At 67.4% G+C, this 115,343-nt stretch carries 94 protein-coding genes and 2 pseudogenes (2 of these 96 only partly in view); 44 read left to right on the top strand and 52 right to left on the bottom strand.

Annotation, left to right across the window (positions count from 1 at the left end):
- On the bottom strand, window positions 1-742 hold the 5' portion of the coding sequence (locus tag CFB49_RS26560) for a PDR/VanB family oxidoreductase (RefSeq protein ID WP_089492728.1). The gene continues 224 nt to the left of window position 1, outside the view; 742 of the gene's 966 nt are visible here — the first part of the coding sequence; its start codon is at window positions 740-742; its stop codon lies beyond the left edge, outside the window.
- Window positions 739-1,818: an aromatic ring-hydroxylating dioxygenase subunit alpha gene (locus tag CFB49_RS26555; RefSeq protein ID WP_089492858.1), complete on the bottom strand. Its 1,080-nt coding sequence runs from the start codon at window positions 1,816-1,818 to the stop codon at window positions 739-741. The genes CFB49_RS26560 and CFB49_RS26555 overlap by 4 nt, the downstream gene beginning before the upstream one ends.
- Before the next feature lie 198 nt (window positions 1,819-2,016).
- Between CFB49_RS26555 and CFB49_RS26550 the strand changes: the two genes are divergently transcribed.
- Window positions 2,017-2,505 carry a MarR family winged helix-turn-helix transcriptional regulator gene (locus CFB49_RS26550; RefSeq protein ID WP_089492857.1) on the top strand — a complete coding sequence of 163 codons (489 nt, stop codon included), beginning with the start codon at window positions 2,017-2,019 and terminating at the stop codon, window positions 2,503-2,505.
- A 67-nt stretch (window positions 2,506-2,572) separates the two neighbouring features.
- On the opposite strand, the gene CFB49_RS26545 is transcribed toward CFB49_RS26550, so the two are convergent.
- Window positions 2,573-3,319, bottom strand: a complete 747-nt coding sequence (locus CFB49_RS26545) for a TetR/AcrR family transcriptional regulator (protein WP_069620661.1) — start codon at window positions 3,317-3,319, stop codon at window positions 2,573-2,575.
- 170 nt (window positions 3,320-3,489) lie between these two features.
- Here CFB49_RS26545 and CFB49_RS26540 point away from each other — a divergent pair, with 170 nt between their 5' ends.
- The 8 genes from CFB49_RS26540 (at window position 3,490) to CFB49_RS26505 (ending at window position 13,000) form a co-directional block, all read left to right on the top strand.
- Window positions 3,490-4,671, top strand: a complete 1,182-nt coding sequence (locus CFB49_RS26540) for an isovaleryl-CoA dehydrogenase (protein ID WP_089492727.1) — start codon at window positions 3,490-3,492, stop codon at window positions 4,669-4,671.
- A 31-nt stretch (window positions 4,672-4,702) separates the two neighbouring features.
- On the top strand, window positions 4,703-6,310 hold the full coding sequence (locus CFB49_RS26535) for a carboxyl transferase domain-containing protein (RefSeq protein ID WP_069620663.1): 1,608 nt from the start codon (window positions 4,703-4,705) through the stop codon (window positions 6,308-6,310).
- Window positions 6,311-6,329: 19 nt separating this feature from the next.
- Window positions 6,330-7,115 carry an enoyl-CoA hydratase/isomerase family protein gene (locus tag CFB49_RS26530; RefSeq protein WP_089436998.1) on the top strand — a complete coding sequence of 262 codons (786 nt, stop codon included), beginning with the start codon at window positions 6,330-6,332 and terminating at the stop codon, window positions 7,113-7,115.
- 36 nt (window positions 7,116-7,151) lie between these two features.
- Complete coding sequence (locus CFB49_RS26525) at window positions 7,152-9,152, top strand: acetyl/propionyl/methylcrotonyl-CoA carboxylase subunit alpha (protein ID WP_089492726.1); 2,001 nt, start codon at window positions 7,152-7,154, stop codon at window positions 9,150-9,152.
- Between the two features lie 524 nt (window positions 9,153-9,676).
- Window positions 9,677-10,108, top strand: a complete 432-nt coding sequence (locus CFB49_RS26520; protein WP_089492725.1) for an STM2901 family protein — start codon at window positions 9,677-9,679, stop codon at window positions 10,106-10,108.
- A complete protein-coding gene (locus CFB49_RS26515; RefSeq protein WP_089492724.1) occupies window positions 10,108-10,446 on the top strand; it encodes a DUF1493 family protein in 339 nt (112 codons plus the stop codon). The genes CFB49_RS26520 and CFB49_RS26515 overlap by 1 nt, the downstream gene beginning before the upstream one ends.
- Before the next feature lie 184 nt (window positions 10,447-10,630).
- Window positions 10,631-10,843, top strand: coding sequence for a hypothetical protein (locus CFB49_RS26510; protein WP_089492723.1), 213 nt, complete (start codon window positions 10,631-10,633; stop codon window positions 10,841-10,843).
- A gap of 42 nt (window positions 10,844-10,885) precedes the next feature.
- A complete protein-coding gene (locus CFB49_RS26505; RefSeq protein ID WP_089492722.1) occupies window positions 10,886-13,000 on the top strand; it encodes a phosphocholine-specific phospholipase C in 2,115 nt (704 codons plus the stop codon).
- On the opposite strand, the gene CFB49_RS36475 is transcribed toward CFB49_RS26505, so the two are convergent.
- Window positions 12,931-13,203: a hypothetical protein gene (locus tag CFB49_RS36475; RefSeq protein ID WP_179234948.1), complete on the bottom strand. Its 273-nt coding sequence runs from the start codon at window positions 13,201-13,203 to the stop codon at window positions 12,931-12,933. The two genes, CFB49_RS26505 and CFB49_RS36475, sit on opposite strands and share 70 nt — an antisense overlap.
- Window positions 13,204-13,406: 203 nt before the next feature.
- Here CFB49_RS36475 and CFB49_RS26495 point away from each other — a divergent pair, with 203 nt between their 5' ends.
- The 3 genes from CFB49_RS26495 (at window position 13,407) to CFB49_RS26485 (ending at window position 16,627) form a co-directional block, all read left to right on the top strand.
- On the top strand, window positions 13,407-14,549 hold the full coding sequence (locus CFB49_RS26495; protein ID WP_089436992.1) for a DUF2827 domain-containing protein: 1,143 nt from the start codon (window positions 13,407-13,409) through the stop codon (window positions 14,547-14,549).
- Window positions 14,550-15,335: 786 nt separating this feature from the next.
- Entirely contained in the window at window positions 15,336-16,139 is an 804-nt protein-coding gene (locus CFB49_RS26490) for an EAL domain-containing protein (protein WP_069620671.1), read from the top strand.
- 71 nt (window positions 16,140-16,210) lie between these two features.
- Window positions 16,211-16,627, top strand: a complete 417-nt coding sequence (locus tag CFB49_RS26485) for a hypothetical protein (RefSeq protein ID WP_179234952.1) — start codon at window positions 16,211-16,213, stop codon at window positions 16,625-16,627.
- Window positions 16,628-16,651: 24 nt separating this feature from the next.
- Here CFB49_RS26485 and CFB49_RS26480 read toward each other — a convergent pair whose 3' ends face one another.
- The 9 genes from CFB49_RS26480 to CFB49_RS26410 all read right to left on the bottom strand — a co-directional run bounded on the left by CFB49_RS26480 (window position 16,652) and on the right by CFB49_RS26410 (window position 31,665).
- The gene (locus CFB49_RS26480; RefSeq protein WP_089492720.1) at window positions 16,652-17,788 is read right to left on the bottom strand and encodes a DUF2827 family protein; all 1,137 of its coding nucleotides are present in this window, start codon (window positions 17,786-17,788) and stop codon (window positions 16,652-16,654) included.
- A gap of 28 nt (window positions 17,789-17,816) precedes the next feature.
- Window positions 17,817-18,971 (bottom strand): DUF2827 domain-containing protein, encoded by a 1,155-nt coding sequence (locus CFB49_RS26475; RefSeq protein ID WP_089492719.1) that lies wholly within the window; start codon window positions 18,969-18,971, stop codon window positions 17,817-17,819.
- 14 nt (window positions 18,972-18,985) lie between these two features.
- A complete protein-coding gene (locus tag CFB49_RS26470) occupies window positions 18,986-20,131 on the bottom strand; it encodes a DUF2827 domain-containing protein (protein WP_089492718.1) in 1,146 nt (381 codons plus the stop codon).
- A gap of 386 nt (window positions 20,132-20,517) precedes the next feature.
- Complete coding sequence (locus CFB49_RS26465) at window positions 20,518-21,186, bottom strand: OmpA family protein (protein ID WP_089492717.1); 669 nt, start codon at window positions 21,184-21,186, stop codon at window positions 20,518-20,520.
- Window positions 21,187-21,299: 113 nt separating this feature from the next.
- Window positions 21,300-27,992 carry an ESPR-type extended signal peptide-containing protein gene (locus tag CFB49_RS35965; RefSeq protein ID WP_143329322.1) on the bottom strand — a complete coding sequence of 2,231 codons (6,693 nt, stop codon included), beginning with the start codon at window positions 27,990-27,992 and terminating at the stop codon, window positions 21,300-21,302.
- A gap of 958 nt (window positions 27,993-28,950) precedes the next feature.
- Window positions 28,951-29,853 (bottom strand): aminomethyltransferase, encoded by a 903-nt coding sequence (locus CFB49_RS26425; RefSeq protein ID WP_089492716.1) that lies wholly within the window; start codon window positions 29,851-29,853, stop codon window positions 28,951-28,953.
- Window positions 29,854-29,947: 94 nt separating this feature from the next.
- Window positions 29,948-30,166, bottom strand: a complete 219-nt coding sequence (locus CFB49_RS26420; protein ID WP_006480563.1) for a hypothetical protein — start codon at window positions 30,164-30,166, stop codon at window positions 29,948-29,950.
- 235 nt (window positions 30,167-30,401) lie between these two features.
- Entirely contained in the window at window positions 30,402-31,052 is a 651-nt protein-coding gene (locus CFB49_RS26415) for an NADPH-dependent FMN reductase (protein ID WP_069621783.1), read from the bottom strand.
- 307 nt (window positions 31,053-31,359) lie between these two features.
- A complete protein-coding gene (locus CFB49_RS26410; protein ID WP_069621784.1) occupies window positions 31,360-31,665 on the bottom strand; it encodes an NIPSNAP family protein in 306 nt (101 codons plus the stop codon).
- A gap of 282 nt (window positions 31,666-31,947) precedes the next feature.
- Between CFB49_RS26410 and CFB49_RS26405 the strand changes: the two genes are divergently transcribed.
- Complete coding sequence (locus CFB49_RS26405) at window positions 31,948-32,766, top strand: GNAT family N-acetyltransferase (RefSeq protein WP_089492854.1); 819 nt, start codon at window positions 31,948-31,950, stop codon at window positions 32,764-32,766.
- Window positions 32,767-32,881: 115 nt separating this feature from the next.
- Here CFB49_RS26405 and CFB49_RS26400 read toward each other — a convergent pair whose 3' ends face one another.
- Both CFB49_RS26400 and CFB49_RS26395 read right to left on the bottom strand, forming a co-directional pair.
- Window positions 32,882-34,234: a DUF3999 domain-containing protein gene (locus tag CFB49_RS26400; RefSeq protein WP_089492715.1), complete on the bottom strand. Its 1,353-nt coding sequence runs from the start codon at window positions 34,232-34,234 to the stop codon at window positions 32,882-32,884.
- Window positions 34,231-37,614: a DUF2339 domain-containing protein gene (locus CFB49_RS26395; RefSeq protein WP_089492714.1), complete on the bottom strand. Its 3,384-nt coding sequence runs from the start codon at window positions 37,612-37,614 to the stop codon at window positions 34,231-34,233. Before CFB49_RS26395 ends, CFB49_RS26400 begins: the two co-directional genes overlap by 4 nt.
- 481 nt (window positions 37,615-38,095) lie before the next feature.
- On the opposite strand from CFB49_RS26395, the pseudogene CFB49_RS26385 reads away from it, so the two are divergent.
- The 5 genes and pseudogenes from CFB49_RS26385 to CFB49_RS26365 form a co-directional block, all read left to right on the top strand.
- A pseudogene (locus CFB49_RS26385) lies at window positions 38,096-39,387 on the top strand (quaternary amine ABC transporter ATP-binding protein); the annotation flags it as partial.
- A complete protein-coding gene (gene choW, locus CFB49_RS26380; protein ID WP_059732582.1) occupies window positions 39,380-40,276 on the top strand; it encodes a choline ABC transporter permease subunit in 897 nt (298 codons plus the stop codon). The pseudogene CFB49_RS26385 and the gene choW, both read left to right, overlap by 8 nt.
- A 104-nt stretch (window positions 40,277-40,380) precedes the next feature.
- Window positions 40,381-41,379: a GlxA family transcriptional regulator gene (locus tag CFB49_RS26375; RefSeq protein ID WP_089492713.1), complete on the top strand. Its 999-nt coding sequence runs from the start codon at window positions 40,381-40,383 to the stop codon at window positions 41,377-41,379.
- A 102-nt stretch (window positions 41,380-41,481) separates the two neighbouring features.
- Entirely contained in the window at window positions 41,482-42,429 is a 948-nt protein-coding gene (locus CFB49_RS26370; RefSeq protein ID WP_089492712.1) for a choline ABC transporter substrate-binding protein, read from the top strand.
- A 295-nt stretch (window positions 42,430-42,724) separates the two neighbouring features.
- Window positions 42,725-43,351 carry a trimeric intracellular cation channel family protein gene (locus tag CFB49_RS26365; protein WP_089492711.1) on the top strand — a complete coding sequence of 209 codons (627 nt, stop codon included), beginning with the start codon at window positions 42,725-42,727 and terminating at the stop codon, window positions 43,349-43,351.
- 9 nt (window positions 43,352-43,360) lie between these two features.
- On the opposite strand, the gene CFB49_RS26360 is transcribed toward CFB49_RS26365, so the two are convergent.
- Window positions 43,361-43,786 carry a PACE efflux transporter gene (locus CFB49_RS26360; protein ID WP_069618272.1) on the bottom strand — a complete coding sequence of 142 codons (426 nt, stop codon included), beginning with the start codon at window positions 43,784-43,786 and terminating at the stop codon, window positions 43,361-43,363.
- 145 nt (window positions 43,787-43,931) lie between these two features.
- Here CFB49_RS26360 and CFB49_RS26355 point away from each other — a divergent pair, with 145 nt between their 5' ends.
- Window positions 43,932-44,876, top strand: a complete 945-nt coding sequence (locus CFB49_RS26355; RefSeq protein WP_089492710.1) for a LysR substrate-binding domain-containing protein — start codon at window positions 43,932-43,934, stop codon at window positions 44,874-44,876.
- Here the strand turns inward: CFB49_RS26355 and CFB49_RS26350 are convergent.
- The 3 genes from CFB49_RS26350 to CFB49_RS26340 form a co-directional block, all read right to left on the bottom strand.
- Entirely contained in the window at window positions 44,863-46,017 is a 1,155-nt protein-coding gene (locus tag CFB49_RS26350; protein WP_089492709.1) for a WD40/YVTN/BNR-like repeat-containing protein, read from the bottom strand. The two genes, CFB49_RS26355 and CFB49_RS26350, sit on opposite strands and share 14 nt — an antisense overlap.
- A 73-nt stretch (window positions 46,018-46,090) precedes the next feature.
- A complete protein-coding gene (locus tag CFB49_RS26345; protein ID WP_089492708.1) occupies window positions 46,091-46,360 on the bottom strand; it encodes a MoaD/ThiS family protein in 270 nt (89 codons plus the stop codon).
- Window positions 46,361-46,460: 100 nt separating this feature from the next.
- Entirely contained in the window at window positions 46,461-47,150 is a 690-nt protein-coding gene (locus CFB49_RS26340) for an aspartyl/asparaginyl beta-hydroxylase domain-containing protein (RefSeq protein ID WP_089492707.1), read from the bottom strand.
- 210 nt (window positions 47,151-47,360) lie between these two features.
- Here CFB49_RS26340 and CFB49_RS26335 point away from each other — a divergent pair, with 210 nt between their 5' ends.
- Window positions 47,361-47,705 carry a DUF4148 domain-containing protein gene (locus CFB49_RS26335; RefSeq protein ID WP_069618277.1) on the top strand — a complete coding sequence of 115 codons (345 nt, stop codon included), beginning with the start codon at window positions 47,361-47,363 and terminating at the stop codon, window positions 47,703-47,705.
- 71 nt (window positions 47,706-47,776) lie between these two features.
- On the top strand, window positions 47,777-48,052 hold the full coding sequence (locus CFB49_RS26330) for a DUF4148 domain-containing protein (RefSeq protein WP_089492706.1): 276 nt from the start codon (window positions 47,777-47,779) through the stop codon (window positions 48,050-48,052).
- Window positions 48,053-48,255: 203 nt separating this feature from the next.
- Here the strand turns inward: CFB49_RS26330 and denD are convergent, their stop codons facing one another.
- From denD to CFB49_RS26290, 8 genes are all read right to left on the bottom strand, one after another.
- Window positions 48,256-49,227 (bottom strand): D-erythronate dehydrogenase, encoded by a 972-nt coding sequence (gene denD, locus CFB49_RS26325; protein WP_089492705.1) that lies wholly within the window; start codon window positions 49,225-49,227, stop codon window positions 48,256-48,258.
- A gap of 28 nt (window positions 49,228-49,255) precedes the next feature.
- Entirely contained in the window at window positions 49,256-50,032 is a 777-nt protein-coding gene (gene otnI / locus CFB49_RS26320; RefSeq protein WP_089492704.1) for a 2-oxo-tetronate isomerase, read from the bottom strand.
- Window positions 50,033-50,107: 75 nt separating this feature from the next.
- Complete coding sequence (locus CFB49_RS26315) at window positions 50,108-51,433, bottom strand: MFS transporter (protein WP_069618281.1); 1,326 nt, start codon at window positions 51,431-51,433, stop codon at window positions 50,108-50,110.
- A 128-nt stretch (window positions 51,434-51,561) separates the two neighbouring features.
- Entirely contained in the window at window positions 51,562-52,200 is a 639-nt protein-coding gene (gene otnC, locus CFB49_RS26310; protein WP_089492703.1) for a 3-oxo-tetronate 4-phosphate decarboxylase, read from the bottom strand.
- Window positions 52,197-53,495 (bottom strand): 3-oxo-tetronate kinase, encoded by a 1,299-nt coding sequence (gene otnK, locus CFB49_RS26305; RefSeq protein ID WP_089492702.1) that lies wholly within the window; start codon window positions 53,493-53,495, stop codon window positions 52,197-52,199. Before otnK ends, otnC begins: the two co-directional genes overlap by 4 nt.
- A 19-nt stretch (window positions 53,496-53,514) precedes the next feature.
- Window positions 53,515-54,405, bottom strand: a complete 891-nt coding sequence (gene ltnD / locus CFB49_RS26300; RefSeq protein ID WP_089492701.1) for an L-threonate dehydrogenase — start codon at window positions 54,403-54,405, stop codon at window positions 53,515-53,517.
- Window positions 54,406-54,464: 59 nt separating this feature from the next.
- Entirely contained in the window at window positions 54,465-55,169 is a 705-nt protein-coding gene (locus CFB49_RS26295; RefSeq protein WP_069618287.1) for a FadR/GntR family transcriptional regulator, read from the bottom strand.
- 187 nt (window positions 55,170-55,356) lie between these two features.
- Entirely contained in the window at window positions 55,357-56,430 is a 1,074-nt protein-coding gene (locus CFB49_RS26290) for a GlxA family transcriptional regulator (RefSeq protein ID WP_089492700.1), read from the bottom strand.
- Window positions 56,431-56,715: 285 nt separating this feature from the next.
- On the opposite strand from CFB49_RS26290, the gene CFB49_RS26285 reads away from it, so the two are divergent.
- The 6 genes from CFB49_RS26285 to CFB49_RS26260 are packed head-to-tail and all read left to right on the top strand — an operon-like array spanning window position 56,716 to window position 63,764.
- Window positions 56,716-58,101, top strand: coding sequence for an L-serine ammonia-lyase (locus CFB49_RS26285; protein ID WP_011694831.1), 1,386 nt, complete (start codon window positions 56,716-56,718; stop codon window positions 58,099-58,101).
- Between the two features lie 15 nt (window positions 58,102-58,116).
- Window positions 58,117-59,361: a sarcosine oxidase subunit beta family protein gene (locus CFB49_RS26280; RefSeq protein WP_034204196.1), complete on the top strand. Its 1,245-nt coding sequence runs from the start codon at window positions 58,117-58,119 to the stop codon at window positions 59,359-59,361.
- 21 nt (window positions 59,362-59,382) lie between these two features.
- Window positions 59,383-59,697, top strand: coding sequence for a sarcosine oxidase subunit delta (locus tag CFB49_RS26275; protein WP_069618285.1), 315 nt, complete (start codon window positions 59,383-59,385; stop codon window positions 59,695-59,697).
- Entirely contained in the window at window positions 59,694-62,705 is a 3,012-nt protein-coding gene (locus CFB49_RS26270; RefSeq protein ID WP_089492699.1) for a sarcosine oxidase subunit alpha family protein, read from the top strand. The genes CFB49_RS26275 and CFB49_RS26270 overlap by 4 nt, the downstream gene beginning before the upstream one ends.
- The gene (locus tag CFB49_RS26265; protein ID WP_089436973.1) at window positions 62,695-63,327 is read left to right on the top strand and encodes a sarcosine oxidase subunit gamma; all 633 of its coding nucleotides are present in this window, start codon (window positions 62,695-62,697) and stop codon (window positions 63,325-63,327) included. Before CFB49_RS26270 ends, CFB49_RS26265 begins: the two co-directional genes overlap by 11 nt.
- Window positions 63,324-63,764, top strand: coding sequence for a dihydroneopterin aldolase (locus CFB49_RS26260; RefSeq protein ID WP_034186032.1), 441 nt, complete (start codon window positions 63,324-63,326; stop codon window positions 63,762-63,764). The genes CFB49_RS26265 and CFB49_RS26260 overlap by 4 nt, the downstream gene beginning before the upstream one ends.
- A gap of 182 nt (window positions 63,765-63,946) precedes the next feature.
- On the opposite strand, the gene CFB49_RS26255 is transcribed toward CFB49_RS26260, so the two are convergent.
- From CFB49_RS26255 to osmF, 7 genes are all read right to left on the bottom strand, one after another.
- Window positions 63,947-64,306, bottom strand: coding sequence for a lysozyme inhibitor LprI family protein (locus tag CFB49_RS26255; RefSeq protein ID WP_249190594.1), 360 nt, complete (start codon window positions 64,304-64,306; stop codon window positions 63,947-63,949).
- 60 nt (window positions 64,307-64,366) lie between these two features.
- Window positions 64,367-65,059, bottom strand: a complete 693-nt coding sequence (locus CFB49_RS26250) for a lytic transglycosylase domain-containing protein (RefSeq protein WP_069621779.1) — start codon at window positions 65,057-65,059, stop codon at window positions 64,367-64,369.
- Window positions 65,060-65,216: 157 nt separating this feature from the next.
- Window positions 65,217-65,612 (bottom strand): NAD(+)--rifampin ADP-ribosyltransferase, encoded by a 396-nt coding sequence (gene arr / locus CFB49_RS26245; RefSeq protein ID WP_069621778.1) that lies wholly within the window; start codon window positions 65,610-65,612, stop codon window positions 65,217-65,219.
- Between the two features lie 32 nt (window positions 65,613-65,644).
- On the bottom strand, window positions 65,645-66,412 hold the full coding sequence (locus CFB49_RS26240) for an ABC transporter permease (protein ID WP_089492697.1): 768 nt from the start codon (window positions 66,410-66,412) through the stop codon (window positions 65,645-65,647).
- On the bottom strand, window positions 66,409-67,362 hold the full coding sequence (locus CFB49_RS26235) for an ABC transporter ATP-binding protein (protein ID WP_069621776.1): 954 nt from the start codon (window positions 67,360-67,362) through the stop codon (window positions 66,409-66,411). The genes CFB49_RS26240 and CFB49_RS26235 overlap by 4 nt, the downstream gene beginning before the upstream one ends.
- Complete coding sequence (locus tag CFB49_RS26230; RefSeq protein ID WP_089492696.1) at window positions 67,359-68,537, bottom strand: ABC transporter permease; 1,179 nt, start codon at window positions 68,535-68,537, stop codon at window positions 67,359-67,361. The genes CFB49_RS26235 and CFB49_RS26230 overlap by 4 nt, the downstream gene beginning before the upstream one ends.
- Entirely contained in the window at window positions 68,534-69,457 is a 924-nt protein-coding gene (gene osmF / locus CFB49_RS26225; protein ID WP_069621774.1) for a glycine betaine ABC transporter substrate-binding protein OsmF, read from the bottom strand. Before osmF ends, CFB49_RS26230 begins: the two co-directional genes overlap by 4 nt.
- 166 nt (window positions 69,458-69,623) lie before the next feature.
- On the opposite strand from osmF, the gene CFB49_RS26220 reads away from it, so the two are divergent.
- On the top strand, window positions 69,624-70,553 hold the full coding sequence (locus CFB49_RS26220) for a 2-hydroxyacid dehydrogenase (RefSeq protein WP_089492695.1): 930 nt from the start codon (window positions 69,624-69,626) through the stop codon (window positions 70,551-70,553).
- Window positions 70,554-70,784: 231 nt separating this feature from the next.
- On the opposite strand, the gene CFB49_RS26215 is transcribed toward CFB49_RS26220, so the two are convergent.
- Entirely contained in the window at window positions 70,785-72,755 is a 1,971-nt protein-coding gene (locus tag CFB49_RS26215; RefSeq protein WP_089492694.1) for a Xaa-Pro dipeptidyl-peptidase, read from the bottom strand.
- A 552-nt stretch (window positions 72,756-73,307) separates the two neighbouring features.
- Between CFB49_RS26215 and CFB49_RS26205 the strand changes: the two genes are divergently transcribed.
- Window positions 73,308-74,120 (top strand): hypothetical protein, encoded by an 813-nt coding sequence (locus CFB49_RS26205; RefSeq protein WP_089492693.1) that lies wholly within the window; start codon window positions 73,308-73,310, stop codon window positions 74,118-74,120.
- 17 nt (window positions 74,121-74,137) lie between these two features.
- Here the strand turns inward: CFB49_RS26205 and CFB49_RS26200 are convergent, their stop codons facing one another.
- Window positions 74,138-75,406, bottom strand: coding sequence for a lipoprotein-releasing ABC transporter permease subunit (locus tag CFB49_RS26200; protein WP_089492692.1), 1,269 nt, complete (start codon window positions 75,404-75,406; stop codon window positions 74,138-74,140).
- Window positions 75,407-75,700: 294 nt separating this feature from the next.
- Between CFB49_RS26200 and CFB49_RS26195 the strand changes: the two genes are divergently transcribed.
- Together CFB49_RS26195 and pbpC are read left to right on the top strand one after the other, a co-directional pair.
- The gene (locus CFB49_RS26195; RefSeq protein ID WP_089492691.1) at window positions 75,701-81,703 is read left to right on the top strand and encodes an alpha-2-macroglobulin family protein; all 6,003 of its coding nucleotides are present in this window, start codon (window positions 75,701-75,703) and stop codon (window positions 81,701-81,703) included.
- Between the two features lie 54 nt (window positions 81,704-81,757).
- The gene (pbpC, locus tag CFB49_RS26190) at window positions 81,758-84,181 is read left to right on the top strand and encodes a penicillin-binding protein 1C (protein ID WP_089492690.1); all 2,424 of its coding nucleotides are present in this window, start codon (window positions 81,758-81,760) and stop codon (window positions 84,179-84,181) included.
- Between the two features lie 24 nt (window positions 84,182-84,205).
- Here the strand turns inward: pbpC and CFB49_RS26185 are convergent, their stop codons facing one another.
- The 7 genes from CFB49_RS26185 to CFB49_RS26155 all read right to left on the bottom strand — a co-directional run bounded on the left by CFB49_RS26185 (window position 84,206) and on the right by CFB49_RS26155 (window position 94,648).
- Entirely contained in the window at window positions 84,206-85,612 is a 1,407-nt protein-coding gene (locus CFB49_RS26185) for a methyl-accepting chemotaxis protein (protein WP_089492689.1), read from the bottom strand.
- Window positions 85,613-85,840: 228 nt separating this feature from the next.
- Window positions 85,841-86,911, bottom strand: a complete 1,071-nt coding sequence (locus CFB49_RS26180) for a porin (protein WP_089492688.1) — start codon at window positions 86,909-86,911, stop codon at window positions 85,841-85,843.
- A gap of 215 nt (window positions 86,912-87,126) precedes the next feature.
- On the bottom strand, window positions 87,127-89,109 hold the full coding sequence (gene acs, locus CFB49_RS26175; RefSeq protein ID WP_089492687.1) for an acetate--CoA ligase: 1,983 nt from the start codon (window positions 89,107-89,109) through the stop codon (window positions 87,127-87,129).
- A gap of 250 nt (window positions 89,110-89,359) precedes the next feature.
- The gene (locus tag CFB49_RS26170) at window positions 89,360-91,240 is read right to left on the bottom strand and encodes a sigma-70 family RNA polymerase sigma factor (protein ID WP_089436959.1); all 1,881 of its coding nucleotides are present in this window, start codon (window positions 91,238-91,240) and stop codon (window positions 89,360-89,362) included.
- Window positions 91,224-91,538: a high-potential iron-sulfur protein gene (locus CFB49_RS26165; protein ID WP_089436958.1), complete on the bottom strand. Its 315-nt coding sequence runs from the start codon at window positions 91,536-91,538 to the stop codon at window positions 91,224-91,226. The genes CFB49_RS26170 and CFB49_RS26165 overlap by 17 nt, the downstream gene beginning before the upstream one ends.
- 103 nt (window positions 91,539-91,641) lie before the next feature.
- The gene (locus tag CFB49_RS26160) at window positions 91,642-92,847 is read right to left on the bottom strand and encodes a c-type cytochrome (RefSeq protein ID WP_069617478.1); all 1,206 of its coding nucleotides are present in this window, start codon (window positions 92,845-92,847) and stop codon (window positions 91,642-91,644) included.
- 79 nt (window positions 92,848-92,926) lie between these two features.
- Window positions 92,927-94,648 (bottom strand): methanol/ethanol family PQQ-dependent dehydrogenase, encoded by a 1,722-nt coding sequence (locus CFB49_RS26155; RefSeq protein ID WP_069617477.1) that lies wholly within the window; start codon window positions 94,646-94,648, stop codon window positions 92,927-92,929.
- 429 nt (window positions 94,649-95,077) lie between these two features.
- On the opposite strand from CFB49_RS26155, the gene CFB49_RS26150 reads away from it, so the two are divergent.
- A complete protein-coding gene (locus CFB49_RS26150) occupies window positions 95,078-97,408 on the top strand; it encodes a TonB-dependent receptor (protein ID WP_089492686.1) in 2,331 nt (776 codons plus the stop codon).
- 54 nt (window positions 97,409-97,462) lie between these two features.
- On the opposite strand, the gene CFB49_RS26145 is transcribed toward CFB49_RS26150, so the two are convergent.
- Window positions 97,463-98,437, bottom strand: a complete 975-nt coding sequence (locus CFB49_RS26145) for an alpha/beta fold hydrolase (RefSeq protein ID WP_249190470.1) — start codon at window positions 98,435-98,437, stop codon at window positions 97,463-97,465.
- 345 nt (window positions 98,438-98,782) lie between these two features.
- Here CFB49_RS26145 and CFB49_RS26140 point away from each other — a divergent pair, with 345 nt between their 5' ends.
- From CFB49_RS26140 to CFB49_RS26105, 7 genes are all read left to right on the top strand, one after another.
- Entirely contained in the window at window positions 98,783-100,819 is a 2,037-nt protein-coding gene (locus CFB49_RS26140) for a sigma-54-dependent Fis family transcriptional regulator (protein ID WP_089492684.1), read from the top strand.
- A gap of 312 nt (window positions 100,820-101,131) precedes the next feature.
- Window positions 101,132-101,206 (top strand): pyrroloquinoline quinone precursor peptide PqqA, encoded by a 75-nt coding sequence (gene pqqA / locus CFB49_RS26130; protein WP_006485436.1) that lies wholly within the window; start codon window positions 101,132-101,134, stop codon window positions 101,204-101,206.
- Window positions 101,207-101,266: 60 nt separating this feature from the next.
- Complete coding sequence (gene pqqB / locus CFB49_RS26125; protein WP_089492683.1) at window positions 101,267-102,190, top strand: pyrroloquinoline quinone biosynthesis protein PqqB; 924 nt, start codon at window positions 101,267-101,269, stop codon at window positions 102,188-102,190.
- Window positions 102,191-102,192: 2 nt separating this feature from the next.
- The gene (gene pqqC / locus CFB49_RS26120) at window positions 102,193-102,912 is read left to right on the top strand and encodes a pyrroloquinoline-quinone synthase PqqC (RefSeq protein ID WP_050012262.1); all 720 of its coding nucleotides are present in this window, start codon (window positions 102,193-102,195) and stop codon (window positions 102,910-102,912) included.
- A complete protein-coding gene (pqqD, locus tag CFB49_RS26115) occupies window positions 102,909-103,190 on the top strand; it encodes a pyrroloquinoline quinone biosynthesis peptide chaperone PqqD (protein WP_006480620.1) in 282 nt (93 codons plus the stop codon). The genes pqqC and pqqD overlap by 4 nt, the downstream gene beginning before the upstream one ends.
- Window position 103,191: 1 nt before the next feature.
- Window positions 103,192-104,331 (top strand): pyrroloquinoline quinone biosynthesis protein PqqE, encoded by a 1,140-nt coding sequence (gene pqqE / locus CFB49_RS26110; RefSeq protein WP_069617472.1) that lies wholly within the window; start codon window positions 103,192-103,194, stop codon window positions 104,329-104,331.
- Window positions 104,319-104,567, top strand: coding sequence for a TonB family protein (locus tag CFB49_RS26105; RefSeq protein WP_179234947.1), 249 nt, complete (start codon window positions 104,319-104,321; stop codon window positions 104,565-104,567). Before pqqE ends, CFB49_RS26105 begins: the two co-directional genes overlap by 13 nt.
- Window positions 104,568-104,585: 18 nt before the next feature.
- Here CFB49_RS26105 and CFB49_RS26100 read toward each other — a convergent pair whose 3' ends face one another.
- Entirely contained in the window at window positions 104,586-104,924 is a 339-nt protein-coding gene (locus CFB49_RS26100) for a helix-turn-helix domain-containing protein (RefSeq protein ID WP_069617470.1), read from the bottom strand.
- Window positions 104,925-105,002: 78 nt separating this feature from the next.
- Here CFB49_RS26100 and CFB49_RS26095 point away from each other — a divergent pair, with 78 nt between their 5' ends.
- Both CFB49_RS26095 and CFB49_RS26090 read left to right on the top strand, forming a co-directional pair.
- Entirely contained in the window at window positions 105,003-105,902 is a 900-nt protein-coding gene (locus CFB49_RS26095; protein WP_089492681.1) for a hypothetical protein, read from the top strand.
- A gap of 207 nt (window positions 105,903-106,109) precedes the next feature.
- Window positions 106,110-106,346 (top strand): hypothetical protein, encoded by a 237-nt coding sequence (locus CFB49_RS26090; protein ID WP_069617468.1) that lies wholly within the window; start codon window positions 106,110-106,112, stop codon window positions 106,344-106,346.
- 153 nt (window positions 106,347-106,499) lie between these two features.
- Here CFB49_RS26090 and CFB49_RS26085 read toward each other — a convergent pair whose 3' ends face one another.
- The 4 genes and pseudogenes from CFB49_RS26085 to CFB49_RS26070 form a co-directional block, all read right to left on the bottom strand.
- A complete protein-coding gene (locus tag CFB49_RS26085; RefSeq protein WP_176730169.1) occupies window positions 106,500-107,375 on the bottom strand; it encodes an alpha/beta hydrolase in 876 nt (291 codons plus the stop codon).
- Window positions 107,376-107,571: 196 nt separating this feature from the next.
- Window positions 107,572-107,706: pseudogene (locus tag CFB49_RS26080) on the bottom strand (alpha/beta fold hydrolase); the annotation flags it as partial.
- On the bottom strand, window positions 107,703-108,509 hold the full coding sequence (locus CFB49_RS26075; protein ID WP_069617466.1) for a DinB family protein: 807 nt from the start codon (window positions 108,507-108,509) through the stop codon (window positions 107,703-107,705). The gene CFB49_RS26075 and the pseudogene CFB49_RS26080, both read right to left, overlap by 4 nt.
- A 112-nt stretch (window positions 108,510-108,621) precedes the next feature.
- Complete coding sequence (locus CFB49_RS26070) at window positions 108,622-109,053, bottom strand: YciI family protein (protein ID WP_069617465.1); 432 nt, start codon at window positions 109,051-109,053, stop codon at window positions 108,622-108,624.
- Between the two features lie 215 nt (window positions 109,054-109,268).
- Between CFB49_RS26070 and CFB49_RS26065 the strand changes: the two genes are divergently transcribed.
- On the top strand, window positions 109,269-109,499 hold the full coding sequence (locus CFB49_RS26065) for a hypothetical protein (protein WP_050012270.1): 231 nt from the start codon (window positions 109,269-109,271) through the stop codon (window positions 109,497-109,499).
- A gap of 189 nt (window positions 109,500-109,688) precedes the next feature.
- Here CFB49_RS26065 and CFB49_RS26060 read toward each other — a convergent pair whose 3' ends face one another.
- From CFB49_RS26060 to CFB49_RS26050, 3 genes are all read right to left on the bottom strand, one after another.
- The gene (locus CFB49_RS26060; protein WP_089492680.1) at window positions 109,689-111,113 is read right to left on the bottom strand and encodes an MFS transporter; all 1,425 of its coding nucleotides are present in this window, start codon (window positions 111,111-111,113) and stop codon (window positions 109,689-109,691) included.
- 161 nt (window positions 111,114-111,274) lie between these two features.
- The gene (locus CFB49_RS26055) at window positions 111,275-112,036 is read right to left on the bottom strand and encodes an ABC transporter permease (protein ID WP_069617463.1); all 762 of its coding nucleotides are present in this window, start codon (window positions 112,034-112,036) and stop codon (window positions 111,275-111,277) included.
- 3 nt (window positions 112,037-112,039) lie between these two features.
- Window positions 112,040-112,984 carry an ABC transporter ATP-binding protein gene (locus tag CFB49_RS26050; RefSeq protein WP_089492679.1) on the bottom strand — a complete coding sequence of 315 codons (945 nt, stop codon included), beginning with the start codon at window positions 112,982-112,984 and terminating at the stop codon, window positions 112,040-112,042.
- A gap of 424 nt (window positions 112,985-113,408) precedes the next feature.
- On the opposite strand from CFB49_RS26050, the gene CFB49_RS26040 reads away from it, so the two are divergent.
- Both CFB49_RS26040 and CFB49_RS26035 read left to right on the top strand, forming a co-directional pair.
- The gene (locus CFB49_RS26040; RefSeq protein ID WP_069617462.1) at window positions 113,409-113,705 is read left to right on the top strand and encodes a cupin domain-containing protein; all 297 of its coding nucleotides are present in this window, start codon (window positions 113,409-113,411) and stop codon (window positions 113,703-113,705) included.
- A 640-nt stretch (window positions 113,706-114,345) separates the two neighbouring features.
- Window positions 114,346-115,343, top strand: partial view of a DUF2957 domain-containing protein gene (locus tag CFB49_RS26035; RefSeq protein ID WP_089437144.1) — the 5' portion only. It continues 607 nt past the right edge of the window; 998 of the gene's 1,605 nt are visible here — the first part of the coding sequence; the start codon lies at window positions 114,346-114,348; its stop codon lies beyond the right edge, outside the window.

Here is a 115,343-nt window from a genome sequence, read left to right as displayed (position 1 = left end):
CGATCACCTTGCCGCTGCTCGCGATCCTGACCTGGAATGCACGATCCGCGCCGGACGATGCCGCCGCGCCGCCGAAGAACTCGTAGTGCAGCCGTGCGTCGGCCCAGTCGCGCTCGCGCGCGGCATTCAGCACCGCGTCCATGAAGCCGCGCGGGCCGCATACGTACAGATGCGTGCCTTCGGGCGCGGCCGCGAGCACGGCGGCCAGATCGAAGCGTTGCGCGGGATCGCCGTCGTCGACGTGGAAGCGGACGCGATCGCGAAACCCGGCCGCATTGATCCGTTCGACGAAGGCCATGCGGTCGGCCGAGCGCGCGCAGTAATGCATGTCGAACGGGATGCCGGCCGAGAACAGCCGTTCCGCCATGCTCAGAACCGGTGTGACGCCGATCCCGCCGGCGAGCAACAGATGGTGCGGCGCGTCGGGCGCGAGCGGGAATTGATTGCGCGGCAGGCCGATCCGCACGGTATCGCCTTGCCGGACTTCGTCGTGAATCGCGCGCGACCCGCCGCGGCCGTCGGCCTCGCGCAGCACCGCGATCTGATAGCGATCGCGTTGCTGCGGATGGTTGCACAGCGAGTACTGGCGCACGAGCCCGCCCGGCAGATGCACGTCGATATGCGCGCCGGCGTCGAAGTGCGGCAACGGCGAGCCATCGTCGCTGACGAATTCGAAGCCGCAGATGTCGCGCGCTTCCTGCCACTTGCGGGCCACGCGGACCGTCAATGTCGCGCCGCTCATGACGCTGCCTTGACCTGCGCGACCGGCATCACGGGCCGCTGCGGGCTCGCCGCGTTTTCGGCGGCGAGCAGCCGGTCGATCAGCTTGCGCGACAGCACGCCGCCGGCGTCGATGTTGAGCTTCAGGAGCGTGCGCTCGGGCCACTGCTCGAGATTGCGCTGCTGACGTTCGAGCATCTCGAGATCCTCCGCGAAGATCTTGCCCTGGCCTTCGCGGATCTCGGCGGTCAGCGCGTCGTCGTCGGGCCGGAAGTGGCGCGCCATCCCCCAGAAATACCAGATCGACGTGTCGGTCTCCGGTGTGATGAAGTCGACCACGATCGACGACGCCTTCTTGTTCGCCGGCGCGTCGTAGCCGCCGTGGCCCGCGTGCGCGACGCCTACGTCGATCATCACGTGGCTCGGCGGCGTGAAGCGGCAGATCTGCCAGCGGTCGACCGGCACGTCGTCGGCGAGCCCGTTGCCGCGCAGCGCCATCCGCCAGAACGGCGGCGGCATCACGTTCTCCATGAAGCGGCTCGTGACGACCTCGTCGCCATGGCTCGCCGTCTTCGGCGGCGCTTCGTCGATTTCCTTCTGGCCGATGCTCGACGCATGCACGTAGGTCTCGTGCGTGAGGTCCATCAGGTTGTCGATCATCAGCCGGTAGTCGCAGCGGATGTGATACAGGCCGCCGCCATACGCCCAGGCCGGATCCTCGGCCCACGCCAGCGCGGGCAGCTTGGCGGGATCGGCTTCGGACGCGTCGCCCGGCCAGACCCACACGAAGCCGTACCGCTCGACCGCCGGGAAGCTGCGAATCGGCGGGAAACCGCCGACGCGCTGGCCCGGCATGCCGGCCGTCTTGCCGTTGCAGCCCATTTCGAGCCCGTGATAGCCGCACACGAGCACCCCGTCGCGCACGAAGCCGAGCGACAGCGGCGCGCCGCGGTGCGGGCAGAAATCCTCGAGCGCGGCGACCCGGCCGTCCGCCGCGCGGTAAAACACCATCGATTCGTTGCAGATCTTGCGGCCCAGCGGCTTGCCGTCGATTTCGTCGGGCGTGCATGCCACGTACCACGCGTTCTTGAGAAACATGTTCTTGTCTCCTTCGGGGCGGTGCCGCCGGGGATGCGGCCCGATCATCATTACGTGTACTGAATGAGATTCAGTGTACTCATTGATATGGGGCGGGACAAGGCGAGCGGTATACTGGTTTTCCCGGGAAATGGCGCGAGCAGCGCCATGCCGACGGCGCGCGCAACCGTGCGCGCCGCCTATGTCATCGACTCATCCATGGAAAAAACGAATCCCGCCGACCTGCCGGTTTTCCCGATCGACCTGTACGACGAACCCGGGCACCTGATCCGGCGCGCACACCAGATCGCGGTCGCGATGTTCTACGAGAAGCTTGGCCGGGACGTGACGCCCGTGCAGTATGCGGTGCTGCGGATGCTCTACGAGAATCCGGGGCTCGACCAGGTGACGCTCGCGCAGCGGGTCGCGCTCGACACGTCGACCACGGCCGATCTCGCGGTTCGGCTCGAAGCGAAAGGATTGATCGTCCGCGAAGTGCTGCCGCGGCGTCAGCGGCGTCTGTTGTTGACGCCGGCGGGTGTCGAGCTGCTCACCCACCTGATGCCGTCGGTGAAGGAACTGCGTGCCGGGCTGTTCGACGGCATGGGCGAGGACGATTCGCAGGAGCTGATGCGCCTGTTGCGCAAGTTCGTCCATTTGAACAACGAGCAAAGCCGCGCGCCGCTGCGGGTGAGCGAGGATTCGTAGCGGCGCCGCAGCGTGAGCGCCAGCGCGGAAGCCGCGGCGGGGGCGTCCGCCGCGCCGCCCATCCGCGTCACGCGCGTGACGCTTCCCCTTCCAGCCGCCGCACCGCTTCCGCCACTTCGTTCCTGAAGCGCACCAGCGCTGCCTGCTCCGGCGCGGGCGGCTGCATGGCGGCCCACAGCATGTCGATCAACTGCGTGGCCGTCGTTTCCGTATCGAGCTTGCGGTGCCCGAGGATCGCATCCCACAGCACGTGCTCCATCGGCCCGAACACCATCGAGCGCAGCAGGCTCAGCGGCAGATCCGCACGCACCTGCCCGGCCGCCTGGCCGCGCGCGAGCACGTCCATCAACGGCGCCGTGTAGCGGCGCTGCAGCGCAGTGAGTTCGTCGCTCAACGCATGCTGCTTCGCGCGCCCCTCGGACAGCACCAGCGCGCACAGCCCCGTGCCGTTCACGAGCATCAGCCGCAGGTGGGTGCGCACGATGAACGCGAACTGCTGCTGCACCGACGCGTCCCGCGGCATCCCGTGTTCGAACGCGGCGATGATTTCGTCGTACCAGTCGGCGATCACACGCGCGCACAGCTCGCGCTTGCCGCGGAAATAGCTGAACACCGTCGCCTCCGACACGCCCACGCGCTGCGCGATCTCCGCTGCCGTCGCATGCTCGTAACCTTTTTCGGCGAACACTTCACGACCGGCGCGCAGGATGTCCTGCACGCGCTGCTGGGATTTGCGTCCGGCGGGTGCGCGCGGCGTGTCGGCGCGGTCGGCTTTGGCGGGGGCGGTCATGGTGTCGGCGGGAGCGGCTGTCATGCTCGCATCATATCTGAGTATCACTCAGAAAACTATTGACGCAGAACCCGGCGAGGCGCGAAACTGTGCAAAATTTCTGCTGTATTGGTCAATGAATACCCGTATTCATTCGATTTGAGCGAAACTCAGAAATCGGTGAGTGCGGCACACTTTCTGGAGACGGAGGAGACATGATCAACCTGCCCGGCGTGCAATTCATGCTCGGTGAAGACATCGAGATGCTGCGCGACGCCGTCGCGACGTTTGCGGCGAAGGAAATCACGCCGCGCGCGGCGGAGGTCGACCGCACCGACCAGTTCCCGATGGATCTGTGGAAGAAGTTCGGCGATCTCGGCGTGCTCGGCATGACCGTCTCCGAGGAATACGGCGGCGCGAACATGGGCTACACCGCGCACATGGTCGCGATGGAGGAGATCTCGCGCGCGTCGGCGTCGATCGGCCTGTCGTACGGCGCGCACTCGAACCTGTGCGTGAACCAGATCCACCGCAACGGCACCGAAGCGCAAAAACGGAAATACCTGCCGAAGCTCGTGTCCGGCGAACACATCGGCGCGCTCGCGATGAGCGAGCCGAATGCCGGCTCCGACGTCGTCAGCATGAAGCTGCGCGCGGACAAGCGCGGCGATCGCTACGTGCTCAACGGCACGAAGATGTGGATCACCAACGGCCCCGACTGCGACACGCTCGTCGTCTACGCGAAGACGGACGTCGAGGCCCATTCGCGCGGCATCACCGCATTCATCGTCGAGAAGGGGATGAAGGGCTTCTCGGTCGCGCAGAAGCTGGACAAGCTCGGCATGCGCGGTTCGCACACGGGTGAGCTCGTGTTCCAGGACGTCGAGGTGCCGGAAGAGAACATCCTCGGCCAGTTGAACGGCGGCGCGAAGGTGCTGATGAGCGGCCTCGACTACGAGCGCGCGGTGTTGTCGGGCGGCCCGACGGGCATCATGGCCGCGTGTCTCGACGCGGTGGTGCCGTACATCCACGACCGCAAGCAGTTCGGCCAGTCGATCGGCGAATTCCAGCTGATCCAGGGCAAGGTCGCCGACATGTACACCACGTTCCAGGCGTGCCGCGCGTACCTGTACGCAGTCGGCCGCCATCTGGACTCGGCGGGCAGCGACCACATTCGCCAGGTACGCAAGGACTGCGCGGGGGTGATCCTCTATACGGCCGAGAAGGCGACGTGGATGGCCGGCGAGGCGATCCAGATTCTCGGCGGCAACGGCTACATCAACGAATACCCGGTCGGCCGCCTGTGGCGCGATGCGAAGCTGTACGAGATCGGCGCCGGCACGAGCGAGATCCGCCGGATGCTGATCGGCCGCGAGCTGTTCGCGGAAACGATGTAACGCCCCACGTCACGCGAACGGAGCCCCGTCGATGCCGATCATCGAATCGAAACTGAACCCGCGTTCGGAAGACTTCCGCGCGAATGCCGCGGCGCTCGAGGCGGTCGTTGCCGACCTGCGCGCGAAGATCGAACGGCTCGCGCAAGGCGGCGGGCAAGCCGCGCGAGACAAGCACCTGTCGCGCGGCAAGCTGCTGCCGCGCGACCGCATCGCGCAACTGCTCGATCCGGGCGCGCCGTTCCTCGAGTTCTCGCAGCTCGCCGCGAACGGCATGTACAACGACGACGCGCCGGGCGCGGGCGTCATCACCGGGATCGGCCGCATTGCCGGTCGCGAATGCGTGATCGTGTGCAACGACGCGACGGTCAAGGGCGGCACCTACTACCCGATCACCGTGAAGAAGCACGTGCGTGCGCAGGAAATCGCCGCCGAAAACCGGCTGCCATGCGTGTACCTCGTCGATTCGGGCGGCGCGAACCTGCCGAACCAGGACGACGTGTTCCCCGATCGCGATCACTTCGGCCGCATCTTCTTCAACCAGGCGACGATGTCGGCCGCGGGGATCGCGCAGATCGCCGTCGTGATGGGTTCGTGCACGGCGGGCGGCGCATACGTGCCGGCGATGAGCGACGAGTCGATCATCGTGAAGGACCAGGGCACGATTTTCCTCGGCGGCCCGCCGCTCGTGAAGGCCGCGACCGGCGAGGAAGTGAGCGCCGAGGATCTCGGCGGCGGTGACGTGCATACGCGCCTGTCGGGCGTGGCCGACCATCTCGCGCAGAACGACGCGCATGCGCTGTCGATCGCACGCAACATCGTCGGTCACCTCGCGCCGAAGATCGCGCCGCCGATCGCGCTGCGCGAGCCGAAGCCGCCGCGCTACGACGCGAAGAGCCTGTACGGCGTGATTCCGGTCGACACGCGCAAGCCGTTCGACGTGCGCGAGGTGATCGCACGCATCGTCGACGATTCCGAATTCGACGAATTCAAGGCGCGCTTCGGCACGACGCTCGTCACGGGCTTCGCGCACATCTGGGGCCATCCGGTGGGGATCGTCGCGAACAACGGCATCCTGTTCTCCGAATCGGCCGTGAAGGGCGCGCATTTCATCGAGCTGTGCTGCCAGCGCAAGATCCCGCTCGTGTTCCTGCAGAACATCACGGGTTTCATGGTCGGTCGCAAGTACGAGAACGAAGGCATCGCGCGGCATGGCGCGAAGATGGTGACGGCCGTGTCGAACGCGAAGGTGCCGAAGTTCACGGTGATCATCGGCGGCTCGTTCGGCGCCGGCAACTACGGGATGTGCGGCCGCGCGTTCGGCCCGCGTTTCCTGTGGATGTGGCCGAATGCACGAATCTCGGTGATGGGCGGCGAACAGGCTGCGTCGGTGCTCGCGACCGTGCGTCGCGACGGCATCGAGGCGAAGGGCGGTTCGTGGTCGCCCGAGGAAGAGGATGCGTTCAAGCAGCCGATCCGCGACCAGTACGAGCGCCAGGGCCATCCGTATTACGCGAGCGCGCGGCTGTGGGACGACGGCGTGATCGATCCCGCGCAGACGCGCGACGTGCTCGGGCTCGGCCTCGCCGCGTCGATGAACGCACCGATCGACGACACGCGCTTCGGCGTGTTCCGCATGTAACGCCCGGGAGGACCGACCGATGCGATACGAAACGATCAAGGTAAGCGAAGCCGGCCGCGTGGCGACCGTCACGCTCGCGCGTCCCGACGTGCGCAACGCATTCAACGAGACGACGATCGCCGAGCTGACCACCGCGTTCGAATGGCTCGATGCGCACGAAGGCGTGCGCGCGATCGTGCTCGCCGCGGAAGGTGCCGCGTTCTGCGCGGGCGCGGACCTGAACTGGATGAAGAGGATGGCCGGTTATTCGGACGACGAGAACCGCGCCGATGCGCGCAAGCTCGCGCGGATGCTCGAAGCGATCCATCGCTGCGGCAAGCCGGTGATCGCGCGCGTGCATGGCGATGCGTATGCGGGCGGCGTGGGCCTCGTCGCGGCGGCCGACATTGCGATCGCCGCGGACGGCGTGAAGTTCTGCCTGTCGGAAGCGCGGCTCGGGCTGATTCCCGCGACGATCGCGCCGTACGTCATCCGTGCGATGGGCGAGCGCGCGGCGCGGCGCTATTTCACGACGGCCGAAGTGTTCGACAGCGCGCGCGCCGCATCGCTCGGCTTCATTCACGATGCGGTGCCGGCCGACGCGCTCGACGAAACGGTCGCGAAGCTGGCCGCGACGCTCGTCGCGAACGGCCCCGATGCGGTGAGGGCGTGCAAGCGGCTCGTTGCGGACGTGGCCGGGCGCGCGCTCGACGCGACGCTGATCGAGCAGACCGCCGACTGGATCGCGAGAACCCGCGCCGGCGCGGAAGCGCGCGAAGGGATCGCGTCCTTCCTCGAAAAGCGCACGCCATCGTGGCGCGAATGATCGCGTGACCTTAACCTTCCGGACGACATCGAAGCCATGTTCGACAAGATTCTGATCGCCAACCGCGGCGAAATCGCGTGCCGCGTCGCCGCGACGTGCAAACGTCTCGGGATCGCGAGCGTCGCCGTCTATTCCGACGCGGATGCGAACGCGAAACACGTGGCCGCGTGCGACGAGGCCGTGCATATCGGCGGCTCGGCCGCGGCAGACAGTTACCTGCGCGTCGAGCGCATCATCGAAGCCGCGCGCGCGACCGGCGCGCAGGCAATTCACCCCGGCTACGGCTTTCTGTCGGAGAACGAAGATTTCGCGCACGCGTGCGAAGAAGCCGGCATCGTGTTCATCGGGCCGCCGGTCGATGCGATCGCGGCGATGGGCTCGAAGGCTGCCGCGAAGGCGCTGATGCACGCGGCCGCCGTGCCGCTCGTGCCGGGCTATCACGGCGACGACCAGGATGCGAGCAATCTGCATCGCGAAGCCGACCGGATCGGCTACCCGGTGCTGCTGAAGGCGAGCGCGGGCGGCGGCGGCAAGGGGATGCGCGTGGTCGAGCGCTCCGACGATTTCCCGGCGGCGCTCGCGTCGTGCCAGCGCGAAGCGGCCAGCAGCTTCGGCAACGATCGCGTGCTGATCGAGAAATACCTGACGCGCCCGCGTCACGTCGAAGTGCAGGTGTTCGGCGACACGCACGGCAATACCGTCTACCTGTTCGATCGCGACTGCTCGGTGCAGCGTCGTCACCAGAAGGTGCTCGAGGAAGCGCCGGCGCCCGGTTTGCATGCGGACGTGCGCCAGGCGATGGGCGAAGCGGCCGTCGCGGCCGCGCGCGCGGTGGGCTACGTCGGTGCGGGCACCGTCGAATTCATCATGACGGGCGAAGCGTTCTACTTCATGGAGATGAACACGCGCCTGCAAGTCGAGCATCCGGTGACCGAGATGGTCACGGGGCTCGATCTCGTCGAATGGCAATTGCGCGTCGCGTCCGGCGAGCCGTTGCCGTTGAAGCAGGAAGAACTGCGCGTGCGGGGCCATGCGCTCGAGGCGCGCCTGTACGCGGAGAACCCCGCACGCGGCTTCCTGCCGTCGACGGGTACGCTGAAGCATCTGCGGTTGCCGGCAGGCGTCGAATTCGACATCGGGGCGGCGGTGCGCGTCGACAGTGGCGTGCGCGAGGGCGATGCGATCACGCCGTTCTACGATCCGATGATCGCCAAGCTGATCGTGCACGGCGCGGATCGCGCGGAAGCATTGGGCCTGATGCTGCGTGCGCTGCGCGCGTGCGAAGTGGTCGGCCTGCATACCAACGCCGCGTTCTTGCAGCGGATCGTCGCATGCGCGCCGTTCGCGATCGCCGATCTCGACACGGGCCTGATCGAGCGCAACCACGATGCGCTGTTCGCGCCGCAACAGCCGCCGCGTGCGATGCTCGCACTCGCATGTGCCGCGCTCCTGGCACGCGAGCGTGGCGGCGCCGCGCAGCACGGCGCGTCGCCGTGGTGTTCGCTGCCGGACTGGCGGCTGAACGGCGGCTATCGCCGCACGCTCGAATGGCGTGCGACCGATCGCGAAGCGGACGTGACGGTTGCGTACGAGGACGACGGCGCCGGCACGCGCGTCGCGATCGGCGACGCCGCCGCACAACCGTTCGCGTGGACGCGCGGCGCCACGCCGCTCGATTTCGACGTGACGCTGGGCGGCGTGCGCAGCAGCGGCCGCGTGTATGCGGACGGCGACACGTTCCACGTGTTCACGCAGGGCGCGGCCGAGACGTTCGAATGGCGCAACCTGCTCGCGCATGCGGGGGACGCGGAGCAGGGCGGCGGCCGCCTGACCGCACCGATGCCAGGCAAGGTGATCGCGGTGCTGGTCGAGCCGGGGCAGAAGGTCGAAGCCGGCACGCCGTTGATCGTGATGGAAGCGATGAAGATGGAGCACACGATCGGCGCGCCGAGCGCGGGCGTCGTCGCGGAAGTGCTGTACGGCGTCGGCGATCAGGTCGCGGACGGTGCGCAGTTGCTGATGATGGCGGAAGGCTGAGCGTCGCATACGCGTGAGGGCCGTTGCCGGCTCTCACGCACTGGCCATTGTGCCCCGTATTATCCGGGCGTCCCCGACGCCATCCGGCTGCGAATACCTGATGTGCCTGCATCAGGACGACATTGCATTCTTGTGTTGTGATCGTCGATCTTGTCGCGCGCAGACAAAAACAAATAATTTGCGTGCCGCATCTTCGAGATTTTTGAATAATCCCGGGATTCTCGCCGGTAACAGCCGCTCGACATGCGCTGTCGCGCTGCCTTGCACCGGTTTGCCCGTTGCAACAGTTGTTCAAAGATCGAAACCGGTCCGGTCCGGACTACTTCGCCAAAACGAACTGACTGCTTCCTCTTGTGGAGAAAGGCTGCACGCGATCGGGGCTGCTTCCGCGGGTGTCCGGAAAATCAGACTCGTTTGGAGAAACGGCTGCGCGTTCCTGTCCATGCGCGACATGGCTGCGTTAGCGTACCCGCCGGGATGTGCGGCCCGGTGTCCTGCGCAATGTAGCCGAGAGAAAGACTGAGATGGCGAACAAATATAAGTATGGAATTCACATTGACCTTACCCCGCCAGAACTTTTCTGCCTGATTGTTATCGATGTGGCCTGTGAGGAGTTGGGTATCGATGATGCTGTCGGAATCGCAATGATTTTGTTGGGTCAAAGGTTTGTGCCGACCAGGGGGAAATTCGGCGGAGCGGTCAAGGGAACCTCAATCGCATCCAGGGTATCGAGAAAGGTGTTGCCCTATGAACTCAAGTACAAAATTCTGCCAACGGTAACGTCATTCAGGAGTCTCCTGCTGCTCAAGATCAAATTTACCCGGGAGCTCGGCGCCTTTGTCGGGCGGGCCGTACCGGTGGTGGGTTGGGTCATTACCGCTATCGATATATCGGTCATCATGTATCGCTCGACAGTCACGTACAATGGCTTGGTCAAGCAAGAGGATCGCTTTTAATGGACGGTCGTCTGATAGAGATGGTGCGGGAAGAGGCCGATTCGCCACTATGGGGCGAGCTGGAGCTTACCGAGGACACGGATCTCTGCATCGATCTTGAAATTTCCGACAGGGCCATGTCGAGATTGATGCGGAGATTTTCGGAAACGTTTGGTGTCGATATTTCCGATTTCGACATTGATTATTATTACCCTTCCCGGAAACTGGGAATGGGTCGATTCTTGATGACGGTATTCAGGTCGCCATTCAGCGCCGACGCCAGGGACAAAATACTGGAGCGTCCGCTCACCATCAGAATGATGGAGGCGGCGATTGAAACCGGGCGGTGGACGATGTAACCGCTCGAAAAAGGGCCAGTCGATGGCGCACCTGCCATTTCCGCACCAACGCGGGGATCTGCATGCGCGTCGGCCGCTGTCGCGCGACACCATCGTGTAACACGTCGAACATAGCATCTCGGCGTCGATATGGCCGGCGCGGTTTCGCGTCCGTGTCACGTCATCATCCTCACGGAGAACCGTTATGCGAACGTCGGCCCTACGGCCTTTCGCGGTCGTCGGCCTGATCGCGCTGACCGCGCTGACCGCGCTGCTCGGCGCCTGCAACGACGACCTGACCGCACCCGCCGCGCCCGTCGCGCAGCAGAAGGCCGCGTGCGGCGGCGCCGTGGTCGCCACCGCGCAGATGCGCTGCCCGCCGGGCTTCACCGCGCCTGCTTCGTCGCCCGCTTCCTGATACCGGCCGTTTCCACCAGAAATCCCATCAAGCGCAACCAGCATGGCCATCCATTCTCGACGCGATTTTCTGAAGTTCTCGGCCGGCCTCGCCGGCGCGACCGCCGCCACCGCACTGCTGCCGGAATCGATCCGCAAGGCGCTGGCGATCGAGCCGAACACCGTGACGGGCACGATCCAGGATGTGCAGCACATCGTCGTGTTCATGCAGGAGAACCGTTCGTTCGACCACTACCTCGGACACCTGAGTGGCGTGCGCGGCTACAACGACCGCTTCCCGGTCACGCTGCCGAACGGCAAGCCGGTGTGGTTCCAGCCGCGCCAGGAAGACAAGTCGAGCGTGATCGCACCGTTCCGCTACGACACGACCAACCCGGGCGTCAACGCGCAATGTATCGGCGGCCTGCCGCATACGTGGGCGACGACGCACGGCGCGATCGACAACGGCCGCGCGGACCAGTGGGCCGTGCAGAAGTCGAACATGACGATGGGCTATCACGTTCGCGACGACATCCCGTTCCATTACGCGCTCGCGGATGCGTTCACGGTGTGCGACAACTACTTCTGCTCGATCCCGGGCAACACGCACCCGAACCGCATGTACCTGATGACGGGCATGGTCGATCCGCTCGGCACGGGAGGCGGCCCGCTGCTCGACAACACCGACTACATCGACAACCAGTTCGACAAGGTCCAGTTGCCGCCCTTCAACTGGACGACCTACCCGGAGCGGCTCGAAAAAGCCGGCATCTCGTGGCAGATCTATCAGCAGGGCACCGGGTTCGACAACTTCACCGGCAACTACGGCACGAACATGCTCGCGTGCTTCAACAACTTCGTGAACGCGCCGGCCGGTTCGTCGCTGCAGACGCGCGGGATGAGCACGCGCCCGATCACGCAGCTCAAAGCGGACGTGCAGGCGAATGCGCTGCCGCAGGTGTCGTGGCTGCTGCCGCCGGCCGCGTATTCGGAGCATCCGAAGTTCACGCCGCTGTACGGTGCGTACTACCTGTCGACGATCCTCGATGCGCTGACGTCCAATCCGGACGTGTGGAGCAAGACGGTCCTGCTGATCATGTACGACGAAAACGACGGCTTCTTCGACCATGTCGTGCCGCCGTCGGCGCCGACGCTGCCCGGCTCGGGCATGAGCACCGTGGACGTATCGCTCGAGCGGCACAACGTCGTGACCGCGACGCAAGCCGGCACCTATACGGCCGACAACCTGCCGTACGGCCTTGGCCCGCGCGTGCCGATGTTCGTCGTGTCGCCGTGGTCGAAGGGCGGCTTCGTGTGCTCGCAGGTGTTCGATCACACGTCGGTGCTGCAATTCATCGAGAAGCGCTTCGGCGTGATGGAGACCAACATCTCGCCGTGGCGCCGCGCGATCTGCGGCGACCTGACGTCGGCGCTCGACTTCTCGAAGTCGGATGCGACGCTGCCGACCCTGCCGAGCACGCAGGCGTATGTCGCGCAGGCGGATCTGCAATGCTCGCGCGCGTCGTCGCAGACCGCGCCGGCCAGCACCGCGCAGCAGATCGTGACCGCGCAGGAACCCGGCACGCGGCCGGCCCGCGCGCTACCGTACGAATTGCACGTGACCGGCCAGCTGCAGGCGCAAGGCTATGCGGTGACGTTCGCGAATACCGGCACGCAGGGCGCGCACTTCTGGGTCTATACGGGCGACCCCATCGCGATGCCGCGCCGCTATACGGTCGAAGCGGGCAAGCAGTTGACCGATACGTGGGCGCTCGATGCGAACGGCAACTACCTGGTGAGCGTGTGGGGGCCCAACGGCTATTTCCGGCGCTTCGCGGGTTCGGCCGCCGCGGATGGCGCTGCCAAGCCTGAAATCATGCCGTGCTACGACACCGCGAACGGCGACGTTTACGTGACGATCGCCAATGCCGGCACCGGCCCGCTCACGGTCACGGCGACCGATGTCGCGTACGGCGGTGTGGCGCGCACGCTGACGGTCCCGGCGGGGCAGCGCGTCGAAGCGCATTGGGACCTGTCGTGCAGCAGCCACTGGTACGACCTGCAGTTCGCCGTGGCGGGCAATGCCGGCTGGACGCGCCGCATCGCGGGTCACGTCGAAACCGGCAAGCCGAGCATCACCGACCCGGCGGCCGTCACGCCGACGATCGCGGCGATCTGACGACGGCAACCGATGCGACGACGCGCCGGCCGGTCGCATCCGGCCGGCGCGTCGCGTTTACCGATCGATGACGGTGCGGCGGCCGCGTCGGCGATTCGCACGGTGCGCTTCAGCGCGGCGCCCCGCCCGGAAGCGCTTTCCCGCGAGCGCCGCGCCGGTTCGTCGTGGAGGACCTGGAGGACTTGCGCGGCGTCGTGTTCCATTCGATGATCGCGGTGCGGTGAGGTCGCCAGCTGCCCGCTCGAATGCCGCGAGAAAAACCGGCTGCCGGGCGGCGCGAGCATCGCATAACGGTCGGGCGGATGGGCACGGCCGGACCGGCCGCTGACCATCCCTGACAGTGTGCGGCCGGCGCTCCGCTAGAATGCGCCATGCCATCCCCGTTCAACTTTCCATCCCGCCGACGATGACGTCCCCTGTCCTGACCGGCCTGCGCATCGGTATCACGATCGGATTGCGTGCCCCCGACGAAAGCCTGTGGATCAACGGCATCAAGCAGAACGCGCTGTTCCTCGCGAAGCTGTTGATGGCGTCGCCGCACGGTTACCGTGTGACGCTGGTCAACACGACCGACGTGCCGCTGACCGACGCCCTGCCGTGGGATCGCGGCGTGTACGACACGCGCGCGTTCGCCGACATGAAGGATGCGCTCGACGTGGTGATCGAACTCGGCGGGCAGATCGATGGCGAGCAGACGGCCTACCTGAAAGCGCGCGGCGCGAAGCTCGTCAGCTATTGCTGCGGGGTCGAGTACATCAACGCGATGGAGTCGATGCTGTTCGGCCGCCGGTTGTGGGAGTCGCTGTTCATCAACCGCGGCTACGACGAGGTGTGGGCGATTCCGCAGATCGCGCCGTCGTCGCTGCCGTTCCTGCAGTCGCTGCGCCGCTGTCCGGGGCGCGTCGTGCCGTTCGTGTGGGATCCGATGTTCCTGACCGAGCGCGCGCAGTCGCTGCCCGAGCACGGCGAATACCGGCCGCGCAGCGAGCCCGGCAAGCGGCTCACGGTGATGGAGCCGAACCACAACGTCGTGAAGTTCTGCGTGTATCCGATGCTGATCATCGACGAAGCGTATCGCCGCGACCCCGACGCGATCTGCTTCACGCACGTGACGAACGCCGATCGCCTCGCACACGACAGCCCAGAGTTCGTGATGCTGATGAACTATCTGGATATCGTGCGCGCCGGCAAGGCGAGCTTCGTCGGGCGCTTCGATACGCCGCTGTTCCTGGCCGACCTGACCGATATCGTCGTGTCGCACCAATGGTCGAACCCGCTGAACTATTTCTATTTCGACGTGTGCTGGCAGGGTTATCCGCTCGTGCACAACGCGAGTCTCGCGCCCGATCTGGGCTACTACTATCCGGACAACGACGTGCAGCAGGGCGCCGATGCGCTGCTGCGCGCGCTCCATACGCACGACGACGATTGGCAAGCGTATGCGCGGCGCCAGCGCGAGATCCTTCGCCGTTACACGTCGGCGAATCCGGCGCTCGTCGCCGAGTACGACGCGCTGCTCGCGAACCTGATCGGCGCGCCGGCCGCCTGAGGCCGGTTTTCCGCGGCGCACGTTCGTTGCGCCCCGCCCGTCTTGCGCCGCCGGGTTTGTCCCGCCCTCATGTCTGACGAAATGATGCCGTTAAAAAAGAAACCGACGAACCCGATGGGTTCGTCGGTTTTGAAGGCACGAAATTGACGGCTCCGAGGGAAGTCCGTCAAAAACAAGTTTATAGGTTAACAAGTTGGAAAGATTGTTAAATATGTTTCGATCTATAATCTTCATATAATTGAAGTTGGTATTATCGGTTAGGCAGTGGATATTCCTGTTAGGCATTTAATAATATCGTTTGAAACGTGAAAATTGCGTGCTGCAATGATCGAATGGCGCGCGGCGGCACGCGTGACACGGGAGACCGCATGCAAGGAGAGCGGCATGTCGCCCCGACATATCGAGCGCGGGCGCTACTTCATTGCATGGTATTTATCTGATCAATTGACGGTTTCGTGTTTCTCGCAACAGGCAAATTCGGGAAAAGACGATTCGGATAAAGCCGTCTGAATGAAAAAAAGTAAGTGATTCGGATTTGAGGTTCGCGTAATTTGCGTTGTGTAACCTGTCGCACTGTCGGCAGTGTGCGCGCGTGGTGTATTCCAAGTAATCGAATATCGTAAAAATATCGAATTTGACGGCGCCGAAGCGACCAGTACGCTCCCCGGAAAAAATCGACATACAGGATGGGCCGGGTAGGCGGCGGAGCGCGTCGAGGTTGGTGCGTTCCGCCTGGGTGTTGAGGTCGAGCCGCGATCGGCGGCTCGCCATTTGCCGGAGCGCCGGATGAATGCGGTCGAAGCTCGCCAGGAGGCGAATCGGAAAGCGAATCGCGACGAAATCGATCTCGTGTTCGGCGCGCGCGACGATCACCCCGACCTTGCGTCGGTACGCAGTTTCGTCGAAAGCCGGCTCGGATTCGCGCACGAGCCCGTGTGCCGCGCCGACCTGTCTGGCGGCGTGCTGTACGAGGAGCGCCTGGCGCGGTTGCGGTGGGGCGAGCGCGATGCGCTGCCGCCGCTCGCCTTCCTGCCGCGCCTCGAATCGCTCGGGCTGATGCGCTGGTTCGACCGGCTGGTGGTCGGCCGCACGATCGATGCGCTGCGCGCCGATCCGGGCGCCGTGTACGGTTGCAACGTCGCGGCGGCAAGTGCGGTCGTGGACGACGCGTGGCTCGCGATTTTCAGGCGGCTCGAGCGCGAGCCGTCGGTGGCGGCGCGGCTGGTCGTCGAGATCACGGAGACGGGGCCGTTGAACCCCGTCGCGGGCCGGTCGTTCGTGTACCGCTTCCGGCAGGCCGGATGCCGGATCGCGATCGACGATTTCGGTGTCGGTTTCAGTGCATTGAACAATCTGGTGGTCGGCAATCCCGACATCGTGAAGCTCGACCGCTCGATCCTGTCGATGATCAAGCACAACGCGATCGGGCGCTACCAGTTCCGGCGGCTGATCGCGTTTGCGCATGAAGGTGCGCGGCACGTCGTCGTCGAAGGCGTGGAAAGCGAGACTGACCGGCAGATGATCGTGGATGCCGGCGTCACGTGGGCGCAGGGCATTCGCTTTTCATGGCGATCGCCGGCCGCCGCGTGACCGCGGGAACGGGCAGGGCGGCGCGCGGGGTGCGCGTCGGGGGCGGGACGAGTCGCAAAAGGAGCGTGGGCATGGCGGGGACGAAAGCCGGAGGCGGAACGGGCACGCAGGCAACCGATGTGCGCGACCTGGTCGCGATCGCCGAATTGGCCGACATACTGGGGCAACTGGGCGCCGAATCGACCGATGCGCCGATCGACGTCGCGCCCTGTCTGGACGGCCTGACACGCGTCGCGCGCCGCATTCGGCGGATGAGCCTGCTCGATGCGGGTGGCCGCGAGCTGGCGGCCCGGCACTATTATGCGGGCGTCATCGCCGGCGCGTGCGGCGACGAGTCGGCGATCGCGCGCGGCGTATCCGACAGCCTCGTCCGGCAATCGGCCGACGCAGGCCGGCCGGCAGCCCGTTGTTTCGCGATGCTCGCGCGCATCGGGCGGCGGCATGGCCGTGCGTTCGCCGCACAAAGCGGCGACCGGGTACTGGCGTAACGCAACCGGCGCGTGCGCGGGCAATCAGCCGAGCGGGCGGCCGGCAAACAGGTGCTGGATCTGCGTGGAATAGGCGCGGACGTTGTGCTCGGCGAGCGTGTCGACCTGGTGCAGGCAGTGGCGGGCGGCCGCCGCGTAGTCGTCGAGCCGTGCGTCGTGCGTCTGCGCGGCGGTCGCGATCGCGCGCGCCGCATCGAAGATCTCGAAGTCCGGATAGTAGTAGCCGACGTCGCGCAGGAACGGCGAGTTGTGCACGAGCGGGTAGTTGCCGTACAGCGCGTCGTACAGCAGGTAGTTCAGGCCGTTTTCCCAGTGGTGCGACACGACGATGTCGGTGTGATGCGCGGCCCACGCGACGAACGGCGCGCGCACGTCGGCGGTGGCCTTGCCGTCGCGCACCATCTCGAGCCCGAGCGCGAGATGCTTGAAGGCGACGTTTTCCTTCTTGTCGAACGTGTTGGTCATGTACACGTGCTCGACGAGCTCCGGATGCTCGACGTAGCACGCATTCGCGGCGAGCATCGGCACGATCGCGCTCTTCACGACGTTCAGGTTCGGCTCGAAGAACGCGATGCGCTTGGCCGGGCCGTGGTTGCGATAGCCGAAGCGCGCCTTCAGTTCAGGGTCCGCGTCGAGGCTGCGCTCGATGAAATACGGCGACCAGATATGCGGCAGCTCGATCACCGGCGCGCGGTACACGGCCTGGAAATACGCGGCGCACGTGTGCATGTGCTGCGGATTGGTCCAGATCTCGTCGAACTGCACGCGGTGCGGGTTCGGCCGCCAGTCGTTCTTCTCGAAGTTGATCGTCTCGACCGCGATCACGTAGTCGTTGCCGAAGCGATACGACACGCACTTGCCGCCGCGCTGGCGCACGACGTCCGTGTGCGACGGATCGACGAACGCGTTCATCTCGATCAGCAGGTCGGTCTGGCGAACGACGGCCGACAGCGGCCGCAGCGCGTCGCCGAACGCGTCCATCATCAGCGCCTGCGGATACCCGGTGATGCCGTCGTCGTGCGCGAGCCAGACTTCACCGATCAACGGCGATTGCTTCAGCAGCATGTACAGGTACACGCAGTGCTGGTTTGCGCCGTTGTACCAGATCGACTGCGTCGCGTCGCGCTGCACGTTGATCGTTATCGCGACATTGAGTTTCATCGGCTCGGCTCCGTGGGGCGAGGATCTGTCATGCGTCGCGATAGAGCGTGGCGATCGCGTCCGTATAGGCCGCGACGTTGTCGGGGTTGTAGATGCTGACCGAATCGAGCACGTGCTTCGACTGCTCGCGATACGCGTCGAGGTTCGCGTCGTGCTCGGCGAACGCCTGCAGCAGCGCGCGGCCGCCGGCCTGACAGTCGAAATCCGGATAGAAATACCCGGCCTTGCCGAGGAACGGCGAGTTGTGGATCAGCGGATAGTCACCGTACAGCAGCTCGTAATACAGGTAGTTCTGCGCGTTCTCCCACGTGTGCGACACCACCGCATCGCCGTACGCGGCCATGAACTCGTACACCGCATAGCGGCTTTCGAACGTCGTGATGCCGTGGTTCACGATGTCGAGGCTCTTCGCGAAGTGGATGAACGTCGCGTGATCCTTCAGGTGGATCGTGTTGCACACGCGCACGAATTCGAGGAATGCCGGATTCGCGCGGTAGGCTTCCTCGGTGACCAGCATCGGAATGATGCTCGTCTTCACCATGCAGATGTTCGGCTCGAACATCGTCACGCGCCAGCGCGGCTTGCCCGGTTGATAGCCGAACGACAAACCGGCGCCGAGCGTCGCGCGCGCCTTGTCGAACAGCATCGGATGCCAGATGTGCGGAACGATCGTGACCGGCGCGCGCAGGCCCGTCTGGTAGTAGTGCAGGCACGAGCGCTCGAACTCGGGGATCGTCCACACCGCGTCGTACGGCGCGCCCGAGAACAGGAAGCCCGACGGCTTGTCGAACATCGCGCGTTCGATGTCGATCACATAGTCGTTGCCGACCCGCATCGTGACGACCTTGCCGCCGCGCTCGCGGAACGCGCGCAGATAGTCCGCGCCGAACTGCGCGCTCATTTCGATCAGCACGTCGCAGCGCTCGAGCGCTTCGTCCATCGACAGCAGCGGCACGTTCCACTCGCCGAGCATCATCTGTGGATCGGCAACTTGTTCGCCGCCGTTCACCATCACGGCATCTGAGACGAGCGGCGACTGGCGCAGCAGCAGGATCAGCAGCAGGCAGTTCTGGAAAATGCCGTTTTCCCACAGCGACTGGCCGGCGCCGCGCACGAACAGCGACACGCCGACGACGAGACGCTTGCCCTCGCCGGGCGCTTGACGGGCATTGGAGTCCGACATGCGTATGCTCCGGTTCAGGCGACCAGACGCGAGACGAACGCGTCGAGGTTCGCGGGGTTGTCGATCGAGACCGAGTGCAGCAGCCGGTCGGCCTTCGCACGATAGTCGTCGACGCGTTCGTCGTGATGCAGCCACGCCTCGAGCAGCGCGCGGCCGCCGGCGGCGGCGTCGAAGTCCGGGTAGTAATAGCCGGCGTCGCCGATCAGCGTCGAGTTGTGGATCAGCGGATAGCCGCCGTACAGCACGTCGTAATACAGATAGTTCTGGCCGTTTTCCCAGTGGTGCGACACGACCGCATCCGCGTGGCGCGCCATGAAGCTTGGCAGGTCGATGCGCGGCTCGAACGTCGCCTTGTGCTGGCGCACGAGATCGAGGCTGTTCGCGAAGTGCACGAAGGTCGGATGCTCCTTCATGTGCATCGAGTTGACGACGAACATGTGTTGCACCGCATCAGGCCGCGCGCGGTAGAGCTCGTCGCACGCGAGCATCGGGTAGTGACAGGACTTCGCGACCGAGATGTTCGGCTCGAGCATCGCGAGCTTCCATGGCCGCTGGCCGGGCCGATAGCCGAACGTCGCGCCTTCGTCGGCGAGCGCGGCCACGCGGCGCTCGAGGAAGTACGGCGACCAGATGTGCGGCATCAGGTGGACGGGCGCGCGCAGGATCGTCCGCAGCATCGGCGCGGCGGTCTTGTCGTATTGCGGCAGCAGCCACACTTCGTCGAACGGCGCGCCGTTGAACACATGCCCCGACGGTTTCCCGAAGATCGGCGTTTCGCCCAGCCCCGCATACACGTGCCCGCAGAAGAACGCGGCGGTCTTCTTGCCGAGCGCCTTCATGTGCCGGAGCCATTCGACCGGCAACTGCGCGCCCATTTCGATCACGACGTCGAGTTCGTGCGTGACGTCGGCGGGTTTCACGAGCGGGATGTCGAGGCCGTCGAGTTCGAGGCCGGCCGGCAGTGCGTTGGCGTCGCCACCGTTCAGGAAATAGACGGGGCCGACGCGATCCGAGCGTTTGAGCATCATCGCGAGGAATGCGATGTTCTGGTGAATGCCGTTTTCCCAGATCGCCTGGCCGTCGCGCGCAAACAGCGAGATGCCGACCGCCGGCCGTTGCTTGCGGGTGCCGCCCGCGGCGGCTTCATTGATGTCTGTCACCGGTTGTTTCCTCTGCGGCGTCGTGCGTCCGGCATCGCGTCGAGCGTCTGGCCGGCAGCGGCGCGCCGTGGATCGTCATGGTTGGATTCGCGCCGGTGCGCCGCGGTGCGCGAATCGGGCGACGAGATTCGCGAAGGCGGCAGCCGGATTCCGGCGTGTCGTCGGGCACGCGTGGCACGGCGCGCGTCGGGCAGGCTGCCCTGGCGACTGTTTGCGGCGATTGTGGCATGGAAACCGCCGGTTTTGGCGGCGCGTGACGAACTTTGACATAGCCGGCGCTCAACGGGAACGGGCGCAGGCGTTGCGGCGCCCGGCGGTCCGGCGGAATTCCGGCGCGGCGCTGCGGCCTGCCGGATCGCGCGACCGCATGGGCGGCCGCAGGCGCGTCAGTGCTGCAGCCGGATTTCGACGCGACGGTTGCTGGCGCGGCCTTCCGGCGTCGCGTTCGAGGCGACCGGATCGGCCTTGCCGCGGCCCGAGACCGTCATCGAATCGGTCTTCAGCCCATGCGCCTTCAGATAGGCGGCGACCGATTCGGCGCGGCGCTTCGACAGCGCGAGGTTGTAGTCGTCGCTGCCCACCGAGTCGGTGAAGCCGGTGACCGTCACCAGCGAGTACGTGCGCTCGGCGCGCTCGCTCAGCAGCCGGTCCAGCGATTCGCGCGCGGTCGGCGCGAGCGTCGCGCGATCGGTCGCGAACAGCGCGTCGCCCGACAGGTTCACGCGTTCGACGACCGCGGCAGCGGGTGCGGGTGTGGCGCTCGAGGCCGCCTCGGCCGGCGCGGCGCCGCACTGGAAGACCAGCGTGGCCGGATCGGATTTGTCGCGCAGCGCGCGGGCCGAGTCGACGGCGCGCACGGGCTCGTCGCCGCAGATCTTGCGGGCGGCCTTCATGCAGGTCTGCGGGCCCGACAGCAGGCCGTGGCAGTCCACCTGGAAGGTGCGCACGCCGTCGCGCGGCTGCAGTTCGGAGGCGCTGAAGGTCGGGCCGGATGCGGTCGAGCACGCGGCGAGGACCGTTGCGGAAAGCGCGAGCGCAAAAGCGAGTTTGTTCACGGTGACGTCCTTAAAACTTGGGTTGACCGAGGCCCGCCGCGCGGCGGGCTCGTCCTGCCGTCGGCGCCGCGGGCGTCCGGCTGGCAAGCCGGACGCGCGGGCGGTGCGACGCGTTACTTCCACTGATACAGCATGCCGGCGCCGATCACCTTCTGACCGCCGCTGAAGCCGCCGTTGACCGACGCCTTCAGGTTCTCCGTGATACGCGCCTGCATGCTGACCGCCATCGCCTTCTGACCGAGGAAGGTCGACGTGCCCACGCCCATCCCGAAGTTGGCGTCGCGGTCGAGTTGCGGGATCGACGCCATCGCGCCGACGGCCGCGATACCCTGCTTCGCCATCTGGTCGGTTTGCTGCAGTTGCGAACCCAGCGAGTTGATCTGTGCCTGCTGGCCCGACAGTGCCGTCGACAGCGTCGTCTGCACCTGCGTCAACTGGTTCACGTTCACCGCGTCGGTGCCTTGCGTACCCGGCGCGACGTTCGTGATCTGGCGCTGCTGCGTGTCGCTGCCGACCGACACCACGTTCGAACGGCCGCCGTCCGTCGAATTCGCGCCGATCGCCGCCGAGTTCGAGCCGGCGGTGACGGTCGGGTGATCGTTGCCGGTGCCGTTCATGTCGGCCGCCACGCCGTTGTTGTTCGCCGCACGCGTGGTGTTGTTGTTGAGCGTCGTCGACAACTGATTCAACTGGTTGTTGATGTTCGTCACGCCAGTCGACAGCGAGGCCACCGTGCTGTTGGTCGAACTCAGGCCGGTCGACAGCGAGCCGAGGCCGGTCGAGGTCGACGTGGACAGCGACGTGAGGTTGCTGTTCGTCGAACTGAGGCCCGTCGACAGCGAGTTGATCGCGGTCGAGGTCGACGTGGACAGCGAGGCCACGTTGCTGTTCGTCGTGCTCAGGCCGGTCGACAGCGAATTGATGCCGGTCGACAGCGACGCGACGTTCGACGCGGTGGACGTCGACAGCGTGTTGAGCGCGTTGTTCGTCGCGTTCAGCTGGCTGCCGTTGATCGCGTCCGTGCTCGTGGCCGAGATCCGGCCCGCGGCGACGTTCGTGATCTGGCGTTCCTGGCCCGGTGCGCCGACGCTCACCACGCCGACCGGCGAGCTGCCCGCGAACGGGTAGGTGACGCCGCCGATCGTGGCGCTCGGGGTGCCGACGGCTGCCGCCGTGACCGAGTTCGCGCCGAGTGCGATCGAGTTCGCGACGTTCGCTTGCGCGTTCGTGCCGAAGGCGAGCGCGTCGGCGGCCGTGGCCTTGGCGGCCGAACCGTAGGCCTGTGCGCCGGCGGCGCTGGCCGTGGCCTGGCTGCCCAGTGCGATCGTGTTGTCCGCGGTGGCCTGGTTCGAGCTGCCGAGGGCGAGCGCGCTGGCGCCGGTTGCCGTGTTCTGGTTGCCGAGGGACACCGTGCCGTCGCCGGTCGCCGTGTTGTTCGCACCCATCGCCACGGCGCCGGTGCCCGTTGCCACGTTCGGATCGCCGATCGCGACCGCGCCATCGCCGGACGCCGTGTTGCCGGAGCCGATCGATACGGCCTTGCCGCCCGTTGCCGATGCGCTCTGGCCGATCGCGACCGCGCCTGCCGTCTGCGCGTTCGAACCGTCGCCGACTGCGACGCTGCTCGCGCCTGCCGCGCTGGCGTTCACGCCGGCGGCGAGGGCGTTGGTGCCCGTTGCACCCGTATTGTCGTAGTTGGCTTGCTGCACGCCGTTGTCGTTGACGCTGTAGTAGTGCGTCTTCGCGGCGTTGATCGCGGTGGAGGTCGACGTGGACAGCGATGCCACCGAGCTGTTCGTGCTGCTCAGGCCGGTGGACAGCGAGCCGATGCCGGTCGACGTCGACGTGGACAGCGACACGATCGTGCTGTCCGTGCTGCTCAGGCCGGTGGACAGCGAGTTGATGCCGGTCGAAGTCGAGGTCGACAGGGACGTGATCGAGCTATTGGCCGACGAGAGGCCCGTCGAGGTCGACGTGGACAGGGACGTGATCGAGCTGTTGGCCGACGAAAGGCCAGTCGAGGTCGAAGTCGAAAGCGACGAGATCGAGCTGTTAGCCGACGAGAGACCGGTGGACGTGGAAGTCGACAGCGACGTCAACGAGCTATCGGTCGAGCTAAGGCCTGTCGACAGCGAGTTGATGCCGGTCGAGGTCGAGGTCGACAGCGAGGTGATCGAGCTATTGGCCGACGACAAGCCGGTCGACGTAGAGGTCGACAGCGACGTTACCGAGCTATTGGTCGAGCTGAGGCCCGTCGACAGCGAATTGATACCCGTCGAGGTCGAAGTCGAGAGCGACGTGATGGAGCTGTTAGCCGACGAGAGACCGGTGGACGTGGAAGTCGACAGCGACGTCACCGAGCTATCGGTCGAGCTAAGGCCTGTCGACAGCGAGTTGATGCCGGTCGAGGTCGACGTGGACAACGACGTGATCGAGCTATTGGCCGACGACAAGCCGGTCGACGTAGAGGTCGACAGCGACGTTACCGAGCTATTGGTCGAGCTGAGGCCTGTCGACAGCGAATTAATACCCGTCGAGGTCGACGTCGACAGTGAGGTGATCGAGCTGTTGGCCGTCGACAAGCCGGTCGACGTAGAGGTCGACAGCGACGTCACCGAGCTATCGGTCGAGCTGAGGCCCGTGGACAGCGAGTTGATGCCGGTCGAGGTGGACGTGGACAGCGACGACACCGAGCTGTTCGTGCTGCTCAGGCCGGTAGACAGCGAGCCGATACCCGTCGAGGTCGAGGTCGAGAGCGAGGTGATCGAGCTGTTCGCCGACGACAAGCCGGTCGACGTGGAAGTCGACAGCGACGTCACCGAGCTGTTGGTCGAGCTGAGGCCGGTCGACAGCGAATTGATACCGGTCGATGTCGAAGTCGACAGGGACGTGATCGAGCTGTTGGCGGACGAGAGGCCCGTCGACGCCGAGGTCGAGAGCGACGTGATGGAGCTGTTAGCCGACGAGAGGCCGGTCGAGGTCGAAGTGGACAGCGACGCGATCGAGCTATTCGCCGACGACAAGCCGGTCGAGGTGGAGGTTGACAGCGACGTCACCGAGCTATTGGTCGAGCTGAGACCGGTGGACAGCGAGTTGATGCCGGTCGAAGTCGACGTGGACAGGGACGTGATCGAGCTATTCGCCGACGACAAGCCGGTCGACGTGGAGGTCGACAGCGATGTCACCGAGCTATCGGTCGAGCTGAGGCCCGTGGACAGCGAGTTGATGCCGGTCGAGGTCGACGTGGACAGGGACGCAATCGAGCTATTCGCCGACGACAAGCCGGTCGACGTGGAGGTCGACAGCGACGTCACCGAGCTATTGGTCGAGCTGAGGCCGGTCGACAGCGAATTGATACCCGTCGAAGTCGAAGTCGACAGCGAGGTGATCGAGCTATTCGCGGACGACAGACCCGTCGAAGTCGACGTCGACAGCGACGAAATGGCGCTGGTCGCGGTACCGACTTGTTGGGCGACGGAGTAAAGCTGGCTGCCGTTGATGGCGTCGGTACTGGTCTCGGTTACTTGGCCGGCGGCGACGTTGGTGATCTGCCGTTCCTTGTTGAGGTCGCCGACGCTGACGGTGCCGACCGGCGTGGCGCCGGCGAATCCGCCGAACGTCACGCCGTTGACGGTCGCGCTGCTCGTCGGGGTGGCCGCGGCGGTCGCCGAGTTCGCGCCGAGCGCGACGGAGTTGTTCGTGCCGGCGACGGCGCCGGTGCCGATGGCGACGGCGTCGGTGCCCGTCGCGGTGCTGTCGGCGCCGGTCGAGTTCGCGTGGAAGTACTTGATGCCCTGGCTGTTGATGTTGTTGATCGCCGAGCCCACGCTGTTGGCCGTCGATGTCGTGCCGTTCGCGTTGTACGTGGTGTACGCCGGAGCCGAGACCTTGCCCGTCGTCGGGTCGTACGTCGAACCACCGCCCAGTGCTGACGCGGTGCTGTTACCCAGGTTGTCTGTCTTCGTCGAGACCGAGCTAAGGCCGGTGGACAGCGAGTTGATGCCGGTCGAAGTCGAGGTGGACAGCGAGGTGATCGAGCTGTTGGCCGACGACAGGCCCGTCGACGTGGAGGACGAAAGCGAGGTGACCGAGCTGTTGGTCGAGCTGAGGCCGGTGGACAGCGAGTTGATGCCGGTCGACGTCGACGTCGACAGCGACGTGATCGAGCTGTTAGCCGACGACAGGCCCGTCGACGTGGAAGACGAAAGCGAGGTGACCGAGCTGTTTGCCGAGCTGAGACCGGTGGACAGCGAATTGATGCCGGTCGAGGTGGAGGTCGACAGGGACGTGATCGAGCTGTTGGCCGACGACAGGCCCGTCGACGTGGAAGACGAAAGCGACGTCACCGAGCTGTTAGCCGAGCTAAGGCCGGTGGACAGCGAATTGATGCCGGTCGAAGTCGACGTCGACAGGGACGTGATCGAGCTGTTGGCCGACGACAGGCCCGTCGACGTGGAAGACGAAAGCGAGGTGACCGAGCTGTTGGTCGAGCTGAGGCCGGTGGACAGCGAGTTGATGCCAGTCGAAGTCGACGTCGACAGGGACGTGATCGAGCTATTCGCCGACGACAGGCCGGTCGACGTGGAGGACGAAAGCGACGTCACCGAGCTGTTGGTCGAGCTGAGGCCGGTGGACAGCGAGTTGATGCCGGTCGAAGTCGACGTCGACAGGGATGTGATCGAGCTATTCGCCGACGACAGGCCCGTCGACGTGGACGACGAAAGCGACGTCACCGAGCTGTTAGCCGAGCTGAGGCCGGTGGACAGCGAGCTGATGCCGGTCGAAGTCGACGTCGACAGCGAGGCGATCGAGCTATTCGCCGACGACAGACCCGTCGACGTGGAAGTCGACAAGCTGACGATGCTCGACGTCGTGGTGCTGGCCACCGCGTAAAGCTGGCTGCCGTTGATCGCGTCCGTGCTGCTTGCACCGATCAAGCCGGCCGCCACATTCTGGATGCGGCGCTCGGAACCGGCGGCGCCCACACTCACAACGCCAGCGGCCGAATTCGCGCCGGCATAGGTACCGAATGTCTGACTTCCGATCGTCGTGCTGCTGACAGCACCGGTGCCGCCCGTCGCTGTACCGGCGGCAGCGGTCGTGGTCGCACCTGGGCCGAGCGCAACCGAGCCCGTCACGTTCGCATTGGCGCCAGCCCCGAATGCCAGTGCATTCGTCGCGCCGGATACTGCGGTATCGCCAATCGCGATGCCGCCGGCCGCCGTAGTCGTACTGCTATTGCCCAGTGCAACCGAGCCCTGGCCGATCGCACTGTTGCTGTTGCCGATTGCCACGGCGCCGTTCGCGGCCGTCGTTCCCGCCGCGTTGCCTGCGGCGACGTTGTTTGCACCCAGCGTCACGGCACCCGTGCCGTTCGCAATGTTCGGATCGCCGATCGCCACCGCGCCGTTACCGCTCGCGGTCTGTTGACTGCCGATCGCAACGGCGCCGACCCCGGACTTGACAGTCGAACGGTAACCAATCGCCGTTGAACCCAAACCGGCCGTCGACGACACGCTCGAGGTATCGCCGATTGCAACCGACGAATTCGCCCCCGCCGTTGAAGTATTTCCCAGTGCCACAGCGGCGGAACCCGCGGCGGTCGACTGATTGCCGGCAGCCAGCGTAGCGAAATTCGACGCGACGGTTCCGATACCCAGCGCCGTTGCGTTCGTGCCGCTTGCATTCGCGCCGAGGCCAAATGCCGAGGCTTGTCCGGCCGACGCGGTAGCGGTCGCACCGACGGCGGTTGCATTCGCGGCCGTTGCGGCCGCTTTGTTGCCGAGCGCGATCCCGTTCCCGCCCGACGCAACGGCCGTCACACCGATGGCGGTATCCTGTGCACCACTTGCAGTGGCTTGATTGCCGATAGCCGTTGCATCCGTGTTCGACGCAACCGCAGCAAAGCCGGCCGCGTAACTCGTGGGCCCGGTGGCGCTTGCGTTGAAGCCAGTTGCCATGCTGTTGGCCCCGGATGCCTTGGCGCCACCACCCAGTGCAATTGCATTGCCACCTGTCGAAGATGCTGCAGCCCCGACTGCGACGTTATTCGTTATCGAGGTGTTCCCCGCGACCCCCGCAACCGCGCCGTCGCCTTGCGCGATGCCGTATGCACCGTTGACGGTCGCGCCGCGGCCGACTGCAATACCCGACGTGGCGGCCGACGCGACGGACGACTGCCCGCCGATCGCGATGCCGTCCGACGCGGCGGACTGCGCGCCCTTCGTTGCGTTGCTGCCGATGGCGACTGCGCCCGCGCCCGAAGCGATGGTCGAGTTTGCCTGCGACAGCGGCGTCGTTCCGTTGCCGCCTGCGCCGCCGATCGCGACGGAGTTCAGCGCGTTCGCCGTCGAGCCGAAGCCGAGTGCGGTCGCGCCGGCACCGCTGGCGGTGGTTTCGAGGCCGGCCGCGACGCCCCAGAGGCCGGCCGACGATTGCATGCCGGTGGCGACGGCACCGTTGCCGGTCGCCTGCGCGAACGAGCCGTATACCGTGACACCAGTCCAGCCGTTGCCGTTGGAGTTACATCCGGCTACGACCGAATACGTGCCGGAGCCGTCGCCGGCCTGGTTTTGCGTACCACCCGGGTTGACGCGGCCGACCGCGCCGTTGCTTCCGGTGAAGCAGGTTTGCTGTGTGTTGAGCGTATTGGCTTCGGCCAGTCCGGGCAGGCTGATCGCCAGCGCCGCGACGGCGGCGACCACGACGGCCGACTTGTTCGGCTTGCCCCGTGCCGAATCGATTTCCGATGCAGCGACCCAGGCGCCAAGTGCCTCGTTCCAGATCGAGCGGTATGTGCGGTTCATGTCCTACCTACCTCCAAATGTGCACGCCACACACCGGTCTCTTTTGTTAGAGGATTGCTCCGTGCGCTCGCGCGAATCTCAAAATTGATGGGCGGAGTTTATTGGAGGTCGATTTTGGAGATTGATAAACAGTGATAAATGAAGTGGTTTTAAAGTTAAAGAATGGTTAATACGCTGCGTTTTGATGTGCTGGAGAAAAGCGAATGTCAAGGATGTGAGATTGTGTCGGGCAGCCCACGGACTACTCCGGCAATGAGGGTGATTTTCTATAAAAATCAAATGGTTACGATGGTTGTGTGCGGTGGATAACACAACTCAGAGGCATAAAAGTAAGATGAATGAGGCCGCAAACGTTTGCGCGCAGTCGAAGTCTTTCATGTTTGTAATGTTGAAAGGTGGGTTTGCGAATAATGCTTTTGATATTTTATTAACTTGTTAATATTTTTGTTTGAATCGAATTGTTCTTGGTATTGGCTGGTTATCTGATAATTGGATTGGTCGGATGTCGAGCGTATTGGTTTGTGCTGATTTGCGCATCTCGCGCGGCGCAGGGGCCCGAGCGGCGGGCGTTGCGGCCTGCCCGGACCGTGGAAGTTGTAAAAAAGTGCTACAGAGGCGACAGAGGAAACGATTCGCGTCAATTTATCGGTTTTGTCCTATTGACGATCGCATTGACATCGGTATCAGCGCGGAATCGGCGCGCATGCCGGAACTCGAGCGGGCGCGCGCGCGGCGGGCGTTTCGCGGGGTGTCGACAGGCCGTCAGAGACCGAGCGTCGAGGGGAGCGGCGGTGGCTGAAATGTCAGATCCGGAGGGCGGCGATGTGCCCGCCATGCCGCTGGCGCCCGACGTGTCGAGGAAAAAGAGGGAGGGGTCGAATGTATCGGGCGCGCCACACCCGAGCGGGCGTGGGCCCATTCGGACGCTTGCCGCATCACCCGCGGCAAGCGCCTGACTTCACTTCTTCAGAAACCGCAGCGCAAGCCGCGCCATCCGCGGCACGAACATCGGACGCAGCAGGCGCTTGTCGTAACCGGCCATCCGCCGGTCGTTCTCCACGAGACACAGCTCGATCAGTTCGCGCGGGTTCAGCGCATCGCCGATATCGGCCGTGCCGGTCGCCGGAAAATTCGCGTCACGGGCGGCGCCGTCGGCATCGATGCCGCGCGCGATGTTCATGCGATCACGGATCAGTTGCACCCACACGGCCGCGACACGTGCGAAAAACCACGGCCGGCGCCACCACGGCATCGTGCGCCAGTACCATGCGTACCAGTTCACGAAGAACAGGATGTGGCGGCCTTCTTCCTGGATCACGGGCTCGAAGGTCTCGACGAGCTCGGGCGGGAAATAACCGGAGCGCTGCGCGGAGCGGAACAGGCCGAATGCGAAGAAGCTGTCGATGCATTCGCTGAAGCCCGTCATCATCCACGACCATTCGGGATCGGTCGGCGCCGGGTAGGCCGGCTCGGGCGCGAGCCGGATGCCGTACGCCTCGACGAGCTTCGACAGCACGACCTTGTGGCGGGCTTCCTCGCCGCCGTCCATCTCGAGCGCGCGGCGCAGCAGCGGATCGTCGACCGTCGCGGCGTAGGTCGCGACGCGAATCGACGCGCGGCCTTCGGTTTGCACCGCGATGTCCCAGATCGGCAGCGACGTGAGCCGTCTGAGTTCGGCCGGCTGGAGCGCCGGCCAGTCGATTACCGCCGGCTTGTACGGATTGTGTGTGTCGAGCAGCATCCGACAGAACATCTGCTTGTGCGCATCGGAACCGATCCGGACCGTGCCTTGCCTCTCGAAGGTCCAGTTGCGCATCGCGTGATCTGCCGCGGCATGCTCGTCCTGCAGCGTGTCGGTCATGGCTATTGTTATGCGATTACGGATCGAAAGATTCTTGCACAGCTTCCGTCATCGCGTATTTTCGAGTGGCCATGTGCACGCCGGCCCCGCGCGGTCACGCGTTCGTGTCGACCCAGAGGCGGCCCCAGCGCGAGGCGTACGCGAGGGCGTGCTCTTCCTCGAAGAAGAAATCGATCGCGTCGAACGACACGGAGCGCGGCGACGGCCCGCCGCTCGCGCGTTCGATCGTCAGGTTGGCGGCGAACAGCCCGTTCGGCAACCGGGCGGCAGCGGGAGCGACTTCATAGCCCTTGTAGCGGATCGTACGGTTCATGGCGTGCGCGTAAAAAGTTCGGACTTTCAGCGTACGAAAACCTGCCGGCCGCGTGAACCAATCTTTCGGCCAATGCAAATCATGCGGCGGGCTGAATCGTTATCGGGGCGGTACGCGCGAACGATGTGTTCGAGAGGCGAGACGGGCGCGCCCGGCACATCGCCGCGCGTCGGAAGACGCGCCGCGCACCTGCGTCGAATCGTGTCGACCGAAGGGGCGCGGCGGAATGCGGAGGTTACTGGTTGGCGACCTTCAGCACGGGCGCGAGCGCATCGACCGATGCCGCATGCGAGGCCGCACGATGCGACGCGAACGCGAGCGCGAATTCGGCGGCTTGCGCGCCGACCGTCTCGAGTTGCGCGACGACCTTCGGATCCGAGCAGCTATCGGCGCTTTCGAAGCGCGTTTCCAGCGTGTTGACGGTTGCGCCGAACGGCGTCGGCCACCCGCGCAGCGCATGGACGATCGAGCGCAGCGACGTCAGCACGGTGCCGGCCGCCTGCCAGCCGTACGCGGTGACGATCAGGCCGACCGCGCGGCCGTCGAGATACGGGCGGTCGTCCGCGCGCAGTTCCTCGAGCGTGTCGAGCGCGTTCTTCACGAGGCCGGACACGCCGCCGTGATAGCCGGGCGTCGCGATGATGATCGCGTCGGCCTCGCGCACGGCGTCGATCAGCTCGCGCTGCGCGTCGGTCAGCGTTTTGTGCTCGGGTGCGTAGTGCGGCAGCGTATGCAGGAACGGGCCGTCGAACAGGCGCGTGCGCGCGCCGGCGGCTTGCGCACCGCGCAGTGCGAACGACAGCGCGCGTTCGGTGGACGACGCGGCCCGGGTGGTTCCGCCAATGCCGACGACGAACGGGCGGCGGTGTTGATCGAATGCAGTCAAGGGGCGCTCCTGGAGTGGCTTGCCCGGCTAAGCACAGGCTTAAAACCAGATGGTAACGACCCCGTCGCCACTCTGAAAACGACTTTTCGTTCTATCGATATGCCGCGCGGCGAGGCAACCGTGTGCGCGGCCGCGCAGATCGATAGCAGAAATGCTTGGTTGGGACGGTGCGCCGGGCTCGATAAGATGGGCTCGTCTCCTCCATGATGTCTCTACTGACATGGGTTGGCCCCGCCGCGCGGATGCTGGCGGGGCTTTTTTTCGTCCTCGGCCGGAAAACGGGGCGCGATGCGCGGCGACGCGCCCGTTACTCGAACACCGGCCGGAAGAAGCTGCGCTCGTAGCTGACGATGCACCGCGTGTCCTCCGCGTAGCGGAATGCGGCCTGGCAGGCCGGATCGTCCTTCGAGCGTTCGCGGTAGCGCTCGTAGTCGGCGAGGCTGGGGAACGAGAACATCGCGAGCGCGATGTTGCTCGCGCCTTCGGATGGCAGGAAGTAGCCGTGATGCGTGCCGCCGAACTGCTCGACGAGCGGAATCCACATCTTCCCGTAGGTTTCGAATTCGACGAGTTTGTACGGATCGACGACGTAGCGGAGGAAGCAGGTGACCATGGGCGCTCGCGATGCTGTGACGGAGCAGCGAGTCTGGAGCGCGGGGCAGTACGTGTCAACGGCGTGCGCGCCGGGCCTCGATCTCATCCGCTTGATGCGTTGCTTGCGCGTGCAACGATCGGTGCTTCGAGGCGTTCGCCGCGACGTGCGCACGGCATCGAAACGCACCGTACCCGGCACTTCCCGTCAGCCACGTTACCGCGGCATTTTTACGACATTTTTTCTTGCGATGGCGACCGGCGCGCTCCTAGACTTCGGGCATCTTCACCACGGAGCATGGCCATGTCGATACCCTGGAACGCGATCGCCGAACGCACCCCTGCCGCGCCGCCTTTCGCGTGCGCCGATCGGGTGATCGTCCGGCGTTTCGATCCGGCAATCGACAGCTATGCGCAACTCACGCCGATGCTGCATCGTGCGTTCGCGCGGCTCGGTGCGATGGGGCTCAACTGCACGTGCGTCGATCAGGACGAAGACGTCACGCGCCGCCGCGCGGAAGCCGGCGAGTGTTATGTCGCCGTGTGCGGCGGGCGTGTCGTCGGCACGGCCACGCTGTATGCGACCGATCCTTCGTCGGCCTGCTCGCTGTACCGGCGCGAGGGCGTCGCGAGCGTGCGCCAGGTGGCGGTGGACCCGGCGTGTCAAAGCCGCGGGATCGGCGCGTTGCTGCTGTCGTTCGCCGAGCAGTGGGCTGCGTTGCGCGGCTATGCGCTGCTCGCGCTGGACACGCCGCATCCGGCTTCGCACCTGCTGGCGTTCTACGGCGCGCAGGGCTTCGAGGTGGTCGACGTGATGCGCTTTGCCGGCAAGCGCTACGACAGCGCGATCCTGTGCAAGCGGCCCGTTGCACGCGCCGCGCGGCGCGTGTCGCCGGCGTCGCGGCTGGCGGCGCGCGTGGCGGCCGTGCGGCGGGTCATGCATGCGTGGGCGCCGCGCATCGTCGCGATCGGCCGGCGCGAGTCGGGCCTGCATCGCGGCGGAGGTTTCGCGGCGCGCCGCGCGGCCGGTGCGGCCAGTTGCCGGTCGTCGCCGTGGCGGCCGCGTCAGCACGGCCGCTTCGTGGCCCGATGGCGGCGGGCGGGTTCCGATTCGCGCCGCTGACGCGTCGCGTGGCCTTCACGTAAAGGCGGACCACTCGACGAATCGGTGCGATCGCGCGTGGCGATGCCCAAGGAGCGGGCCGGCGCGTCAAGCGGCACGCAAATGCGTGCGGACGTCACTCGTCGCGGCTGCGCGTGTCGCCGCCGCCTTTCGCGAGGCGCCACGCGATCGTGCCGAGCACGCCGACCGCAACAATCAGCGCGCCCCACAGCACGTAGCGACGTCCGGCATCCGCATCGGCGGCCGCCGCCGTCGCGACCGCCGATACGGGCAGCGCCGCGCCGACGCGGGCGGGCCGTACTTCGGGCGCCATGCCGACCAGCAGCGCGTCGCGGCTCACGGCCGACGACACGAGCGATGCATCGCCCACGCCGAGCGTAAACGGCGGCGTGCCGCGCGCGACGAAGGTCAGCGCGGCCGGATGCCAGCCGATAGCGACCGCCGGCCGGCCGCCGCCGAGGCCGCCGTTGCGCATGTCGACGACGATCCGCCACGCGCGATCCGTATTCGCCGCGAACTCGAGCGGCGGATTGCGCTGCTCGCCGCCCTTGCCCTGCAGGCGGAACAGCACCGCGGCCGAGACGTCGCGCCACGGCGCCTGCGCATCGGCGCGGCTTTGCAGCGTCGCGCGCGCGACGGTGTTCGGCTGCGGCAGGTCGATGCGCACGCGGTCGACCGGATACGCGCCGTCGGTGTCGAACAGATACTCGCCCGGCGCAGCGCCCGCGCGTATCCGCACGGCGTCGCGCCACTGGCGCGGCACGGACGCCGTGTCGGCGCCGCGTGCGTCGCGCGGATGCGTCTCGACGTCGACCGACGCGATTGCCGGCGCGCCGTCGAGCCAGTCCAGCCGCAGGTAGCGCGGCGTCGCACCGTCGAGCGCGATGCGTTCCTGCACCAGCAGGTCGTTGCCGCGGCCGACTTTCAGCAACTGCGTGCTGCCGAGCGGTCGCCAGTTGCGCAGGTCGTCGCTGGCTTCGACGGACACGCGGCCCTGGTAGCTGTCGTCGCCCACATGCACGACCAGCGCATCGATGCTGCCGTCGGTATGCGACAGGTCGACGAGGTCCGCGCCATGCCGGGTGGGCGAAGGCGGCGCGACGGCCGCGCGCAGCGCGCCGTCCGGGCCGACCGTCACGCCGAGCGGCGCGCTACCGTTCTCGGCGCGCGCGGGCGGCAGCGGGAACCAGTGCACCGGCGCGCGCGACGGCGGCACGGCGGGCGCGGCCGGCGCGTCGAGCGAATACGGCACCGGCTCGCCCGCGCCGTTGAAGATGCGCACGTCGCCGAGATCGTCGCGCCGGCTCGCCGCATACACGGGCTGCGGGACGGTGAGCTGGTAATACGCGGCGCTGCCGTCGAGGTCGAGCGCGAAGCGCTGCGTGACGCGCCCGGCGTTGGGTACGCCGTCGGCCGTCGCGAACGACGCGAGCAGGCTCAGCCCGAGCAGGGCGGCGAGTCGTTTCATGGCTGGCCGTCCTGTCGCGCGGCGGCCTTCGGCGGCAGCGGCGAGAAATAGCCGATCAACAGCAGCAGCACGCCGATGCCGATGAACGACACGATGCGCTCGATGCCGGTGACGTGCGACAGGTCGAACAGGAAGAGCTTGACGACCGTCAGCGCGAGCAGCGCGGCGCCGACGAACCACAGCGGCCGCAGCCCGCGGCGCGTGGCCCAGATCGTGATCGCGAGCGCACAGACTGTCCAGTACACGGACACCGATGCCTGCACGAGCGTCGATTCGGCCATCGCGCCGAATTCGTACGGCACGCCGGCCCAGTGATGCAACGTGCGTAGCAGGATCGCGTTCAGCCACAGGAACCCGGTTGCACCGGCCGCACCCAGCAGCTCGACGCGATGTGTGCCGAAGGTCCAGCCGAGTTTGCGCGCGCGCACGAACCACGACGCGGCGAGCGCATAGACGACCGCGAGCACGACATCGAGGGGGTTGAACAGCGGCACGCGCGCCCAGCTTCCGCCGTCCTGCGTGAAGTTCGCGTAGAAGGTCCACGCCCACATCACGACAATCAGCGGCAGCGACGCGAATGCGCAGAGGCGCGCGATGCCGTCGCGGCGCGTGAGCCACATCCCGGCGAACGCGAACAGGCTCCAGCCGACCATGAACACCTGCTGGATGCCGAACGACGACAGCACGATGTCGATGTCGTAGCCGAGGTGGAGGCGGTGATGCAGCGTGCGCAGCATCAGCGCGTTGAACCACAGGAACACGGTCGCGATCGCTACATAGTCGACGGCGCGCGGATGCCACGCGATGCCGAGCGTTCTGAGGCGGCGCAGCCACGCGGCGAACGCGACGAACACGAGACCTTGCGCGATGTCGAGCGGATTGAGCAGCGGCAGCCAGAAGAGCGGCGCTGCGTCGCCGTCGCTGACCGTGCTGGCGATGCTCCACAGCCACAGCAGTGCGGCGAGCGGCGCCGCACCCCACACCTGGTATGCGCGCGGGAACGCCGCGACGGGCCAGCGCAGGCGGGAGCCGGGGCCGGACACGAGCAGGAGCAGCGCGCCGAAGCCGTACGCCCATGCGCTCCAGCTCCATGCGCCTTCCGGGACGAACGCGCGCAGGCGCCAGAAACCTTCGAGCGACAGCAGACCGCACACGGTCCAGAACGTCAGCGTATGCAGCGGCGCGAGGATGCGCGTTGCAACGGAGGGCGGCGCGCCGTTCGCGGCAGCGGCGCCGGTCGTGCCGCGCGACTGGCGCCACAGCAGCGCAAGCCCCGCGCCGATGGCCACCGGCCACGCGAACGCGCCCATGCCCGACAGCGGTGCTTCGTGCGCATCGAACGCGCGCAGCGCGAGCAGCGCCAGCACTGGCGTGAGCGCGAGCGCGGGCCATTCGGCGAGCGGCCAGGCGAGCCGGCGGCGCGCCACGTGCGCGAGCCAGGCGGTACCGGCGGCGAACAGTGCGGTCGTATCGACGACGAAGCGATCGGCATGCAGATCGACGTGACGGCTCGCGTGGACGAGGATTTCGTGCAGCCCGCCGCTGACCCACCACAGCAGCCCCCACGCGGCGGCCGCGACGCCGATCTCGGGCATCCACCCGTGCCATGCGCGGGCTTCGCCGCGCCCGTGCAGCCACCAGCCGGTGAACAGGCCGGCGAGCGCGATCAGCAGCATTGCGATAGTCGGGCTGTTGAGCACCGGCAGCGCGGTCGCGTCGGCCGGACTCAGCAAGCTCGTGAAGAACGCGCCGGCCGCGGCGACCTGCATCAGCAGCCCGAAGCCGAACGCGAGCAGGCGTTTCTGGCGCACGCCGAGCCACACGACGGCCGCGCCTTCGATGGCCCACGCGGCGCTGGTCGTCGGCCCCGAGAACGCGAGCGGCACCGCGAGCGTCGCGAAGATGACGGCGAGCGCGAGCATCGATTCGAACAGCAGCCCGAGGCGATCGCGGCGCCGCGCGAGCCATGCGGCGACCGCGACGTAGAACGCCGACAGCGCGACCGCGCTCCACGCGAGCGCGAACGGCATGCCTTTCACGAGGGACGCCTGCAGCGCGGTCGCGACGATCGGCGTGCCGAACACGAGCGTGCCGTCCACGTAGTGTCGCAGCGCGAGTTCGCGCTTCACCGCATACAGCAGCGCGATGCCGACGTACATCAGGAAGAACAGGATCAGGAACGGCTCGGTGCTTGCGAACAGCGCGGGGCGATAGGCCGTCACGCCCCACGCGGAGCCGATCGTGAACGTGAACACGAAGCCGAGCAGGTTCAGCGGGCGCCAGGCCTTGAACCACGCGATCGCGAAGATGCCCGCGTTCAGCAGTGCGTAGTAGCTGAACAGCGCGACGTGATTACCCTGGCCGGTCGACAGCAGGATCGGTGCGAGAAAGCCGCCCGCGCTGCCCATGAACGCGAGCGGCAGCGCGTTCTGCCGCACCGCGAGGAACGCGCTCAGCGCGCACACCGCGACCATCAGCGGGAACGCGGCGCCGATGGGCAGTAGTGCGTAAAGCTTGGTCGCGGCGAAGATCGTCAGGTACAGGATGCCGACGCCGCCGCCTTGCAGCACGAGGCCGTATGCGGCGCGGCGCGGCCGCACGCGCCAGCCGATCGCGAGCAGCGCGGCCGCGGCGAGCGCCGTGCCCGCGAGGCGGAATTCGATCGGCAGCATCGCGTTGTCGGCCGCGTACTTGAGCAGGAACGCGACGCCGAAGAACAGCACGATGATCCCGACACGCACGACCGTGTTGCCGCCGAGCAGCCAGTCGCGCGCGGCGCCGAATGCGCGTTCGGCGAGGCCCGGTTCGCGCGGCGCAGGCGGTTGGGGCGGTTGGAGCGGCGCAGGGCGGATCGGGGTGGCGGGTGCCGTGACTGTGGCGTGAGCCGGCGCAGCCGAGGTGCGTGCTGCGGTGGGCGGTGCGGGTGGTGTCGCGGGCGTCGTCGTCGAGATGGATGCCGGTGTGGAGGCACGTGCGGCGACAGGTTGTTGCGCGGGCGGTGTCGGGAAGTGCACCGGCAGTGGCGCGGAGGCGGCGTCGGCCGAAGCCGTGGGTGCGATGCCGCCGGAGGTCGCCGCGCCGGCCTTCGCGCCCGCCAGTTGAGCGCGCAGCGCGTCGAGTTCGCGCGTGAGCGTGTCGACGGTTGCTTCGAGGCGCGCGACGCGATCGGCGAGCGGTAACGGCGTGGGTGGCGGCGTCGCGGCGATCGCGAATGCATCGGGTGCGGCGCGCGGATTGCGCGGCTTGCGTTGCCGCAGCGTGTGCCCGACCCAGAACCCGACGGCGGCCCCGAGCAGCGAGCCGCTCGCGGCAGAGAAATCCCCGATCAACGCGGCGATGCCGCCCACGATGAAGCCGATTACGGCGAATGCCCAGTTCAACGCCTTGCTCCCTCTCACTATCGTTATCGTCCTTCGATCGCGGATCGCACCGGATCGAGGCGGTTTCGGCACGGCCGGCAGGCGAACCGGCATGCGCGCGCCATGCGGCCGGCCCTCGTGCGCAAGGCCCGCGGCAACGTCGCGGTCGGCGTGTTTGCGGGAATGTATCACAGCGATCGTTCGCCGATTTCCGGGTTTGGCGCGGTATCGAGGCGTGCGCCCTCGGGTGTCGCCATCCGGCTTTTTGCACGGTCATGCTTTTTACCGACGACGCGGCGGCCGCTTTCGTCTGAATAGATCGACGCCGGAACGGACGTCAACTTGTCGCAAAGCGACGCGTGCCCGATACGGCCTGGCGCAAAACCTCATGTGCCGTTCGCCGCGCTGCTGCGCACAAGTCCGGCGGGGGATGCCCGTCGTTGCTGGGTGTGCGCGTATTGCGCCGCCGCAATCGACGGCGCGGCCCGCCGGGCGGGGCTGGCGGGTGTGTCGTATTTGCGCAAGCGTTTGTCGTAATTCGTCGGCAGGCCGGGGTTTTTTCTGGCAACTATGTAGGCACGCTATGACAAGCGCGAGTCCCCGCTACACGAGGAGAAGGTTTCGATGGATGCCCCCAAGGTTGTGGTCGAAGGTCTGTGCAAGGTGTTTGGAAGCAATCCCCAGCAGGCGCTCGACATGCTCGCCGCCGGCGCGACGAAGGACGATGTGCTCAAGCGCACCGGCCAGGTCGTCGGCGTGCACAACGTCTCCTTCGATGTGCAGGAAGGCGAAATTTTCGTGCTGATGGGCCTGTCCGGCTCCGGCAAGTCCACGCTGATCCGCCTCGTGAACCGGCTGGTCGATCCGAGCGCCGGCAAGGTGCTGATCGACGGGCTCGACGTCGCGTCGGCGCGCCGCTCGGCGCTGACCGCGCTGCGCCGCAAGGACATGAGCATGGTGTTCCAGTCGTTCGCGCTGATGCCGCATCGCACCGTCGTGTCGAATGCCGCGTTCGGGCTCGAAGTCGCGGGCATGGGCAAGAAGGAGCGCGAGCGCCGTGCGATGGAAGTGCTCGAGCAGGTCGGCCTCGCGCCGTTCTCGCACAAGCTGCCGTCCGAGCTGTCGGGCGGCATGCAGCAGCGCGTCGGCCTCGCTCGCGCGCTGGCCGTGAACCCGTCGCTGATGATCATGGACGAGGCGTTTTCCGCACTCGATCCGCTCAAGCGCCGCGAAATGCAGGACGTGCTGCTGCAACTGCAGAAGGAGCAGCGCCGCACGATCATGTTCGTGTCGCACGATCTCGAGGAAGCGCTGCGCATCGGCAACCGCATCGCGATCATGGAAGGCGGCCGCCTCGTGCAGGTCGGTACGCCGCAGGACATCATCGCGAACCCGGCCGACGATTACGTGCGCGCGTTCTTCGACGGCATCGACACCAGCCGCTATCTGACGGCGGGCGACCTGATGCAGACGGGCGCCGTGCCGACCATGTCGAAGTGCGATGCCGCGAACGTCGCGGCTTCGCTGAACGGCAGCGCCGAATACGCGTTCGTGCTCGATGCCGCACGCAAGATTCGCGGCTTCGTCACGCGCGAGGCGCTCGGTCAGGACACGCCGTCCGTGCGGCCGATCGAAAGCATCCGGCGCGATGCGTCGCTCGAACATGTCGTCGCGCGCGTGGTCGCGAGCCCGAATGCACTGCCCGTCGTCGACGACGACGGCTGCTACTGCGGCTCGGTCGATCGCGCGCTCATCCTGAAGGCCATCACGCGTTCGCGAGGTTCCCATGTCTGAAATGATTCCGCTCGGTACCTGGGTCGACCAGTCCGTTCACTACCTGCTCGACCACGACGCAAAGACGTTCGACGCGATCGGTCAAGCGATCGAGGGGCTCGCGGCATTCGTCGAGCATGGCCTGCAGGCGATCCCGATGTGGCTGATGATGGCGATCTTCATCGGCGTCGGGCTGTGGCGGGTGGGCTGGCGCTTCGCGCTGTTCACCACCGCATCGCTGCTGCTGATCTTCGCGACCGGCTTCTGGGACCAGACGGTCATCACGCTCGGCCTCACGCTGTCGTCGACGATCATCAGCCTCGTGCTCGGCATCCCGCTCGGCATCTGGGCGGCGAAGAGCAAGTGGGTCGCCGCGATCGTGCGCCCGATCCTCGACCTGATGCAGACGATGCCGGCGTTCGTTTACCTGATTCCGGCCGCGATGCTGTTCGGTCTCGGCCGCGTGCCGGGGATCCTGTCGACGGTGATCTTCGCGATGCCGCCCGCCGTGCGTCTCACGAGCCTCGGCATCCGCCACGTGAACCGCGAGATCGTCGAAGCCGGCCAGGCGTTCGGCTGCACGCCGTGGCAACTGCTGTACAAGGTGCAGTTCCCGAACGCGCTGCCGTCGATCATGCAGGGCGTGAACCAGACGATCATGATGGCGCTGTCGATGGTGATCATCGCGTCGATGGTCGGCGCGGGCGGCCTCGGCAACGACGTGCTCGCGAGTATCCAGCGCCTCGACATCGGTCTCGGCTTCGAAAGCGGTCTGTCGGTCGTGCTGCTGGCGATCATTCTCGACCGCATCACCGAGAGCTTCGGCCGCGCGCCGGGCACCGCGAAGGCGCCGCTGTTCTCGGGCCTCAAGCAGCTGTTCCGCGTGAAGGCCGCGCCCGCGCAGGCCTGAGCCCAGGCGGCCGGACCCGGCCGCTCACCCTGTATATGGATAACGACTTCCGCGGCTTCGGCCGCGGAGTTGGCCCCCTGCAACCTCCTCGCCAGGAGACCGATGTGACGTCCGCCGTCGCTGTCGCGCCCGCCGCCTGCGTTTCACCGGTTTCGTCCCTCGCCCATTTCGGCTTCCTCACGCTGCCGAACTTCTCGATGATCGCGTTCTCGAGCGCGGTCGAAGTGCTTCGGATGGCGAACTACGTCGGGCGGGCGGATCACTACAAGTGGTCGATCTACTCGCTCGACGGCGCGCCCGCGCATGCCAGCAACGGCATCGCGGTGCGGCCCACGCAGGCGCTCGACTACGAGAGCCTGCCCGACGTGATGATCGTATGCGGCGGCATCCGCATCCGCGACGTGGTCGACGAGCGCGCGCGCGATACGCTCGCGGCGCTCGCCGAACGCGGGCTGCCGCTCGGCGGCATCTGCACGGGCGCGTACGCACTGATGTCGAGCGGGCTGCTCGACGGCTATCGCTGCACCGTGCACTGGGAGAACCTGTCCGCGCTGCATTCCGAATTTCCGCAAGTGGGCTTCGCCGACGAGCTGTTCGTCGTCGATCGCGACCGGCTGACCTGCACGGGCGGCACCGCGCCGCTCGACCTGATGCTGAACCTCGTCGGCATGCGGTTCGGCCAGCAACTGGCTGCGCAGGTCTCCGAGCAGTTCATCCTGGAGCGCATCCGCAGTTCGACCGATACGCAGCCGATTCCGGTCGACGCGCGCGTCGGCTTTTCGCGCGCGGAGCTGATCGAGGTCGTGCGGCTGATGGAGGCGAACATCGAGGAGCCGCTGTCGCTCGAGGAACTCGCGCGGCTCGTGCGGCTATCGCAGCGGCATCTGCAGCGCATGTTCAAGGTGTACCTGAACGTATCGCCGACCCACTATTACCTGACGCTGCGCCTGAAACGCGCACGCGACCTGCTGCGCACGACCGACGCATCGATCGCGCGCGTGACGACGGTCTGCGGCTTTCATTCGCCGTGCCATTTCAGCAAGGCATACCGCGCGCAGTTCGGCCACGCGCCGAGCTACGAGCGCCGGCTGCCGGGGCGCTGAACGGGGCCTCATTCGGTCCGCGACGTCGCCGGGATCGCGGCGCGCGGCTTCAATAAACGATCCCGGATTCAAGCAAACGACATCACTTTGAGGAGAAGCAAGATGAAGCGCCTATTGATCGCAGCGGTGTTCGGGATCGGGATGGCCGCGCCGATGTCGGCCGTTTATGCGGCCGATCCGCCCGTGTGCAAGAACGTGCGCTTCGCGGATGTCGGCTGGTCCGACATCGCGGCGACCACGGGCCTCGCGTCGACGATGCTGCAGGGACTCGGCTATAACCCGACGAAGACGATCGCGTCGGTGCCGATCACGTTCGCGGGGATCAAGAGCAAGCAGATCGATGTGTTCCTCGGCTACTGGTCGCCGACGATGGACCCGATCATCCAGCCGTTCACGAAGGCCGGCACGATCAAGGTGCTCGCGACGCCGAACCTGACCGGCGCGAAATACACGCTCGCGGTGCCCGACTACGTGTACCAGGGCGGCCTGAAGTCGTTCGCGGACATCCAGAAATATGCGGACAAGCTCAACGGCAAGATCTACGGGATCGAGCCCGGTAACGACGGCAACGCGCTGATCAAGAAGATGATCGACGGCAACCAGTTCGGCCTCGGCAAGTTCAAGCTGGTCGAGTCGAGCGAGGCCGGGATGCTCGTCGAGGTGAATCGCGCGATCCGCGACAAGCAGTGGATCGTGTTCCTCGGCTGGGAGCCGCATCCGATGAACGTGCAGATGAAGATCGACTACCTGACCGGCGGCGATGACGTGTTCGGCCCGAACTACGGCGAAGCGAAGGTGCTGACGGCGACGCCGCCCGACTACGCGCAGCGCTGCCCGAACGTCGCGAAGTTCGTGTCGAACCTGCAGTTCACGACGGCGATCGAGAACCACGTGATGGTGCCGATCATGAACAAGCAGGACCCGAACAAGGCCGCCGCCGCGTGGCTGAAGGCGAACCCGGACGCGCTCGACAAGTGGCTCGCGGGCGTGACGACGATCGACGGCAAGCCGGGCCTGCCGGCGGTGAAGGCGTATCTCGGCGCGCATTGAGCATGACGTGTCGGGCTTTGCGGCTGCGGCCCGAAGCCTGAACGTGAATGTTGAGCCGGCGTAAGCGGAGTGACCTGCTTGTGCCGGTTTTTTGCTGCGCGCTTCGCGCTCGCGCCGACGGCCCGCGGACGATGCGCTAGACTGCTCGATCCCCCATCGAGGAGACGGCAATGACCCGCAACACGCTTGATGCATCCGGACGGCAACACGCAGGCCGCATGCGGCCGAATCACGCGACCGCGTCGGCCGACACACGCTGGAACCGGACGATGCAGCGCTTCGACCATTCATTCGCATGAAGCGCATCGAGCAAGTCGTGCTCGCCGCCGATCTCGCGGGCACGGCGGTGTTTGCGATCGAGGGCGCCAATGCGGCGATCGGCGCCGGTCTCGACCTGTTCGGGGTGATGGTGCTGTCGCTCGTCGTCGCGCTCGGCGGCGGCGTGATTCGCGACCTGCTGATCGGCGCTCGCCCGCCGAGCGCCGTGAGCGACTGGCGTTATCCGGCGCTCGCGTTCGCCGCCGGGCTGTTCGCATTCGTGTTTCATGCGCGGGTCGCGTCGTTTTCGCCGTCGCTGCTGATCACGCTCGATGCGGCCGGCCTCGCGTTGTTCGCGGTCGCGGGTGCGGTGAAGGCGCTCGAATTCCGCGTCCCCCCGTTCATTGCAACGCTGATGGGCGCCGTGACCGGTTGCGGGGGCGGCGTCGTGCGCGATCTGCTGCTCGCGCGGATACCTGTCGTGCTGGTCACGGACATCTATGCGAGTGCGGCGCTGCTCGGCGCGGTCGTCGTCGTGGTGTGCCGGCGGCTCGGTTGCCCGCCGGTCGTCGCGGCCGGGCTCGGCGGCGTCGCGTGCTTTGCGCTGCGGATGGCGGCGGTTCGATTCGGCTGGCAGTTGCCGAAAATCGCCGCGGGCGCATAGGCGCCCGGCTCACGACCCCTTCGTCGCCGCCGGCACGTCGAACACGCGATCGAACGCCCACTGGAACACGAACGCGTAACAGAAGAAGAACGCGAACAGCGCGATATCGACGACGAACGCGTCGAACCACGAGATGTCGAGCCACCACGACACGACCGGCACGAGGATGAAGATCAGCCCGCCCTCGAATCCGGTCGCGTGCAGAATCCGCCGCCCGAGCGTGCGCGTCGGCTGTCGGCGCGACGCTTCCCAGCGCTCGAACAGCGCGTTGAAGACCATGTTCCACAGCATCGCGATCGCCGACATCGTCGCCGACAGCGCACCCGAGTAGACGAGGTCCTGCTTGAAGATTGCCGCGATCGCGGGCGAGATGCAGGAAATGGCGATCGCTTCGTAGAGCACCGCCTGCGTGATCCTGCGCGGTAGGCCTTGCACGGTTCCTCCGACTCGAGAGTGACCGTCGCGGCACCATGCCGCAACGTCCCGCAAGGCTAGTCGCGTTGCGCGCCCGCTTCAATTCACCTAATCTCAACCCGATTGAATCGAATTCAACCCGGCCGCATCCCGCCCGCGAGGCTCCGTGTTCTCGAAAATTCCCCTGACCGCATTGCGTGTATTCGAATCGTCGGCGCGGCTCGGCACGTTCAAGGCCGCCGCGGAAGAACTGTCCGTGACGCCGGCCGCCGTGTCGCATCAGATCAAGTCGCTCGAAAGCCGCGTCGGCGTGCTGCTGTTCGAGCGTGGCGCGGGCGGCGTGCGGCTGACGGAAGAAGGCGAGCAACTGTTTCGCGCGAGTCACGATGCGTTGCTGGCGTTGAGCCGCGGGCTGGATGCGCTGCGGCCGGACGCGGCCGAGGCGCGCCCGCTCGTGCTGACCACCACGCCCGCGTTTGCGGCGATGTGGCTGATTCCGCGTCTCGGTGCGTTTCGCCGCGTCGATCCGTACCTGCACATCAAGGTCGAAACGGGGAACGCGCTCGTCGATCTCGAACGCGATGCACGGATCGATCTCGCGATTCGCGCGACGTCGCGCACGTTTCCCGCGCTGCACGAGATTGCGTTGATCGACGAGTATTTCGGCGCGTATGCGGCCGCCGGGTTCGACGCGCATCGTACCGACGCGCCGCTCGACCTGATCGAAACCGTGTGGGATACGCCGCTGCCGGTGTCGGTCGACTGGGCGTCGTGGTGTCATGCGGCGGGCCGGGAAGCATGGCTCGAACGCGCGGTGTTTCGCCATTACGACGACGAGCACTACGCGTTGCAGGCCGTGCTGCACGGGCAGGGCATCGCGCTGCTCAGCTCCGTGCTGGCCGCCGAGCATGTCGAGCGCGGTGCGTTGACGCCGATCGAGCCCGCGGTGCGCGTCGCCGGTGCGCGCTTCGTCGCGCTGTGCCGGCCGGGGCGCGAGCGCGAGCCGCAGGTCAGACGGTTTCTCGACTGGCTCGAAGCGGAAATCGCACGGACGCGCGACGCGGTGGCGCGGATGGCGCCTGACGATGCACGCGTCGCTATCCGAACCTGACGCAATACACCGGCGGCAGGTGCGCCGATACCTGTCGCCAATGGTCGCCGCCATCGGCGGACGTCCATAACCCGCCGGTCGTCGACGCCATCGCGAGGCGCGTGCCGGAATCGTCCACCGCGAGTCCGTGCCGGTACACGAGGTCGTACGCGGGCGCGGCCGGCAACCCGTTCGACAGGCTCTCGAAACTGCGGCCGCCGTCGCGCGTACGCGTGACGACGAGCCGGCCGTTCACCGGAATCCGGCACGCGTCCTTCACGGCCGGCACGAACCACGCGGTATCGGGATCGTGCGGATGCACGGCCACCGCGAAACCGAAGCTCGACGGCTGCGCTTCGATCCGCCGCCAGTGTTCGCCGCGGTCGGTTGAGCGGAAGATCGCGCAGTGATGCTGCGTCCACAAGACGTCAGGGTTGGCCGCGCACTGCACGACGCGGTGCGGGTCCTGCATGTTCGGCTCGCCGCGTCGTTCGGGCGGCATGTAGTCGGCTTCCATGCCTTCCGCCGTGACGCGCCACGTCGCGCCGCCGTCCGCGGTCTGCCACACGCCGCCGCACGAGACGCCGACGGTGACGTGCCGGCTGTCGCGCGGATCGATCATCACCGAATGGATGCCTGGCGCGTCGTACCCGCCGCCGCCCCATTCGGCGCGTTCGGGGCGATCCCACAGCGGGCGGTTCAGTACCCACGAATCGCCGTGGTCGTCCGAGCGGAACAGGCCGCCGGGAATCGTGCCGGCCCACAGGGCGCCGGGCTCGTCCGCGCCGCCGGCTTCGAGCGACCAGATTTGCTGAAGCGTCCACGGCGGCTGCGGCGTCCCGGCAGCGGCAGGCGCGTCGTCGGTTTCGCCGCTGCCGGCGTGCGGTTCGGCACGGGCGGGTGACGCATCGGCGGGCTGCGGCGGATAAACCGGGACTGCGCATTCCTCCCAGCCGGTGGCGCCTGCGTGCAGGCGATGCAGCTTCACGCCGAAATGGCCCAGATCGAGCGCCGCATACAGCGTGCCGTCGCGCGGGTCGGCGAGCGCCATGCTGACGGGCTCACCGATGAAATGCGGTTCGCCGAGCGTCCAGCCGCCATGACCGTCGGGTTGCAGGACGAACAGGCCCTTGCGGGTGGCGACGAGCAGTCGATCGTTCATGGGCGATGTCTCCGGATGGCCCGCCTGGCGCGACGGCGCTTGGTATGGGGATTGCGCCGGTGCATCGGTCCCTTTATCCGCCGGTCAGCGCCTGCACGACATACACGCGGCTGGTGGCCGCGAGCGCATCGGACAGGTGTTGGCGGTCGCGGATCGGCTGGCCGTCGATGAACACCGACAAGTGCTTTCGCAGCGCGCCCTGATCGTCGACGATGTAGCCGCGCAGCCGCGGCTGCTCGCTGAAAATGGTGTCGAATGCTTCGCCGACCGTGTGCGCGTCGAGGTCGCGCTCGGGCGTTTCGACGTGCCGCTGGATCGACGCGGCGAAGAAGAGGTGCGCCATGGCGGTAGCTGGCAGGAGCCGCACGAAGGGACGGCTTGTAGTTTAGGCGATCCGGCAGGCGCCGAAAGGCGGAACGGAGCCGCCGTGCGCCGCGCGGCCGCTAAACCGGAATCGACCGCCCCCTGATCCGGATCCCGAGCCGCACGACGCCGATCACCGCATTCGACAGCCACGTGAGCCAGCGCGGCATCCCGCGCCGGCGGATATCGAGCAGCAGCACGATCCGAACCGCGTCGCTGGCATTCCACACCTCGTGCGTGAACGTGTCGTCCCACAGCAGGAAGCGCCCTTCGTCGAGCCGGTATTCGCGCCCGTCGACCTTCAGCACGGCGGCCGGCGTGCCGTCCGCGCGCGTCGGCATCGACAGCACGAGATACCCGCGCAGGATGCCGCGAAACGGCCCGCGATGCGGCGGGATGTGCTTGCCGGGCGCGAGGAACGACAGCGACGCGGACAGCACGTCCGGCGACGCCGCGACGAGCGCCGCGACGGTCGGGCAGCGCGACAGGTTGCGCGCAAACGGCTGACCGTACGCCTGCATGATGAACATCCGCCAGTCGCGGGCGTCGTTGGCCGAGATGTCGTACTGCTCGCGCATGATTTCGTGAAAGCGCGGGATGCGCGGCATGTCGCGTGCGACGTCGAGCGCCTCCGCGCGGATCTCGGGCCACGCGCGCACGAAACGCTCGGCATCCGGGAATGCGGCCGCGTCGAGCACCGCGCCGCTGTCGATATGGCGGTCGTACAGCCTTCGCAGCAGGGCGGCTGCATGGTCGTAAGCGGCGGACATGATCGATCGATGGGCGGTCCGGACGAAGTGGTGGTCAGTCTGCCCGAAGCGCGACGGGCACTGCGTTACGTCAGGTTACGCCGGCTGACGAATGAATGACAGTTCGATAAAAAACGGCCGCGGCGAATGGAACGACCGGGAATAAACCGCGCCTCTCCGTCGTCATACGGGTGTAGCACATCGTTTCGTTGACTGATGAAGGAGTGGAACATGAACACGCACTGGCTGGTGGCCGCCACGGTGGCGGCGATTTCTCTCGCAGGTGTCGCGACGCAAGCGTCGGCACAGGCGCTCACGCACGAACAGGTCCGGCAGGAACTCGTCGATGCGGAAAACAACGGGCTGCGTTTCGTGACCGATACGTCGTATCCAGACGTGAGCCCGCTGTTCCGGCACCAGGCCGATCAGATGCCGCAGCGGCAAGCGAGCACGGCAGTCGGCGGCGATCCGGCCATGTCGTCCGAAGCGGGCAAGCCGGCGGCGATGTCGCCGCGTCGAAGCGCCGCCGCATGCGTCGGCCCCGCGAGCTTCTGCACGATCTATTTCGGAAGCTGATCCACCCGCCTGCATCCGCAGGTCACGCCTGTCCCATGGTTGATTGATACGTCACATTCAAGGAGTTCACGATGAAAACTTATATCGCACTACTGACGATGATCGGGGCGATCGTCGGTCAGTCGGCATTCGCGCAATCGGTCGCGCCGCTGACGCGTGCGCAGGTTCGCGACGAACTGATGCGCGTCGAAGCGGCCGGGTACGATCCGGCGAAGGGCGATGACGGCGAGTATCCGGCCGATATCCAGGCTGCGGAAGCGAAGCTCGCGGAGCAGGACCGCGCGCGCCTGGCGGCGTCGGCCGCGCCGGCGGCCGGGCCCGGCATGCCGGCGCAGGTCGCCAACTAGGCGCCGACATGTACCCGTGTCGTACTAGACCGTCGGCGTCGCGGCAGAACGAGGCACGCGCGCAGACGAATCGCGGAGAGGGGGGCGTGCGGTGTCGACGCGGCGCCGATACGCTCTTCATGCAGGCGGGCGGGATGCAACGTGCGTCGTTGCGCGTCGGGGAATCGGTCGGGCCGCGTCGATGCGGCCCGACCCGGCGCCGATCAGCGCCGCTCGTCCGCGATATGGCTGCGGATCACGTCCGCGAACGACGCGTCGCCTTTCAGCCCGAGCGCTTCCGCGCGCGACGTATCCCAACGGCCCGGCCAGCTGCCGACGATCTTCTCGACGCGTTCGTCGGGCGCATGACGGATCAGCTTCACGACCTCGTCGCCCGCGACTTCGCGCAGCGCCGCGATCATCTCGTCGACCGACACCGACAGCCCCGGCAGGTTGATCACGCGCTTGTTGCCGAGCTTCGCGCTGTCGATCTCGCACCCGGCGACGAGCGCATCGATCGCGCCGCGCGGCGACAGCAGCCACAGCCGCGTCGAGCCGGGCACCGGGCACACGCTTTCCTCGCCGTTCAGCGGCTCGCGGATGATGCCGCTCGCGAACGACGACGCGGCCGCGTTCGGCCGGCCGGGCCGCACGCTGATGGTCGGCAGCCGCAGCACGCGGCCGTCGACGAAGCCGCGCCGCGCGTAGTCGCACAGCAGCAGTTCGGCGATCGCCTTCTCGGCGCCGTACGACGATTGCGGGTTCAGCGCGGTGTCGTCCTGCACGACGTCGGGCAGCGTGCCGCCATACACCGCGACGGAACTCGTGAACACGACGCGCGGCTGGTGGCCGCGTGCGCGGCATACCTCGAGCAGCGTGCGCGACGCGTCGAGGTTGATCCGCATCCCGAGATCGAAATCGGCTTCGGCCTGCCCGCTGACGATCGCCGCGAGATGGAAGATCGCACCCGTGCGCGTGTCGATCACGCTTTCGAGCACCGCGCGATCGGCGATGTCGCCGACGATCGACGTCACGCGCGCGTCGCCGAAATCGCTGCCCTGGACGACGTCGAGCAGCACGAGCTCGTCGATCTTCTCGATGCGACCGTCGGGGCCGGTGAGTTCGCCGCGCTCGAGCAGCTTGCGCGCGAGACGCTGGCCGAGAAAGCCGGCGCCGCCGGTAATCAGTACTTTCATGTTCGTTGCCCTTTGAGGAATGCTTGAATTACAGGTACGGCCTGATCCAGCCCAGGCCTTCCGACGTGCCGGCCTTCGGCCGATATTCGCAGCCGATCCAGCCGTCGTAGCCGAGCGCGTCGATCAGCGCGAACAGATACGGGTAGTTGAGTTCGCCGACGTCCGGCTCGTGGCGTTCGGGCACGCCCGCGATCTGGATATGGCCGATGCCCGCGAAATCGCGCTTGAGTTTCATCGCGAGATCGCCTTCGACGATCTGGCAGTGGTAGCAGTCGAACTGCACCTTCAGGTTCGGCGCGCCGACTTCCGCGCGGATCGCCTGCGCGTCGTCCTGGCGGCTCAGGAAATAGCCGGGCATGTCGCGCTGGTTGATCGGCTCGATCAGGATCGTGACGCCGTGCGCGGCGGCGGCCTGCGCCGCATGACGCAGGTTCGCCAGATACGTGTCGCGATGGCGTGCGCGGTCGGCGCCCGGCGGCACCATGCCGGCCATCGCGTGCAGTTTCTTGTTGCCGAGCACGCGTGCATAGTCGAGCGCCTGGTCGATGCCGCGCCGGAATTCGTCCTCGCGGCCCGGCAGCGATGCGATGCCGCGCTCGCCCGCGGCCCAGTCGCCCGGCGGCGCGTTGAACAGCGCCTGTTCGAGGCCGTGCGCGTCGAGGCGCGCGCGAATGTCCTCGGCGGCGAAGTCGTACGGGAACAGGTACTCGACGGCCTTGAAGCCGTCGCGGGCGGCAGCGGCGAAGCGGTCGAGAAACGCATGCTCGGTGTACATCATCGAGAGGTTGGCGGCGAAGCGTGGCATGGCAGCGGGTCCTGTGTATGAATGGGGCGGAGCGCCGTGCGCCCCGCGTCGAATGATGAATCGGCCAGCGGCGGATCAGCGGTTCACGAGCTTGGGCGGCGTGAGCCACACGGCGATCGCGCCAATCACCAGCATCGCGGCGAGCACGTACATGCCGGACGCGGTGCTGTGCGTGGCGTCCTTCAGGTAACCGATCACGTACGGGCTCGCGAAACCGGCGAGGTTGCCGACCGAGTTGATGATCGCGATCCCGGCCGCGGCGGCGGAGCCCGCGAGGAACGCGGTCGGCAGCGACCAGAACAGCGGGGCGCAGGTCAGCACGCCGCCTGCCGCGAGCGACAGGAACACGATCGACACCGCCGTATTGTGCGAGTACGACGCGGCGACCGCAAACCCGACCGCGCCCATCAGCGCCGGCACGATCAGGTGCCAGCGACGTTCGCGGCGCTTGTCCGCACTGTGGCCGAACAGGTTCATCACGACGATCGCGACGACGAACGGAATCGCGGACAGCAGGCCGATCTGCAGCGTGTCGGTGATGCCGGTCGATTTGACGAGCGTCGGCATCCAGAACGTGAGCCCGTACTGGCCGGTGACGAACGCGAAGTAGATCAGCGACATCCACCACATGCGCGGGTCCGAGAACACGGCCTTCAGCGAATGGCCGTGCTGCTGCTGTTCCTGCGGTTGCGCGGCGATTTCGTCCTCGAGCAACTGCTTCTCGCGCTCGTCGAGCCACTTCGCGCCGCGGATGTTGTTGTCGAGATACAGGATCGTCGCGATGCCGACGAGCACGGCCGGCACGGCTTCGATCATGAACATCCATTGCCAGCCGTGGAAGCCCGAGCCGCCGTGGAAGCGCTCCATGATCCAGCCCGACAGCGGGTTGCCGAAGATGCCCGACACCGGAATCGCGGACATGAACACCGCGATGATCTTTGCGCGGCGATGCGACGGGAACCAGTACGTGAGGTACAGGATCACGCCCGGATAGAAGCCGGCTTCCGCGAGCCCGAGCAGGAAGCGCAGCACGTAGAATTGCGTCGGCGTCTGCACGAACGCGAACAGCGCGGACAGCAGACCCCACGTGATCATGATTCGCGCGATCCAGATGCGCGCGCCGATGCGGTGCATCAGAAGGTTGCTTGGCAGTTCGAACAGAAAGTAGCCAAGAAAGAAAATCCCCGCGCCGAGGCCGAATACGGTTTCGCTGAACGCGAGATCCTGCGACATCTGCAGCTTGGCGAATCCGACGTTCACGCGGTCGAGATACGCGACCACGTAGCAGAGCATCAGGAACGGCACGATGCGCCAGAACACTTTCCTGTAGGTGCGGTCGAGTTCGCCCGATTGGGCGGCCGCGGCGGGCGAGCGGCTTGCGGCCGCGTCGAGAGCAGTCATCGTCGTCTCCAATGATGTTATGTGCCGGCGGCGCGTACGCCGACGGTCGTGTGTGCTGACGGAAAGGCCCGCGCACACGGCGGGCATGAAAATCGGTACGTACTACTGCATGATCAGGTTGCGACGCGTTACCAGCGCGCGCCGAAGCTCTGGCGCAGTTCGTCCAGCGCGGCGTCGGACAGCGGTTCGGGCTTCGGCTGGGTCATCAGCCACAGCCGCGCGGTTTCCTCGAACTCCTCGAGCGCATACGACGCGTGCGAGACCGACGGTCCCCACATCACGGGACCGAGGCGATCGAGCAGCACGCCGCGCACCCGGTCGGCCAGCGCCGCCACTTCGGCCGCGACGGCCGGGTCGCCGGGGCGGCGGTAACGGATCAGCGGAATGTGGCCGACCTTCATCACGTAGTACGGCGTGATCGGCGGCAGCACGTCGGTGTCGCGCCACACGCCCGCGAGCGTCAATGCGACGAGATGCGTCGAATGCGTGTGGACGACGCCATGCGCCTCTGCGTTGCGCGCGTAGATACCGCGATGCAGCGCGAGCGTCTTCGACGGCTTGCCGCCCGATACGGGCTGGCCGTCGGCGCCGACCTTCGCGATGTCGTTCGGATCGAGCCGGCCGAGGCAGGCGTCGGTCGGCGTGATCAGCCAGCCGTCGTTCAGGCGGGCGCTGATGTTGCCGGCGCTGCCGACCGCATGGCCGCGCGCATACAGGCTCGCGCCGACCACGCAGATCTCTTCGCGCAGTTTTGCTTCGTCGCTCATCGTGCGGCTCCGTCCAGCGCGCGCAGCGCCTTGTCGAAAAAGTCCGTGGTGCCGAAGTTGCCGGATTTCAGCGCGAGGCCGAGCGGCTGTATATCGATCGTGGCCGTGGCCGGCACGCCCGGATCGATCTGCGCGCCGATCTGCAGCGACTTCACGTCGAGCGCCTGCACGACCGCGCCGGACGTCTCGCCGCCGGCCACGACGAACTTGCGCACGCCGAGTTCGCGCAGCCCGCGGGCGATCGCCGCGAGCGTGCTTTCGACGAGATGGCCGGCCGCGTCGACGCCGAGCGCCTGCTGCACGGCCTTCACTTCGTCGGGCGTCGCGGTCGCGTAGATCAGCACGGGCTGCGGCAGGTGCGAGCGCGCAAAGGCGAGCGCCTGCTCGACGACGGGCTCGCCGCGCGAGGCTGCGAGCGGATCGATGCGGAAGCTCGGCCGCGTCGCGCGCCACGCGGCGACCTGTGCGTTGGTGGCCTTCGATGCACTGCCGGCGAGCACGGCCGACACGCCTTCGATGCACGGCAGCGACGCCGCGTTGTCGCGCTCGGGCAACTGCTCCGCGCGGCGGAAATTCGCCGGCAGGCCGAGCGCGATGCCCGATCCGCCGGTGACGAGCGGCAGGCCCGCGCACGCTTCGCCGAGGACGTAGAGGTCGCGGTCCGACAGCGCGTCGGCGATCGCGAGGCGCGCGCCCTCCGCGCGCAGCTGGTCGATCCGCGCGCGCACGGCGGCCGCGCCGAGCGCGATCGTGTCGTAGCGAATCAGGCCCACCGGGGACCTCGTCTGCCGTTGCAGCACGCGCACGAGGTTCGCGTCCTTCATCGGTGTGAGCGGGTGATGCTCCATCCCCGATTCGTTCAGCAGCACGTCGCCGACGAACAAGTGGCCGCGGTAGATCGTGCGGCCGTTCTCGGGGAACGCCGGGCACGCGATCGTGAAGCCGCCGCCGGCCGCGTCGAGCAGTGCGTCGGCCACCGGCCCGATGTTGCCCGCGTCGGTCGAGTCGAACGTCGAGCAATACTTGAAGAAGAACTGGCGGCACCCTTGTGCGCGCAACCATTCGTAGGCGGCGAGCGATTGCGCGACGGCGTCGGCGGCGGGGATCGTGCGCGACTTCAGCGCGACGACGATCGCGTCGGCGTCGACGATCGTGTCGGCCGCGCCGTCGGCGGGCACGCCGATCGTCTGCACGGTGCGCATGCCGCTCTTGACGAGCATGTTCGCGAGATCGGTCGCGCCGGTGAAATCGTCGGCGATGCAGCCGAGCAGGGGACGGGAAGCGGAAGCGGTCATGGCAGGCACGTCGTTCGAATCAGCGGGCGGGCGGCAGCGTGATGCCGGGGAAAGTCTTGATCACGGCGGAATCGTCCTCGCCGCCGTGGCCGGCGCTCGACGCGCTCATGAACATCTGGTGCGCGGTGGCGGAGAGCGGCAGCGGGAATTTGCTGCGGCGCGCGGTATCGAGCACGAGGCCGAGATCCTTCACGAAGATGTCGACGGCCGACAGCGGCGTGTAGTCGCCGTTCAGGATGTGCGGCACGCGGTTCTCGAACATCCACGAATTGCCCGCGCTGTGCGTGATCACGTCGTACAGCGCGTCGGCATCGACGCCTTCGCGCAACCCGAGCGCCATCGCTTCGGCGGCGGCCGCGACATGCACGCCGGCCAGCAACTGGTTGATGATCTTCACTTTCGAGCCGATGCCGTGCGCATCGCCGAGACGGTACACCTTGCCGGCGATCGCGGCGAGCACGTCCTCGCAGCCTGCATAGGCGGCTGCCGGGCCCGACGTCATCATCGTCATCTCGCCGGAAGCCGCGCGCGCGGCGCCGCCCGACACGGGCGCGTCGAGCATTTGCAGGCCGGCCGCTTCGACGCGTGCGCCGAGCGCGACCGCGAATTCGGGCGCGACGGTCGCGCTCGCGATCACGACGCCGCCCGGCTTCATCGCCGCGACCGCACCGTGTTCGCCGAACAGCACCGTTTCGGTTTGCGCGGCATTGACGACGAGCGTGACGACGACGTCGCACTGCGCGCCGAGTTCGGCCGGCGTCGCGCACGCGATGCCGCCTTCGGCGGCGAACGCCTGCAGCACGGTGTCGCGCACGTCGCATGCGTGGACGCGCAGGCCGGCGCGCAGCAGCGAGCGTGCGACGCCGAGGCCCATCGCGCCGAGGCCGATGACTCCAACATTTCGTGACATGGTCAACCTTGATCGATTCGAAAGAGGGTTCGGGACAACGGCGGCGGGCGCCGCCGGCTTCAGCAGATGCCGGCTTCCGCAAGACGGCGGGCGGCGTTGTACATGTGCGTGCGCGCCGCGTTGCGCGCGGCCATCGGGTCGCGTGCGCGGATCGCGTCGGCGATCGCCGCGTGCTCTTCGCGCACCTGCCGCGAGAAATCCTCGCGCGTCGCTTCGTTGCTGCGCGTGACCTTCACGCCGGCTTCGAGGTACTGGTTCAGGAACTGCAGCGTCTTCAGGAAATACGGGTTGCCGGTGACGGCCGCGATCGTGCGGTGGAACGCGACGTCCTCCGCGACGCCGTCACGCCCTTCGGCCACCGCTTGGTCGATCTTGCGCAGCGCGTCGTCGATGTCGGCCATGTCGTCGGCGGTGTGGTGCAGCGCGGCTTCGGCCGCGACTTCCGCCTCGATCGCGCGGCGCACCGCGAGCAGATGCGGCAGCGAGCTCGCCTCGACGGCTTCCGCGTAGTCGATCCGCAGCGGACGGATCGCGCCGTGCTGGTTCACGAATACGCCGCTGCCCTGGCGCGGCTCGACCACGCCTTCGTTCTTCAGCCGCGAAATCGCCTCGCGGATCACGGTACGGCTCACGCCGAATTCCTGCGCGAGCACGGCTTCGGTCGGCAGCTTGCCGGTGGCCGAGAAGCTGCCCACTTCGATCTGCTTGAGCAGTTGCTGCGCGACGTGGTCGCTCATCGCACGGGCGGGAATTTTCTCGAACATGATGCTCATGTTTGTAAGGTGATGTGGTCATCATACAAATTTAAGCGAGCATCAGCATCCGGGATAACCCTCGTTCAAGGAGTGCAACGTCGGCTAAATTGATTGGAACCGGTTCCAAAAGAATCGAAACCGACGCGAACGGTGTCGTTCTGCAGTCGGTCAGGGGAGGGTGGGCCGCCCGGGCCCGTCAGTCGGCGATGTCCTCGACGGCGTCGGCCGACGGATCGTGCATCGCGGCCACTTCGGCCACGTCGCCGCCGCGCTCGCGATACGTCGCCGGCGGCACGCCGAACTGCTTGCGGAATTCGCGCCCGAGGTGCGACGCATCGGCGAATCCGCAGCTCGACGCGATATCGGCGACCGTGCGGTCCGAACTCGTCAGCAGCCACGCGGCCGTACGCAGCCGCACCTGCTTCGCGAATGCCTGCGGGCTCCTGCCGGTCTCGGCCTTGAACAGCCGTTCGAGCTGCCGCGTCGACAGGTCGAGCTTGCACGCGAGTTCCTCGAGCGGCAGCGCACGCCCCACATGCTGTTCCATCAGAAGAATCGCGCGCTTGACCTTCGGGTGCGTCGCCGGCTCGAGCCCCGGCGGATGCGGCTGCGGCGCATTGCCTTTCTGCATCTCGCCGACGAGCAGGATGCGCAGCGCCTTCTGCACGGTCGCGTGATCGAAATGGCGCAGCAGGATCGCGGCGGCGACGTCGATCGACGCACGGCCACCCGAGCACGTAATCCGGCGCCGGTCGATCACGAACAGCCGGTCGGCGATCAGCAGGTCGGGATCGGCGGACGGAAAGCGCTCGATGAAATCCCAGTAATGGAACCAGCTCACGCAGGTGCGGTAGCCGTCGAGCACGCCGGCGCGCATCAGCGTGAACACGCCGGTGCAGATGCCGACGACCGTCGCGCCGCCCGTCGCCGCGCGGCGGATGAAATCGAGCGTTTCAGGGCCGGCCTGCGGCCCCGAATGCAGCAGCCCGCCCACCACCACCACATAGTCGAACGGCTCGGCCGCGTCGAACGTCTCCCACGGCGTGATCTGGATCCCGCAGCTCGCGCGCACCGGCGCGAGCGTCTCGCCGATCACGCTCCACGCGCAGCGCACGGGCTTGCTGTAGTCGCCGTCGTCGGCCGACAGCCGCAGCATGTCGACGAAGCCGGAGAAGGCCGTCAGCGTGAAGTTCGGCAGCAGCACGATGCCGAAGCGGATGCGCCGCGGCGCGGGTTCTGCGAGGGGGGAAGCGGGTACGTCGGGGGTCATCGCGGCCAATCTCGTCACGCCGGGCAGGCGGTCTCACTCGTTTCACACTGTTTGCGGGTTGCGGCTGCCGGAGGCGGCGCGGATGCAGTCAGCGTCGCCGATCGGCCGCGGCCGGACTTGTGGTTTTTCGTCGCGAACCATCGCCAAAACGCACTTTCGGGCCGGCCGGCACGGCGCTTGGCGGTGGTATCCCACGCCGATGCCGTTTTTGTTCTATCGGCCGATTTTACGCTTTGATGTACTGGTGCCCAACGACATTTCACGCATGCAACCAAAGGAAGCCAGATGAACGTCAGCGCGTTCGACCTGTTCAAGATCGGCATCGGCCCGTCCAGTTCGCATACGGTCGGCCCGATGATCGCCGCGTGCCGCTTCGCGTCGCACGTCGAGGACGCGAACCTGCTCGGCTTCGTGCGCCGCGTGCGGGTCGAGCTGTACGGCTCGCTCGGCGCGACCGGCAAGGGCCACGGCACCGACAAGGCCGTGCTGCTCGGCCTCGAGGGCCACCTGCCGGACACGATCGATCCGGACCTGATCGAACCGCGGCTCGCCGCGATCCGCGCGGAGAAGTCGCTGTCGCTGCTCGGCAAGCAGACGGTGCGCTTCGACGAAAAGGAGCACATCGGCTTTTATCGCAAGCTGATGAGCGGCACGAGCATCGTGCACCCGAACGGGATGCGCTTCCAGGCATTCGACGAGCACGGCCAGCTGCTGGTCGAGAAAGAGTATTACTCGGTCGGCGGCGGCTTCGTCGTGAACCGCGACGGCGATCGCGTGAACGGCGTGCGGGCGGCGGTCGAGGTGCCGTACCCGTTTCGCACCGGCGACGACCTGATGCGCCAGTGCCGCGAACACGGGTTGTCGATCGCCGAACTGATGCTGCGCAACGAATGCGCGCTGCGCCCCGCCGACGAAGTGCGCGCCGGGCTGCTCGCGATCTGGCGCACGATGGCCGCCTGCGTCGAGCGCGGCTGCAAGGTCGAGGGCGACCTGCCGGGGCCGATGCGCGTGAAGCGCCGCGCGGCCGAGCTGAACGGCCGCCTGCGTTCGCGTTCCGAAGAGTCGCTGCGCGACCCGCTGTCGATGCTCGACTGGGTCAACCTGTATGCGATGGCCGTCAACGAAGAGAACGCGGCCGGCGGCCGCGTCGTCACCGCGCCGACCAACGGCGCGGCCGGCGTGATCCCCGCGGTGCTGCACTACTACGTGAAATTCGTGCCGGGCTCGAACGAAGCCGGCATCGTCGAATTCCTGCTGACGGCCGCCGCGATCGGGATCATCTACAAGGAAACCGCATCGATCTCCGGCGCGGAAGTCGGTTGCCAGGGCGAAGTGGGCGTCGCGTGCTCGATGGCCGCGGCCGCGCTCGCCGCGGTGATGGGCGGCACGCCGGATCAGGTCGAGAACGCGGCCGAGATCGGCATGGAGCACAACCTCGGGATGACTTGCGACCCGGTCGGCGGGCTCGTGCAGATCCCGTGCATCGAGCGCAACGCGATGGGCGCGATCAAGGCGCTGAACGCGTCGCGCATGGCGCTCAAGGGTAACGGCCAGCACTACGTGTCGCTCGATTCGGTCATCAAGACGATGCGCGAGACGGGTGCCGACATGAAGACGAAATACAAGGAAACGTCGCGCGGCGGCCTCGCCGTGAACGTCATCGAATGCTAACGAAGGATCACTAACATGAGCCGCTACTCGATATTCAGCCTGTTCCGCAACGGCCTCTCGTATCACGAGAACTGGGAAAAGCAGTGGAAGAGCCCGGAACCGAAGAAGGAATACGACGTCGTGATCGTCGGCGGCGGCGGCCACGGCCTCGCGACCGCGTACTACCTCGCGAAGGAGCACGGGATCACGAACGTCGCGATCCTCGAGAAGGGCTGGATCGGCGGCGGCAACACCGCGCGCAACACGACGATCGTGCGCTCGAACTATCTGTGGGACGAATCGGCCGCGCTGTATGAAAAAGCGATGAAGCTGTGGGAAGGGCTGTCGCAGGATCTCAACTACAACGTGATGTTCAGCCAGCGCGGCGTGATGAACCTCGCGCACACGCTGCAGGACGTGCGCGACACCGAACGCCGCGTGAACGCGAACCGGCTGAACGGCGTGGACGCCGAATTCCTGACGCCCGCGCAGATCAAGGAAATCGAGCCGACGATCAACCTGAACAGCCGCTACCCGGTGCTCGGCGCATCGATCCAGCGCCGTGCGGGCGTCGCACGCCACGACGCGGTGGCCTGGGGCTTCGCGCGCGGCGCGGACCGCGCCGGCGTCGACATCATCCAGAACTGCCAGGTGACGGGCATTCGCCGCGAAGGCGGCGCGGTGGTCGGCGTCGACACGGTGAAGGGTTTCATCAAGGCGAAGAAGGTCGCGGTGGTCGCGGCCGGCAATACGACGACGCTCGCCGACATGGCCGGCATCCGCCTGCCGATCGAAAGCCACCCGCTGCAGGCGCTGGTGTCCGAGCCGATCAAGCCGGTCGTGAACTCGGTGATCATGTCGAACGCGGTGCACGCGTACATCAGTCAGTCCGACAAGGGCGACCTCGTGATCGGCGCCGGTATCGACCAGTACACGGGCTTCGGCCAGCGCGGCAGCTTCCACATCATCGAAAGCACGCTGCAGGCGATCATCGAGATGTTCCCGGTGTTCTCGCGCGTGCGGATGAACCGCCAGTGGGGCGGCATCGTCGACGTGTCGCCGGACGCGTGCCCGATCATCACCAAGACCGACGTGAAGGGCCTGTATTTCAACTGCGGCTGGGGCACCGGCGGCTTCAAGGCGACGCCGGGCTCGGGCTGGGTGTTCGCGCACACGATCGCCCGCGACGAACCGCATCCGCTGAACGCGCCGTTCGCGCTCGACCGCTTCTACACGGGCCACCTGATCGACGAGCACGGCGCTGCCGCCGTCGCGCACTAACCGCACTGAGGAGAAGGAAACATGTTGCTGATCGAATGTCCGTGGTGCGGGCCGCGCGCCGAATCCGAGTTTACGTGCGGCGGCGAAGCCGACATCGTGCGTCCGGTGGCGAACGAGACGATGACCGACCGCGAATGGGGCGAATACGTGTTCATGCGCGAGAACAAGCGCGGGCTCCACAAGGAGCAATGGCTGCACACTCAGGGCTGCCGCCGCTGGTTCAAGGTGACGCGCGACACGGTCACCTACGATATCAAGGGCTACGAAAAGTTCGGTGGGGCTGCCGCCAGCGGCGCCGCTGCCGGCAACGCACACGAAGAGGGCACGAGCAAATGAGCCAGAAAGACCGCCTCGGCACCGGTGGCCGAATCAATCGCGCGATTCCGTTGACGTTCACGTTCAACGGCCGCACGTACCAGGGCTTCCAGGGCGACACGCTCGCGTCCGCGCTGCTCGCGAACGGCGTGCACTTCGTCGCGCGCAGCTTCAAGTACCACCGTCCGCGCGGGATCGTGACGGCGGACGTCGCGGAGCCGAATGCCGTCGTGCAGCTCGAAACCGGCCCGTACACCGTGCCGAATGCGCGCGCGACCGAGATCGAGCTGTACCAGGGGCTCGTCGCGACGAGCGTGAACGCCGAGCCGACGCTCGAGAACGACAAGTACGCGATCAACCAGAAGTTCTCGCGCTTCATGCCGGCCGGGTTCTACTACAAGACGTTCATGTGGCCGCGCAACATGTGGCCCAAGTACGAAGAGAAGATCCGCGAAGCGGCCGGCCTCGGCAAGGCGCCCGAGGTGCTCGACGCCGATCGCTACGACAAGTGCTACGCGCACTGCGACGTGCTCGTGGTCGGCGGTGGCCCGTCGGGCCTCGCCGCCGCGCATGCGGCCGCCACGGCCGGCGCGCGCGTGATCCTCGTCGACGACCAGCGCGAACTCGGCGGCAGCCTGCTGTCGTGCCGCGCGGAGATCGACGCGAAGCCCGCGCTGCAGTGGGTCGAGAAGATCGAGGCCGAGCTGCGCAAGCTGCCCGACGTGACGATCCTGTCGCGCAGCACCGCGTTCGGCTATCAGGACCACAACCTCGTGACGGTCACGCAGCGCCTGACCGATCACCTGCCGGTGTCGATGCGCAAGGGCACGCGCGAGCTGCTGTGGAAGGTCCGCGCGAAGCGCGTGATCCTCGCGACCGGCGCGCACGAGCGGCCCATCGTGTTCGGCAACAACGACCTGCCGGGCGTGATGCTGGCGGGCGCGGTGTCGACCTACGTGCATCGCTTCGGCGTGCTGCCGGGCCGCAACGTGGTCGTGTTCACGAACAACGATCGTGCGTACCAGACCGCGCTCGATCTGAAGGCGTGCGGCGCGAAGGTGACGGTCGTCGATTCGCGAGCGTCGTCGAACGGCGCGCTGCCGGCGGCGGCCAAGCGGCAGGGCGTGACGGTGATGAGCGGTGCGGTCGTCACGGCTGCTTCGGGCAAGTGGCGCGTATCGTCGGTCGACGTCGCGTCCTACTCGAACGGCCAGACCGGCGGCAAGCTGCAGACGCTGCCGTGCGACCTCGTCGCGATGTCGGGCGGCTTCAGCCCGGTGCTGCACCTGTTCGCGCAGTCGGGCGGCAAGGCGTGCTGGAACGACGAGAAGGCGTGTTTCCTGCCGGGCAAGCCCGTGCAGGCGGAAGCGAGCATCGGTGCGGCGGCCGGCGAATTCGGGCTCGCCCGTGCGCTGCGCCTCGCGGTCGATGCAGGCGTGGAAGCGGCGAAGGCGGCGGGCTTCACGGCCGCGCAGCGCCCGGCCTCACCGCAGGTTGCCGAAACCGTCGAAGGCGCATTGCAGCCGTTGTGGCTCGTCGGCAGCCGCGAGGCCGCCGCGCGCGGACCGAAGCAGTTCGTCGATTTCCAGAACGACGTCGCGGCGGCCGACATCCTGCTCGCGGCGCGCGAAGGCTTCGAATCGGTCGAGCACGTGAAGCGCTATACGGCGATGGGCTTCGGCACCGACCAGGGCAAGCTCGGCAACATCAACGGGATGGCGATCCTCGCGGGCGCGCTCGGCAAGACGATCCCGGAAACGGGCACCACGACGTTCCGCCCGAACTACACGCCGGTGTCGTTCGGCACGTTCGCGGGCCGCGAGACGGGCGATTTCCTCGACCCGATCCGCAAGACGGCCGTGCACGAATGGCACGTCGAGCACGGCGCGATGTTCGAGGACGTCGGCAACTGGAAGCGGCCGTGGTATTTCCCGAAGAACGGCGAGGATCTCCATGCGGCCGTGAAGCGCGAATGCCTCGCGGTGCGCAACAGCGTCGGCATCCTCGACGCGTCGACGCTCGGCAAGATCGACATCCAGGGTCCGGACGCGGTGAAGCTGCTGAACTGGATGTACACGAACCCGTGGAACAAGCTCGAAGTGGGCAAGTGCCGCTACGGGCTGATGCTCGACGAAAACGGGATGGTGTTCGACGACGGCGTGACCGTGCGCCTCGCCGACCAGCATTTCATGATGACGACCACCACCGGCGGCGCGGCGCGCGTGCTGACGTGGCTCGAGCGCTGGCTGCAGACCGAATGGCCCGACATGAAGGTGCGGCTCGCGTCCGTCACCGATCACTGGGCGACGTTCGCGGTGGTCGGCCCGAAGAGCCGCAAGGTCGTGCAGAAGGTGTGCCAGGACATCGACTTCGGCAACGACGCGTTCCCGTTCATGAGCTACCGCAACGGCACCGTCGCCGGCGCGAAGGCGCGCGTGATGCGGATCAGCTTCTCGGGCGAGCTGGCCTACGAAGTGAACGTGCCGGCGAATGCGGGCCGCGCGGTGTGGGAAGCGCTGATGGCGGCCGGCGCCGAGTTCGACATCACGCCGTACGGCACTGAAACGATGCACGTGCTGCGCGCGGAGAAGGGCTACATCATCGTCGGTCAGGATACCGACGGATCGATCACGCCGTTCGACCTCGGGATGGGCGGGGTCGTCGCGAAGTCGAAGGACTTCCTCGGCAAACGCTCGCTGTCGCGCTCGGATACCGCGAAGGAAGGTCGCAAGCAGTTCGTCGGCCTGCTGACCGAAGACGAACAGTTCGTGCTGCCGGAAGGCGCGCAGATCATCGCGAAGGACACGCAGGTGTCGGCAACGGATCCGACGCCGATGATCGGCCACGTGACGTCGAGCTACTACAGCCCGATCCTGAAGCGCTCCATCGCGCTCGCGGTGGTGAAGGGCGGCCTGAACAAGATGGGCGAGAGCGTCGTGATTCCGCTGGCCAACGGCAAGCGCATCACCGCGAAGATCTCGAGCCCGGTTTTCTACGATACCGAAGGGGTGCGTCAGCATGTGGAATGAAACGAGAAACCAGACGCAGGTGGCGGGCGCGGGCGGCGTGACGCTTGAATCGCCGTTCGTCGGCGCGGCCGACGTGCTGAAGCCGCACCAGGCGCGCGCTTCGAAGAAGTTCACGCTGCGCGAGCGGCCGTTCCTCGATCTCGTCAACGTGCGCGGCGAGTTGAGCGATCCCGCATTCGTCGCCGCGTTCGAGCGCGTGGTCGGCTGCCGGCCGCCCGCGGAGCCGAACACGGTGGCGCGCGGCGCCGAGTACGACGTGCTGTGGCTCGGCCCCGACGAATGGCTCGTGCGGTCGAACGGGCCGGTTCAGGCCGGCGTGCTCGAAGCGAAGCTGGCGGAGGCCGTGCAGGGCTTGTACGCGGCGGCCGTCGACGTCGGCAGCGGCTACACGGTCGTCGAGATCACCGGCGAACGCGTGCGCGACGTGATCGCGCGTGGCTGCCCGCTCGATCTGCATCCGCGCGTGTTCAAGCCGGGCCAGTGTGCGCAATCGCACTACTTCAAGTCGCCGATCACGCTGATCCCGACCGGCGACGACACGTTCGAGATCGTCCTGCGCCGCAGCTTCGCCGACTATTTCGTGCGTATCATGCTCGACGCCGCGGCGCCGCTCGCATCATGAAGCCGTTCGACGAACCGTTCGTGGCGATCGACGCGCCGCGCCTGCGCGGGCGCGGCTGGAGCGTGTTCGTCGACGAACTGAAGGTGCCCGCGCGGATCGGCATTCATGCGCACGAGCATGAAGCGCCGCAGCCGATCGTGATCGATGCGCGGCTCGGGTATCGCTGCGAGCCGAGCGAGCAGGGCGAGTGGATAGACTACGACGGGTACTGCGCGCGCGTCGCGTCGTTTCTGTCGCACAAGCCGCATACGCGGTTGCTGGAGACGCTCGTTGCGGATATCGCGGTGCTGTCGTTTCGCGAATGGCCGGCGCTGGAGTCGCTGACGCTGTCGGTGTACAAGCCGAAGATCCGGCCGGGGACGAAGCGCGTGGGTGTGTCGCTCGACTGGACGCGCGGGGACTACCTGCGGTGGACAGGGGCGGCGGGGCAGTTGTGATTGGAGGGGGCCGGATCAGGGCACGAGGGAGGTGATCCGGCGACTCCATGGGGCGGTGGCGCGAATGCGCCGCCGCACTCGTTTACAGTTCCTGAAATATGAGAATAGTGGGTCAACGCTGGCCTTCGGTGTGTTTTATTCCTGAAACATCGGAATAATTGGCGATATGGCACGGCCGGCGGTCAGTTCGGCCGCGTCAGTTGCGCTTCCCACTTCTTCAGGATGCGCACGCGTGCCTGACTGAAATCCACCCAACAGTTGAGCCAGGCGTCACTCGGAATCGTCTGCTGCGGATTGGCGGTCTTCACGTAGTCACAAGTATCGCCGGCAAAGCCGGCCCAACTCGTCTGCGATTTCGCGAGTCGGGCGGCAGCGTCGGGATTGCGTTGGCGCAGCTTGCGCGCCAGCGACCGGTACGCGCTGTCGACTTGCTGCTGCTGTTGATCGAGCACGCAGCGTCGCACGGCTTCCATCGTCGGCCCTGCCTGTTCGCAGTCGACGACAGCGAAAGCCGATACAGGGCCGGCCGACAGCGCGACCATGGCGAACAGCCGGGCCGCGCAGCGTCGGGCCGGAGCCGTGCGAACGCGGGTGCCCATTGCTTACTTCGCGTTGCGGTTCGCGGCCGGCGCCGCTGACGGATCGCTGACCGGCACCATGTGCGCCTTCGCGTTGTTCGCATCGTTCGCGGTATTCGCGCTTTTCGCGTCGTCATCGGGTTCGAGCACGAACCGGAACGAATCGACCCGCTGCATCACTTTTGCCGCATATGCGCTGGATCCGCCGCTATAGCTTTTCAGCCCGGCCTGCACGTTGCCGCCGGCCGCCTTCACATAGCCGGACAGGATCCGCGAGCCGACCTCGACGTTCGCATTCGGCTCGGTCAGGTCCTTCACGTCGCGCAGCATGCCGCGGTGCGCGGACGGCACGACCTGCATCAACCCGGTCGCGCCATGCTGGCCGCGCGCCTTTTCCTGGAAGCGCGATTCGATCGAAATAATCGCGTAAACGAGTGCCGGCGGCAGCGAATATTTCGTGGCAGTGACGCTCACGATATCGGCGAGCTTCGCGGCCTTTTCTCTTGCGACGCCGAATTTCTTCGTCAGGTAGGACGTGATGCGGCGGTTTGCTTCGTTAGGCTGATCGTTGGCGTTCGCGAGCGGCGCGGACGCGACAGTCGGCGCCGATGCCAGTACGTCGGGCGCGGAGGCAGGCAATGCGGGCGTCTGCTGCGCCGCGGCCTGTTGCGCAATGCCGAGCGAAAGCACGATCAGCCAGAAGAACCGTCGTCGCATGGTCGAGTGCGGGGAAATGGGAGGCGCATAGTATATCGGCCAATCGCGGAAGACGGTCGAGCGCCAGCTCGAATGAAAGCGATGTGTAGGCTTGTGACGTCCGCAACGATCGACGCGCCGATCGTTGCGCGGACACGCATCGGAGTCCGGACGACCGCTAGTTGATGATCTCGCCGATGCCGGTTTCGATGCGGATTCTGAGCTGCTGGATGAACGCCGGATCGTACGGTTCCCAGCTATCGAGTTCGCCGACGATCTTCAAAGGCGATGTGCTTCGATACGATCGCGTCGGATTGCCCGGGAATTTCTTGTCCGTGACGTTCGGGTCGTTTTCGAACTCGCCGGTGGGCTCGACGATGTAGACGCGCGGCCGGCCATCGCCCTTGGCCATCTCCGCAGCCAGGCCGGCGCCTTTGGGCAGGGCCGTGAAGTAAATGTGATTCATCACGACGTCATCCCGATAATTCGATCTGAAGCCTGCCGTCAGCAAGTCGCCGATCCGCAAATCCGCTTTCGTGCCATGAAAAAACGGGCCGGTGTCCAGGGCAGCCATGGTGTCTCCTTCGAAAAATGTCGCAACGGCTTCTACGCGCGCCGCGCGCTCGCCACCCGCGCGATCGCGCCGATCGCATCGCTGACGAGCACCGCGAGCAAGCCGACGATCACGCCGCCTTGCAGCACGAACGCGGTGTTCGATGTCTGCAGGCCCGCGATGATCACGTCGCCGAGCCCGCGCGCGGCGACCGTCGAGCCGATCGTCGCGGTGCCGAGATTGATCACGACCGCGAGGCGGATGCCGTTGACGATTACCGGAAACGCGAGCGGCAGCTCGACGGATACCAGCTGCTGCCAGCCGCCCATCCCCATCCCGCGCGCGGCGTCGACGACGTCGCGCGGCACGTCCTCGATCCCTGCGATCGTGCTTTCGAAAACCGGCAGGAGTCCGTATAGCACGAGCGCGATCAGCACGGGCTTCAAGCCGAAGCCAACGGCCGGCACGGCCAGCGCGAGCACGGCGACCGGCGGGAAGGTCTGGCCGATGTCGACCACGCTGCGCGCGACCGGCAGGAAATCCGCGCCGAACGGCCGCGTGACCGCGATGCCGGCCGCGACCGCGACGACCGTGCCGATCAGGCTCGACAGCGCGACCGTGCCGAGATGCGCAAGCGTGAGATCGAGCAGGCTCGCGCGATCGTAGATCACCGGCGCGCCGCTGTCCGCGAACGGCGCGAACACGCCCTGCAGCCAGACGGGGCGCAACAGCAGCACGAGCAGCAGCGCGAGCGCCGCCGAGCGGGCGACGTACGCGAGAAGCGAAGACCGCTTGGGTCGCACGTTGCCGCGCGTCGTCATGCGGGCTGCCTCGCGTGCGAGCGGATCGCGTCGAGCGTGATGCGGCGGGGGCCGTGTGCGTGCTGGTTGCCGTTGGCCGTATCGTCGACGGGCAGCGCATCGACACCGCGCCACAACAATTCGGACACCGCATCGCGCAGCGTGCGCGTCGCCGCGATCGGTTCGCCGTCGGCATGGCCGGGTTCGGCCACGGCGTCGATCGGCGTGAGCGCGAGCAGGCGCAGCGGCCGGTCGACGCCCGCGACGAGCTGTTCGACGACACCCGCCGCCGGCTTGCCGAGAATCTCGGCCGGCGACGCGACCTGCAGCAGCCGGCCGCCGTCCATCACCGCGATCGTGTCGCCGAGCTTCAGCGCTTCCTCGATATCGTGCGTGACGATCACGACCGTGATGCCGAGGCGGCGCTGCAGCGCGAACAGGTCGTCCTGCGCCTTGTTGCGGATGATCGGATCGAGCGCGCCGAACGGTTCGTCCATCAGCAGCATCGCGGGCTCGGCCGCAAGGGCGCGCGCCACGCCGACGCGCTGCTGCTGGCCGCCCGACAGTTCGTGCGGGAGCTTGCCTGCGAATTCGGCCGGCGCGAGATGGAACAGGTCGAGCAGTTCGTTCACGCGCGCGTCGATGCGCTCGGCCGGCCAGCCGAGCAGGCGCGGCACCGTCGCGATGTTGCGCGCGACGCTCCAGTGCGGAAACAGCCCGTGCCCCTGGATCGCATACCCGATGCCGCGGCGAAGTTGCTCGGGCGCGACGCTCGCCGTATCGACGCCGTCGATGCGAATCGTGCCGCTGGTCGGCGCGATCAGCCGGTTGATCATGCGCAAGAGCGTCGACTTGCCGCTGCCCGAGGCGCCGACGAGCGCGGTGATCGTGCCGCGCTGCATCGTCAGCGATACGTCGTCGACGGCGACCACGTCGCCGAAGCGTTTGCCGACTCGTTCGATCTCGATCATCCTGCACGCCCTTTCGCGAGCGACGTCGCGGCTTCGAACACGACCGCGGCCGCCAGTGCGAGCGCGATCGTCGGGATCGCGCCGAGCAGCACGAGATCGGCGGCCGATTGCCCGATCCCCTGGAAGATGAAGGTGCCGAACCCGCCGCCGCCGATCAGCGCGGCCACCGCGGTCAGCCCGATGTTCTGCACGAGCACGATGCGCACGCCGCTCAGGATCACCGGCAGCGCGAGCACGAGATCGACCCGCAGCAGCCGCTGCGCGCGCGTCATGCCCATCGCGCGCGCGGCTTCGGTCACGTGCGGCGGCACCTGTTCGAGCCCGACCACGACGCTCGATGCAATCGGCAGCAGCGAGTAGAGGAACAGCGCGAGCACGGCCGGCGCGACGCCGATGCCGCGGATGCCGAGCGCGGCCGCGAGCGGCACGTGCGCGGCGAGCAGGCCGAGCGGCGCCATCATCAGCCCGTACATCGCGATGCTGGGGATCGTCTGCACGATATTGAGGACGGGCATCGCGACGGTGCGCACCGTCGCGATGCGCGCGCAGGCGATGCCGAGCGGCACGCCCGCGACGAGCGCGGCGGCGACCGAGCCGCCCGCGAGCGACACGTGACGGATCGCCTCGCGCCAGAAATCGTCGCTGCGCACCGCGTATTCGCGCATCACCGAGAGGCCGTCCCACCAGCCGCTCGCGAGCGGCACGGAAACCGCTGCTATCGCGACGGCGAGCGCGGCGAGGCGCCGCCACGGGCCGAACGCGAGGCGCGCGAGCGCGTCGGCGATCAGCACGGCCCACGCGAACAGCAGCAGCCAGACGCCGGCGTCGGGCGACACGCGGGCCAGCATGTCGTCGGGTGCGACGACGTGCGTCGCGGCCGCGCCGACCGCATACGCGAGTGTCGCGAGCCCCGCGCAGCCGGCCGCGAGCCGCCACGCGGGACGGCTCGCCGTCATCGCCCACAGCGCGCCGACGGTCCATAGCGCGGCGAGCACGGCGCCCTGTACCGGCGGCAGCGCGGCGAACACCGACAGTCCGGTGCCGGCCGCGATCCGGTTCGGCCGCAGCACCGCGAACGACAGCCCGAACACCGCGACGAGCGTCAGCATGCCGATCAGGATGCCGACCTTGTCGAGCGTGACGCGCCGCGCGGACGCCGCCGCGCGCGCCGTCATTTCACGAAACCCTTCGCTTTCAGGTAGCTTTTCGCGACGCCGGCCGCTGGCTCGCCGTTGAGCTGGATGCGGGCGTTCAGCGATTGCAGCGTCTTCAGGTCGAGGCTCGCGAACACGGGCTTCAGCAAGTCGGCGATCTGCGGATGCGCTTTCAGCGCGGCTTCGCGGATCACCGGCGCCGGCGCGTAGACGGGCTGCACGTGCTTGTCGTCGTCGAGCACCGCGAGGCCGCTCGATGCGATGCCGCCGTCGGTGCCGTAGACCATCGCGGCGTTCACGCCGTCGGTCTGGTTCGCGGCGGCCTTGATCGTCGCGGCCGTGTCGCCGCCGGAGAGCACCACGAGCTGCTCGGGCTTCAGCTTGAAGCCGTACGCTTTTTCGAACGACGGCAGCGCGGACGCGCTGTTCACGAATTCGGCCGACGCCGCGAGCTTCACCTTGCCGCCGCCGGCGACCCACTTGCCGAAGTCGGAGAAGGTCTTCAGGTGCTGCGACTGCGCGACGGGCGCGAGCAGCGCGACGCCCCAGGTGTTGTTCGCGGGCGCCGGTGCGAGCCACACGAGATGGTTCGCCGCGTAGTCGAGCTTCTTCGCGGTGTCGTAGCCCTGGCTCGCGTTCTTCCACACAGGATCGTCGGCCTTGTTGAAGAAGAACGCGGCGTTGCCCGTGTATTCGGGGTAGAGGTCGATCTCGCCGCTCGTGAGCGCCTTGCGCACGATCGGCGTCGTGCCGAGCGCGATCTTCTCGGTGACGGGAATGCCGTGGGCTTTCAGCACCTGCGAAATGAGGTTGCCGAGCAGGTTGCCTTCGGTGTCGATCTTCGACGACACCACGACGGGCGTGTCGGCGTGCGCGCCGGGCGCGACGATCGCGGCGGCGAACGCGAGGCCCAGGATCCGGGCGGGCAGGGCGAGCTTCATCGGGGCCAATCTCCAGGACGGGGGCGTACGCCGAAAGTTACTTGACTGAGCGGGCTTTGGCAAACCGCGTGCGGCGGCGTGTCCACAGCCGGTGTGGGGATAACCCGCAACCGTCGTACGCGCTTGTTACACTGGAATTCACTCCCGCCTGCGGACATTTGCTGACATGAAGCCCGAGCTGCTGGTCCTCATCGCATTGCGCGGCGACGCGCATCGCGAGATCGCCGCGTCGTTCGACGTGCGTTATGCCCCGACTCCCGACGCACGCGAACGCGCGATCGCCGAACACGGCAGCACGATTCGGGCGGTGCTGACCAACGGCAGCACGGGGCTGACCGCCGCCGAGATCGACCGGCTGCCGCAGCTGACGTTCGTCAGCGCGCTCGGCGCCGGCTACGAGCACATCGACGTCGCGCACGCGAAGGCGCGCGGCATTGCCGTGGTCACGGGCGCCGGCACCAACGACGATTGCGTCGCCGATCACGCGTTCGCGCTGCTGCTCGCGACGGTGCGCAACGTCGTGCAGCTCGATGCGAAGACCCGCGCGGGCGTGTGGCGCGACGGGCTGTCGATGCCGCCGAACGTGTCGGGCAAGAAGCTCGGCATCGTCGGGCTCGGCAAGATCGGCGAGAAGTGCGCGCGTCGCGCGGCCGGCTTCGACATCGAGACCGGTTATCACAACCGGTCGGAGAAGCCCGTGCCGTACCGCTATTTCGATCGGATCGACGCGCTCGCGCAGTGGGCCGATTTCCTGATCGTCGCGACGCCAGGCGGCGCGGGCACGCGGCATCTGATCGATCGCACCGTGCTCGACGCACTCGGCCCCGGCGGGTTTCTCGTCAACGTGTCGCGCGGCAGTGTTGTCGATACCGCTGCTTTGGCAGACGCGCTGCGCGAACGGCGCATCGCGGGCGCGGGGCTCGACGTGTACGAAGGCGAACCGGAACCGCCGCGCGCGCTGACCGATCTCGACAGCGTCGTGCTGACGCCGCACATGGGCGGCTGGTCGCCCGAGGCGCTCGATCGTTCGGTGCGGCAGTTTCTCGACAACGCGGCGCGGCACTTTGCGGGGCAGCCGGTGTTGACGCCGGTGTGAGCGCCGGGCGGCGCCATCGAAGCAGTCCGCCTGTTTGCAGGACTCCCGGTCGAAATCCGGCCGGTTCGCCGGCTTGTCGGCATCGAGATCGATCCGAACCGGTCGTGTTCGCCGCTCGGAACGATTTCGCGGCGATCGACCTGGCACTTCCTTCATCTAGCGATCCCCGCCCGCATCCACGGGCATGCAGGCGGGGGGCGCGGCGCCGTTACGCCGGCAGCCGGCGCACGGTTACACGCCTGTCGACGGCGACGCCAGCGGCACCGTCACCGACGTGCCGGCCGGATCGAGCGTCAGCCCGGTGCCCGGCGTTGGCCGCAGCGTCGCCTCATAGTCGCTGGAGAGGACGACGAGCCCCAGCCGATGGCCGGCTTCCAGCTTGTAGTCGCGCGGCATGAACGTCAGCTTCAGGTCGTACGGCATGCCGGGCAGCACCGGTTGCGACACCCACTCGGACAGCCGGTTGCGCGGGTCGGTCCATGCGCGCGTGACGATCGTCGCCGTGCCGTCCGGCGCGCGGTCGACCAGCAAGGCCGTCACGTTCGCGACGCCGGTGAAGGTCAGCCGGACGCGCGCCGTCGCGGTGCCGGACAGGCGTGCCGCGGCCGTCAGCGGAGCGGTCTCGAAGCGGCTGCGGTTTTCGCCGGTCGGCGTGTTCGCCAGCGTGAGCGCGGGAATGCGCGCATCGTCGGTGAAGCGCGCGAGCGGGCCGCCGCTCGGCAGCCGCAGCAGCGTGCCGGTGCTCGCGCCGTCGCCGCCCGCGAAGTACGTGACCGGCGTCGCGTGGCGCGCGGCCCAGTCGGCTTCCTTCAGCAGCGTGCCGTCCGCCTGCGCGATCACCGCGCGCGGATCCTGCTCGACGCCGTTGTCATAGCCGATCAGGTAGCGCGTGAACCACCGGTTCACCTCCGCCGTCCATGCGTCGGCCATCGCCGGCACGCGGGTCGGATCGGTATGCTTCAGACGATGCAGCCACAGCTGGGTCGGCACGCCCTGGCGTCGCATCGCCAGATACCACGACGTCGACTGGTCGACGCGCACGTTATCGTCGGTGAGCCCTTGCGCGACGAGCGCCGGCGCGACCGCGAACGCGGTCGGAATGTCGCGCGCGGCCCAGAACGGCGAATAGTCGCCGGTCTTGCGGTCTTCCTGCTGCAGCGCTTCGTCGATCAGGTGCGTGCAACGCTCCGGATGCGCGTTCGTCAGCAGCGCCTTGATGTACACGTCGACATCCTCGCCCTGATAGCCTTCCGGCGCGCGCACGAGGCCGCCCGAGCGGTAGTAGCCGTACATGTTCGACAGCCCCGCGATCGGCACGATCGCGTCGAGCCCGCGCGTGCGCAGGCTCGCGACCATCTTCGGCAGTGTGCCGTCGTACGACACGCCGTACATGCCGACGTGGCCGGTCGACCAGTTCGCGACGACCGTCTTGCCGTTCGCGTCCTTCGCGGTCGCGTCGCGGCCGAGCCAGCGGATCACCGACGCCATCGCGACCGATTCGTCGCGCGTCAGGATCGTCGGGCAGCCGTCCGAGCCGGCGGTGCCGAGCGAATCCGCATAGACGATCGTGAAGCCGCGCGGCACGAAGTAGCTCTCGATCCACGAGCGGCCGGCGGCGGCCGCCTCGACCTGCTGCAGCATCCGAGTTTGCGGTGCGGCGGCGAGGATGCGCGTGGATGCCGATGCCGGGGCGCCGGCGGTCGCGGCCGGATGCGGCGTGCCGTCGAGTTCGACGTCGACGTCGTGGTTGGGGCTGTCGGCGAGCCCCGCGTAATACGGGCTCGCGAGCACGATGACGGGCGTGCGCGCGCCGTTCGCGGTCTCGGACGGCCGCACGATGCGCACGTGGATGCGGTCGCGCGTGCCGTCGCCGTCGGAATCGACCGGCGTGTCGACCCACGCGTTCTCTTCGATCGTGCCGCCGGACAGCGACGGCTGCACCTGACCGTTGCTGATCACCGGCTTGTAGCGCCCGCCGCTCGCCGGATTCGCGTAAGGCACGCCGGACGGCGAAAAGCGCGACGCGAGCGATTGCGTACTGGACTGATCGGCCGCGGCGGCGGCCCCCTCCTGTTGGCCCTGTGCGAGCGCTGACGCGCCCGCCACGCTGCCGCCGTCGTCGCCGCCGCACGCGGCGAGCGTCGCGGCCGCCACGAGCGCGGGCAGCCATGCGCGCCGCACTCCGGTTCGATGAATGTTCATTGAATCGACCTCGTCTCTTGTGATTGTCTGGAACCGGCCGGCTCGCGATACGCCCCCTGCGGCCTGGCCGGGTGCTGCGTCGGATGAAGCGGAACTGCACCATCAAAAACGGCGGACGACACGTACGAACGCCTCGCCCTGTGCCGATGCGCGTCAGGCGGCGCGCATCCGGCCGGCGTCGGGGCGAGCGCGTCGCCCCGAACGGAAATCGTCAGTGCGGCGGTTCGCCGTGAATGCAGGAGTGCGAATCAAATGCGGGCATGCCCGGACTTCCTTCAGGTTTCGGATGAAACGGAACGGCACGATGCGATGAGGCGGGAATGTTGCGAACGACGGTGCTGCAACGGCAGGAAAGCGCGACGCGAGTCGGCACGCTGGCCGGATTGCTTTCCGGAAGCTTGCGCAAAAGTTATCGCAGTGAAATGTCCGTGTCAAACTTTTTTAGCTTGAATCAAACAAAGTTTCGATATGGGTGCGCATGTGCGCTTAACTTCCCGGCAATCCGTCCGTAAACAGGGAAAAACAGGCTCAAAACGAGAGAGAACGAGGGCAATGACGATACCGGTTACGGCGGCGGGCGGCCTTACGCTCGCGCAAATGGCGCAGGCGGCGCTCGACGGGCGCCGGACGACGGACACGACGGCGTCCGGCGCCCCGCAAGACAAGCCGATCGGCATCCGCGCAATCGATCCGGACGCGCTGCAGGCGGCGATGACGAAACAGTTGTCGATGGTGGGTGACTTGACGATGAAGCTGCGCGGCGTGACCGATGCGCTCGCGACGAGCCTGCAGGACATCGTGACCAACCGCCCGGATCTGGCCGATGCGCAGTTCGACTTCACGACCGACGACGGCCGGATCCAGGTCGTGTCGAAGACGCTCACGGACAGCGATCGCGCATGGATCGAGTCGACGCTGAATTCGAACGCCGGCCTCGTGCTTGCGACGCGCGCCTTTCACGAGCAGGCCGTCGATCTCGCCGCGCAAGGCGCGGCCGTGCGCGGCGACACGTTCACGGACACCGATCGCGCGGCGGCGAGCCAGGGCGCCGATGCGCGTTTTCACTTCATGAGCCTGCTCAACCGGTCGGTCGCGGACAACCCGCCGTCCGTGCCGCCGGGCGGCCACTTCACCACGCAGGACGGCACGACGCTGACGATCGAGCCGTCGGCCGGCACGGCGCGCGGCACGCTCGCGCTGCTGAACACCGCGCGCCAGCTGTCGTCGGGCGCGGCGATTTTCGTCGATTCATCCGGCAACAAGTCCTACGGCATGCGCATGGAACTCGTCAACGTCGGCTTCGACGTGCTCGCCGGCTACGCGCCGGACGGCGGCAACAGCGTCGGCTTTCACGAGATCGCGTAACGCCGCGCCGCTCGCGCCTACTCGTCGCGCAGCGCCTCGGCCGGCCGCACCCGCGCGGCGCGCCAGCTCGGGTACAGCGTCGCGACGCACGACATCAGGAACGCGGCCGATGCGATCTCGATCACGTCGAGCGCCGACAGCTTCGACGGCAGCGCGCTGAGGAAGTACACGGACGGCGTCAGGAAGCGGATCCCGAGCCACTGCTCGACCGCCGGCAGCACGACCGGGATGCTCACCGCGATCGCGCAGCCGAGCGCGACGCCCGCCAGCGTGCCGGCGAGGCCGATCGTCATCCCCTGGATCGCGAAGATCTTCATGATCGAGCGGGGCGGTGCGCCGAGCGTGCGCAGGATCGCGATGTCGCCCTGCTTCTGCGTGACCGTCATCACGAGCGACGACACGAGGTTGAACGCGGCGACCGCGACGATCAGCATCAGGATCAGCGACAGCATCCGCTTCTGCAGCCGCTCGGCTTCGAACCACGTGCGATTCTGCCCCGTCCAGTCGCGGATATACAGGCTGCCCGACAGCGTGCGCGACAGCGCCAGCGCGATCTCCGGCGCGCGCTGCAGGTCGTCGACGCGCAGCCGCAGGCCGGTCGGCGCGCTCACGTTGAACAGTTGCTGCGCGTCGCGGATGTGGATGTACGCGAGCGCGCTGTCGTACTGGTAGTGGCCCGACTCGAACGTGCCGACCACGTTGAACTGGCGGAACCGCGGCAGCGCGTCGCCCAGGCGCGCGGTGTTGCCGGGCGCGAAGAACGTGATGCGGTCGCCGATCTTCACGTGCAGCGCGTCGGCGAGCGCGGCGCCGAGCACGATGCCCATCTCGCCCGGCACGAGCGCGTCGAGGCGCCCGGTCTTCAGCTTGCGCGCGATCTCGGACACGCGCGGCTCGAGCACGGGGTCGATGCCGCGCAGCGCGACGCCCGTCACGTTGCCCGCGTTCGTCAGCAGCGCCTGCGCGTCGACATAGGGCGCGACGGCACGCACGGCAGCATTCTGTAACGATTCGTGCGCGGTTAGCCGCCAGTCGGACATCGCGCCGGACGGCGCGAAGATTTCCACGTGCGCGAGCACCGACAGCATCCGGTCGCGCACCTCGGTGCGAAAGCCGTTCATCACCGACAGCACGACGATCAGCGCGGCCACGCCGAGCGCGATGCCGGCCATCGCGGCGCCGGCGATGAACGACACGAAGCCGTCGCCGGCCGAGCGCCGGCCGCCGCGCGCGTAGCGCAGCCCGATCTGCCATTCGAACGGGAGTTTCAAGCGGTTTCCTTTCATTTCGATTCGATCCTGCCGAGCCGCGCATTCTAGCGAACGCCGCGCCGCCGTGTGCAGCGCTCGGGAGGCGGACCCGCACCCGCGGAAATCCGCCCGACCGGCCGGTCATCGGTCGGCGTTGCGCGGCGGCACGCCGATATTTCCATCGTTTCGGGTCTGATCGATAATGGCGCCCAGCATCCGGTCGAACATACCAAATCATCACGGCGCAACCGGGCCGCGCCGTCACAGACCCATAACGATTCGGGGAAGGTTGCCGCTTGGGCAGCATGTCCTTGACAAGGAAATAACAAAATGGATTTGCTGCGTTTCTTGCTGCTCCTGCCGATCCGGGCAGCGGGCTTCGTGTGGTGGCTGCTCGGCTGCGCGCTGCGGCCGCTGGTCGGCGACGTGTCGTGGACGGCGCCCGCATGGATGGGCGTCACCGCCGCGGCCGTGCGCCGCCGCCCGTGGCATGCCGGCGGCGTCGTGCTGCTCGCGGCCGCGCTCGGTTACGGCGGCTACTGGTTCAAGCATCGCCCGAAGCCGCCCGAGCCCGAAACCGTCGGCTTCACCGTGAAGGCGCCGGCGATCACGACCTACGAGGTCGACGACACCGACAAGCCGAAGATCACCGTGCATCCGCTGGAAGTGGCGTTCTCGCAATCGGCCGCGCCGATCGAACAGGTCGGCAAGCCGGCCGGCGACGGCATCGAGATGACGCCCGCGCTGAAGGGCGCGTGGGAGTGGGCCGACGACAAGACGCTGCGCTTCACGCCGGCGGCCGACTGGCCGGTCGGCGCGCACGTCGAGGTGCGCTTCGCCGTGCATCGCGTGTTCGCGCCGCAGGTGACGATGCGCGACGACCGTTTCGCGTTCGACGTGCCGGCGTTCGCCGCGACGGTCGGCGACAACCAGTTCTACCAGAACCCCGACAATCCGGCGGAGAAGCAGGCGCTGCTGCAGTTGCGGTTCAACTACCCGGTCGATCCGGCCGAGTTCGAGAAGCGCATCGGCCTGGTGCTGGTCGGCCGCGACGGCAAGACCGTGTCGCCGCTGCGCTATACGGTCAACTACGACAAGATGAAGACGAGCGCGTGGGTCTACTCGCAGCCGCTCGAGATTCCGCGCGATCCGCTGGCGGTGCGGCTCGACGTCGACAAGGGCGTGAAGAGCGCGCGCGGCGGCAACGGCACGGCGGACGTACTGCACGCGTCGGTCGACGTGCCGGGGCTGTACAGCCTGTCGATCGGCAATATCGCGCCGACCCTGGTCGACAACGAGCGCTACGAGCCGGAGCAGGTGCTCGTCGCCGAAGCGTCCGACGGTGTGCGCAGCGCCGAGCTGGCCGCGCGCGCGAAGGCGTGGGTGCTGCCGAAGCGCAAGCCGGGCGTCGATCAGTCGGACGACGATCCGCCGTACGAATGGAACCTGGTCGACATCAGCGACGCGGTGTTGAAGCAGTCGAAGCCGCTGCCGCTCGAAGCGGTGCCCACCGAGAACGACTATGCGACGCTGCAAAGCTTCAAGTATCACGCGACGCCGGGCGATCGCATCGTCGTGCGAATCGAGGGCAACCTGAAATCGGCGGGCGGTTACCTGCTCGCCGAGGCGGCGACGACCGCGTTCACGGTGCCCGACTATCCGAAGCTGCTGCGCTTCATGGCCGACGGCTCGCTGCTGTCGATGAGCGGCAGCAAGCGGCTGTCGGTCGTGTCGCGCAACCTGCCGGGCATGAAGGTCGAGATCGGCCGCGTGCTGCCCGACCAGATCCAGCATCTCGTGAGCTTCAACAACGGCACGTACGCGCGGCCCGAGCTGTCGTATTCGTTCAGCGAGGATCACATCGTCGAGCGCTTCGTGCAGACCCGCGCGTTCCCCGCCGGCGACCCCGGCCGCGCCCATTACGAAGGCGTCGACCTCGGCCAGTATCTGAAGGACGGCAAGCGCGGCGTGTTCCTGCTGCACCTGTCGAAGTACGATCCGGCGGCCGAGAAGAAGAAGGCCGACGACGCGACGGACGGCGACGCGGCGTCCGATGAGGGCGGCCACGATCAGTCCGACAACGCCGATTCGGGCGACAGCAGCGGCAACGGCGACGACGGCGACAACGCACTCGGCGATACGCGCCTGATCGTCGTGACCGATCTCGGGATGCTGGTCAAGAAGGCGCTGGACGGCAGCCAGGACGTGTTCGTCCAGTCGATCCGGTCCGGCAAGCCGGTTGCGGGCGCAACCGTGTCGGTGCTCGCGGTGAACGGGCAGGCGCTGTTCACGCAGACGACCGGCGCCGACGGCGTCGTGCATTTCCCCGCGTTCAAGGGGCTCGACCGCGAGAAGCATCCGCAGCTGTACGTCGTGAAGAAGGACACCGACCTGTCGTTCCTGCCGGTGGCCGGCCGCGACCGTCAGCTCGACTTCTCGCGCTTCGACGTCGACGGCGAACGCAACGCGACGGGCCAGGGGCAACTGTCCGCGTACCTGTTCTCGGATCGCGGGCTGTACCGGCCCGGCGATCCATTCCACATCGGCCTGATCGTGCGCGCGGCCAACTGGGCGCGCAGCCCGGCCGGCGTGCCGCTGCAGGCGGAGATCGTCGATCCGCGCGGGATGACCGTCGAGCGCAAGCCGGTGACCGTCGACGCGACGGGCTTCACCGAGCTCGGCTACACGACCGCCGAAACGGCGCCGACCGGTACGTGGACGGTCAACCTGTATATCGTCAAGGACGGTCAGCCGGGCGCCGAGCCGATCGGCAGCACGACGGTGCAGGTGAAGGAATTCCTGCCCGACCGGATGAAGGTCGACGCGAAGCTGTCGCAGCAGGTCGTCGAAGGGTGGGTGAAGCCGAAGGGCCTGAAGGGCATCGTCGATGCGCAGAACCTGTTCGGCACGCCGGCCGAGAAACGCCGCGTCGCGGCGACGCTGACGCTGCGCCCCGTGTGGCCGTCGTTCCGCAGCTGGCAGGGGTATCACTTCTTCGACGCACGCCGCGCGAAGGAGGGCTACACGACCGCGCTGCAGGACGGCACGACCGACGACAAGGGTCATGCCGAATTCGATCTCGATCTCGACAAGTACGCGGACGCGACCTACCAGCTCTACTTCCAGGCGAAGGCATATGAAGCGGAAGGCGGCCGCAACGTCGCCGCGAACGCGCAGACGCTCGTATCGAACAACGACTGGCTCGTCGGCTACAAGTCGGTCGACGATCTCGGCTACGTGAAGCGCGGCAGCCCGCGCACGGTGCGGCTCGTCGCGATCGATCCGGGCGCGAGGGCGATCGACGTGAAGGACCTGCGCGCGCAGCTCGTCGAGCAGCGTTACGTGTCGGTGCTGACGAAGCAGGATTCCGGCGCCTACAAATACGATTCGCGGCTGAAGGAAGTGCCGGTCGACGAGAAGCCGCTGTCGATTCCGGCAGCCGGGCTCGACTACGCGCTGCGCACCGACAAGCCGGGCAGCTATGCGCTCGTGATCCGCCGCGCCGATGGCGCCGCGGTGAACCGGATCGAGTATTCGGTCACGGGCGCCGCGAACGTCACGCGTTCGCTCGACCGCAACGCGGAGCTCCAGGTGAGCCTCGCGAAGCACGACTTCAAGCCGGGCGAGCAGGTGGAAATCGCGATCCGCGCGCCTTACGCGGGCAGCGGCCTGATCACGATCGAGCGCGACAAGGTGTATGCACATGCGTGGTTCCATGCGGACACGACGAGCTCGATCCAGCACATCACGGTGCCGGCCGGCTTCGAAGGCAACGGCTACATCAACGTCCAATACATCCGCGATCCGTCGTCGGACGAGATCTTCATGAGCCCGCTGAGCTACGGCGTCGTGCCGTTCTCGGTGAACCTCGATGCGCGCCGCAACGCGGTGAGCGTCGATGCGCCGGCGCTCGTGAAGCCGGGCGATACCGTCAACTTCACCGTGCATTCGGCGAAGCCCGCGAAGGTCGTGGTGTTCGCGGTCGACGAGGGCATCCTGCAGGTCGCGCGCTACAAGCTCGGCGATCCGCTGAAGTTCTTCTTCCGCAAGCGGATGCTCGAAGTCGGCACGTCGCAGATCCTCGACCTGATCCTGCCGGACTTCGAGAAGCTGATGGCGATGGCCGCGCCGGGCGGCGACGCCGACGACGCGGTCGGCCGCCAGTTGAACCCGTTCAAGCGCAAGCGCGACAAGCCGGTCGTCTACTGGTCGGGGATCGTCGACGTGAACGGCGACACACGCCTGAGCTACACGGTGCCCGACTACTTCAACGGGAAGCTGCGCGTGATGGCCGTGTCGGTGTCGCCGGACCTCGTCGGCACGTTCGAAAGCGCGACGACGGTGCGCGGCGATTTCGTGCTGTCGCCGAACGTGCCGACGACGCTCGCGCCGGGCGACGAGGCCGACGTCAGCGTCGGCGTCGCGAACAACCTGACGGGCGTCGGCAACCAGCCGGTGCCGGTGGCGGTCACGCTGAAGACGGGCCCGCAGTTGCAGGTGATCGGGCCGGCGACGCAGAACGTCGCGCTCGCGCCGCAGCACGAAGGCGTCGCGCTGTTCCGCGTGAAGGCGACCGATACGCTCGGCTCGGGCGCGCTGTCGTTCGGCGCGCGCTACGGCGCGAAGGGCGCGCAGCAGCGTGTCGACGTGTCGGTGCGGCCGGCCGCCGCGTTCCGCACGCAGCTCGACATCGCGCGGCTCGACCCGGGCAAGAAGACGGACGTGCCGAACCTGCGGTCGATGTACGACGCGTATGCGTCGCGCGACGCGAGTATTTCCACGGCGCCGCTGGTGCTGACCGAAGGGTTGTCGTCGTTTCTCGTCAACTTCGATCACTACTGCAGCGAGCAGATGGTGAGCGCGGCCGTGCCGCGCGTGTTCGCGGCGAAATGGCTGTCGGCGCGCGCGCTGACGAGCGCGATGCATGCGCCCGAGGCCGGCGTCGATGCGGCGAACGCGAGCGCGATTGCGCAGTTCCTCGGCGTGCTGCGCACCCGGCAGAACGCGCAGGGCGGTTTCGGCCTGTGGAGCGCGACACCCGATGCCGATCCGTTCGTGTCCGCGTATGCGATGCACGTGCTGCTCGACGCGCGCGAGCGCGGCGTCGCGGTGCCGAAGGATATGCTCGACGCGGGCAATCAGTACTTGCAGCGGCTCGCCGCGAACGATTCGCTCGGCTCGCTCGATCTGCTGCGGCAGCGCGCGTACGCGGTGTACCTGCTGACGCGCCAGGGCAACGTGACGACCAACAGCCTCGCGGCCGTGCAGAAGCGGCTGCAGGCGGCCTATCCGAACGACTGGAACAGCGATCTCGCGGCCGCGTGGCTCGCTGCGTCGTATCAGTTGCTGAAGCAGGACAAGGAGGCCGCCGCGCTGATCGCCGGGCCGCAGGCGTTGCTCGAACGCAAGCGCGCGTCCGACGGCGGTGATGCGACCGGCTATTACATCGATCCGCTGACGCGCGACGCGAGCGTGCTGTACCTGCTCGCGAAGCACTTCCCGGAGCGCGTGCGCAAGCTGTCGCCGCGCGCGATGGACAACCTCGCCGCGCCACTCGTCGACAATCGCTACAACACGCTGTCGTCGGCGATGACGATTCTCGCGCTCGACGCGTATGCGGCATCGAACGCGGGCCAGCTCGACCGGCTCGCGATCAACGAGATGCGCGCGGGCGCCGCGCCGAAGGACGTGTCGTCGATCCAGGCGAACCTCGTGCGCTCGGGCACGTGGGCGGCCGGCGCGTCGCGCGTCGAGTTCGTGAACGGCAGCGCGCTGCCGGCATGGTGGGTCGCGAGCCAGTCGGGCTACGACCGCGGCACGTCGACGAAGGCGATCAGGAACGGGCTGGAGATCGTGCGCGACTACACGGATACCGACGGCAAGCCGCTCGCCAGGATCGCGCTCGGCCAGGAGATCGACGTACACCTGAAAATTCGCGCGACCGGTTCGGCGAACGTCGGCAACGTCGCGATCGTCGACCTGCTGCCGGGCGGCTTCGATCCCGTGATCGCGCCGCCGCCGGTGATCGACACGCAGGACGGCGACGGCAACGGAGACGGCAGTGCATCGGCGCCGGCGGCCGACGCACCGTGGCATTCTCCGATCGGCGTGAAAGGCTCGACGTGGCAGCCGCAGTTCGCCGATATCCGCGAGGATCGCGTGGTGATCTACGGCACCGCGACGACCGACGTGCGCGAGTTCGTCTACCGGATCAAGGCGAGCAACGCGGGCCGCTTCGTCGCGCCGCCCGCTTACGGCGAATCGATGTACGACCGCCGCGTGCAGGCGCAGGCGCCGGGCGGCACGGCGCTGACGGTGGAGCGCGTGCGATGACGGGGCCGTCGTACCGGTGCCGCGGGCCACGGCCGTCGTCAGGCGCGAGCGGGCATGGCTGACGCATCCGTGCTCCGGCGCGCGCTGCACGGCGCCGGCCGCTGGCTGCATCGCTGGCAGAACTGGCTGGTCGGCACGCTGCTCGTGTTCGGCGTGCTGGCCGCGTGCAGGCTGTGGCCGCATCCGCCGCTGCGCGACTGGAAACCGTCGTCGGTCGCGGTGACGGACGCTCACGGCCGGCTGCTGCGCCTGACGCTCGCGAAGGACGATCGCTACCGGCTGTGGGTGCCGCTCGACCGGATGTCGCCGCAGCTCGTCGAAGCCGTGAAGCTGCACGAGGACCGCTGGTTCCGGTGGCATCCGGGTTTCAATCCGTACGGGCTCTTGCGCGGCGCGTGGATCACCTATGTGCGCGGCGGCAATCCGCAAGGCGGCTCGACGCTGACGATGCAGCTTGCGCGTTCGCTGTGGAAGCTGAACACGCGCACGCCGGCCGGCAAGCTCGAGCAGGTCGCCCGCGCGGTGCAGCTCGAACTGTTCTATTCGAAGCGGCAGATTCTCGAAGCGTATCTGAACGACGCGCCGTACGGCCGCAACGTCGAAGGCGCGGGCACCGCGAGCGTCGTCTATTTCGACCGGATGCCCGATGCGCTGACGCTGCCCGAGGCGCTCGCGCTCGCGGTGATTCCGCAAGACCCGGCGCGGCGCGTGCGCGGCGGGCAGGACGAGATCAACCGCGCGCTGGCCGCGTCGCGCAATCGGCTATATGCGCGCTGGCTGACGAAGCACCCGGGCGATGCGTCGCTCAAGCCGTTGTTCGCGTTGCCGCTCGCGATGCGGCCGCTGTCCGCGCTGCCGTTCGACGCGCCGCATGCGGTCGATCAGGCGCTGGCCGCGCGCAGCGCGTGGCGCACGATGTCGCGCGGCGCGGCGGACGATGGCAACCGCGACAGCGATGGTGGCGCGCGTCTTGCGACGACCGTCGATCTCGACCTGCAACGCACGCTCGAACGGCAGATTTCACGCTACGTCGCGCGCAACGATACGCGCGGCGTGCGCAACGCGGCGGCCATACTCGTCGATACGCGCGACATGGGCGTGAAGGCGCTGGTCGGCTCCGCGAACTTCTTCGACCGGACGATCGACGGGCAGGTGAACGGCACGCTCGCGCGGCGCTCGCCGGGCTCGACGCTCAAGCCGTTCATCTATGCACTGGGCTTCGACCAGGGCGTGCTGCATCCGCAGACCGTACTGCGCGACGTGCCGACTTCGTTCGGCCCGTATGCGCCGGAGAACTTCGACGGCCATTTCCTCGGGCCGATCACGGCGACCGACGCGCTGAACCGCAGCCGCAACGTGCCGGCCGTGTGGGTCGCGTCGCAGCTCAAGTCGCCCGACCTGTACCGGTTCCTGCGGGACGCCGGCGTGCGCCGGCTCGCAAGCGCGCAGCACTACGGGCTCGCGCTCGTGCTCGGCGGCGGCGAGGTGACGATGCAGGATCTCGCGGCGCTGTATGCGATGCTCGCGAACCGCGGCGAGTTCCGGCCGCTGCGGCTGCGCGCGGACGAGCCCGCGCTGCCCGGCCGGCGCCTGCTGAGCGCCGAAGCGAGCTACATGACGATGGACATGCTGCGCCAGCACCTGCGCCCCGACGAAACGAGCGGCGCGCAGCCGTCGAGCGTGCCCGTGTACTGGAAGACCGGCACGTCATGGTCGTTTCGCGATGCGTGGACGGCCGGCGTGTTCGGCCCGTACGTGCTGGTCGTGTGGATCGGCAATTTCGACAATTCGACCAATACCGCGTTCGTCGGTGTCGATGCGGCGGCGCCGCTGTTCTTTCAGGTCGTCGATGCGCTGAATGCCGAGCGCACGCTCGTCGAGCCGCCGCGCGCGGTGCCGGCGAAACTGAAGCGCGTGCGCGTCTGCCTCGCGAGCGGCGACCTGCCGAACGAGTGGTGTCCGCAGCAAGGCTGGACGTGGTTCATCCCCGGCACGTCGCCGATTCGCGTGAGCACCGTGCACCGGCCCGTCGTGATCGACGATGCGACGGGGAAGGCCGCCTGCCCGCCGTACGACGGCAAGCGCACGCATACGGAGGTCTTCGAATTCTGGCCGTCGGACTTGCAGCAGGTGTTCGCGCAGGCCGGCATTCCGCGCCGGCGGCCGCCGCAGAATGCGGATTGTCGCGATGCCGGGCAGCTCGAAGGCGATCCGCCGCGCATCACGTCGCCGCTGCGCGGCAGTACGTATGCGATGCGCGTGAAAAGTACCGACGAAACGCGCATCGCGTTCAACGCGACCGCCGATGCGAGCGCGCATGCGCTGTACTGGTTCGTCAACGACGCGTATGTCGGCCGCAGCGCACCGGGCGACGCGCTGTTCTGGCAGCCGCGCACGGCCGGCAGCTATACGGTGCGGGTGGTCGACGATCACGGGCGCAGCGACCAGCGGCCGCTGGGCGTGGGGCTGGAGCAGTAAGGCGCGCGGCCCGCTCGCGCCGGTTCAAACGGTGTAGCCGATCCGCAGGACACCCCATGGCCGTCCGCCGACGACGATCGGCGCGGACACGTCCTTCATCAGCACGAACTGGCCGTTGCCCATGTCGCGCCGATAGGTTTGCAACAGGAACGGCTTGTCATGCGCCACGGACATGCGCGCCGTGCGGTCCGTGTAGATTCGGCGATTCCGGCAATTCGCCGCGTTCCACGCGGCGTCCGCGCGCTGAGGCAGCGAGAACTTGCGGTTGTGGGTCGGCAGGTAGCACTGCCGGTCGAAGCTCGCGCAATAGACGACGCGTGCGTCGACGTCGAGCACCGGCTCCTGGATCGCCGGCAGCACGCGGTCGGTGAACGCCGTGAAGCGCGTCATGAACTGTGGCGGGTCGGTGCCCGGAATCGGTTCGTAGTGCGCGTCGAAGAGCGCGTCGAGTGCGATGTCGCCGCGGGCGACCGCTTCCTCGAAGAGTTTGCTGATCGTGGCGGCCGTGCTCCGCGCGGTGTCGATCAGGCGCGTGTCCGGCGATTCGATGCCGGTCGCGGCGGTGAGCTCGATCAGCGTCTCGGAGACGGAGAGCAGATTGCCGAGGCGGTCTTTGGCCTGCGAGAAGTTGTCGGCCGAGTTCTCGACGCCGGACGCCATCTCGCCCACCTGTTCGTCGAGACGGTGGCACTGCGCCTCGATCTCGTCCGTCAGCGATGCGATCTGTTCGGCTTCACCCGCGAGCTCGGTGATCGCGTGCCCGGTCGCGTGCACGACCTCGCCGATCGTGCGCGTGCCCTCGCGCACGCGATGCGCGCGGGCGGCGTTGTCGGTGCCGTCCGCGAGCAGGTGTTCGGTCTGCTCGGCGAGCCGCGCGAGCGTCGTCTCGATCTGGGCCGTCGCCTGCCCGGTCTTCGCGGACAGGTTCTTGACCTCGGCCGCGACGACCGCGAAGCTGCGGCCCGACTCGCCGGCGCGCGCGGCCTCGATCGCGGCGTTCAGCGCGAGCAGGTGGGTCTGGCGCGCGATGACGGAGATTTCCTCGGACACGGCTCGCACATGATCGAGCGCGTCGCGCAGCGCGCCCATCTGATCGCTGATCGTGGTGACGCCCTCGACGAGCCCGTGAATGTCGGCGAGCGACGCCTCGATCGTCTGCTGCGACTGCCGGACCGCATTCGACGCATTGGCGCTGACGTCCCGCACCTGCTGCGCGGCCTCGGCGATCCGGTGGTTGCCGCGCAGCGTGAGGGCGGCCGATTCGCGCAGCGTGTGGCAGACCTCCGCCTGCCGGGCGACGCGGGCCGCGACTTCCTCGACGTGGCCCGACACGTCGCAGATCTCGATGCCGAGCCTGCCGGCCTGCTCGGCGATGTCGCCGACGAGCGCGCGCGACGAACGGCGGCCGCGGCCGATTCCGAAGAGGTTCACGTTGGTGGGTCTCCTTGAGGGCACGCGCGCCGGGTTCCCGGTGGATGTCGCGCATGCGTTCCTGACTTGACGGCCGCACGGCCGCGGACTTGAGGTCGGGTAAACATCGAGATCGGCGCGCCGGATGGCGGGGCCGGCGCCGGGCGGGGCGCGTTTGCACGACGTTCGCGTGAGGAATCCGTGGTCGGACTGGCGGCGCGAGGCGGCCGCCCGTGCTCGGGCGCCGTGTCAGAACACGTGATGGATGCCGGCGTTGACGCCGACCGTCGTGCCCGGCAATCCGTACAATGCGCCGCCCGTGATGCCGAGGCCCGTATTCATCGCGCCGTGGTTGTTGACCACGCCGACCTGCGCATACAGGCCCGTTCGTTTCGACAGGCTGTAGTCGGCGCCGATCGCGGCGAGCAGCGAATGATTGTGCGAATCGTTGCGGTCGGTCGTGTACCACGCGCCGGTGTTCAGGTCGAGGGCCGGCGTGACGCGATAGTCGAGGCCGGCGCTATACACGTTGTTGCTGAACGAGCCGGCGACCTTGTAGCTCGTGAACGATGCCTTGCCGGTCACCGGCCCGAACGTATAGGCGGCGCCGATCGTGCGGCCGACGAACGCGACCGTGCTCGGCACCGGCGTCGGCGACGTGCCGCCGTTGCCGTCGTAGAGCGCCGCGTTGAGCATGAAGCCGCCGTTCGTATAGGTGACGCTGCCGGAATACTGGCGTCCCGCCTGGAAGTCGCCGGCCTTTCCGCCGAAGCCGAACATCGCGCTGGCCGTCAGCCCGGCGATCGTCGGGCTCGTATACGAAATCGCGTTCGGGTTGAAGAGGCCCGTGACGAGCACGTTGTCGACATATGGCACCAGCGCGGCGCCGAAGTGCGAAACGTTGCGCGGATCCGATCCGAGTATCGCGAGCACGAACGGCGAGAACTGCAGACCGACCTTCGTTTCGCCGAATGCGCCGTCGATCCCGACCCACGCCTGGCGGCCGAAGAAGTTGCCGTTCGAATGGCCGAACGCGCCGTCCGTGATGTTGAAGCCGCTTTCCAGCTTGAATCGTGCGTGCAGCCCGCCGCCGAGTTCCTCGGTGCCCGTGATGCCGAAGTTGGTCGGCGTCATGCCCGTATCGGTCAGCGCGAACTGGCGCCCGGCGTTGCCGCCGGTTGCCGAATCGAGCGACCGGCTCGTATAGAGCAATGCGGCGTCGAGGTCGCCGTACAGCGTGACGCTGCTCTGCGCGAAGCTGCTCGTGCTCGCTGCCGTGCCGAGCAACGCCGCGCAAATCGTTTGTGTCATTTTTTTCATCGTCTGTCTCCGTTTTGTGAATGTTGTAATACGTACGACTAATTAAAAATGCAATGGCGGAAGCGATGCGAGCCGCCTGCATGCCGTGCCGTCGGGGAACGCACGGCGATGCTTGTCGCCGGCGCGAACGCGGCCGCGAGCCCGGCGTGGTAAACGGGCAAGCGGTCGTGCTTCGGCGCCGCGGTGAAGCGATAGGCCCGCCGTGGCGGGCGGTGTCACATCGAGCGGTTCAGCTGCTCCAGGATGGCCGGATTCTCGAGCGTGGACGTATCCTGCGTAATCGCCTCGCCCTTCGCGAGCGATCGCAGCAGGCGCCGCATGATCTTGCCCGAGCGCGTCTTCGGCAGGTTGTCGCCGAAGCGGATGTCCTTCGGCTTCGCGATCGGCCCGATCTGCTTGCCGACCCAGTCGCGCAGCGTCTTCGCGAGCGCCGCCGCTTCGTCGCCTTCCGGGCGCGAACGCTTGAGCACGACGAACGCCACGACCGCCTCGCCCGTCGTGTCGTCCGGACGGCCGACCACCGCCGCCTCGGCCACGAGCTCGTGCGACACCAGCGCCGACTCGATCTCCATCGTGCCCAGCCGGTGGCCCGACACGTTCAGCACGTCGTCGATCCGGCCCATGATCGTGAAGTAGCCGGTCTCCTTGTCGCGTACCGTGCCGTCGCCGGCCAGATACAGCGTGCCGCCGAGTTCTTCCGGGTAATAACTCTTCTTGAAGCGCTCCGGGTCGCCCCAGATCGTGCGGATCATCGCGGGCCACGGACGCTTGACCACGAGAATCCCGCCTTGCCCGTTCGGCACGTCCTGGCCCGTCTCGTCGACCACCGCGGCCGTGATGCCCGGCAGCGGCAGCGTGCACGAGCCCGGCACGGTCGGCGTCGCGCCCGGCAGCGGCGTGATCATGTGGCCGCCGGTTTCGGTCTGCCACCACGTGTCGACGATCGGGCAGCGCTCGTGGCCGACGTGTTTGTGGTACCACATCCACGCTTCCGGATTGATCGGCTCGCCGACCGTGCCGATGATGCGCAGGCTCGACAGGTCATAGCGCTTCGGGTGGACCGTCTCGTCGGCTTCGGCCGCCTTGATCAGCGAACGGATCGCGGTCGGCGCGGTGTAGAACACGGTGACCTTGTGGTCGGCGATCATCTTCCAGAAGCGGCCGGCGTCCGGATAAGTCGGCACGCCCTCGAACACGACCTGCGTGCCGCCGCACGCGAGCGGCCCGTACGTGATGTACGTGTGGCCCGTGACCCAGCCGATGTCGGCCGTGCACCAGAACACGTCGTCGGGTTTCCAGTCGAAGGTCCACTTCATCGTCTGCGCGGCCCACAGCAGGTAGCCGCCGGTGCTGTGCTGCACGCCCTTGGGCTTGCCGGTCGAGCCCGACGTATACAGGATGAACAGCGGATGCTCGGCGCCGACCCAGGTCGGCTCGCACGTGTCGGACTCGCCGTCGGTCAGCTCGTGCATCCACAGGTCGCGCTCCGCATGCCAGTCGATCTTGCCGCCGGTGCGGCGATAGACGATCACGCTCTTGAGCGCGTCGCAGCCGCCCATCGCGATCGCCTCGTCGGCGATGCTCTTGAGCGGCAGCGTCTTGCCGCCGCGCGCCTGCTCGTCGGCGGTGATCAGCGCGACCGCGCCGACGTCGACGAGCCGCTCGTTCAGCGATTTCGCGGAGAAACCGCCGAACACGACCGAGTGCGTCGCGCCGATACGCGCGCAGGCCTGCATCGCGACGATGCCTTCGATCGACATCGGAATATAGATGACGACGCGGTCGCCCTTGCCGATGCCGCGTTTCTTCAGCGCATTGGCGAAGCGCGACACGCGTGCGAGGAGATCCGCATAGGTGACGCGGGTGACGGTGCCGTCGTCGGCCTCGAAGATCACCGCGACGCGCTCGCCGTTGCCGGCTTCGACGTGGCGGTCGAGGCAGTTGTACGACGCGTTCAGCTCGCCGTCGTCGAACCACTTGTAGAACGGCGCGTTGCTCTCGTCCAGCACCTTGGTGAACGGCTTGTGCCACGTGAGGCCCTCGCGCGCGAGACGCGCCCAGAAGCCTTCGTAATCCTGATCGGCCTCGGCGACGAGCGCGCGATAGGCCGGCATGCCGGAAATGGTCGCCGTCTTCTCGAGCGCCGCGGGCGGCGCGAACTGACGGGTTTCGTGAAGAACCGATTCGATCTTGGACAAGCGTGTCTCCCTGCGTTCGTGTGATTCCAGACGGTGCTCGGGAAAACGCAACATGCATGCCAGTTGTGCGACCGGTGCGCGGCTGCGGCAAAACCCGCGACAGCCGGGCGCGTGATGCCCGATTCAGCCAGGCCGTCGGGTTTGCGGACGGTATCGCGATGCGGCGAGGCGTTCACAAATGCAGCAGGCGTGTTGCAGTCCTGAGCAGTCGGGTGTGCGATCCGGCTGGCGCTCGTCCGGCACCGCCGCGTCAGGCAAGCAGCGAGCGCAGTGCCGGTGCGTGCCTGAATTGCCGGATGCGTTCGAGCGCCGCCACCTCGAGCTGACGAACGCGTTCGGCCGACAGATTCAGTTGCCGGCCGATCTCGCGCAGCGAATACTCGTTGTCGACGTCGATCCCGTAGCGCAGGCGAAGAATCCACGCTTCGCGAGCGGGGAGGCAATCGATCAGTGCAGTGACCGCCGTGCGCAACTGGCCGGCGCTCGCGGCTTCTTCAGGCGTCGGCGCGTCGGGGTCGATCGTGACGTCGCACAGCGTGAGGTCGTGATCGGGCGAAACCGGCAGGTCGGCCGAGATCGGTTCGCGCACGATGCCCATCAGCTCGCGCACTTTGTCGACCGGCAACCGCATCTGCGCGGAAAGCGCGCGCGCGTCGGCGACGTCGCCGGTTCGTTGCCGATGGACGCGCGCGAGCCGCGACAGCTTGTTGAGCGCATCGACCGTATGCGCGGGCACGCGTATCGTGCGCCCCAGATCGGCGAGCGCATGGGTGATCGCCTGCCGGATCCACCAGGTCGCATAGGTCGAGAATTTGAAGCCGCGCCGGTGATCGTAGCGATCGACGGCCTTCATCAGGCCGATATTGCCTTCCTGGATCAGATCGGAGAACGGCAGGCCGCGATCGGTATAGCGTTTGGCGACCGACACGACGAGCCGCAGGTTGCTCTGGAACAGCTTCGTTCTCGCGGGTTGCATCGTCCGCTCGATACGCGAGAAGCGCGCGTCGAGCGCGATCGCGATGTCGAGCGGCAACGGCGACTGAGCGGCGACGCGCGCGAGCGCGCTGCGTGCGTCGATCAGCGCCGGCGCATGGCGGGCGAGGGCGGTGGCGCAGTCGGGGTGCGCGGCGCTGCGTGCGTGCAGCCATGCGTACACGTCGTCGCACGGCGTGAAGAGGTCGTGGCGTGCGGATGGCGTACGGATGCCCGAGGCGGCCAGCGTGTCGACGAGCCGCTTTTCGAATGTGCGCGCCCGGGCCGCGCGCTCGCGGTTCGCTTGCCCGATGCGTTCGATCGCGCGCGACGTGAAGCGGATGGCGCCGGTCAACGCGGCAGCTTCGCGCAGCAGCGCCCGGCAAGCGGCCGACGCGAAACCGTCCGTGTGCAATGCATGCTGCATGGCCGGCGCCAGCGCACCGGCGCGCTCGAGCGCTTCGACGACCGTATCGTGCCACGCGGGGCTGTCGACCGAAGGGCCGGCCGCATCGTCCGACATCGGCGACACCATGGCCGGATCGTCGGGCAACATCGTCAGCATGTTTGCAGGCGATTCGACATCCCCGGTAAGCCCCGTCACGTAAGCCGACGCCGCCACCTTGCCGGCACGGATGTCGTCCGCGATCGCCGCGACGGCGGCGAGTGCCGCCGGATCGCGGCTCAATGCGTCGACGCATGCGGCGCGTCCGCTTTCCAGATGAAGCGCGAGCGCGATCTCTTCGTCGCGTTCGAGCAGCGGCGTCGCGCTCATTTCCCGCAGGTAGAGCCGGACCGGATCGTTGGTCCGGCCCGCGAGCAGGTCGTCGGCCGCGAGCGGCGTCGATGCGTCGGCGAGCGACGACGCGACTTCCGACACCCGCGCAAAATGACGTTCGAGCGTCCATGCAGCGTGCTCGCCGGCATGCTCGCGTACGTCGATGCCGAACTCGCGCAGCATCGACGCGGCTGCGTCGACGTCCGCGCGTTCGACCGTCTCGTCGGGCAACGCGTCGGCGATTTCGCCGGGCGTCACGTATCCGCGGTCGATGCCCAGCGCGATCAGCGCATGCAGATTTACCGCGCGTTCGGCATCCGCGCCGCGACGCGACGCGTCGTCGCGCTCGCGGGCGGCCCCGGCATCAAGCGAGCTTGGCATAGACGTTGCACCAACCTTCGGCGGCAACCGTCTTGCCCGCGAACATCGGGCACGTACCGACCGATTCGCCGGCGGCAGCCTTGTAGAAACGGCAGTTCGAACACGTCTGGCCGGCCTGATATTTCGGAAACTTGCCCGCGTCGACGGTGGTCGCCTTGGCGCGGTAGCCGAGCGTCTTCGCTGTCGCGTCGTTTTCGTCGACGGGCGGGGCGGCCGCGAATGCGCGTGTGCCGGCCGCGAGCGTGGCGCACAGGCCGGCGGCCTGCACGATGAAGGTTCTGCGATGGCGGGAGATCATGGTGTCGTCCTGAACGAAATGAAAGGAAAGGAAAAAGCCGGGCCCGCGCGCCGGGCATGCTGCCCGGCGCGGCGGTCGACCGAAACGAAAGCGGGCGGGAAAGTTACTTGCGCGGCCCGGCGATGAGCGGCGCCTTCGACGCGTTGGCGATATCGGCGGTCAGCTTGCTCTGCGACGCGTCGTAGCCGTTCGAGTAAAGCAGGAACGCCATCAGGTCCTCGTATTCCTGTGCGGTCATCTTGCCGGGGCGATCGGCCGGCATGTTGCTCGACATGTACAGGAAGATGCCGCCGACCGTGATGTGCGACTTGCCCTCGGGCGCGAACGATTCCCCGCTCAGCGCGGGCGCGGTATTGCCCTCGAGCTGGTCGCCGTGGCATTTCGCGCACGCATCGCCGTAGAGCTTCTTGCCGTGTTGCACCTGCGCCTGGTCGAACGACGGGACGCCGCTGCCTTCGCTCGTCGAAACCTTGATGAAGCCGCTCCTTGCCGGCCGCTGCGCGGACGCGACCGCGCCGTCGAGAAACCGGCCGGGCGCGTGCGTGGCGGCGGCTTGCGCGATGTCGGCGGGAAGCGTCCAGCCGCGCGTGAGCGATGCGAGACGGCCGTTGCCGCTCATCTGCGACAGCGTGGCGTCGATGCGCTTTTGCAGCGCGTCCTTGCCCGGCCCGAATGCGAACGACAGTTGCCAGTCCGAGTACGGCGACGATGTCGCCGCAACCTTGAACCGCTGTTTCGGATGGGCACGCTCGTACGCGACGACGCTCGGATACCAGACGATCGCGCGCTGCGCGCGGCCCGCGGCGAGCGCGCCGATCGTTTTCTCGCTCGTGTTCTCGAGGTCGAAGCGCGCGTTTGCCTGCTGCGCGGCGATCAGTTGCGACGGGCTCCCGTACGTGGCCGCGATCGTTTCCTTGGCGCCGGACGGCGCTTGCGCATCGGGCAGCGACACGCTGACGTAGCCGGAGCGCAGATAGCCCTGCGAGAACGTCATTTTCGATCCCGACGCATCGGCGATCGCCGAACGCGGGAAGCCGGCGATCACGTCGCAGTCGCGTTCGAGCGATTTCGTCAGCTCGCTGGCGGAGATGCCGTCGTCGTCGCCGTTGTCGTCGACGCCGCGTGTGTTGAAGGTCGCGACGATGCCCGCGGCGCGGAATACTTCGCGGGCAACGGAGCGGTCGAGCGCGGTGGTCGGGCTGCCGGGCAGCGTGCAGACGCGCACGCCGGCCGACGCGGCTGCCGGTGTCAGCGCCACGCCCACGGCGAGCAGACTGGCGACGGTAACGAAAGTGAGGCGAGTATTCATGGTCTGTGTCCGGTTGAAGCGGGTGGGGCGTCGCGCCCGCATCGGGCGCATGCGGGCGCGACTCGGGCGTGGCGCCGGGTCAGTTCAGCGCGAACACGTAAAGCGTGCCGCCGCGCGGAACGTCCTTCGCGATGTCCGCCATCGGGCCGCCCCAGATCGGGTTCGCGCCGCCGTAGCCGGCGAGCACGGCGACATACTCCTTGCCGTCGACCTCGTACACCGACGGCTGCGAGATGATGCCGCTCGCCAGTTGCGGGCTTTCCCACAGCACCTTGCCGGTCGCCGTATCGAACGCATACAGGTGGCCGTCGAGCGAGCCGCTGAACGCGAGGCCGCTCGCGGTGGTCGCGACGCCGCCGTTCCACGGCTTCTTCGACCAGTGGCTCCACAGCTTCTTGCCGGTGTTCACGTCGATGGCCGTCAGTTCGCCGTAGCCTTCGCTGCCCGGTTCGGGCTTGATCTCGAAGCCTTCGCCGAGATACGGCAACCCTTCCATGTAGCTGACCGACTTGCCGGTCAGGCTCATGCACGCATGCAGCGCGGGCACGACCGCGATGTTGCGTTCCTGGTCGTACGAGATCGACCACCAGTTCTTGCCGCCGAGGAAGCTCGGGCACGTCTCGATCGTCGTGCCGGCCTTCGGGAACTTCGATGCGTCCTGGATCGGCTTGCCGTCTTCCGTGTAGCCGGTGACCGACAATGCCTTCACGAACGGCGTCGCGTAGATCAGCTTGCCGGTCGTGCGGTCGATCGCGTGGAAGAAGCCGTTGCGGTCCGCGTGGATGATCGCGTCGTAGTCCTTGCCCTTGTACTTGATGTCCGCGAGGACGGCCGCGTTCACGCCGTCGTAGTCCCACGTGTCGTTGTTCGTGTACTGGTAGTGCCACTTCAGGTTGCCGCTCTTCGCATCGAGTGCGAGCAGCGAGTCGGAATACAGGTTGTCGCCGGGGCGCAGCGCAGCGAGCCACGGGCCGGGGTTGCCGACGCCCCAGTACAGCGTGCGCGACGCGGCGTCGTACGTGCCGGTGAGCCACGCGGCGCCGCCGCCGTGGCTCTGCATGCCGTCGGGCCAGGTTTCCGCGCCCTTTTCGCCGGCGGCGGGGATCGTGTAGCGTTTCCAGACCTGCGAGCCGTCCTCCGGATTCAGCGCGGCGATGTAGCCGCGAATCCCGTATTCGCCGCCGGACGTGCCGACGACGATCGCACCGTCGATCGCGAGCGGCGCAAGCGAGAACGCGTAGCCGAGGCCCGGCTCGAACATCTGCTTCTTCCACACGAGATTGCCGGTCTGCGCGTCGAGCGCCGCGATTTCGCCGTTCAGCATCGCGATGTAGACGTTCTTGCCGTACAGCGCGACGCCGCGGTTGACGACGTCGCAGCACGCGGTCTTGAACGAGGCCGCGCCGAGCTTCGGCTCGTATTTCCACAGCTGCTTGCCGGTCTTCGCATCGAATGCGTAGACGTTGTCCTTCGGCGTCGTCACGAACAGGTAGTTGCCGTTGACGATCGGCGTGGCCTCGAAGCCCTGCTTCAGGTCGGCGGGGAACTTGTACGCCCACACCTGCTTGAGATCCTTCGCGTTCGACGTGTCGATCTGCTTGAGCGGCGAATGCGAGCGGCCGTCGTAGGTGCGGTAGTAGGTCAGCCAGCCCGGATCACCGTGTGCATCGGTCAGGCGCTGGTAGGTCACGGCCGGGTAGTCCGCGGCCGCTTCGACGAGGCCGGGGTTCAGCGCGACGGCGGCTGCCACCGCGATGCCGATCGTCGCCAGCCGGCTCGCTGAAGCCGAGAGTTTCTTCATGGTTGTCTCCTGGGTCATTGTGGTCGCACCGTCGCGAACGATTCGTCGCGCCGGCACGGTGGGGTTTCCGGGCCGAGTGCACTGCCCGTTACGCAAATCGCATGCCATCGCGGCAGGAAGGCGGTGTGGCGCGGCACGCCGGCGCATCGCGTGCGATGGGGCGATCGACGACGCGCGCCATGGCGTCAGCGCAGGTGTTGCATTCAGGTACACCGTCGCGCGCGAAGTGTTGCCAAACATGACAGGTGGCGCAGTCTGCTGAACAGCGGGCCGCCGGTTGCACGCATGCCTTTCACAAAGCGAGGTGCGGCGCAGCGCGCACCGCTTGCGCTCGCGGTGCTGGCACGGTTCTCGCACGTGGGCTTCGCGACAACGCGGCGCCGCGGTGCATCGCACGGGCCGGCGGAATATAAATGCGGAGACAACGGAATGATCAGGAGACCAAAGGCAGCCGCGCGCGACGGCGCGACGCGGCGCGGTCGGCGTGCGCGATGCATCGGTACGACCGTCGGCGTGCTGGCGCTGTTCGGCCTGCCGCCCGGCAGCGTGCGCGCGCAGCAGCAGGCCGACGGCGGCGCGATCGCGCCGCCCGAGCCGGCCATCGTGCTGCCCGCGGTGGTCGTCGTCGGCACGACGCCGCTGCTCGGGATCGGCACGCCGCTGTCGAAGGTGCCGGCGAACGTGCAGACGGTGCGTGCGGCGGAACTCGACGTGCAGCACCGCGCGACGCTCGCCGATTTCTTCGCCGCGAACCTGCAGAGCGTGACGATCTCGGATGCGCAGGGCAACCCGTACCAGACGGACGTCAACTATCGCGGCTTCACCGCGTCGCCGCTGCTCGGCACGCCGCAGGGGCTGTCGGTGTTCGTCGACGGCGTGCGCGTGAACGAGCCGTTCGGCGACGTCGTCAACTGGGACATCCTGCCCACGCAGGCGATCGACCGCGTGCAGGTGATTCCGGGCTCCAACCCGGTGTACGGGCTCAACACGCTCGGCGGTGCGCTCGCGATCACGACGAAGAACGGCAGGTCGAGCCCGGGCGGCGAGGCGGAGGTGTCGGGCGGTGCGTGGGGCCGCAAGACCGCGAGCATCGAGCAGGGCGGCACGATCGGCCCGAACCTCGACTACTACGCGACCGCGAACGTCGCGAACGACGGCGGCTGGGCCGACCATAACGCGAGCCGCGTGCGACAGGCGTTCGGCAAGCTGCGTTACACCGATGCGGATACGACGCTGTCGATCGCCGCAGGCGGCGCGGACAACACGCTGTCCGGCACCCAGACGATCCCGCGCTCGTTCCTCGACAACCGGAAGCAGGCGTATACGTACCCGGACCGGAACCGCAACAGCGCCGGCTACCTGACGCTGTCGGGCGACCGCTTTTTCGGTGAAAACGTCGAATTGAGCGGCAATGCGTACTACCGGCACCTGCGCAACGCCAACACGAGCAGCAACAACAATACGGATTACGGATCGGTGAACGACGACGGCACGGTCGACATGGTGCAGGGCAGCAACGCGCAATCGACGATCGTCACCGACAGCTACGGCGGCAGCATGCAGCTCACGCTGCTCGGCAAGCTTGGCGGGATGGCGAACCGGCTGGTCGCGGGTGTCTCGGCCGACGTCGCGAACTCGAGCTACGTTGCATCATCGCAGGACGCGTCTTTCACCGATGCGCGTGCGGCGATCGGCATCGGCGATTTCGTCCGGCAGACCAGCGCGAAGACGCGCAACGCGAATGTGGGCGTGTACTTGAGCGACGCGCTGTCGCTGACGCCGGACTGGACGGTGACGCTGTCGGGCCGCTACGACTGGTCGAAAGCGCAGATCGGCGACGAGAGCGGCGTGCAACCGCTGCTCGACGGCACCCATGTGTTCTCGCGCTTCAATCCGGCGGTCGGGCTCAACTGGAACCCGGTCGCGGGCTTCACCGCATATGCGGCCTACAACGAAGGCATGCGTTCGCCGACCGCGATCGAACTCGCGTGCGCGGATCCGGCCGCGCCGTGTTCGCTGCCGAACGACTTCATCGCCGACCCGGCGCTCAAGCCGGTCATCTCGAAGACGTTCGAAGCCGGCGTGCGCGGCCGCATCGGCGCGGCGACGACCTGGAGCGCCGCGGCCTACCGCACGACGCTGACCGACGACATCCAGTTCATCAGCAGCCCGGCCAGCGCGCAGGGCTACTTCCGCAACGTCGGCGATACGCGGCGGCAAGGGATCGAGCTCGCCGGCCGCACGCGGTTCGGCCCGCTCGGTGTCGGGCTGTCGTACAGCCATGTCGATGCGACCTACCGATCGTCGTGGATCGAACACAGCCCCGCGAATTCGACGGCCGATGCGAACGGCAACGTGACGGTCAGGGCGGGCGACCGCATCCCCGGCATTCCCGCGCATACGGTGAAGCTGCGGCTCGACTACGCGGCGACGCCCGCGTGGGACATCGGCGCGAACGTCGCATGGCGCAGCGGCGTGTACGCGCGCGGCGACGAGAACAACGGGGACGTGAACGGCCGGATCGCGGGCTACGTGCTGGTCGATCTCGACATGCGTTACCAGGTCACGAAGCGGTTCGAGGTGTTCGCGAGCGTGACGAACGTGTTCGACAAGCGCTACGCGAGCTTCGGCGCACTCGGCCAGAATTTCTTCAACGGGCCGAACCATACGTTCGACGGCGCGAATCCGGTGAATGAGCAGTTCGTCGGGCCGGGCGCGCCGCGCGGCGCGTGGGCCGGTATGCGCTATGCGTGGGATTGAGCATGATGCGGCCGCGTGGGCGGTCCCGTCGTGACACGACCGGGCTCCGGGCCGTCACGTGAACGGCACCGTCGCGAACATCGCATGCACGGCGCGGGCGACGCTGCGCGCCAATGCCGGGTCGCTTGCCAGATGCCCGGCCTTCACGCGCTCGACGTTCGCTTCGGGCACGGCGCGCGCGAGGCGCTCGACGTTGCCGACCGGACAAACGGGATCGTCCATCCCGTGCGCGGCGAACAGCGGCACGCCGGCCTGTGCGGCCCGTCGCGCGAGCGCGAGCACGCGGCGCTCGCCGAGCCAGCAATCGTGTTGCAGGTAGTGCGCCTGGATCCGGTATTTGTCGATCAGCCGGCCGATGGTCTTCTCGGACCGGACCGCGCGCACGGGCGAGCGGCGTGTGCGTGCCGACCCGAGGATCGCGTTTTCGTAAGCGTGCCACGCGAGCGCGACCGCGCGCTGCCGGGCTGTGTTCGCGCCGTGGCGCAGCCCCGCCGCGCAGCGCGACAGCAGGCGATCCGCCCGGCCGCCTGCCGCTGCATGCAGGCGCCGCCATTCGCGCGGCGCACGCGTGCGGGACGTCATGAACAGCCCGCGAACTTCGCGTGGCGACGTCAGGAACAGGCCGCGCAGCACGACGCCTGTCACCCGTTCCGGATACGTGCCCGCATACGCGAGCGCGAGCGCGGCGCCCCACGATCCGCCGACGACGCCCCAGCGTGCAATGCCGAGCTGCGCGCGCACGGCTTCGAGATCCGCGATCAGTCGCGCGGTGGTGTTGTGACGCGTGCCGCCGCGCGGTGTCGACGCGCCCGCGCCGCGCTGGTCGACGAGCACGACGCGCACGCGGGCCAGGTCGAACAGCCGCAGGATGCCGGCCTGGCTGCCGCTGCCGGGCCCGCCGTGCAGCACGACGACCGGATGGCCTTGCGTGGCGCCGGCCACGGCGAACGCGATCGATTGCGCGTCCCGGTGCAGACGTCCGCGAACGGGCGTGACCGGTGACGCCGATGCGTCGGGCAAGGCCGGCATTGCGTGCGACGGCGTGGATCGATTCGGGCGACGTGTCATGTCGATAGGGGGCCGGGGAATCGGGAGGCAACCGCCATGCGGCCGGGCAGCGGCCGCATGGGTTCTGCGATAAAACCAGAAACGCGCCAGCCGCGAGGATCCGGATTCGCACGGGTAGTCATGCGCCGGGAATTCGCGGTATCACGAAGGCCTGGCCGTCGCGCGACGCGACACGCCCGGCCGCGTCCGGATGATTCATTACATCATCCTTTCAATTTATTGCGTGGCGCAAGCGTGGCCCGATGCTTGCTTGCAATGACGGCAAAGAGTCCGGCAGTTGACCGGAAGGATCCCCCGGAGGAGACAATGCGCGATGACGTAGAGCAGGCGGCCGGGTCACGGGCCGCGCATCCCGCTGGCTGGCCCGCGCCGTCGATCCAGAAGGCCCACGAGCGTTCGGAGACGTTCGGCCTGCAGGTATCGGCACGGCCCGACTACGACGTGCTGTCGAACGCGGCGCTGGTGCTCAAGCGCGAGCAGAGCCGGGTGCTGTGCGTGCACGCGATGCCGGTGATGGAGACGCTGCACGAGCAGATCGTCAACACGCAGAGCATGATCGTGCTGACCGATGCGGAAGGGCTGATCCTGCATTCGATCGGCGACGACGATTTCCTGCGCCGCGCGGAGAAGGTCGCGCTGCGCCCGGGCGCGAACTGGGCGGAGAGCCGGCAGGGCACCAACGCGATCGGCACGGCGCTGGCCGAGCTGTGCCCGATGGTCGTCCACGGCGACCAGCACTTCCTGGCCGCGAACCGCTTCCTCACCTGTTCGAGCGTGCCGATCCTCGATCCGTACGGCGACGCGATCGGCGTGCTCGACGTGACGGGCGACCACCGCAGCTATCACCAGCACACGATGGCGCTCGCGAAGATGTCGGTGCAGATGATCGAGAATCATCTGTTTACGACGACCTTTCAGGAAACGCTGCAGGTGTCGTTTCATGGCCGTCCCGAGTTCCTCGGCACGCTGATGGAGGGGATCGTCGCGTTCACCGCCGACGGACGCTTCCTGTCGGCCAATCGCAGCGCGCAGTTCCAGCTCGGCATGCCGCTCTCGGCGCTGCGCGCGCACACGCTGTCGTCGCTGTTCGACATCACCAGTGCGCAGCTGATCGACCGCATGCGTGCGAGCACCGACCGGCACCTGATGCTCAATCTCGGCAACGGCGCGGTGGTCTGCGCGCGCGTGCACTTCCGCCGCGCGACGCTCGCCGAAGGCAGCCGGCCGACGGACGTCCACGACGCGGGCGCGTCGGCCGCGCGCGCGAACGCGGTGCCCGCGCCGGCGGCCGGCCTGTCGCGGCTCAACTATCTCGACACCGGCGATGCGCAGGTCGCGTGCGTGATCGCGAAGGTGCGCAAGGTGATCGGCAAGGACATCCCGATCCTGATCACCGGCGAGACCGGCACCGGCAAGGAACTGCTCGCGCAGGCGATCCACAACGACTCGCCGCGGCGCGACGCGCCGTTCGTCGCGGTCAACTGCGCGTCGATTCCGGAGACGCTGATCGAGTCCGAGCTGTTCGGCTACGAGGAGGGCGCGTTCACCGGCGCGCGTCGCAAGGGGGCGATCGGCAAGCTGCTGCAGGCGAACGGCGGCACGCTGTTCCTCGACGAGATCGGCGACATGCCGTATCCGCTGCAGGTGCGGCTGCTGCGCGTGCTGCAGGAGCGTCTCGTGAATCCGCTCGGATCGACGAAGACGATTGCCGTGGACATCGCGATCATCTGCGCGACGCACCGCGACTTGCGCGAGATGATCGCGCAGAACCGTTTCCGCGAGGATCTCTACTACCGGCTGAACGGCCTCGTGGTGCGCCTGCCGCCGTTGCGCGACCGCACGGATCTCGCGGTCGTCGTGCAGAAGATGCTGCAACGCGAGGCGTTTGCGGGGCCGGGCGGGCCGTCGCTGTCCGTCGCGCCGGACGTCATGGAGTTGTTCGTGCGCTGCACGTGGCCGGGTAACTTCCGCCAGCTCGGCAACCTGCTGCGCACGGCGGCGGCCATGGTCGACGACGATGGCGAAATCCGGCGCGAGCACTTGCCCGACGACTTCTTCGACGACCTGCGGTGCGGCGGTGTCGCGCAGACCGGGCACGCCGTGCCGGCCACGCCCGATTCGCCCGCCGCGGCGAGCGCCGGGGCCGGGTCGGGCGCCGCGGACGCGTTGCCTTCGGTCGATGCGCGCCTGCAGGACGTCGCCGCGTCCGCGATCGCCGCCGCGCTGGCCCGTCACGGCGGCAACGTGTCCGCCGCCGCGCGCGCGCTCGGCGTCTCGCGCAACACGATCTACCGGAAGATGCCGGCCGCCGATGCGGGGCGCCAGCCGTCCGACGAAAGCTGACGCGCTCGTCGCGCTGTGCGCGACCTGTCACAGCCGGTGTGTCAAGTTGCAACACCCGTGTTCAACGATTCAACACCTGTGACCACCCGCGGACATCGTTCCGCCGGGGTGGCGGAACGCATTCGCGCGAATTGTGTCGGCGATTCGTAAGGATGGTGCCCCGATGCCCGGATGAGGGCCGTCTACCGCCGCCGGGCCGCCGAAATGCGGCTTCGGCACGCTCCTTGCTGAAGATGAATCGACCGCTCGATTGCCGCGGTTGTTCGACTCACCCAGCAACGCATCCATCATCAACTCGACAGGAGACACACCATGCAGTGGACGACACCGTCTTACACCGACCTGCGCTTCGGCTTCGAAATCACGATGTATATCGCCAACCGCTGATCGCCGTGCGTGCCGCCCGTTTCGCCGTGATCGGCACGGGCGGCCTCGGGAGCTGACGCCATGAAGATCAAGATACTCGGCTCGGGAGCCGGCGGCGGGCTGCCGCAATGGAACTGCAATTGCGCGAACTGCCGCCGTGCGCGCAGCGGAAGCGGCCATGTACTGCCGCGCACGCAGTCGTCGATCGCGGTCAGCGACGACGGCGTCGACTGGGTTCTCGTCAACGCGTCGCCCGACATCCTTTCCCAGTTGCGCGCGGATCCGGACCTGCAACCGGCGCGCGCGATTCGCGACAGCGGCATCGCCGCCGTCGTGCTGTGCGACGCGCAAATCGATCACGTGACGGGCCTGCTGATGCTCCGCGAGCGCTCGACGCCGCTGCCGCTTTACGCGAGCGCGCCGGTGCTCGACGACCTGTCGACCGGCTTGCCGCTCGTGCCGCTGCTCGGCCATTACTGCGGCGTGGCCGCCCACACGATCGTGCCCGGCGAGCCGTTCGCGGTGCCGGCGGCGAGCGGGATCCGTTTCACCGCGCTCGCCGTCGACAGCAAGCCGCCGCCTTATTCGCCGCGGCGCGCGTCGGCCGCGCCCGGCGACAACATCGCGCTGTCGATCGAAGACGTCGCGAGCGGGCGGCGCGCGTTCTATGCGCCGGGGCTCGCGTCGGTCACCGACGAGGTACGTGCGGCCATGGACGGCGCCGATCTCGTGCTGGTGGACGGCACGTTCTGGACCGGAACCGAGATGATCGATCTCGGCCTGTCGGGCAAGCACGCGGCCGACATGGGGCATCTCGCGCAGTGCGCGGAACCCGGGCGGCCCGGCATGATCGACTGGCTCGACACGCTGCCCGCGCGAACGCGCAAGGTGCTCACGCACATCAACAACACGAACCCGATTCTCGATCCGCATTCCGTCGAGCACGCGCACCTGCGCGCGCACGGCATCGACGTCGCACACGACGGCATGCAATTCCAGGTCTGACGATGAACGCACCGATCCCCGCTACGGCGTTGCATGCGACGCCCTGGACCGCGACCGAATTCGAGGCGCGCCTGCGTGCGCTCGAATCGCGCTATCACATCCATCATCCGTTCAACCGGCGGCTCAACAGCGGCGCCTGTTCGCCCACGCAGATCCGCGGCTGGGTCGCGAACCGCTTCTACTACCAGATCTGCATCCCGCTCAAGGATGCGGCGATCCTGTCGAACTGCCCCGACCGCGAGACGCGGCGCCGCTGGATCCAGCGGCTGATCGATCACGACGGGCAGGGCGACAACGAAGGCGGCATCGAGGCATGGGTGCGGCTCGGCGAGGCGTGCGGTCTGACGCGCGACGAGCTGTGGTCGCTCGAACACGTGCTGCCCGGCGTGCGTTTCGCGGTGGATGCGTACGTGAACTTCGCGCGGCGCGCGCCGTGGCAGGAAGCGGTGTGCTCGTCGCTGACCGAGATGTTCGCACCGCAGATCCATCTCGACCGGCTCGCGGGCTGGCCGTCGCATTACCCGTGGATCGAGCCGGCCGGGCTGCATTACTTCCGCAGCCGCGTGCCGCTCGCGCAGCGCGACGTCGAACACGGGCTCGCGGTCACGCTGCAACATTTCACGACACCGGACGCGCAGCAGCGCGCGCTCGGCATTCTGCAATTCAAGCTCGACATCCTGTGGTCGATGCTCGATGCCGTCGAAAAGGCCTACCCGTTATGAACGCGATCGAAGCCGCCAGCGGCGTGCCGCTGCGCCCCTGCCTCAGGGGCATGTACCGCCTGCAATGGGAGGCGGCCCAGGATGCGTACGTGCTCCTCTATCCGGAGGGCATGGTCAAGCTGAACCCGAGCGCGGGCGAGATACTCGCGCGCTGCGACGGCACGCGCGAACTGGACGACATCATCGGCGAGCTCGAGCGCCTGTTCATGCAATCGGATCTCGCGACCGACGTCTACCGTTTCCTCGATCATGCGCGACTGCGCGGCTGGCTGGACTGACATGACACCCGACACGCCCCGTCCGTCCGCGCCGCTGTGGCTGCTCGCGGAACTCACGTACCGCTGCCCGCTGCACTGCGCGTTCTGCTACAACCCGGTCGACTTCGCGACGCACGGCGCGGAGCTCGACACCGACGCGTGGCGCACGGTCATCAGCGAGGCACGCGCGCTCGGCGCCGCGCAAATCGGCTTCTCGGGCGGCGAGCCGCTGCAGCGCGGCGACCTCGAGACGCTCGTCGCGCATGCGCGCGGGCTCGGCTTCTACACGAACCTGATCACGTCGGGCATCGGGCTGAACGTCGCGCGCATCGAGCGGCTCAAGGCCGCCGGGCTCGACCACATCCAGTTGTCGCTGCAGGATTCGACGCGCGAGCTGAACGATTTCCTGACCAGCACGCGCACGTTCGAACTGAAGCGCGACGTCGCGCGGCTGATCAAGGCGCACGGCTACCCGATGGTGCTCAACTGCGTGCTGCATCGCTACAACCTGCCGCACGTGGGGCAGATCATCGAGATGGCGCTCGATCTCGGCGCCGATTACCTGGAACTCGCGAATACGCAGTACTACGGTTGGGCGATGCTCAATCGCGACCAACTGATGCCGACGGTCGAACAGGTGCGCGAGGCCGAGGAAACGGTCAACCGCTATCGCAAGCTGGTCGGCGAGCGCTGCAAGATTCTGTTTGTCGTGCCCGACTATTTCGAGCGCCGCCCGAAGGCGTGCATGAACGGCTGGGGCTCGGTGTTCCTCGGCGTCGCGCCGGACGGCACCGCGCTGCCGTGCCATGCCGCGCGGTCGCTGCCGGGGCTCGCGCTGCCGAACGTGCGCGACCGGTCGCTGCGCGAAATCTGGTACGACAGCGATGCGTTCAACGCGTTTCGCGGCGACGACTGGATGCGCGAGCCGTGTCGCACGTGCGACGAGCGGCATGCGGATCATGGCGGTTGCCGGTGTCAGGCCTACCTGCTGGCCGGCGATCCGAAGGAGGCCGATCCGGTGTGCGCAAAATCCGCCCATCACGGGCAGGTCGAACAGGCCGTGCAGTTCGCGCGACGTCGCGCGCCGAGCGACGAACAGCCGCTGGTTTTCCGCAGCAAGGAGAATTCGCTCGCGCAATGCGGCGCGGCGTGCGACGGCTGACGGGGCGCCGCCAGGACGACGGCAGGGGCGAGCCCGGCACCGCGCTCGTCGAACTGGAAACCGATGCGGCAGGCCGGATGGTCGCCGCGCATGTCGTGACCGGCAGCGACTATCCGCGCCGCGATGTCGCGGCACGCGATGCGGCGCTGGCGGGCCGCTGCGCGGCGCATGCAGAAAACGGCGCGCCGTCGCCGATGCGGGCGCGCGTGCCGATCACGTTCAATCTCGATGAATGACCGGGCACGTTGGCGACATCACCCGTCGTCCGCCTTCGCCTGCAAACCCTTCAGCCCCTGAATCACGACCAGCAGCGCGCGCCCGTGCTCGTCCGACCCGTCCCACGCGTCGACGATCGCGTCGCGCAGCAGATCGTTGTACCGGCGGCGCGACGGCTCGGTATCGACACCATAGAAACTGCATAGCTTGTTGAATGGCGCGCTGCGGCGCAGCCGGTGCCCGTTCGACAGCCGCAGGCGCGATACGGTTGGCTGGCTGACCCCGGAAAGTCGCGCAATTTCGCTAGACGAGCGTGTGTCTGCCATCAAGCGGCGCAACAGGTCTTGAACGGGAAAATCTTGGTCCGGGGCTTCCATGCGATGCATTATACCTATACAGTTACGGCTGTTGAATGGGCTTGCTGTCAGCAGCGAGGCTGTATCCCGAGAAAGTTGATGACACTGAAACACCTCCCTCCCACGTTCTGCTGGACCAAGATCGGCGCCGAGTCCGGCGAGGAACTGCCGACCGTCGTGCTCCGCAAGGAATGGGAGCGCAGGCTCGGGGGCGGGCGTTTTCTGTGGGGCATCAACCAGCCGCTCGGCAGCAGCGCGCAAGTCGCCGCGCATCGCACGGGTTCGCTGCTCGCGTTGTTTTCGCCGGTCGCGTCGCGTCCGCGCGCGGGCGAGCGCAAGGACGCGCTGTTGTGGAATGCGTGGGTCGACGCAAGCGGTCAGGTGCGGCCGTTGCCGCCGCACACGTTCATCGCCAGCCGCTCGACGTTGCCGTCGGGCCGGCGTCGCGAGCAGCACTACGCGCTCGTGTGCGCGTCGTCCACCGCGCTGACGGTCGGCACGCAGTTGCGCGTGTTTCCCGACCATCTTCGCAGCGTGAGCACGGGCAGGCCGCTGGGCGCCGCGCAGGGCGCGGCCGTGGTCGACTGCATCGGGCGTGCGAAGGAGCAGACGGGCAAGAGCTATCCGCTCGCGCTGTCGGTCGAGCTCGAGGCGCCGTATTTCGTGCGGCTCGCGCAGCCGTGCGTGCTGAAGGTGCGCGATCTCGCGGAAGTGAACAAGGCCACGCGCGCGGGCGATTTCGATCGCTTCGTCGAGCTGGTCGCGCGCTTGCGCGGCCGTTCGCCGACGGACGCCGTGCGCGGCGTCACGCGCGACCTGTTCGACGTGCCGCCGATCGAAACGGCGGCTGCGTACGTGGCGCCCACGCATGTCGCGCGCCTGCGCAACCGGCCGGCGGCCGAGCATCCGCGCGATCTCACCGGCGATCTGTTCGACCTGTCGCCGGGCGAGGCGGCCGCGTTTGCCGGGCTGGCGCATCCGCGCATCGGGCGCGCGTGACGCCGGGCGCGGCGCCATTCGCGCAAGAATTTGTTGCAATCTCGCCGTAGCGGATCGTCGAGCGCGGAGCGACAATCGGCACGAAGCGCGCGGTGCGGCGGCCAATGCGTCGACGTGCGACGGGGCGGGATTCACGCCGCCGACATGCGTACCACGCACACTGAGCGTCGGCGTGCTTCACACTGCAATCCTGACGGAGGAGTGTCGATGTCGACCCAGACCCACATCTGTTCGCCGGAAGCACGGGCCGCACAACGCTTCGTCGAAGCCACGCGCAACGTCGATCAGGCGTTTCGCGCGGTGCGCGGCGAAAGCGACGACGACGGCTCGTCGGCCGAATACGCACGCGCGATGTCGCGTCTCGATCGCGCGCTCGACGAGCTGGCGCGTGCACAGGAATTCTTCGATCGCGTCGTCGGCGCGGACGCCGCGCACGGCAACTGACGGCTTCGTCGTTTCTCTTTTTCGCACGTCGGGTGACGCGCATTCGTCTTTCGGCCAGGCGCGCTGCCCGGCCGGTTCATCATTCCGTTTCGATTGTCGACGCGAGGCCGTGCGGCCCTCAACCGGATCGGCGCGTTGAGCGTCAGCTGCGCATCAGCCCGCGCGCGTCGTGCCCGCTGCCGGCGGCGCGGCACGGTACGCGTAGCCGCGATGCTGGAACGACGTCGCGAAGAACCGCATCTGGTAGCGGATCGCATTCGCCCAGTAATCCCAGGTATGGCCGCCCGGCCGCTCCGCATAGTCGTGCGGCACGCCGAGCGCGACGAGCCGTTCGTGCAGCGTGCGGTTCGAGTCGACGAATGCATCGTCGCGGCCGCAATCGATCGTCAGGTCGAGATGGGCGCGCACGAACGCCCGCGCGCTTTCGACGATCACGTTGCGGTTCCAGAACGACGGATGGCGATCGGGATCGCCGAACACGTGGGCGATCCCCGGCTCGCCCGTGCAGCAGCGCGGATCGACCGCGCCGCTGATGCTGCCGACCGCGCCGAACGTGTCGGGCCGGTCGAGCGCGATGCGCAGTGCGCCGAAGCCACCCATGCTGAGGCCGGTGATCGCGCGCGCATGCTGGGTGGCGATCGTGCGGAAATGCAGGTCGACATAGGACACGACTTCATCGCCGACGAAGGTCTCGTAGCGGCTGCCCGAATCGAACGGGCTGTCGATGTACCAGCTTTCATGTCCGCCGTCGGGCATCACGAGGATCACGCGATAGCGGTCGGCCAGCGCGGCGATGTGCGTGTTCGACGTCCAGTCGGTATGGTCGCCGCCCGAGCCGTGCAGCAGATAGACGACGGGGTAGCGCTCGCCGCGGTTGTCGCGCGCGTAATCGTCGGGCAGCACGATGGTGGCCTTCAGCGTTTCGCTCATCGCGGCGCTCGGAATCGCGACGACCCGCGCATGAAAGGCGAATGCAGGGCTCGTGACGGCGAGCAGCAGTAGCAGCCAGAAAGTACGTGCCAGGTTCATCGATCCTTGCATGTGTCGATCCAGTCCGGGGCGGGGGGCCGGGAAAACCCTGTTTCGACGACTTTAGCAATCGCGCCTTTCAACCATATTTCGACAAACCCTACGGGTTGTCAGCCGGACGGCTTGCATCCGATGCGCGCGACGGCGACGCGCAACGCATCGGGCCGCTCGGCCGCGATCAGGTGCGCGCAACCGGCGATCGTGTCGGGCGGCGTGGCGCGATGTGCGCCGTAGTCGAGCAGATCGGGCGCAGATGCGGGCCGTTCCATCCGCGCACGTCGAACGTGCCGATGAAACCGTGAATGAAGACGACGGGCGAGGGCGGGATCATGCGGCCGCCGCTGAAGGCAGGGGCGGCAATTCGAGTTCGGCGAGCAGTTCGTCGAGTTCGAGCACGTGCGTGCGATCGTGATCGAGCAGTTCGCGCACGAGTTCGTCGAGCGACATGCGGCGGATGCCGTCGCGCAGCCCGCAGCGCGCGAGTTGGGCCGGCTCCAGCGCGGCCGCGGTGGCGCACAGCGCGGCGCGCCCGCTGCCGAATGCCGCGACGGCGAGATCGAGCGGCTGGGCGAGATAGTCGCGTTGCGCGGCGAGCGCGGTGCCGTCGACGGATTCGATCACGGGAAGCTCGGCCGTGCGCACGGCGTCGATACGCGCGGCGAACACCGCATCGAGATCGCGCAGGTGGCACGCATGTTCGACGAGCGAGAAGCCGGTGCCGGCCGGGCGGCGCGTGGCCAGCGCGGCCGGTACGTGCGCGGCGTAAGCGGCGAGCCTCGCGGGCATGCGCGCCAGCGCGGCGACGACGTCGGCGAACGGCAGCCGGTGCGGGGATGCGCTGAACACCGCGCCATAGCTGAACAGCGCACCGCCGAGCCGCCCGCGCGGCTGCGCGACTTCATGGCCGTGGCGGCGCATGACTTCCGCGACCATCGCGCCGCAGAACTGGCGGGCCGTCGTGTCGGCTTCGATTTCGGGGAATTTGCGCGCGATCTCGTCCTGGATCGCGCCGATCGCGGCGACACCGACGCGCGACAGCGCCGCGAACTCTAGATAGCGTTCGGGCTGTTCGATCAGCGCTTCGAGTTGGGCGCCGAGCGGGGTCAAGCGGAAACGGTCGAAACGGGAATGCATGTCGAAACCCTGTCTTGTAACGTATCAAAACGATACGTTACTAAGCGGGGCCTCGTCAACCGGCTCGTTCGGGCACTCCGCGGGCCCCGCCCGCGCCGCCCGGTTGCCCCGCTCAGCGCGTCTGCCGCGCGTCGATTTCCGCGAGGATGCGCGCTTCCTGCGCCTGAAGCTCGGGCGTAAACGCGTCGCCGAATTCGTCGAGTTCGTACAGCGGGCGGATCTCGATGTCGGAGTCGCCGGGCATCGGGTTCGGGCAGCGCCTCACCCACTCGACGGCTTCCTCCATCGATTTGACCTGCCACAGCCAGTAGCCGGCGACGAGCTCCTTCGTTTCGGCGAACGGGCCGTCGACGACCGTGCGGTTCTTGCCGGAAAAGTGCACGCGCTTGCCGCGGCTGCTCGGGTGCAACCCGTCGGCGGCGAGCAGGACGCCCGCTTTCACGAGTTCCTCGTTGAACTGGCCCATCGCGGCCAGCATGTCGGTGTCGGGCAGCCGGCCGGATTCGGAATCGGCGGTGGCCTTGACGATGACCATGACGCGCATTGTCGTCTCTCCTTGAAAGGGAACAGGGCGTTTGCCGACGGTGCGACGGCAAAACGATCGGTTACGACAACACGACGCGCGACGGCGACGCGAATCGACATCGCGGGCGAGAAATTTTCACGCGCGATCGAGTCGGTGCGCCGCGCGGCCGCTGTCACGGAGCGCATCGGCAAAACTGGTATGCTGATCCGCATCACGTGCACGCGGAGGGCGCCATGGCTGCTAAGGAAGTCTCGAAGAAGAAGTACCTGAAAATCCTGAACAAACGCCTGCGCGCGGAGCCGGCGGCCCCGGCCGGCGCGTCGTTCGTTTTTTTCCCGCTGGGCGCGAAGGCGAAGCACGCGACGGGCGTCGTGTCCGGCGACACGCGCAGCAAGCGCGAACTGGCCGTGATGGCAGCGGTCCAGCGCAAGGCGGCTGAAGAGTTCGTGGTCGCCGACGCCTGACGGGCGCCGCTGTACCCGTGCCGGATGAGCGCCGCCGCAGCTTACTCGGCGGCGGCTTCGCACCGGGCGATCCGCCGGCGAGCACGCAGGGAATGTCATGCGCGATCGCCGGGCTGTGCATCGGCAGGATGAGGGCGAGATCGAGCGCCTGGATCCGGCCCGAAACGGCTTGAAAACCCCTCCCGGCGATCAGGACGCCTCGTCCGCCGCCGCCGCCGGATACCGGCCGTTGCGGCCCGCTTCGTCGCCTGCCGCCAGTTGCTCCAGCGCGAGCCCCTTCGTCTCGATCCCGAGCGTCCACACGGCGATGGCCGCCGCGACGAACGACAGCGCGCCGAGCGTGAACACGCCACCCTGACCGAATACCGGCAAGACCACGCCGACCACGTAAGGCCCGATCAGCGAGCCGATCCGACCGATTGCAGACGCGAAGCCCGAACCCGTCGCGCGTGCGCCGGTGCCGTACAGCTCGGGCGTGTACGTGTACAGCGCCGCCCACATCCCGAACAGGAAGAACTGCATCGCGAGGCCCGTGACGATCAGCAGCGTCGTGCTGCCGCCGTACAGCGCGCTCTGGCCGTACGCGTACGCCATCGCGCCGCCGCCGATCAGCGACGCGATGCAGGTCGGCTTGCGTCCCCAACGTTCGACGAGCCATGCGGCGCACAGGAAGCCCGGCACGCCGCCGAGCGAGATCAGCACCGTGTAAAACACTGATTTCGTGACTTCGAAGCCGGCCTGCTGCAGCAGCGCGCCGAGCCACGACGTGAGGCCGTAGAAGCCGAGCAGCGCGAAGAACCACAGCAGCCACACCATCACCGTGCGGCGGCGGTACGCGCCGCTCCAGATCTCGCGCAGCGCGCCGCGGCCGCGCGCGGCGGCCGGTTCGGCAAGCCGCGACGGCGGCGGCAGCGTCGTGACGCCGGCCGAGCGCATCACCTTCGCCTCGATCGTATGCATCACCGCGTCGGCTTGCGCGTGCCGGCCCGCATGTTCGAGCCAGCGCGGCGATTCCGGCACGATGCGGCGCACGACCAGCACGAACACGGCCGGAATCGCGAGCAGCGCGAACACGGTGCGCCAGCCGAACTGCGGCAGCACGAAATACGCGACGATGCCGGCCGTGATGAAGCCGAGCGGCCAGAAGCCGTCCATCAGCGCGATCAGGCGGCCGCGTTTCTCGGTCGGCACGAATTCGGACAGCAGCGTCTGCGCGACCGGAAACTCCATCCCCATCCCGATGCCGAGCAGCACGCGGTAGACGATCAGCGCGTCGACGTTCTGCGCGGTCGAGCACAGGTACGACGCGGCGCCCCACAGCACCATGCTCCACTGGAACACGGGCCGGCGGCCGAAGCGGTCGGCGAGCAGGCCGGCCACGGCCGCGCCGAGCACCATCCCGAAGAAGCTCGCGCTCGCGACGAGGCCGGCGGCGGCCGTCGACAGCCCGAACTCCTTGCGGATCGAGCCGAGCACGAACGTCATCGTGCCGAGATCGACCGAGTCGAAGAAGAACGCGATCGCGATGATGAAGAAGATCCGCTTGTGATAGCCGGAGAACGGCAGGCGTTCGAGCCGGGCGGCGGCGGAGGCGGGAGCGGTGGCGGCGGGCATGGCGTCCTCTGAAATGAAAAAGGGGCCGCGCAGCGCATGCTCGACGGCCCCGATGCTTCGTATTCAGTAGACGCGACCACAAACTGCCGCATCAGAGGAAAAGCGCCGCCTGCTTGCCCAAATGCGTCATCGTCAGGCGGCGCGCGTGATGCCCGCCGGCGTCAATTCCTCAGCTTGTATCCGGTGCGGAACATCCACGCGACGATCGCGAGCAGGATCACGAGGAACAGCGCGGTCGCGGCGAGGCTGATCCACACGTGCACGTCGGCGATCCCGTAGAACGACCAGCGGAAGCCGCTGATCAGGTAGACGATCGGGTTGAACAGCGTGACCACGCGCCACGCGGGCGGCAGCATGTCGACCGAGTAGAAGCTGCCGCCGAGGAACGTGAGCGGCGTGATGATCAACAGCGGCACGAGCTGCAGCTTCTCGAAGCTGTCGGCCCAGATGCCGATCACGAAGCCGAACAGGCTGAACGTGACGGCCGTCAGCACCAGGAACAGCACCATCCAGAACGGATGCAGGATGTGCAGCGGCACGAACAGGCCGGCCGTGGCGAGGATGATCACGCCGAGCAGAATCGACTTCGACGCGGCCGCGCCGACGTACGCGATCACGATCTCCCAGTACGACACGGGCGCCGACAGGATCTCGTAGATCGTGCCGGTGAAGCGCGGGAAATAGATGCCGAACGACGCGTTCGAGATGCTCTGCGACAGCAGCGACAGCATCACGAGGCCCGGCACGATGAACGACCCGTAGCCGATGCCGTTCACGTCGCTGATGCGCGAGCCGATCGCGGAGCCGAACACGACGAAATACAGCGACGTCGAGATGACCGGCGCGATGATGCTCTGCATCAGCGTGCGGCGCGTGCGGGCCATTTCTGCGCGGTAGATCGCGCGGATTCCATGCCAATTCATGTGTCAGGTTCCTTGCACGCCGTTGCGGCGGTTGTCGATCAGGCTGACGAAAATGTCCTCGAGCGAGCTCTGCGTCGTGTGCAGGTCGCGAAAGCCGATGCCGGCCGAGCCGAGCGCGTTGATCAGCTTCGCGATGCTCGCGTCGTCGCGCTGCGAGTCGTACGTATAGACGAGCGCGGCGCCGTCTTCCGCGCGTTCGAGCCCGAACGGCGCGAGCGCGGGCGGCACGTCGGCGAGCGGCTGCTCGAGCTGCACGGTGAGCTGTTTCTTGCCGAGCTTGCGCATCAGTTCGCGTTTTTCCTCGACGAGCACGAGCTCGCCGCCGAGGATGATGCCGATCCGGTCGGCCATTTCCTCCGCTTCCTCGATGTAGTGCGTGGTCAGCAGGATCGTCACGCCGCTTTCGCGCAGCGAATCGACGAGCTTCCACATGTCGCGGCGCAGCTCGACGTCGACGCCGGCCGTCGGTTCGTCGAGGAACAGGATGCGCGGCTCGTGCGACAGCGCCTTCGCGATCATCACGCGGCGCTTCATGCCGCCCGACAGCGTCATCAGCTTGTTGTCGCGCTTGTCCCACAGCGACAGCGCCTTCAGCGTCTTCTCGATGTACGCGGGGTCGGGCGCCTTGCCGAACAGGCCGCGGCTGAACGATACGGTGGCCCAGACGGTTTCGAATGCGTCGGTGGTCAGCTCCTGCGGCACGAGGCCGATCATTTCGCGGGCCGCGCGGTATTGGTCGCGGATGTCGTGGCCGCCGACCGTCACGCGGCCTTCGGTCGGCGTGACGATGCCGCAGATCGAGCCGATCAGCGTCGTCTTGCCGGCGCCGTTCGGCCCGAGCAGCGCGAAGATCTCGCCGGGGCGGATGTCGAGGGTCACGTGCTTCAGCGCCTGGAAGCCGGACGCGTAAGTCTTGGAAAGGTCGGAGACGGAAAGGATCGGTTGCATGCTCACGGATGGCACGGCCGGCCGGCGCGACGGCCGGCGCCGCGCGTGCCCGGCGCCGCCGCCGCTGCGCAGCGGCCGGGACCGGGGACGGCATGGCGAACGGGCGTCATGTCGAACGGTAGGGTGGTGCGGGATCGCGGGACCGCCATATTAGCAATCGGCAGATCGAAATGCATTCTGATGGAAAGGCTGGCGCGTACCGGTGCCGAATTTGCGTGAATTGCGGCGATATTGCTCAATGATTCGGTGCTTTATTTGAGTGACGCGAACAATTCCGGTTGTTTTCCGTCACTCGGCCCGCGCTCGCGTGGCCGCCCGGCAGGCTGGCCGACTGTGCCGCCCGCCGGCCCTCGCGCCGTACCGGGACGCCACGCGTGGCGCTCGCGATAATGCGTTCCTTTCCCGGCGATACGGAGCGGCGCGCATGTCTTTGATCGATTTGAAATCCGTGGCGCAGGCGCAGGCCTGCGCATGGCAATCCACGATCGTCGGCGAAGTCGGTCCGGCCCGGATCAAGGTGCTGCGCATGGATGCCCAGCCTTACGAAGCGGAAGTGCACGATTACAACGAGGGGTTGCTGGTGCTCGACGGCACGCTGATGCTCGAGGTCGAAGCGGAAACGGTCGTGGTCGGCGCCGGGCAGATGTATCTCGCGCGCGCCGGCACGCGCCACGCGGTGCTGCCCGGCAGCCACGGCACGCTCGCGATCATCGACGTGTGAGGTTGCGCCGCAGCATGCATGCTGGCCGCTGAAGGCCGGCCGGCTTGGCTCGGCGCGGATTCGCGGGACCGTTCAAACGCCTGTTTCACGCGGCGTTTATTTGTCTGAGCAAATAAAATGAAGGCCGTTTGAAAATCTGTTAAATACCGTATAAACGCTAGGATCGCGCGGTGCCCGTCGTTTGGAACTCTGCATCCATTTACTTGCGGGAATGGTCCGATCATAGTCTCGACACACGACGCATCACGAAAACGAATCAAGCGTACGTATGGAGACCAACATCATGAGACGCCTATCCGCCGGGCCGGCGGGACTGCCGCTTCCCGATTTTTCGCTGAATGCAGGCGCGACGCAGGTCGCATCCCTGCGCCGTCACCTCGCCGTGTAGCGGCAAGCCGTAGCGGCGAGCCGTAGCGGCTTGCCACTTTCCGTTTCGATCGCTCCGACGGCGCCGTGCCGCATGACGGTGCCGCGGGAGCGCGTTTGTCCGCCGCCGCGTGTGCCGCATGTGCCCGACCGGCATCGCGGCGGTCCCGCGCGCAGCGTCATGCGCCGCGCATTCGTGCGGCGGCGCGATACCAACCGGCAGGCCATGCAGCCCGGCCGGACGAGACTTGTCGTACCTGAAAAGGAGGGGTTGATGATTTGCATTCCTGAATGGCGGAAGGCGATCCTGTCGTGCGCGGTGCTGATGCTGCCGTTCGTCGCCGGTTGCGGCGGCGGCGACGATCCGGGGCCGATCACCGTGCCGCAGTGCTCGGGCAGCGCATGTGGGCCGAGCGGCGCCGAAACGACGCCGCCGGTCGTGACGAAGCTGTGCCCGGACGCGCTCGATTACACGACGACGTATACGGGCGGCGCCGGCAGCGGCGAATACGTGAAGGTCAAGTTCGACACGACGAAGCTGACTTACCAGATGCAGTTCATCGACTCGTCGGTGCCGACCTCGGCAGGGCAGATCAACGACACGCGCGCGGGCCTGACGATCAGCGGCGCGTTCCATCATCCGACCAATCTCCCGACGGCCGAGCAGAATCGTTGTGCGTTCGTGCTCGACAGCGGCGCGACGAGCGACGGCGCCTATTCGGTGACGATCAATCGCGCCGATCCGCCGATGCTGTTCGTCGGCAACGGCGTGGTCGGCGGCGGAATTCCGGGCGCGACGATCGCGTTCCAGGGCATCGAACTCGCGCCCGGCTTCTTCCTCGGCTCGGTGCCGTCGCGCACGTTCGACTTCTATCCGTTCATCGGCTTTACCGACACCGAAACGGACTTCACGAAGGTGGCCGGCGTGTACAACGAAGTCGGCATTCATCTGTCGCCGACCGGCACCACCTATCAGACCACCACGCCGCAGGGCTGGCAGCCGGACGTCGTGAACTGGAACCAGACGCTCAATGCGGACGGCTCGTGCACGATCACGCCAGGCAGCGACTATTCGTGTCAGACGACCGGTTCGCCGTGGACGTTGCGCAAGAATGCGGACGGTACGCCCGACAACGTATTCGTCAGCAATGCGCCATCCGGGCAGGCCTATCCGTCGGCAGGCCAGGGACAGCCGCTCGTGATCCTCGTGCCAAGCCAGGCGCACGGCGTGATGATCGTCGGCAAGCTGAACGGCGCGCTGGTGCCGGTCGT

The sequence above is a fragment of the Burkholderia sp. AU17457 genome (assembly GCF_002223255.1).
Taxonomy (GTDB): domain Bacteria; phylum Pseudomonadota; class Gammaproteobacteria; order Burkholderiales; family Burkholderiaceae; genus Burkholderia; species Burkholderia sola.
Note: the sequence above shows the minus strand (reverse complement) of the source record. Positions and strands in the feature narration are given on the sequence as shown.

Coding starts and splice junctions, on each gene's coding strand:
- CFB49_RS26555 (WP_089492858.1), bottom strand. CDS start 1,818: ATGTTTCTCAAGAACGCGTGGTACGTGGCATGCACGCCCGACGAAATC.
- CFB49_RS26550 (WP_089492857.1), top strand. CDS start 2,017: ATGGAAAAAACGAATCCCGCCGACCTGCCGGTTTTCCCGATCGACCTG.
- CFB49_RS26545 (WP_069620661.1), bottom strand. CDS start 3,319: ATGACAGCCGCTCCCGCCGACACCATGACCGCCCCCGCCAAAGCCGAC.
- CFB49_RS26540 (WP_089492727.1), top strand. CDS start 3,490: ATGATCAACCTGCCCGGCGTGCAATTCATGCTCGGTGAAGACATCGAG.
- CFB49_RS26535 (WP_069620663.1), top strand. CDS start 4,703: ATGCCGATCATCGAATCGAAACTGAACCCGCGTTCGGAAGACTTCCGC.
- CFB49_RS26530 (WP_089436998.1), top strand. CDS start 6,330: ATGCGATACGAAACGATCAAGGTAAGCGAAGCCGGCCGCGTGGCGACC.
- CFB49_RS26525 (WP_089492726.1), top strand. CDS start 7,152: ATGTTCGACAAGATTCTGATCGCCAACCGCGGCGAAATCGCGTGCCGC.
- CFB49_RS26520 (WP_089492725.1), top strand. CDS start 9,677: ATGGCGAACAAATATAAGTATGGAATTCACATTGACCTTACCCCGCCA.
- CFB49_RS26515 (WP_089492724.1), top strand. CDS start 10,108: ATGGACGGTCGTCTGATAGAGATGGTGCGGGAAGAGGCCGATTCGCCA.
- CFB49_RS26510 (WP_089492723.1), top strand. CDS start 10,631: ATGCGAACGTCGGCCCTACGGCCTTTCGCGGTCGTCGGCCTGATCGCG.
- CFB49_RS26505 (WP_089492722.1), top strand. CDS start 10,886: ATGGCCATCCATTCTCGACGCGATTTTCTGAAGTTCTCGGCCGGCCTC.
- CFB49_RS36475 (WP_179234948.1), bottom strand. CDS start 13,203: ATGGAACACGACGCCGCGCAAGTCCTCCAGGTCCTCCACGACGAACCG.
- CFB49_RS26495 (WP_089436992.1), top strand. CDS start 13,407: ATGACGTCCCCTGTCCTGACCGGCCTGCGCATCGGTATCACGATCGGA.
- CFB49_RS26490 (WP_069620671.1), top strand. CDS start 15,336: ATGAATGCGGTCGAAGCTCGCCAGGAGGCGAATCGGAAAGCGAATCGC.
- CFB49_RS26485 (WP_179234952.1), top strand. CDS start 16,211: ATGGCGGGGACGAAAGCCGGAGGCGGAACGGGCACGCAGGCAACCGAT.
- CFB49_RS26480 (WP_089492720.1), bottom strand. CDS start 17,788: ATGAAACTCAATGTCGCGATAACGATCAACGTGCAGCGCGACGCGACG.
- CFB49_RS26475 (WP_089492719.1), bottom strand. CDS start 18,971: ATGTCGGACTCCAATGCCCGTCAAGCGCCCGGCGAGGGCAAGCGTCTC.
- CFB49_RS35965 (WP_143329322.1), bottom strand. CDS start 27,992: ATGAACCGCACATACCGCTCGATCTGGAACGAGGCACTTGGCGCCTGG.
- CFB49_RS26425 (WP_089492716.1), bottom strand. CDS start 29,853: ATGACCGACACGCTGCAGGACGAGCATGCCGCGGCAGATCACGCGATG.
- CFB49_RS26420 (WP_006480563.1), bottom strand. CDS start 30,166: ATGAACCGTACGATCCGCTACAAGGGCTATGAAGTCGCTCCCGCTGCC.
- CFB49_RS26410 (WP_069621784.1), bottom strand. CDS start 31,665: ATGGTCACCTGCTTCCTCCGCTACGTCGTCGATCCGTACAAACTCGTC.
- CFB49_RS26405 (WP_089492854.1), top strand. CDS start 31,948: ATGTCGATACCCTGGAACGCGATCGCCGAACGCACCCCTGCCGCGCCG.
- CFB49_RS26400 (WP_089492715.1), bottom strand. CDS start 34,234: ATGAAACGACTCGCCGCCCTGCTCGGGCTGAGCCTGCTCGCGTCGTTC.
- choW (WP_059732582.1), top strand. CDS start 39,380: ATGTCTGAAATGATTCCGCTCGGTACCTGGGTCGACCAGTCCGTTCAC.
- CFB49_RS26370 (WP_089492712.1), top strand. CDS start 41,482: ATGAAGCGCCTATTGATCGCAGCGGTGTTCGGGATCGGGATGGCCGCG.
- CFB49_RS26365 (WP_089492711.1), top strand. CDS start 42,725: ATGAAGCGCATCGAGCAAGTCGTGCTCGCCGCCGATCTCGCGGGCACG.
- CFB49_RS26350 (WP_089492709.1), bottom strand. CDS start 46,017: ATGAACGATCGACTGCTCGTCGCCACCCGCAAGGGCCTGTTCGTCCTG.
- CFB49_RS26345 (WP_089492708.1), bottom strand. CDS start 46,360: ATGGCGCACCTCTTCTTCGCCGCGTCGATCCAGCGGCACGTCGAAACG.
- CFB49_RS26340 (WP_089492707.1), bottom strand. CDS start 47,150: ATGTCCGCCGCTTACGACCATGCAGCCGCCCTGCTGCGAAGGCTGTAC.
- CFB49_RS26335 (WP_069618277.1), top strand. CDS start 47,361: ATGAACACGCACTGGCTGGTGGCCGCCACGGTGGCGGCGATTTCTCTC.
- CFB49_RS26330 (WP_089492706.1), top strand. CDS start 47,777: ATGAAAACTTATATCGCACTACTGACGATGATCGGGGCGATCGTCGGT.
- denD (WP_089492705.1), bottom strand. CDS start 49,227: ATGAAAGTACTGATTACCGGCGGCGCCGGCTTTCTCGGCCAGCGTCTC.
- otnI (WP_089492704.1), bottom strand. CDS start 50,032: ATGCCACGCTTCGCCGCCAACCTCTCGATGATGTACACCGAGCATGCG.
- CFB49_RS26315 (WP_069618281.1), bottom strand. CDS start 51,433: ATGACTGCTCTCGACGCGGCCGCAAGCCGCTCGCCCGCCGCGGCCGCC.
- otnC (WP_089492703.1), bottom strand. CDS start 52,200: ATGAGCGACGAAGCAAAACTGCGCGAAGAGATCTGCGTGGTCGGCGCG.
- otnK (WP_089492702.1), bottom strand. CDS start 53,495: ATGACCGCTTCCGCTTCCCGTCCCCTGCTCGGCTGCATCGCCGACGAT.
- ltnD (WP_089492701.1), bottom strand. CDS start 54,405: ATGTCACGAAATGTTGGAGTCATCGGCCTCGGCGCGATGGGCCTCGGC.
- CFB49_RS26295 (WP_069618287.1), bottom strand. CDS start 55,169: ATGTTCGAGAAAATTCCCGCCCGTGCGATGAGCGACCACGTCGCGCAG.
- CFB49_RS26290 (WP_089492700.1), bottom strand. CDS start 56,430: ATGACCCCCGACGTACCCGCTTCCCCCCTCGCAGAACCCGCGCCGCGG.
- CFB49_RS26285 (WP_011694831.1), top strand. CDS start 56,716: ATGAACGTCAGCGCGTTCGACCTGTTCAAGATCGGCATCGGCCCGTCC.
- CFB49_RS26280 (WP_034204196.1), top strand. CDS start 58,117: ATGAGCCGCTACTCGATATTCAGCCTGTTCCGCAACGGCCTCTCGTAT.
- CFB49_RS26275 (WP_069618285.1), top strand. CDS start 59,383: ATGTTGCTGATCGAATGTCCGTGGTGCGGGCCGCGCGCCGAATCCGAG.
- CFB49_RS26270 (WP_089492699.1), top strand. CDS start 59,694: ATGAGCCAGAAAGACCGCCTCGGCACCGGTGGCCGAATCAATCGCGCG.
- CFB49_RS26265 (WP_089436973.1), top strand. CDS start 62,695: ATGTGGAATGAAACGAGAAACCAGACGCAGGTGGCGGGCGCGGGCGGC.
- CFB49_RS26260 (WP_034186032.1), top strand. CDS start 63,324: ATGAAGCCGTTCGACGAACCGTTCGTGGCGATCGACGCGCCGCGCCTG.
- CFB49_RS26255 (WP_249190594.1), bottom strand. CDS start 64,306: ATGGTCGCGCTGTCGGCCGGCCCTGTATCGGCTTTCGCTGTCGTCGAC.
- CFB49_RS26250 (WP_069621779.1), bottom strand. CDS start 65,059: ATGCGACGACGGTTCTTCTGGCTGATCGTGCTTTCGCTCGGCATTGCG.
- arr (WP_069621778.1), bottom strand. CDS start 65,612: ATGGCTGCCCTGGACACCGGCCCGTTTTTTCATGGCACGAAAGCGGAT.
- CFB49_RS26240 (WP_089492697.1), bottom strand. CDS start 66,412: ATGACGACGCGCGGCAACGTGCGACCCAAGCGGTCTTCGCTTCTCGCG.
- CFB49_RS26235 (WP_069621776.1), bottom strand. CDS start 67,362: ATGATCGAGATCGAACGAGTCGGCAAACGCTTCGGCGACGTGGTCGCC.
- CFB49_RS26230 (WP_089492696.1), bottom strand. CDS start 68,537: ATGACGGCGCGCGCGGCGGCGTCCGCGCGGCGCGTCACGCTCGACAAG.
- osmF (WP_069621774.1), bottom strand. CDS start 69,457: ATGAAGCTCGCCCTGCCCGCCCGGATCCTGGGCCTCGCGTTCGCCGCC.
- CFB49_RS26220 (WP_089492695.1), top strand. CDS start 69,624: ATGAAGCCCGAGCTGCTGGTCCTCATCGCATTGCGCGGCGACGCGCAT.
- CFB49_RS26215 (WP_089492694.1), bottom strand. CDS start 72,755: ATGAACATTCATCGAACCGGAGTGCGGCGCGCATGGCTGCCCGCGCTC.
- CFB49_RS26205 (WP_089492693.1), top strand. CDS start 73,308: ATGACGATACCGGTTACGGCGGCGGGCGGCCTTACGCTCGCGCAAATG.
- CFB49_RS26200 (WP_089492692.1), bottom strand. CDS start 75,406: ATGAAAGGAAACCGCTTGAAACTCCCGTTCGAATGGCAGATCGGGCTG.
- CFB49_RS26195 (WP_089492691.1), top strand. CDS start 75,701: ATGGATTTGCTGCGTTTCTTGCTGCTCCTGCCGATCCGGGCAGCGGGC.
- pbpC (WP_089492690.1), top strand. CDS start 81,758: ATGGCTGACGCATCCGTGCTCCGGCGCGCGCTGCACGGCGCCGGCCGC.
- CFB49_RS26180 (WP_089492688.1), bottom strand. CDS start 86,911: ATGAAAAAAATGACACAAACGATTTGCGCGGCGTTGCTCGGCACGGCA.
- CFB49_RS26170 (WP_089436959.1), bottom strand. CDS start 91,240: ATGCCAAGCTCGCTTGATGCCGGGGCCGCCCGCGAGCGCGACGACGCG.
- CFB49_RS26165 (WP_089436958.1), bottom strand. CDS start 91,538: ATGATCTCCCGCCATCGCAGAACCTTCATCGTGCAGGCCGCCGGCCTG.
- CFB49_RS26160 (WP_069617478.1), bottom strand. CDS start 92,847: ATGAATACTCGCCTCACTTTCGTTACCGTCGCCAGTCTGCTCGCCGTG.
- CFB49_RS26155 (WP_069617477.1), bottom strand. CDS start 94,648: ATGAAGAAACTCTCGGCTTCAGCGAGCCGGCTGGCGACGATCGGCATC.
- CFB49_RS26150 (WP_089492686.1), top strand. CDS start 95,078: ATGATCAGGAGACCAAAGGCAGCCGCGCGCGACGGCGCGACGCGGCGC.
- CFB49_RS26145 (WP_249190470.1), bottom strand. CDS start 98,437: ATGCCGGCCTTGCCCGACGCATCGGCGTCACCGGTCACGCCCGTTCGC.
- CFB49_RS26140 (WP_089492684.1), top strand. CDS start 98,783: ATGCGCGATGACGTAGAGCAGGCGGCCGGGTCACGGGCCGCGCATCCC.
- pqqB (WP_089492683.1), top strand. CDS start 101,267: ATGAAGATCAAGATACTCGGCTCGGGAGCCGGCGGCGGGCTGCCGCAA.
- pqqC (WP_050012262.1), top strand. CDS start 102,193: ATGAACGCACCGATCCCCGCTACGGCGTTGCATGCGACGCCCTGGACC.
- pqqD (WP_006480620.1), top strand. CDS start 102,909: ATGAACGCGATCGAAGCCGCCAGCGGCGTGCCGCTGCGCCCCTGCCTC.
- pqqE (WP_069617472.1), top strand. CDS start 103,192: ATGACACCCGACACGCCCCGTCCGTCCGCGCCGCTGTGGCTGCTCGCG.
- CFB49_RS26100 (WP_069617470.1), bottom strand. CDS start 104,924: ATGGAAGCCCCGGACCAAGATTTTCCCGTTCAAGACCTGTTGCGCCGC.
- CFB49_RS26095 (WP_089492681.1), top strand. CDS start 105,003: ATGACACTGAAACACCTCCCTCCCACGTTCTGCTGGACCAAGATCGGC.
- CFB49_RS26090 (WP_069617468.1), top strand. CDS start 106,110: ATGTCGACCCAGACCCACATCTGTTCGCCGGAAGCACGGGCCGCACAA.
- CFB49_RS26085 (WP_176730169.1), bottom strand. CDS start 107,375: ATGAACCTGGCACGTACTTTCTGGCTGCTACTGCTGCTCGCCGTCACG.
- CFB49_RS26075 (WP_069617466.1), bottom strand. CDS start 108,509: ATGCATTCCCGTTTCGACCGTTTCCGCTTGACCCCGCTCGGCGCCCAA.
- CFB49_RS26070 (WP_069617465.1), bottom strand. CDS start 109,053: ATGCGCGTCATGGTCATCGTCAAGGCCACCGCCGATTCCGAATCCGGC.
- CFB49_RS26065 (WP_050012270.1), top strand. CDS start 109,269: ATGGCTGCTAAGGAAGTCTCGAAGAAGAAGTACCTGAAAATCCTGAAC.
- CFB49_RS26060 (WP_089492680.1), bottom strand. CDS start 111,113: ATGCCCGCCGCCACCGCTCCCGCCTCCGCCGCCGCCCGGCTCGAACGC.
- CFB49_RS26055 (WP_069617463.1), bottom strand. CDS start 112,036: ATGAATTGGCATGGAATCCGCGCGATCTACCGCGCAGAAATGGCCCGC.
- CFB49_RS26050 (WP_089492679.1), bottom strand. CDS start 112,984: ATGCAACCGATCCTTTCCGTCTCCGACCTTTCCAAGACTTACGCGTCC.
- CFB49_RS26040 (WP_069617462.1), top strand. CDS start 113,409: ATGTCTTTGATCGATTTGAAATCCGTGGCGCAGGCGCAGGCCTGCGCA.